The following is a 115,343-nucleotide window of genomic DNA, read 5'->3' on the forward strand; positions in this document are numbered from 1 at the left end:
ATTCTTTGTTATTTTCGCGGTTCCATCCGAATTATATTCCATATTATCTCTTAACCATGATATGCTCTCAGCTTTTCTTTTTCCCTCTTTGCTTAAACTCACTTCGAGCTTTATGGGATTAGATTCATACTCAGAATACAACCATTCTTTAACATTCAAATGGATATTAGTGGAATGAGAGTTAGAATTAATGATTGTTTTTTTAATTCGATCTACTCTGAAAAGCCTTATGCCTCTTCTCATTCTACAGTAAGCAGGACAATACCAATACCCGTTATATACATATAAGCCCGTAGGTTCTATCTCTCTATAGATTTCATCTTCTGTTGTTTCATATAAGATATTTACAGTTTTCTCTTCTATAGATGCATCATAAAGGTCTCTTAGCGTCTTTTTATCTACTTTAATATTCGGTTGCCACATCAAGATTTTGTCTCTAGTATTCTCAATTGCATCGGAAGTTACCTGAGGAATCATATTGAACAGTTTATTTAAAATTACTTCATATGAAGAAGAAAAAGGAGTGGAGCCAACATATTGCATGGCATCTATTGCAAAAAATAAAGCTATTATTTCATCCTCACTAAACCAAATAGGAGGGATCATTTTATTTTTTATTGTACTAAATCCTCCATTTCTACCTCTTTCTGAATAGACTGGAAAGTAAATTTCATTTAGCTCCTGTATACCTCGGAGGATTGTTCTCTCTGAGACTCCTTCGGATTTAGCAAGTTCCTTTGCAGTAATGGAATTATTATTGTTTAATGCCAGCATGATTCTAATGATACGTTTAGTCTTAGACATTTAATCACCTTTTTCAATAAATATGACAAAATCTGTCTTATTTATAGTATAAGCTAATTTTAAACTAAGTGAGGGAGGCTGATGCAAAAATGAATACCATTGAATATATTACTGAAACGAAAGAAGTTTTATTTTCACGTAAAAACTTAAAAAATGAAGAGCTATCTGCGAGATTAATAACTGATTACATTGTAAGTAATGGTATAGTTTACGAGAATATAGGTTCTTGGGTTGATGATGTAGTGAGAATTAAACTTAAAAAGTTGGAGGAAGAAACAACTTACCTAACTCAATCAAAGAAATATAACTTTAGATGTGTTGAATACCGAAAATATGAAGATGACCCATCGCAAAGAGAGGTGCTTCATGTTCTTGAGAAAGAAAGTACTTCTGACTTACTACCTCATCTTTTAATTTTTAATCCTTCTCTACAGGGCAGGCCATTAAAAAGATGTGCATCAGAAATAGATGAAGATCGGGAAATATTTGTTGTATATTATTTAGATGATTGTGAATGTGGAAAATAAAGTCTATGCTAAAAAGCCTATTTTCTCGGTATTGAGAAAAGGCTTTTATTTTTTTAGAACTCACATTTAAAAATAAATGTACATTAGTTCTCCTTAAATTATATATTGATCATTCTCTTTATTTATTATTATTTATTCTACAGCTATAAATTAAAGCCTTAAATTAGTAGCATGTAGTCTACTAAAAAGTAAATTCTTTTCTTAAAGCATTACAGAACCTAATTTTTTATATGTGTACCCTACTAATTTACCATTAGAAATTATACATGCATGCTCATATTTATTTTGATCGTTTAGCAAGATTGGTAAGTATGCTGGTATCATCTCGCCAACTCCTAAGTTCGTATTATCTATAGTCCAAGAAATCTTTTTCCAGTCTAGAATGCCTTCTTCTGTTTTTCTAGGGGTATTATATAAATATGTATTAGGTACTTCAGCAAGAAAAACAAATAAACCACCTGAGTAGGAATTATTAACGTTCCATGTAATAGTTCCTTTATATTCGACCGTATCTAGATTAATACCGGTCTCTTCTTTTATTTCTCGAATTATACATTCCGAAGGAGTCTCTCCATCTTCTATTTTTCCTCCAACCCCATTCCACAACCCTTTTATAGGAGAGTTTTCACGATTTAACATAAGTAATTCATTGTTTTTTTTGATAAAACATAAAGTTTGTTTATACATATAAATCCCCCTTAAGAATATACAATTAGCAATTATTACTTGAGATATTTTATAACAAATACTACTACGTATTTGTTTGCGGTTATTCCAACTCTCGATGTATTGAAATAACGCTAAGTACTCATTTAATATAAAAAGATAAAATAATATCAGAATCTAAAATATCTAAAATTTTATTTTTGTAACAGAAATTAAATGATAACCATTAAAAGTTAACTTATAGGTATCTGGTTTTTCTGTAGATTTCCAAAAAGTGTATCCAAATGAATTATCAAAATAATTCATTATACAAGTCATAATATTACCATGAGTACCAATAGCTACATTTTTAAAAGCTGGATTTTCAATAATTTTAAATATTATCGGTAGTGATCTACATTGTGCTTCTCTAACAGTTTCTCCTCCTTCTAAACGAAAATCTAAATCTTCAAATGATTTTTTTATTGCAAGTTCAATTTCATTTTCTGGCAATTTATAATTCCCTTTAAGTGTTCTTTCTCTTAAATCTTCTTTAACAATGATTTTTGAGGGGTCAATTAATCCTTCTAATGTTTGTAAGGAACGAGTATAGGGACTGGATAATACCGTATCAAAAGAGATATCTTGTAATGAGTTTACAAGTTTTGTCGCAGACTCTCTCCCTTCTTTGGAAAGTGGTCGTTTTCGTTCTTGTCCATAAATAAATGGAGAATGTGCATGTCGAATAAAATAAATATTTGTTTCCAAACTTGACACCTCTCATTAAAAAGTTGTTATTTTTATGATAAACAGAATTTAGAGAAAAATAAATCTATTATGTATAGAGATAATAAAGTCGTTTAATTATATTCTTAAAAATAAAGTAACCATTTATCTGTACGCTGATGGATGGTTACTAAAAATGTTTAAAAGGTTAGCTTTTCTTTCGCTTTACGATTTTTTAAGAATATTAAAGTTGTTTAATTTCGGAAGGCGAATAGTTACACATAGCCTCCTTTTTTAATTATTTATTTTAGCCAATATAGATTTAACAAAGTTTGTTTTATCATCTGCATATTTATGTTTATCATTGGGATTAGCCTGTGAAAGTTGAATCTTTAACTGTTCATACTCAATCCGAGCAGTTTTATTATTTTTTAAGTAATCTCTAAAACACAATTGTTCAATTAAATATTTATTACCCTTTTCATACATATGAATTTGATGTGTTCTCAGTTCTCCCTTATTAAAATAATATCTTTCAGGTAATACATCTTTTCTATACCTATAATTTAACTGTTCTAACTTAGCAATACATTTCACACCATTTTCAAAATTCTTTAATTCAATCGCAATATCAATAATAGGTTTTGCACTCAAGTGTGGAATAGAAGTACTTCCAATATGGTGTATTGCCAAAATGTATTCTCCAATTTGTTTTTCAATCAATTGTTTCTCTTTTGAAAATTCGATTTCCCATTCCTCAGTCCAAGGAACTAAAAAAACTTCGCTATGGGGTAACCCTAACATTTGATTAACCCCTCCTGCATACAGCCCTTTTTTACGAACATAATATCGAAATATTCTTTTTTTATTATATAGCATACAAATAAAAAGATGGTGTGAAATTCCAATTCATACCATCTTTTTAAATAACTATTTTAATTTTTAAAGGACTTTATTATTTTTTTAACAACTTTAATATTTGTGTACAGTTTGCTCGATAGCGATGGGACGTAATTCCTATATCTAGTAAACCGTTTTTATACTTTCCGAACCATAGCCAAATAAATGGATGATGCTATACTTTGAATAAAAAACACAAGCATTACATAATAAATAAAATATTCCTTATCTATTAACTTAAATATTGCTACTAATGCTACTCCAATTAATATACCAACCGTTAGAACCGTATAAGATAGTGACTTAATTTTAAAGATGAACATTTGTCCTCTCTCATCTTGTGACTCCATCCGACGTTCAAACGTAATTTTGTAAATTTCTGCAATGAACACTAATACTACCAACACACAAATTACAATCGTAGCAATATTAACCATCATTCATCCTCCTCATATTTAAATACATCAGTTATTTCTTTCTCAAGCGAATTAGCAATTTTGAAAGCTAAAATCAAAGAAGGGTTATATTTATTTTTTTCTAAAGCTACTATAGTTTGTCGACTGACACCAACTGCATCTGCTAATTGTTGTTGCGTCCATCTTTTTTCAGCTCTTCCTACCGCTATATTATTTTCGAGCATGTCATTCCTCTCTTCTATTACACAGTTATCTCAACTCAATAGTAATATATTTTTTACAAAAAGTAAAGAATATATTACTATAAACTGAATAACACATTATATGTTTAACTGAAAAAACGTGAAAATTATAAGATGTTACATTTATTTGGGATAAAAACTACGAATTCTTTGCACTAAAGATTATTTTGGCTAGAAACCTTGTTGCAGTTTTAGTAATTTGTTTTTGTTGTATCTTGAAGTGTCCCAAAAACAAAAAGTTTGTACATTTTCATCTGGAGATGTCAATTTTTTCGTTTTGGGGGTATTTGTAATTCTTAGCTTGATAGCAATGTGGTGCTACCCCTAGTAATTCTAATTCTTTAATTGTTTCACACCAAACACTTATAAGGCTAACCGCTAAAATATCTTTTTTACATGACTTTTGAGAAGTATATTCTTGCACAAAAAAAGCATAAACCTGCATTTTATGCAAAGTTATGCTTTCTGTTATATTAAAAGGGAAGCTTGCTTTTTTCTTATTCCCCCTTTTCGAGGGGATGGGCAAAAACACCCATTTTGATTAAAATATTGTATTTATAAGAAAATGAAAAGTTAAAAAAACGTACTGGAATAAAGAGGAATTAACCGAAGAACAAGTACGAATAATGAACCTTTATAGAATAAGGATTGAAAATAATCATTCCTTTCTTAACATAAAATCACAGTTGTTATTGAAATAAGATATTTTGGTTCATCTTTTTCAAATTGATATGACTTTTTATATACTGTGCAGCTTAATTTCAAATCAACACATGCAAGGATGAAAATAAAGAAAGCGAGTGGAGAGCATGTTTTACTTTGCATAACAGCTACTTATATGTTGAAAAATCAAAATAGATATACATATAAAAAAAACGCCTTTCCTCCCTGTATTTCTACAAAAAAGAATAGCGTGTTTTTTTATTAATTCATGCGAGCTTTTCTACTTACTTGACAAACGAATCTCATCAATTTTCTATGAACTGATGGAAACAAAGTAAAAATAATATCCATTGTTCTTCGCATTGACATTGGACAAATAATTGGCTTATTTTTATGAATACCATTGATGGTAATTTTCGCAAGTTGCTGTGGAGACATCATTTTTTGTTTTTTCAATTGTTCTGTCATCACAGATTTATCAATATGAACTGCTTTTGCGGTATCAAAAATAGGAGTATCAACAAATGCCGGACATAATGCACTTACTTTAATCCCATATTCTTCTGCTTCATAATGTAAAGATGTCGTTAAACCTACAACCGCATGTTTCGTTGTAGAATAAGCTGAGGATATAGGAGAGGGACCAAGTCCTGCTGCTGATGCTGTATTCACAATATGGCCAAATCCTTGATCTTTCATAAGATTATACCCAACTTGAGTTCCGTAAATGACTCCCCACAAATTAATATTCATGATTTCTTTCCAGTCTTCAATCGACATATCATAAAATTCGCCATACATAGCAATACCAGCATTATTAAAGAGATAATCTAATCTACCAAACTCTTTATATATATCCGTAATTGTTCGCTCCACACTTTCAAAATGTGTAACATCTAAGTACACATACCTAGAATTGATTCCAGTTTCGTTTAGCTCAGTCTCTACAATTTTTCCTTCTACTTTATTAATATCTGCGATAATGACAAAGACATTACGAGATACTAATTCGCTACAAAGCGCCTGGCCTATCCCCGATGCACCACCCGTTACTATAGAAACTTTCCTACCTTCCCCCATCATAATTCCTCCTTCATGCACCCTATCTTATACAAAATTAATTGCTACTACCTAATGCCTGTTATATAAGAGTCGATCTATATATAGTCGACGCATATTCGGCTGCAACAATTCTAGCACCTGTGCTATTAAAGTGCACGCCATCCTTTCCTATGAGTCTACAGAAAGAATAGCGTATTTTTTCATTTTAGGGGGTATTTTTTTTATTAGGTTGATAGCGATGTGGATTCTCCCCTAAACTAATGACCTTTTCTCCTTTTCCATAGTTTCGAATTAGGTCGGGATCTCTAAAAATCGCGTACGTTCCAAACAATCTCACCGCGCTCGTCCCACGTACTGTGATGTCGATTAAATCCTATTTTTTCCAGAACTCGAAGGGACGCAACATTCCAAGCGCCCACAGTCGACCAAAGTCTGTGACGCCCGGTAGCAATCGCAGCGTCCAGCACAACGGATGCTGCCTCGGTCGCATATCCTTTACCATGAACACTGCGGAACAACTCGTATGCGATCTCAGGCTCTTCAAGGGTGGAACGGCCGATAATCAAGCCACAGTACCCGATGAAATCGCCTTCGTCTCGCCTACGGATAGTGAGAAGAGAAATGCCATTTTCAGCCGCTTTCTTGCGCATCTCAATAAGATAGCTACGAACGGAGTCAAGGGTTGGCATGTCCACACCACGTTCGCCAATTAATTTTCTAAACCAGGCTGAATCGGATTCCTCCCACATACTCAGGTCAAGTCGTTCAGTTTTCAGATGGAACGCCATAGGTTTAAATAAAGCTGTCATAGTGGAAACCTCCTAATTATGTCACTGCACTCATAATAGCTTCGCAGCTCATCACCACATCAGGTTGGAAACCTGGTTGATTCGCGAATCTATTTTCCAAATCTCGAGAGAGTTTATAGCTACTGTATACAAAAAATTAGTTTTATTTTATGCATAAGCAAGTTCCCTACAAAATAGACCTTTTTATCAAACTCTTTTACTAATTATCAATCTTTATTATAAATTATCAAACTTTATTTTAAATCTACATTGCCGTCAGGTTAAGCTCATGCAACATCGATTATAGGAAAGGGTATTTCTTTTTTATAACGCCCCCTAACAAAAAAAATTATACAGTTCACCTCGGGAGGTCAATTCTCTCGTTTTGGGGTATTTGCTTTTCTTAGCTTGATAGTGATGGGGTACCGCCAGCATTTTGAAAAAAAACCACGCTAAGCAAAAAATTAAATAAGGCCATCCATTTGGACAGCCCATTTACATAATTATCGTTATTGGAAGGAAATATCAATTACTAGGCATTAATATTCTTTAACTGAGTAACAGTTCCAAAACTGATTTTTATATAGAAAAAAGGGGTACAAATTCAATTGTAACCCTTTTTCCAAGTGTTTTTTGTTTTATATGATTCCTATAATGATTACAGGGCTGAAGTATGGTTCGAAATAGCGTTAATTATATCATTCCAATCGTCAAAGTGAATCTCGTGACCCGATCCTTCTAGGGTTAGTAAGAAAGCGTTTGGAATTTCATTAACAAGGGCAAGGCCATGCTCGTATGGAAGCACTGTATCTTCTGTACCATGGATAACCAAAGTAGGTATATTAATTCCTTTCAACTTTCCCTCATAAGAATCATCGCCTTTAAGAAGAGCGTGATTAAACATACTGAGTAGATTATTTGCTCGTTTTATTTCTTTTTCTACTTGCTTATAAGCTCTCTTTTCATCGAATTTATGCTTTGAACCACAGAGTAAAGCTGATCCTGTAACCAAGTAATTTGCAACAGATTCTTCATCCGACCAATTTAGTGTGGCTCCATTAGCGTGATAAGCGAGTATCGTCTCATCCATCGGAGGCAAATTCCGATTGTTGTCATCAGAACCAAAAATACTTGATGCAATCAAAGTTATACTTAGCACTCTCTGAGGATGCTTTAAGGCTACAATTTGAGCGATCATTCCACCCAATGACATTCCAACAATATGTGCCTCGTCAATATGATATGCATCAAGTATCCCAACGGCATCATCAGCCATATCTACCACAGTATAATGGGAACTCCCTGGCTCATAAGTAGTTGACCGTCCGACATCCCTATTATCATAACGAATAATATATCGGCCTGTATCAGCTAATTGTTGACAAAATTCTTCATCCCAATAAACCATTGAACACATGGCTCCCATAATCAGTAGGACTGCTGGATTTGCTGGATTGCCAAAGCTCTCTGTACATATATCAATTCCATTAACTTTATTAATCTTTTTATTCATGATTAACTCCTCATTTCATTCGTATTTAGTTAATAAAAAAAGACACGCTCAAATAAACCTGCACGTTTTGAAAAAAAGCCAGACATAATGAATTGTGTTTAAAATTAACGTAAACGAATGAACTTGATAATCATGTTAAACACTCTCCTATAAAAAATGGATAAGGGTTTTACCCTCCTTGTGATTATAACATACTTGAAGAAAAGACGATGTATATGATATTCAAACCTAGTTAACATAACGTCTCATTATCAGCAGTAACCAAATCCTAGAAAGCCATTCATTCTCCACTATCTTAAAATACAATCTTTGACATTCACTAAAATCCTTAATGTAAGCACCTAGAATTTCAATATATACATTAACAACTTCACTTAACTCAAAATGTTATTGTCTCTTTCATTCTTTCTTACACATTCAAACTCAACAAGTTGGTTATTTCTTCATGTCCAAGCCGTTTAGCCGTTTCAATAGGTGTTTCTTTTAATTCCTCATTATGTGGCATACTATATAATGTTGCTTTCGCATGCAAGTTAGGCTTATATTTTAGTAATACTCGAACAACTTCAATAAACCCTTGTTTACATGCAATATGTAATGGTGTAATTTGGCTTTGTCCTAAACTATTAATATTCGCTCCATTTTCTAATAACAACGCAACCATCTCTGGCCTATTACGATTACAAGCAAGGCTTAGTGCACTCCTTTTGTATTTATCAACTATCTCCAGGTCAAGTCCTTTATCAATTAAAACCTTTGCTCCTGCCACATTGTCCCCTTCAACTGCGTAGTGCAATGCTGAATATTTCCAACTTGTAACGGCATTTATATTGTTAACACGTTCTAGTATATATTCCATAATCTCTTTATTACCAGAACCGCTAATCAAATGAAGTGGCATTTCCTTTCTGACCATTACTTCATTTACATCTTCACCTTTATGAATAAAATATTTTACTGTTTCCATGTCACCTTTCATACATGCAAGTGCAAAAGGTGTTTGACCATGATATTTAACTTTTACATCTGCACCAGCTTCAACTAATAATTTCACAATTTCCACGTTACCATTTAAACAAGCAATGTGAAGTGGTGTCTTTTTATCAGGTCCTTTCTTATTTAAGATTGTTTGTTTACAATCCTTTAGTTTTTCTTTTACCGCGTTTATGTCATTCCTCATGCAAGCATAGTTTAATGTTTTCTTAAACTTCTCAGCCTTTATAGCCTGTTCTAGTTGGGATTTGCAAAAATCAGAGCTTGGCTCGATATTATAATGGATATATTCAAGCCACAGTAGGGCAGAACTACATTCTAAAATTGGATTTAAATCCTCAAAGTAATCAACTAAATATGTACTATCTGTGTGAGTAGCTAAAACAAACGCCGTCCATGTTACTTCATCATTATCACGAACTTGTTGAATATAATCCATCACTTCATCAGATGGGAGATCATCTGGATCATGGCGTATTACACCATCAGCTTCATAATGATAATAGTGATACGTTGTGACAATACCATCATAAAATGCAAATAACATCGATTTCTCGGCTAGATTTGGCATTTGCTTTAACATAATTTCAACAAGTTTTTCTATATATTTGTTTTTCAATTATTTCTCCTCCAAGAATATCAGCTGATTTATAACTTTTTCCTTGCTTGTATTTCCGAATATGAAATCAAACCGAGCAACTTCTAATTCCTTTGTTGTTTATGGTAAAGTTCATTCTCTAAATCACTTAGATTCCCAATCAAACTGTCATACATCTTGATGCGTATTCATTTTTCTCTATCGTTATTCTATGTCTCTAAAATTCAATCAACTAAATCACACTCTAATGTTATTTCATCATAAAATTTTTTTGTAAGTTGTTTTAGTTCTCTACTCCAAACATTTGGATACTACTTTAATTTAAACTATAACTTTACTTCTGTTGCTCCGCATACTTACAGGAAAATTATAACACAACCCTAAATATTAATTTCTAAATTTACTTACTTTTCAAAGTAAATCACCCCTTATAAAAGTACAACGTATGCACAAAACGAACAAACTGATACAAATAAAAAACAGAAATTGTAATTCTACAAAAAATAGAATTACAATTTCTGTTTATATCAAAATCTTTATTACAAAAGAAACTTTTAAAACAACTCCATACTCCCTATACAGCAATCAACTATATTCATTCCTGAATTCTCATTATGTGCTTAAATCTTTGCAAACACTAAACATTACATTACTAATATGATTGCAGACAAGCCCTCCAATAAAATACAACTTTAAGGGCTTCATCCCCTACTAAGCTATAAAAAGTAGACTTACTTCTTACAATTTTTTAAGATTCATGTTGTGTAATAACCTCTTTATGTTCTTTTAGTAAATATCTATCCACCTCTTTTTTACCGTCATCACAAACAAATAAACAACACTTTCAAGACTTCTATTTCATTTCATGTTCTCTATTTTTTCGAGACCAAATCACAACAGGAATAAACAACAAGGCTAAAGCTCCTCCAGCTAATGATAATGCTGCATAACTTGAATTTGCTACCACCATGCCTGACATCGCTCCCCCAGAGGCACCTGCCAGCGCAATAAAAACATCTACTTTCCCTTGTGTCTTTGCACGCGTTAAAGGTTCTGTTGCATCAACAATTTGAGCAGTCCCACTTATTAATCCAAGGTTCCATCCTAATCCAAGTAAAGACAAAGCAATAATCAGGAGTATTAAAGAATCGCTCGGTGCAATGGCAGCTACCACACCCGCACTAAGTAGTATAACCCCGGCAGCAATACTCATTGCCATTCGACCAATCTTATCAACAAGGATTCCTGTAACAAGTGACGGAAGGTACATCGCTCCTACGTGAAATCCAATAACAAGACCCACTTCACTTAATCCATGCCCATGGTGCTCCATATGTACAGGAGTCATCGTCATAATGGCAACCATAACAATTTGAGTAAGTATCATAACGAGGGCCCCAACTGTAACACCCCTTTTATTTGCTATCGGTTTGTTAACTCTCGTATGCCCTTTATTTGTATGTTCCTGTTTATATGTTTCTATCATGTTCGCTATTATTAATGGATCTGGACGAAGCATAACGAAAAGTACGAGACCTGCTAATAAAAATGCAGCTGCTGATAATATGAACGGACCAGCAAGTTCAGGAATACCAAGAGAAAGAGCGAAACTCCCCATTGTGCCTACTAAATTTGGTCCCGCAACTGCACCAAATGTCGTCATAACCATTGTAATACTAATAGCCGTTGCCCTTTGCTTCGTATTGGCCAAATCCGTACCAGCATAACGAGCTTGTAAATTTGTTGCTGTACCTGCACCATATATGAGCAGGGAAGCAAGTAAGAGAATAATACTATTTGTTAAAGCGGCAATCACGACACCAATAGCCCCAAGCCCACCTACCATAAATCCTGTCGCAAGCCCGATCCGGCGCCCATAACGTTGAGATAGCCTTCCTACTATTAACGCTGCTCCTGCAGATCCCATTGTAAACATGGCTGCTGGCAATCCTGCGAATGCATCGGTTCCAAGCATTTGCTGCGCAAGAAGTGCACCTACAGTAATACCAGCAGCTAATCCTGCGCCACCAAACATTTGTGAAATACTTACGATTACCAATGTTCTTTTATATAGCTTTTGTTGTTCTTCTACTGTATACATTTGATTCCTTATTGAATTCTCAGCTGTATCAAGCATCTTCTCACCCTCTTTATGAAAAATTCTCTCTTTTTTAAATGTACTATGATTAATGTTTCATATTCAATAACATTTCTATCTGTTCGTTTAGTTCTAAAAGGGAAAAAGGTGTCCCAACGCCTTGAGTGAGGGCTATTTTTTTGATGCACAAATATTTTTTATTTATAAAAGTTTAGCTTTTTATAGTTTTCATCCATACCTAAAAGCCCCCTATTTAATTAGAGGGCTATCAGTCTTTTAATCTTATAAAACACACTTTGTAAAAAAAATCGTGTAACTATGCTTCTGTTTTTATCTATTCTCTTATGCACATGTTAGCAATCATCCAACCGATTCGACTCTTTTCAGCTAGTTTTCCCTTGAAAAATAGGTTTCGCAATTAATGTAGCGATAGGACGTATTTTAAATACAACATACTGTGTAAATAATGCTATCAATACCCCATGTACAATTCCTGCAATTACATCAAGTGGATAATGTACTCCTACCCATACTCTCGAAAAAGCTACACCAAGCGCTAAGAAAAAACAAGTATATTTAAATCGATAAGCAGATAGCAATAGTGTAGCTGCAATTACAACAGCTGATGTTGCATGATCACTTGGAAAAGAAGAATTGGCAGCATGCTCTACGAGTTGTGTGATGTTATGTGAAACAAAAGGACGATCTCTATAAATAAATAACTCAATAAATCTATTTATGGAATACGCTAAAGTAAACGCAACAATCGATTGAAAAGCCATTATTCGAAAGTTAGGTTTATTCTTTATCCATAACAAGATGAGTAATAACACGAAAGCATATTGTACATATTCTGCAAATATAATCATTACATTATCTATTAATGGATATTCCTGTACTTTACTATTTATAAAGTTGAACCATTCGTAATCTAAATCTTTAAAATTCATTACATAATCTCCTTTAATACTTTAGTTCACGCTACATTTTAACAAACTCTACCTTATTAAATGGTTTCTCATAGGGTTCTAATAAATTCTTATTATATTCTTTATTGTTTTCCACCTACAAATCATAATCTATTCAATTTTAATAAGACTACTAACAATGTACTATCTTATTTTGTGACATTAACATTACATTTTTGTAAGGTTCTTTTTTTCGTTTTAATAGTCTAACTTATGTAAAGTGTTTATAGGAAAAGATTTAATGTAAACAATTACGCTAAAATTCACATCAGTTTTAATAAGTTATCATTTAGTTTTTTCTACCAATAGGATCTGTTATAATTTTCCTTATTATAAAAAATCTTTATTTTACATCCTTTATAGTATGTGAAATTATCTATGCTTTTAATAAATTCTTAATTTTATTGGGGATTGATACTTAAATGTATGGAGGTAGACATTTTGAGGAAATTTCTTTTCTTGTTAATACTTGTATTTTTAGTTGTCGTAGTTTTAAAAGAGGGGAATGGTGATCCATTGATGAGTGTTAACAAAGATATCAATACTCATCAAGATTCTTATCAAGCGCAAGGATATGTTGTCTTTAAAGATAAAAAGGTTTATTTTATTGACGAAAAGGAGATAAAGGACTCAAATATTATAGGATATTTAGAGCAATCATCGAGGGAAGAACATCCTTCTGCTTCTATCCTAAGTTTTAATGATTCAGATGCTGTTAAGTTTTTAAAAACAGGAGATAAAATTCAAATATGGGTTAGTGAACTTTTGGAATCCTATCCAGGTCGTTATACTGTAACGAAATATGAAAAAATAGGGGGATAAAAACCAGGGGATTATTACCTTTTACAAAAATACACTATAATAGCTATTGTTGAAAATAAAGGGAATGAAAAAGTGAGTTTTCTTCATCCCTACTGATTATTAGCCCTCACCTATCAAGCTTTGACTGCCCGCGAATAGCGGGATAACTTACTTTCTATCTTTTTTGAAGCGAAAATATACAAAAATCAAACCCGCAAGAATAACTAGCACAATTAAAAGAATAAGTCCATAACGGTGGACATAATGCTCTACCAGACGCCATTTTTCTCCTAACTCAAATCCTAGCTTGATAAAGGTAAAACTCCATAATAATGCTCCCGAATACGCATAAAGGCAAAATGTCGAAAATCGATAACGAGAAATCCCAGCTAAATAAGCAGTAACATGGCGAACTCCAGGAATAAAATAACCTATAAATAATAAGGCAGGACCTATTTTTTGAAACAAAATCTGTGTCCGATTTATTTTATTTTCTGTAATATGTATTTTCGGACCAAATTTCTTTAAGAATGGAATCCCAAGTTTTATTCCTAACCAATAGCTAATAGTAATACCGATTGACGAACCGATACATGCACTTAATAATGCAAGCAGAAATTTCATTTCTCCTTTATGTACATAGTATCCTACAAATGTTAATATCGTTTCATCTGGTATTGGTAACCCAATAATTCCACCAACTAAAGCAATAATAATCCCGAAATATCCAAAATGCGAAATGAGATAATGTAATTGTTGTTCTATTTGTAATCACCATCCATACCAATTGCGAACTGGTGTCTCAATCATCGAGACACTTTTAAACAAAAAACATTATATACCTCCTAATATTATTCCAATAAACCCCATTAAAATTCTAATCGTATAACTTACTTCCGTAAAATAAAGTGAAGCTTCCATCAGTGGAAGTCTTCACTTCTTCACTAATGGTTAGCCAAACGAATCGAGCCTTTACGGGATAAAATGTGGCACTAGACTTTTTCTATATTTTCAAAATGAAATTGTATTGATTTTTCTTTTTTATCCAATATAGTTAATTTACATAGAAATTTTGTATTGTGCTAATGATAGCCTCAACTCCATTGTGTTTATCTCTAGAACTAGTAATATAACAGATAAATAAGCGAGTCACATAAGATTTTTGGTTTATAAGAAAGATCAAAGTTAACAACACAGATAAATTTATAATATTTAGCTACACAAAATACGTTTGGAGTGTGTACATATGGTATACAAAGATATTATTAAAAAGATTCATGATGCACCAACTGAATATGATTTTAGTACATTAACTGATTCCATTATTGAGGAAGAATCCATGCTTAACGGTGTACCCCAAGATTATATTTCCTTCTTACAGGAAGTGGGCTATGGATCTGTTTCTAATTCCTATTTTATGTTCTACGGAGGACTTATTGAAGCAGATGAAATATATGATGTAGATGACAATCCAGAACTGAAAAATGTTTTATTATTTGGTGATAACTTTGCCGGTGATGCTATAGGCTTTCGTATAACCAATAACTAGGAAATTATTGAGGTTTGGCATGAAGACTTATCAATTGTACCAAGAGAGGAAAAGAACTTTACAGAATTGGTTCAAAACATATTTTCGAAAGAACTTTAAGCTAGTATTTACTTGATATAAAAACAGAAAAACATTCCACTAGTGCAGCTGCGGAATGTTTTTCTCTAATTAAACTTACTTTCTAACCTTTATTCATTAAAACCTTTCTTCTTTTACTAACCCATGAATCCCCTTCAAATTTGTAAAATGTAACCAATTCATTTCATATTCTTTAAAACATTTAAATACTAAAAGACTGTGCAGAAAAATTCTACACAATCTTTTGGGCGCTGATATATCTATTTCCATTCACAAACGAAAAAAGAATGCAATACCACTTTTCTATAATTGTTCAATCAAATATGCGTGCATAACTCCTTTCCAAGTAGCAAATGCTAACAAAATCAAAACAATCAGCTATAGCAAATTGGAGAATGATACATGAAAAGAAAAATATTATTCTTACTTACTTTCATATGTTTTGCAGTTCCACTTCAAACTAGCGCCTTCACTTTTGCAGAACTACCTGTTACATCAAAATCTAAGCAGTGGTATATTAAAGTTGATAAGGCTAAGAATCCTCAAGCACTTCAGTCAAAAGAAGATACGTTTCATACATACAGCTTACTTGTAAAGAATGTCGGAAAAGACGTATCTAATGTATCAGTTGAAATACGTCACAATAACCCAAAATCAAAAGCTGCTTTCAAGCCTTTCAACAAATCTGATATGAGCGTTTCATATAGCCAAACTAGTTTTACAAAAATGAAATTCCCATTATATGAAGACGCTAACTCATTTGACGTAGTGATTAGCTGGGAGGAAAATCAATTTAGTTATAACGGTCACCCAGAAAAAGCAGAAAAGCAATTTACACAAACATTTGTATTTCATGAAGAATAAGCTCTGCCGCTTAGCAGAGCTTACTTATTTTTTGTAAACGTAAATTAATCAAATTGACGAATACTCGGAACAAGTAGTGCGATTACCACTACGACAATTGCTGCGATAGCTAAAATCGTAATCGTCACCGTACCACCAATTATATTCGCCACCCAACCGACAACTACATACCCTAACGGTAATAATGCAAAAGACCCTAACATATCCAGACTTGCTACCCTTCCGAATGCTTCTTCTGGTACAAGTTCTTGCAAACTCGTTTCCCATATTAAACCGAAAATCATAATCCCAAACCCTTCTAATGCCATTAACCCTACTAATCCTGGCGCCCATGAAACGAAAGACATTAGTAAAAGTGACATCCCGCTAATGAGGACACCCCCATAGGCAAGCAATCCTCGTTTATGCCATCTATGTCTCCCGCCAAAAATAAGAGCTGCCACAACAGCCCCCGCTCCAGAACATGCCATTCCAATCCCATAGACAAATGGTTCAAACTGATGATGTACATTAAATAGCCAAGGGATTAATACAACGATAATTCCTGCGTGGCAAATATTAATAAATGAAAATGCTAAAATTGTAATCCAAAGCCATGGATGGCTTTTTAATACAACAATCCCTTCTGTAAAATCTTTTTTGAAATTCATTTTTTGATTTGTTTGTTCCTGTACTTTTTTAGCTGTTACATCTTTTAAAAACAATAAACAAATAAAAGACAACAAATAAGTCAATGCATCTAAACCAAACCCAATTCCCGCTGAGGCAACCGAAACAATAAGACCACCAAGCGCTGGACCTATTAAACGAACACCTTGATTACTCATTTGTGTTAATGCGTTAGCCGCATTCCGAATTTCCGGTACAAAGACCCTTGCTCTCACTGCTGCATATGCCGGTTGAAATAACCCATCCATTAGTCCATATGTTGCCACTAGAACATATAAAATCGTGATTGTTAAAGTATCTGTAAACATAAGCACCGCAAGGGTTATCATCAATATGCATCGAACAATATCGGTAAGTAACATTAGCTTAACTCGATTTATACGATCAACGATTAACCCCGAAAACGGTAAGACAAGAATATTCGGTAGCATATACATAGCCATCGTCGTTCCCATAACAACTGTTGATCCAGTCAATGTATATACGACTACTGGAAGAATTACCATTGTAATAGAACTTCCTAGAACGGAAAGAAGTTGCCCGATCCATAAGAAAGTAAAATGGCGTGATTTTGTAACAGGCAACAATAAATTACTTACATAACTCCCCTTATTTTCTGTTTGCACCTCTCCTTGCATATGTATCCCCTTCCCTTAAACATCTTCCTTCTTTTTCCTTTTATTATACATTTAATTTTCCTTTTTTTCTAATAATTAAGTCTTTAGATATGTAAACTACTAATATTTCGATTTATACTAAATTCAATTCATAAAATATACTATACAGAACTACACTGTATAATTGATATAGGGACAATAAAACAACTATATAGAACCACTATCACCCCTTGCCTCCCAATAGTTTCCAACATATTTCTAATCATCTACTTACACCGAACAATTCAATTATGCCAGTATACATAAACCATATAACCGAAAATAAATATACTTAATTTTCAAAATATTATTAAAGCACTTGATTTCCTAAAATATTTTAATTATTATAAAACAAATGTTACCAAATAACTTCATAAACCAAACACTCTCGCCCAAAACGTGAGATAGAGGTTGCAGTGCTTATAAGTATTCTAGAGGAGACACAGAGATGTCAATGAGTTTAGAAGAAAGGAAGTATTGCCGAAATTGATAAATTTCTCTGCATTTATCAATTGGGGCTGTTTTCGAATAGAAACAGAACTGTCATATATACAGACGTGTATATATGAAGAGCTATCTACAAAAAAGAGATATCATGCTTTATATGATATTCTTTTTTGGCGGTTTTTTTATTAGCTCCTTTTTCTGTTTCCCTTTTCCTGTAACAGCACCATCCTCACTTATTTGAGATGGTGTTTTTTTGTTTTTCTTTCCGGTAACTACAGGAATATTTAGGGACTTATACATCTCTTTTATATGTTTTTACACCTTTCCTGATCAATTAATAAAAATGGATGAAAGAAGGAATTTGTAATGGAAACGATTGTTCAAAAATTCGGTGGTACTTCTGTTGGAAGTATTCAGCGCATTCAACATGTAGCAAATTTAATTATTGAAGAATATGAACGAGGACACGGTGTTGTTACAGTTGTCTCTGCAATGGGAAAAAGTACAGATGAACTCGTTGCACTTGCTACCGCTATTACCGAAAATCCGAGTAAACGTGAAATGGATATGCTTTTAACAACTGGTGAACAAGTTACCATTTCTTTATTAACAATTGCACTGCAAGCAAAAGGGTACGACGCTATTTCACTAACTGGTTGGCAAGCTGGTATTACTACAGAATCTGTACATAGTAGCGCACGGATTACTGATATTAATACAGAACGTATTCAATCACATCTACAAGAAGGAACAATTGTAATTGTCGCTGGTTTTCAAGGACGAAGCGAAGAAAACGAAATTACAACACTTGGCCGCGGTGGTTCTGATACAACTGCTGTTGCATTAGCAGCTGCGCTGAAAGCGAAAAAATGCGATATTTACACAGACGTAACAGGTGTATACACGTCTGATCCACGAGTTATAAAAGACGCATATAAATTAGATGAAATTTCTTATGATGAAATGTTAGAACTCGCAAATCTCGGAGCTGGTGTACTCCATCCACGTGCTGTTGAATTCGCAAAAAATCATAATGTAATTTTAGAAGTTCGTTCAAGTATGGAACAAGAAAACGGAACAATTGTAAGGGGAGAATGTAACATGGAACAACAATCGATCGTTAAGGGTATTGCATTTGAAGATAATATTACACGCGTAACAATTAAAGGATTAGAACAAGGATCGCTTTCAACTGTTTTCTCTACATTAGCTAAAACCCATATTAATGTTGATATTATTATTCAAAGTATTACAAATGAAGGTACTGTTCATTTGTCTTTCTCAATTCACTCAAATGACTTACGAGAAACATTAGAAGTATTAGAACAAAATCAAGAAGCACTTCACTATGAGTCTGTAGAATATGAAAATCATCTAGCTAAAGTATCAATTGTTGGATCTGGTATGGTATCTAATCCAGGTGTTGCTGCTAGTATGTTCTCTACATTAAAGAATGAAAATATTCATATTAAAATGGTAAGTACATCTGAAATTAAAGTATCTGTTGTCATTGATCGCCTTAATTTAGTAGATGGTGTAGAAGCACTTCATCAATCATTTATGGCAAAAATTGAACCTATGGTACAAATGAATTAATTTAATTATCAAAATAACAACAAGGAATATTTCTTTGTTGTTATTTTTTCATCTAGCAAAATAGTATTATGTTACACTATTACATGTGAAATATTTTCCAAATATCTTTCTAACAGATTCGAAAAACATGTAAAGGTGGATCCATAATGAGAACAGAAAAAATCCTTTTAGTTAATGATGAACAAGGCATATTAGATATGTTAGTACTTACACTAAAGAAAGAGAACTTCACGCATATAACAACAGCTATAAATGGAGCCGAAACGTTGAACCTCATTAAAGGCCGTCCATTTGATATCATCTTACTCGATGTGATGCTACCCGATATAGACGGATTTGAACTATGTAGACAAATCCGCAATTACACAAATACTCCTATTTTATTTGTAACAGCCCGCTCTAGCGATTTAGATAAATTAACAGGACTAGGAATTGGCGGGGATGATTACATAACGAAACCATTTAATCCTTTAGAAGTTGCTGCCCGAATCAATGTCCAATTACGTAGACAAAATATGATACAAGAACATCGCCATGAAGAAAATTTGAAGCTACATTTTGAATCCTTTTCTCTATATCCAAGCGAGGGACTGATAACAGTAAACGGTGAACCTGTCCATTGCACTGCTAAAGAACTAGAATTACTTACATTCTTATGCACACATCCAAATCGAATTTTTACTGCTGAACAATTGTACGAACAAGTATGGGGACTGACTTCCATAGGTGATGATAAAACAGTAGTAATGCATATTTCCAAATTACGTAAAAAAATAGAAGCAGATCCTAAATCCCCTATATACATTGTAAATTTGAGAGGAATTGGCTATAAATTTATCCCGCATACTAAGGAGCAACAAAAATGAAAATTGGTTTCAGGCTAGGCTTTCATTTTATTCGTAGTTTATGTATCGGTACTTTTTTTATGGGTATTTTTATGGCTATTTTTATGGAAGGCATACTACCTCTTATCGGAATAAACAAAGATAACAAAGACACAGAAGCTCTTATTGTTTTTTGCCTCTTTGTATGTACTCTTATTTTGGGCGCTATTTTGTATGGATGGCATATCGGCAAACCTTTATTTCGAATGATTTCTTGGATTAACCAACTAGCAGAAGGTTCTTACGTGATACCAGAAAGTACAAAACAAATGTACAAGAAAAAAACAAGGAAGTTAAAAGGACCTTATCGCTTATATAAAGACGTCTTTCTAAATATAGAACATTTAACAAATAGATTACGAGAAATAGAGAATGAACGGGAACAGCTTGAGAAAATGAAACGGGAATGGATGGCAGGAATCTCTCATGATCTCAAAACGCCACTTACCTATATTACAGGATACAGCGCACTTATGCTATCGCCAGATCATACTTGGAGCCAAGAAGAAAAAGAGAAGTTCTTGCAAGAAATTCAGCAAAAAGGAAATCATATGAAAGAATTAATTGAAGACTTAAATCTCTCTTTCCGTCTTCAAGATTCACAGATTCCTTTAAAAAAAGAGGAAGTAAATATTGTTGAATTTACCAGAAGATTAATAGCTGACATAACAAATGACCCACGCTCTCAGCACTATCATTTTAGTTTTCAAGCAGATGAAACAAACATAATAATTCCGATTGATACAAAATTATTCCACCGTTCTTTACAAAACTTGTTTATGAACGCCATTTTACACAATCCTGCTGAAACAAAAATCCATACCTCTATTCTATTACAAGAAGATATACATATTACAATAGAAGATACAGGTGCCGGTATGGATGAACTAACCGTTCAAAACTTATTTAAACAATATTATCGCGGAACAACCACAAATGTTTCAAGCGAGGGCACAGGTCTCGGAATGACAATTGCTCATAAAATTATAACAGCACATAGTGGAACGATTCATGTAACGAGTGAAATCGGTAAAGGCTCAAAAATTCATATTATACTCTCAAACCGATAGTCTTATTGTAAGGGCATTATTAAAGTGAAATGTTTTCAATCCTATATAAACACAACAAAAAACAATTTCCCCTTTTATACAGGAGAAATTGTTTTTTTTACACTTTGCAGATTAACCTATTCTCAACTTCCGAAAAAGACGCCTATTAGAGAATAAATAATAATGGTTGAAAATAAAATCGTCATATGGAACAACGAAAAAATAAACAATGATTTTGCCCACTTCTCTGAATCCATTTTTTTATAGCCGTAAATACTTAATGCAAGCCATACAATACTTAAAAGAAGTGACACTAACATTAGACCAATGCTTAACGAACCTAAAAGAACACTGATAATAATTAAAATCATTAAATACACATTCGTTTGTATATATGTTCTTTTAATCCCTTTTACTACTGGAAGCATTGGAACATTTGCAGCTTTATACTCCTCATGTTTACGAATTGCTATCGCATAAAAATGAGGCATTTGCCAAATAATCATAATGATAAAAAGACCAATAATAGCTGGATGTGTGATATCCGGATACATAGCGGCCCAGCCGATGAGTGGCGGCATTGCTCCCGAAACACTTCCGATTTCCGTGTTATAAATTGTTCTTCTTTTGCTCCACATTGTATACGGTACGACGTACAAAAACAACCCTAAAAATCCTAATAACGCTGCTAAATATGTAGTTAGCGCAAGAAATACTAAACCAGAAATCGTCATTAATATCCCAAGCCATAACACAGCTTTAGGACTAATTTCTCCCGTTACAGTCGGTCTACTTTTAGTTCGCTCCATAATCGAATCGATATCACGATCATACAAATTGTTAAAAGCTCCTGCTGCTCCTATTATTAAAATCGAGCCAATCATAGCAAATATAATTTCCGGAATTTTTTCAAGCGGGCTCATTTTATATTTATATAAAGCCAACGTTAACCCAGCAAACATCGGGACCAAATTTGATTTAATAATCCCGGTTTTAACCGTTTGGGCTAAAATATCCGATAACTGTCGTTTCGAATTTGTTAATTCTTTTTTCCTTCCCATGACACCCTGTACTCCTTTTCATTAGACGTTTCTACAATGTATATAGTATTAATATACTCCCCGGTATATTAATACTATATGATATACATGTCAAGAAAAAGAGAGTATACCGCACACTGGTGACGGTTAATCTATGAGAATGCGAAAACCCTGAAATAAACACAACTAAAAAGAGATTTATACAGTAAAAACACATTCTAAAGCAGAGTGAAAGACCTCATTCAGAATATATTTTTTATAACCAAACTTTTTAAAAGCTGTTTCATACTCTCGCTACTTATCACGCTTTAACTCAATCGTTCCTGTCATAGACTGCACTATTAACTTTGTATCATTCTCTTTTCCAGTTCCTATACGACCTTTTACTTTATGATTGTCTCCTTTTTCAGCAGTTGAGGGTGAAAATTCATTTTTTATTTGACCCGCACGCGTCGACAGGTCAATCTCTAGATTTTCCGGCTCTTTCTTAAAGTCAATATTTATATTAGATGATTCGGTTTTTATTTTACTTTCATTTTTTAAATTTGAAGCACCGGATACATTCACCACTCCCGTATCGTTTTGAATATCAAACTTTCCTTCTACTCCCCTTAACGTAATCCCCCCTGATTTAGAAATGCCTTTTATATTGCCACCTTTATAATTTTTTATTGTTATATCACTTGAATCACTATACAAATCCAATTGTTTCGATGCTATATTCTCTCCTACTACTTCTCCTGATTCTGTTTTAACATTTATTTTTTTATATGTTTTTTCAGGAAGATATACATGTACAGTAGCTGTTTTCAAGTTCAAAATAGCCGATGAATTCTCTGTGATAATCTCTAATCTCTCTCCTTCTTCTTTTACCTTTGTATCTTTCACCTCTCCTATATTAACTTTAATATTTTTGTCTGTTGTAGAATGAAGTTTAATATTTTCTCCTACTGTTTTTATATAAATTTCATTTATATTTTTCGCAGTAAATTTTTTGGATACAGACGCTTCATTCGCTTTTGTATCACAGGCTACTAAACATAGAATCATTACACTTATAAAGGAAAACATATAGATTTTCCCTTTGATCATCCTCATTCCCTCACTCCCCTTGCATACTTATTTGAATATTAACCGTAACCTTCCCACTTGCTGTAACTGTCCGATTAGTGCGATACATAGTAATAAAATAGATAACGTACTATACAAAAACACATATGATGTTGATATTCCTAAGAAATCTACATAGGGGAGATGATTTACTGGTCCTACATACCATAAAATTATATACAATACTTCAAACAGTTTACGTGTCCTAGCCCATATCCCAAGTGCCAATGCTACTGTTGGAATGAATACTATACCGATAAGCCAAGAAAGCAAAAATGAACTATCTTCAATTAATATTAACTGAATGATTATACCACTAGAGATGATAAACCCTACTATAATCCCTGAAATCCACGTCGCAAAAAACTTATACAAAGGAGAACAACTTGAATAAATAATTTGATTTGTCCTATAAAACCATTCTCTAGTTGCCATTTGTGACCAAATTGCAATTGGCCAAATTATAATAATAGGTAGCCATCCTTTTGATATATCTACCGGACATATCAATCCAAATGCTATAAGCCCAATCGCAATTACATACCACCAAATTGTAAAGCCTTTTAACATAATCGATAGCTCCGCTTTAATTAAACGAAACATACTAATGTTCTTTGTTTTCATTATAGAAGTGAATGTAAAAGAATTATGATTTTGTTCATTCATAGCGATCGTTTCCTTATTCTCCTCAAACTCGCTTACCTTTCCCTTCACTTCAGTAAATGTACAGAATCTATTAAACACAAAGGACGTTAGCCAAATTAATAACATCGCTATTCCAATCCAAACTAAACTTGTTACAAGTATTTCTACATCCCAAGTCAATCCATCCCAGTGAAATATTTTAATCTTTCCCTCTACTGGGTTATACCCAAATCCTCCACCATTTGTTCCTCTTAAAAATTCATATTCTCTCATTGCATCATGTATCATATCAGAACGAATGATTCCTAAACCAAATACATCTAAATAACGATTCGGCATTTCAAACGACACAATCGCTAATAACACCCACAAGAAAAAGAACACAATATTACCTACTACGCCTTTTAAACCAGGAAACACATCAAAAAAGGTTGTGAATGCCGCTAGAAGCAATAACGAAGGAAATACAATATAAAAGAGTGGATATAAATAACCACCTAATTGAAACAAAAGATCTTCCCCACGTATAAATTGCATTACCATAAAAGCAATGATAAATACCATCTCAATGGCCACTAAAACAATAAAATTAGAAATCGTTTTTCTAAAAATATATTGGAATTTGCTTATAGGTGAAGCTGCAATCAATTGCCCTACTCCTAACTGTTGATCGTCTGAAATTTGGCTTCTTAACATATAAAAACCAAACAGCCAAATAAATAAAGTTGAAGTCATTGCTCCCATACCGCCAAGCCAATTTGAATTATATATCCCTCTCACTCCACCAAGATAAAATATTTCATAGCCTGCTGAAGCTGCCGGCACACAAGTATACCCCAAAAAAATCGTTAATCCATTTACAATTAAAAATGGATAACTTCTCATTTGTCTAATTAAATTGTTTTTAATGAAATAAAATAGATTATATACATTGTTCAATTTTATGCCCTCCTTTCGAAGAAATATAATATAAGTAAGCATCTTCAAGAGAGGATGCGATTATATGTGCTTTAGCACTAGGGGCATTGCTGGAAACGATGCGCGCATGAATTCCATCACTCCGGTGAATTGCGCTGCTTACTATATATTTCTTTTGAACATTATGTAACTCGGAAGCTGGTATAACCCATTCCCATACTTTCCCCTCCACATGCTTTAATAGCTGTTCAGGACGCATATGGGCTAATACATTCCCTTTTGATAATAAAGCTATATCACTCGCAATCGATTCAATATCCGTTACAATATGCGTCGATAAAATAACGATTCTATCCGTAGAAAGAGTAGATAATAAATTTCTAAACCGAATTCGTTCTTCAGGATCCAATCCAACTGTTGGCTCATCTACAATCAATAATTTCGGATCATTTAATAACGCCTGTGCAATTCCAACCCTTTGCCGCATTCCACCTGAATAGCCGCCTAATAATCGTTTCCGGTCATTCATTAAGTTCAGCGCTTCAAGCAGTTCATTGATACGCTTTTTTGAAGAGCTCATTGATAAACCTTTCATGGCTGCTATATACTCTAAAAACTCGATTGCGTTCATATTTGGATATACACCAAAGTCTTGTGGTAAATATCCGAGTTGTGAACGTAACAATTTCGGTTTCTTTTGAATATTTTCCCCATCCCATATCACACTGCCATTCGTCGGTTGTTCAATTGTTGCTAAAATCCGTATAAGTGTAGACTTCCCCGCACCGTTTGGTCCTAAAAGTCCTAATACCCCAGGCTTTAAATGTAAACTACAATCATTCAACGCTACTTTCCCAACGTATTTCTTTGTTACGTGATCAATTATTAACTCCATCACATTCCCTCCTCATCTTATAAAGTGAAACTTTAATAAGTGATTTTTTCTTCATCCTTCACTTATTATCAACTCCCACCAATCGGGCTTTTACAGGTAGTAGATCTCCTCCTTGCGATAGGAGTATTACTGCCCGCGAATAACAAAATAAATCAAGTGCAATTTTTCATCACTTGCGTTTTCTTTTTTATTGTAGGTAGTGAATGTAAAATCTAAGTAAAATCCAGAGAAAATTAGTTTAAAATATAAACTAGTAAATATAATTTCTAAAGCTCAATTTATACATGCTCATAAAAAAAGATTCCGAAACAGATTATATGTAAATCCGTTTCAGAATCTTTTCTGAAAAGAGGCGGTGAAATCGAATTTTGCTAGCCCCATCTTCTATCCTTTAGTAAAAAACATAATTTCTTCTCTTTTATCTTTTCTCAAACACAATCAAACATGTACTATTTGGCAATGCTGTTTGTTCACCGTGTTCATCATACAATGTAACTTTTTGCGATAGGTGTTCTATATAACCTTCTAAAAGATACTGCTTGGCCTCAATTACTTTTACATTCTCTGAACCTACAACGCTCTCTACAAAATCAATATATTCTTGAAGTGTAAATACACCAAATTGTTCTTGTACCTCATGTGGATATGCTTCTTCTCCCCACGTATACGTATATAAAAATTCCATTGCATCATTAACTGGCATCCTTACTCGATCCACACCTAATATATTGGCCTTAATTTCTCGTCCTTTAAAATCACGTTGATAGTTTTTTAAAAAAGGCATAGCCGTTTCATCATGAAATTGCAATTCACACCATTCTTCACTTTCTGTTTTTACTCCATCACGAATAATCCAACGTCCACCAGGGGTCAATATTTGAAATACACTCTTCACTAAACGTTCCATTGTTGCAACATTAAACTTCTTACCTTCTGTTTCTCCATAAGAAAAGATCTCGTGATTCACTGAGCCACAATGAACTGTAGAAATGCTTTCTGGATGAAATGTATCAGCAAGGTGTAAAGCATCGCCTAGTGTAACTTCCCAGTCGTAGCCTTTTTCGTATTTATCATTTGTTAACTTTTCAATTACATTTCGTGACAAATCTACACCAACAACCGATTTATTCGGATAAGCTTCTTTAAATTTATTCATCATTGCGCCCCCACCAGGACCAATTTCTACTATTATATTTCCTACTACATATGGAAGAACCGTGACTTTATCATCTACACTCCCATTCATATGTGAAAGATATTCGTCCTCATTTTCCAACCGATCAAACGCATCACGGCGTAAACCAAATATTTCACATAACATCATAACAGCTTGCTCATAATGAACATTATTTTCTTTTTTACAAGCTAAACAAAATTCGATGAGCGTTTTTCCAACTTCACTTGTTCCAAAACCAATTGTCAATACATTTTCTATTTCCTTTAATTCAGGATACATTTCGGATTGAGGAATTTGACCCATATCTAGCAATTCTACTACGGATACGCTTCGCAATACTTTTTCGATTGCTCGTTTCGTATAAATATTTAAGTATTTTTCTCCCTCTCTCTCGTAATACAATGCATCCATAAGTGGCTGAAAACTGATATGATCTACATTGTTTTGAATGATATTTTGATAGGCTAATACAAATACTTTTACGAATTCTTCAAAGCTAAAATGAGTTAATGCTGCTTCTACATACCAAAGGTCATAATCAAATAGTACTGTGAACATTTCTTCTAACCTATCATTCATAATTGACTCATACTCTTGGATAAAATATGTATCATTAGGTGAAGCATTTGTACGTAACCGCCGAATTCGATCTTTTACACTATATTCAATCAGTTCTCCGCAAAGTATTTGTTCAATACGTTCATATACCTCTCCTTGTACTCTTTTCCATAACTTATCAGATACCCCAGTGATAATACACTCATTTAAAACGCGAAGCACTTCACGCAGTTCATCTTTTGGAATCGCTCCTTGCTGCCATAACCTTACCAATTCTTCATGAGAAGTCATGGATACTTCACCTCGTAAAACTTGCCCTATTAATCCATGTGTACGAATAAGTGCACATGTTACATCATCATATGGAAAATATCGTCTATAAATATCCGCTGAATCTTCGTTATGTACTAAAAATGATACCCCTAACTCCTTCCACCTCTTGCGCTGCGTTACAGAACCACACTTCGATACTTCACTCCAGCACAATACAGTTTCTACACGCGCACGAATACCATATGAAACATTCATTTTTTCTAAATGCCTTAGCGTCCGTTCCACATACTCTAATACACTCCGGTAATTTCTTTCTATACTTACCGCCCCAAATTCTTCTAATAAAAACCCTAACCATATATTTGCTTCTCTCGTATATATGTTTCCATTTCGTGCTTCTTCTATTGCATATAAACTATGTAACATACTTTTCTCTCCTTTTACATTCTGTCAGAGACATCTACAAAACAAATACATATGTATCCTAATAGAATAATTAGCACATACATGTTATTTCAAATTCCAGTCTATCATACAATTAGCTGTTATTTTTTGATTATATACAGTATTCCAATTTACGAAACATAAAAAAACATCCAAAGTAAAACTCTGGGACCTAAGAGAAGATATAGGCTACATTGATTCGGTAGATATTAGGATATTAGATTTTGTGTGAATGAATCCCAAACCTTTTCAACTAGTAGGTCTTTTCTTGAATAAGCAACGAACATGATTTATTCCCCCTAAGTCTATTAAAAACGAATAAGTTCTTACTCTTTATGTAGAAAGAAGGCATTATTTTTCGTAAAAGATTTGTCTTTTTTCTCAATGCACTACACTACATTAAAAAAAGACGGGTCATTCTATTCAACAATCGGGCCGTATAGTGGAAGAAGGATTTTAAAATTCACATATAGAATTATTTGTTGTGAAGAAAAGGGGGGAAAGGAATTGAACCATGATTTTTATCGCACATTATTTCCTATATTAGCTACTCATACACATCTAGCTAGTTGTTCCCAAGGAGCATTGGCAAAGCCTGTTTCAAGAGCTATTGAGGAATATCAGAATAGCCTACTACTGTCAGGTAGTAATTGGAATGAAGCGATAAGTAAAGTGGAGGAGACTAGGGTGAAATTTGCTGAACTTATTGGAGCTGAAATAGATGAGGTTGCTGTATTATGTTCTGTTTCTGATGCTATTTCTGCAATTGCAACTTCCCTCCCTTATCAGCAAGAGAAAAATAAAATCGTGTTTACGGATATAGATTTTCCAACTGTCAGTCATATATGGTTTGCACAAGAACCATTTAAGGATAATATTTCGGTAATTCGTTCATCCAATGGGGAAATACCTCTGGAACAATATGAAAAAGAAATAACAACTGATACGCTTATTACATGTATTCCACATGTGAACTATTACAACGGTTATAAGCAAAACGTTAGAGAGATTGCTGATATTGTGCATAGAAAAGGCTCGCTTTTATTCGTTGATGCTTACCAATCAGCAGGACATATTCCGATTGATGTGAAAGAGATGAAGATTGATATATTAGCAACGGGAACTCGTAAATACATGTTAGGAATTCCCGGCGTAGCTTTTTTGTATATAAAAAAAGAACTGGCAGAGCAATTAAAACCAAGAGTTACTGGATGGTTTGGACAAGAACAAGCATCTTCATTTGACATTTATAACCCTGTTTCTGCAATGGGGGCTCGTCGTTTTGAAACGGGGACGCCTTCTTTTATAAGTATCTATGCAGCTTATGAGGCATTAAGATTGCTACTTGAGGTTGGGATAGGCAATATTGAAACATATTTAAAAGAGTTAACCCAATTTATCATATTTTATGGACAAGAAAAAGGATTGCATCTCATTGGACCATTATCTACTGATAATAGAACGAGTCTAATGTCTTTTCATGTTGAAAATGCATCAAAAGTAGAGGGGATGTTAAGAGACAAAAAAATTATTGTTTCTGCAAGAAAGGATGTAATAAGAATTGCCCCTCATTTCTATAACATTAAAGATGAAATAAAATACGCAATAGATGAGCTTGCAATCTTAACAAACGGGGATTAAGCAAATATTTACTCAAACAACCCTGAATTAGGGATTGTTTTGTTATTCTGCTAAAGGGTGCTATTATTGAAGAAAACTTAGATTTTCAAACGCCTTTATTGTTATATTTTTTCGTGTAGTGAAGTATCTTACATCAAGATTAAACAACTATATTTTTAACCCCGTCCTAAATTTAGAACGGGGTTATGCTTGTTTGAGCTTTTAAAATTAACTAACTGTATTGTCATTTCACATTATAAATCGTCATGTTTAAAAAATAATTCAATTCATTCCTGATTAAAATAAATGAATGTTTTCCTTCTTACACGCTTCACGCATGTCATCAGGCCATACAGAAGTTTGAACTTCACCAATATGCGCTTTACGTAAGAAGTACATGCACATTCTTGATTGTCCAATGCCACCACCAATTGTAAGCGGTAGTACGTCTTCTAAAATTCCTTTATGGAAATCGTACTCACGTTTGAAATCTTCACCTGTCTTCGTTAACTGTTCATCAAGTGATTTACTATCAACGCGGATTCCCATTGATGATAATTCAAATGAAGATTGCAGTACCGGATGCCAGAATAAGATGTCTCCGTTTAATTTCCAATCATCATAATCAGCTGCGCGTCCATCATGTTTTTCACCAGATCGAAGTGCATCACCAATTCCAATGATGAAGACTGCACCGTGTTCTTTCGCAATCGCATGCTCACGATCTTTCGGTGTTAACTCTGGATATTTATCTTCTAATTCTTGAGACGTAACAAATACGATATCTTCTGGTAAATACTTCCCAAGGAACGGGTATTTTTCAAATAAATAATCTTCTAAATCTTTGAATATTCCATAAATTGTTCGTACTGTTTCTTGTAAGTAATCTACTGTACGCCATTCTTTTTGAATGATTTTTTCCCAATCCCATTGGTCAACGTAAATCGAATGTGTTGCATCAAGTTCCTCATCACGGCGAATCGCGTTCATATTTGTATATAAACCTTCACCAGCTTCATAACCATATTCATGCAGTGCAGATCGTTTCCATTTCGCTAGTGAATGAACAATTTCTAATTCTTCTCCTGAGTGAAGCATGTCAAATTCAATTGGACGTTCTACACCGTTTAGGTGATCGTTTAAACCTGATTTTTTCGTTACAAATAATGGTGCAGATACGCGGAATAGTCCAAGACGTTTTGCTAATTGATCCTCAAAAAATGTTTTAACTTCCTTGATTGCGATTTGTGTCTCTCTTACTGTCATTAATGATTGATACATGCCCTTTTCCTCCTAAAATGTTTGGATGTAGTGAAAAGAAGCCAACAAAAAAAGCCCTTCTTTCCCAAAAAACTGGGACGAAAGGCTTTGGTTCCGCGGTACCACCCAAATTAGCAACAGAGGTTGCTCACTTATTCAGTACGGAGATTAGAGAAATCTCGATACTGTTCTTCTTGTAACGGCGAAGTTCCCGGCTAAGTCTAATTTCCTCTAAAGGATTTCGGTTAGCGACTCCAGGAGGTTCTTCATAACAGGCTTCGTATCAGGCTCACACCACCCCTGACTCGCTTTGACTACGTCCTACTACTACTCGTCCTTTCACAGTCGTTTTGTTGTCACATCTCTGAAACATTTTATTAATGATTATTCTATACAAAAAAACGAGAAAGTCAACAAAAATTTTAAAATATTTTTCAATTCTTTATTTTATTTCTTTATCGATTCTTTAAAACTTTATGAGAGTTATCGCTTCTTTTGTGGCTTCAATCTAAAAAATGATTTACTTAATGTAACCATCATGTATATAACTAGAAGTGTGATCGTCCGAAAAACAGAATCCATTGTATTTCTCATCATTTTCTTTTCCTTTGTAATTCTTTTCATATGTATAACGTTCTACAATACAAAGAAATCTATGCAAATTTCGATAATGATTTCATAATACATCAAATTACCGCCGATTTTATGATATACTATATCATTCAGTTGTTTGTTCTGATCTATAACGAATAGGAACAAACATAGTCATAGATCGAGATTATATTTCAAAGACATTGACTGCTATCAAAGTAGATTTTTTATAGAATAGTAACGGAGTGATAATATGAGTAAAACGAAAGCAAAAGCTAAGAAAGGTACCGGTCAAGGAACAGGAAGTAAGGGCTGGAACCGTTGGCAATCTAGCGCTAAGAAAAAGAAAAATGCGAAACCTTATAAAAGTAAAGGTACAAAAAAATAAAGTGAAACTTTAATCAATGAGGGTTTTCTTCATTCCCCACTGATTATTAGCCCTCACCAATCGGGCCTTTACAGGCAGTTATCCCCCACCTATCTTCCTCGATGCTCTCTCAATCTTGAGGTGGGGGTCTTACTGCCCGCTAATGCAAGATAACTAAAAAAAAACTGAAACAAGAAGTAACCCAAAGCATTATAATTAGCATTCATGTCCACTTATTTTAAACGAAAAAATGTAATTATTACGTTCATAATGAAAAAAGCTATTCTTTCGTATCTATGGAAGAATAGCTTTTTATTCTGTCAAATCATAAGAATTTCTCTAATCTCTTCCTCTGTAATGGAGGAAAATTTTTCTTGCCCTGATTCAATCACTTCTGCAATTAGATGCTTCTTACTCTCTTGTAACTCATTCATTTTTTCTTCAATCGTGCCATGCGCTACTAATTTGATTACTTGTACAGTATTCTTTTGTCCCATTCGATAAGCACGATCTGCCGCTTGCTGTTCGACCGCAGGATTCCACCATAAATCGTATAGTATAACCGTATCAGCCCCAGTTAAATTAAGCCCCGTACCGCCCGCCTTTAAAGAGATGAGGAATAAATCGCCTTCCCCCTCGTTAAATCGATTGCATAGTTCTACACGCTCAGCTGATGGTGTATTCCCATCTAAATAGAAATAAGATATAGCTTGACGATTCAATTCACGCCCAATAATGGAGAGCATCTTCGTAAATTGCGAAAAGATAAGAATTCTTTTCCCGGTACTTCTGCACTCCTCTACAATTTCGAGTAGCTGTTCAAACTTAGCTGAACTTCCCTTGTAATCGTCTACAAACAAACCTGGGTGGCAACAAACTTGCCGAAGCCTCGTCAAGCCGGCTAAAATTCTAATTTTATTTTTACGCAATGTATCTTTATCTAAATGTTTTAGCGTTTCTTCTCTCAATTTTGCCAAATAAGCTGCATATATTTTTTTCTGCTCTGGAAGCAGTTCTGAAGACTGTAAATGCTCAATTTTCTCTGGCAATTCTTTTAGCACATCTTCTTTTAAACGACGTAATACGAACGGTTTCACCCGCTTTGCAATATTTTCACGCTTCAAGTCCCCAAATTCTTTTTTTCCTGGTAACAATTCCGGGAATACTACATTGAAAATAGACCAAAGTTCCTCTAAAGAATTTTCTACAGGCGTTCCGGTCAATCCAAAACGATACTCTGCTTGAATCGTTTTCACTGCCTTTGCGGTTTGCGTCGTATGATTTTTAAACGCTTGCGCCTCATCAAGAAACAACGTATGGAACGGCTGTGCATATAGCCTTATATCTCTTCGTAATAAAGGATATGACGTAATAATGACGTCATACTTTGTGATATCTTTTAAAATCTTTCTACGTTCAGTTTGATTTCCATCCACAATAACAGCTCGTATATCGGGAGTGAATTTTTCCAGCTCACTCAGCCAGTTATAAACTAAAGAAGAAGGCGATACAACTAATACAGGTAGTTTCTTCTCTCGAATTTCAGGTAAAACAGAAGTTATAAAAGTAATACTTTGCAACGTTTTTCCAAGACCCATATCATCTGCTAAAATACCGCCAAATCGATAATGCGCCAGTGTTTTCATCCACTCGAATCCATCTTTTTGATACTCTCTAAGCACTAGAATTAAACTGTCTGGCACAGTAAATTTCATATTTTTAGGATTTCGAATGTTTTCCATTAATTCTCGAACGGACTGATCTAAACTTAGAACATTCCCTTCCCGAAGTGAACTCATCCATTTCACACTGCGCACGAGAGGTACATTCACTTCTTCTCCCTGTAGAATTTCCTTTCGAATACCCGAGTCCTTTATAAACTGGTTAACTTCATTAAATTCCTTGCTCTCGAGCGATAGTAAGGAACCGTTTGCCAATCGATAATATTTACGTTTCTCCTCAAGTGCTGCCAATACACCTTTAATCTCAGCTTCAGGAATTCCTTTTATATCAAAACGAAATGATAACCAATCAATTCGTTCTTTCCGCCTTACTCTTATAAGGGGTCCACTGTTTCCTCGATGAATACGCAATTTAATAGCCGTAGTTGCATAAACTTCAAGTAAACTGTTTAACTTTGGAACTACATGGTATAAGAAATTATATTCCGCTTCCTCATTATGCATAAAATAGCCGCCTTCCGTTTTAGCAAAGGCACTCGCATTCATGATTTCTAAAATTTCTCGTTCTTTTTTCTCATCCCGATTGAAGACGGACGGTTGTCCATCCTCTTCTAACGGATTGATAACCACATTTCCATATTGGAATTCTAGTCCTGCTAATAATCGATTTTTAACTCGGTCTAAAAATAGTTTCGCTTTCAAAGGAGATGCTTCAACACGCTCCGATATAACCTCGTCAATTCGAACATTTCCTAGCTTCATTAAACCTGGTACTACTTTCGCTACAAAATGCCCCATTTTCTCAGCTGAAATATGAAATTGATTACTGCCAGAGCGATTCATCATTCTTTTTAATTCAATGAGTCGATTGCACTCTTCCATGTTTAAATGATATAATTTCCCTTCAAAAAGAGCATAACCATATGTATCCATTACTTGAACTTGTTGTAATCCATCAATCTGAAGTGTATATCCTCCGTTTACACCTTTGTTGAACTCAAAAGCTAAAGGCAGTAACCCTTTCGAGACCTGTACACCATGAAATGATTCCCCATCATGTTGTAGTCTTACAAATGAAGTATTAGAAAGTAGAGAAAGCAACTCCTTGCAAGAAGCTGGTGGAATTAAAATCATACTTTCATTTTGTTCACAGTCCATTTGCAACGATTCTACATACATTTTTTCATTCCGGTACATTTGAATCAGTAGCTGAATAACAGCATCTGTTTCTTGTTGAAAGCTGTATAGCTCTGGCGTATAAGTAAAATCATTGGAACATATGAAAGGCTCTCTTTGTTCCACTCTATTCAGAAACTCTCTAAGGTTATAAACAGTGTATAACTTCTCTAACTTTACTTGAATACCAAACAGCGCCCCCCCATTTTCAGAAGACACTGGAATACAAATGAATTCCACATCAAGTACTTTTCGTGTATCAAATCGATGCTGCTTACTTTTCGGACGCAGGGGCTTTTCATCAAATAAATCCAACATACCATTCGCTAGTTGAGCATCTCTAGCGTTTATGGCATCCTTTTTTGAATTGGCTGTCAATGATTGGCCACTTCGCTGAAAATTATTTATATATAGTAATGCAGCTGCAATATGTTGACAGTATGTATGAAAAGAAGCAAGTGAAGGACAACTGCATTCCCCAACAACATCACCATTATGAGCGGTTTCTATCTTGACATAGAAATCTTCGTTCCCCTTTACTGTTACCTCACAAATATTTCTCTGCGTATCGTAATTAGTAACATCAACCTTGTCTGTCTTATAATAGGCCTCACCCTTTTTATATGAGGTTTCTCCACATATTCGTTTAATTATTGTTTTATTTAATGTAAAGCTCATTATTTTGACCCTTCCCTAAAAATAAAAGTTTATCTTTCTTAACGTTATATAAAAAAAACATTAGAATACAAACATTTCTAATGTTTTTTATTTACTCTTATTCAACATTTTACATGTATACACAGTAATATCAAACAGCAATTACTTAAAACATTCAGTTTAAACTTCAATTATTATAGGAAGAATCATTGGTTTTCTTTTTGTATGTGAGTATACAAACTGTCCAAGTACTTCTTTTATTTCTTTTTTAAGAACATTCCATTGACTAACATTTTCTTTTTGTAAATTGTTAATAGTTGCTACAACCAATTGGTTAATCCTCTGCAAGAAGTCTTCCGAATCACGAACATATACAAATCCACGAGAAATCGTATCCGGACCAGAAATAATCTTCCTTTCTGTTTTACTAAGAGTGATAACTATAACAAGCATACCATCTTCTGAAAGCTGCTTACGATCGCGTAAGATAGCGTTTCCAACATCTCCAATACCCAAACCATCTACATATATATTCCCTGCAGGTATTCGTCTGGATTTCCAAGCGACTTGGTTCTTTATATCAACTACATCACCATTACTAATAACATAAATATTCTCTTTCTTAACACCAACGGACTCTGCTAATAGACTATGATGATGTAACATTCTAAATTCACCATGAATAGGAATGAAATATTTAGGTTTCATTAAAGTAAGCATTAACTTTAATTCTTCTTGATAAGCATGTCCAGAAACATGCATTCCCGTTGAACTTCCCGATCCATAAATAACATTGGCTCCCAATAAAAATAAATTATCTATAATACGTGAAACATTACGTTCATTTCCTGGGATAGGAGTTGCAGCTAAAATGACAGTATCTTCGGGTAGGATATCTACCTGCCGATAGTTTCCACTGGCTAAACGAGATAAAGCAGCCATCGGTTCACCTTGACTTCCAGTACAAAGAATAGCTACCCTTTCTGGCTCCATTTGATTGATCTCATTCGCTTCTATTAGCATTCCCTCAGGTATATTCAAATAACCTTGTTCTAGAGCAACGGACACTACATTAACCATACTCCTCCCAAGCAAAGCAAGCTTTCTATTCGTTTTTGCAGCTGCATCTACCACTTGCTGTACACGATTAACATTTGAAGCAAATGTAGAAATAATGACTTTTCTATGAGCTTTAATGAACGCTTCTTCAATGCGCTCACCTACAGATCGTTCTGATGGAGTAAATCCAGGGCGTTCTGCATTCGTACTTTCAGAGAGCAAGGCTAAGACACCGCCGCTTCCGATTTTAGCCATTTTATGAATATCTGGGTATTGATTATTTACAGGAGTCAAATCAAATTTGAAGTCGCCTGTATGTACGACCGTACCCTCTGGTGTATGAAAAGCAATACCAAGGCAGTCAGGGATACTGTGATTCGTTTTAAAAAATGTTAGGCTTATTGAACCAAATTCAATCACCGATTCAGAATCAATAACAAATAATTGCGTTGAATTTTGAAGCCCATGTTCTTTTAATTTAATTCCAATTAAACCGATTGTTAATTTTGTTGCATAAATTGGTACATTCAATTGTTTTAATAGATACGGGATACCTCCAATATGATCTTCGTGTCCATGTGTAACAACTAAACCGCGAATTTTATCCTTATTTTCTTGCAAGTACGTAGTATCCGGGATAATCAGGTCAATACCTAATAAACTTTCATCTGGAAACTTAGAACCGCAATCAATTACCACAATATCATTTGCATATTGTATGGCGTACATATTTTTTCCTATTTCATTTACTCCACCTAAAGCAAAAATGGATAGTGTATTTTCTGCTGTGCTCAAAATTAATCCCCCTTTGGGAAAACATTCGAATATATTCGAAGTAATATGGAATTCTATTTTTATGATTAACCCATCTAACTAAAGATTATTCTGATTTATAGCCGAATAAATATTTTTTATATTTACATGAAGACGAAGATTTACGTTCTTCATCTAACATACATCATCGTGATAAATATGCTATGGAGTTTTCAAATGAATATGTCGATCACTCTAAAATACAAAAAGTGCATTCACCTAGAATAGCGGAAGATACAAATGATAAAGTGAACGACGCAACACTTAACACCCTTTTATTTCCATAAAATAAAAAATTCAGAATTTCAACCACAAAAAGAAGATGCTCATTTAGAAGCATCCTCTATTCTATCTCCATAAATCTTTTCGCCTCAAAATACAATACTTGAATAAACTTCTTCGTATTAATTCTCGTGTGCCCAGATGTTGTTAGTTCTTCCTTTGTCATTTCTGTCATACGCTTACGAACAATTGTAAAATCAAAAAACTTCGGCGCATAACTTTCAAATTTCGGATTCGAAAAATCTGTTAAACCAAGGGAAGCTAGATGATTCAGAGATTGATAAATCGCTCGGCGCACCCTTTGTTCCGAAGCTTTTCTTTCTTTATCAATTTCCGCTTCTGAGGCCGTCCCCCCTAATTTTTTAACCGTAATATAGTGAAAAATATCTTTCAGTGCTGGAAATCCGTATTCAAATGTTTTTTCTTTTTCTTGACCAAATAAATATTCGAGCATACTAAGTAAATCTTTACTTCCATTCTCACCAGCGATTCCGAGCTCCGATAATAAATAACGACCTGAGTCCGCCATTTTTTTCTCTTCTTGCACTGATTCATTTCGAACTTGTGGTTGTTCCCATTGAAATACATTATTCAATGATTTTTGAATATCTTGTATAGATCGTTCTAATCGAATACGTTCCATCACTTTTCGCACAACAGATACAACCTCAATTTTATTCAATGGTTTTGTAATATAATATTCAACCCCAAGAGAATACGCTTCTCCAATTAATTGTTTCGACTCAACCTGAGAAATCATAATTACTTTCCCTGTAAATGATGGTGCAATATGACGAACGGTTTCAATGCCATCTCGAATTGGCATTAATAAATCAATAAATAAAATATCTACCTTTTTAAAATTCAACTGGTCCACTTCAACAAAAGCACCATCTTCCGCTTCCCCTACTACTTCCCCAAGATCCTCATCTTCGATAATTTGTGATAGCATAGAGCGAAATACTTCATCATCGTCTACGATGTAATAAAACATCCAATCACCCTTCCCTGGTTAAACTAGACTCAGGTAACCATACGACAAACTTACATCCTCTTTCATCTTCTCCATCCTGAAGGGTCACTTCTCCGCCTAGTTCTGTAACCATCTCTTTTATGTATGACAAACCTATTCCCGTTGATGGTGTACCTGTCTGATCATACTTCGAAGTAAATCCCGGTTTAAATACTAACTCTTTATATTTTTGTGCAATACCAGGACCATTATCTATTACTTCAAACATTACATTTTCTTCTTGTTTATAGCTGTTTATTACAATCGCACCAACACCCTCTATTGCTTCAACAGCATTGGCAACTAAATTATTTAAAATCGACAATACAGTATAAACATGATATTCCCCATGCTCACCTTCTATATTTTTAGAAAATGTTATCTCTTTCCCTAATAACTGAGCGTATTTCTCATTTATCCTAACAATCATTTCTGTCAACTCATGACCTTCTATGTATTCAGAAAGATTTTTATCTAATAAAAGCTTTGATAATCCCGCAAAAATTCTTTGGTTATCTTTTTTTATTTCATGTACTTCCCCAGCAATTTTCAATGCTTTTTTACTTTGCACTTCTATACCACTAGAACCATTACTAGCTTGTAAATTTCGATATAATTGATATGCTTCTTGTGTAATTAATTCTGCATTTTGAAGTGTCTTTTTTAAATGAACAGATTCCACATATAAATTAGAAAGATGCATCAACATCTTTTCATTTTCTTTCCGAACTTGCGCTTCTTTTAATTTCGTTTCATATAAACTCATCATATTTAAGAAACCGAGGGCAAAGAAACTTCGAAAAACTGCGATAATAATCAATTTATTTATTTCGGAAATCATGATCGTTGTACCAAGTACTAAAACATGATAAAAAGCTAGTTCTGACATACTTGCTACAATCTCAATTGTAATCCCAAGACATCCAATTACAATTGGTCTTTGATGGAATTTATTTACCCTACATAACGAAAAAAGACTTCCATAAACAAAATAATAAAAAAAGACTGGATAACGCAAATAAAAAGAATCCATTACCTGAAAAGAACCTTGTAACATCCAATCAATACAAACCCGAAATCCTACTACAGATACTCCAACAAGTAGACCGACTACAGCAGCCGGTATTTTACGTAAAAACAATAGTAAAAAGAAAAAAATTGGTGTTCCAAAACTCACGCGAAATGTATCATTAAACGGGTGAAAATTCAGCTCACCAGCAATAGGAACAACGACCATTAAAATAATTAAAAGGGACATATCTTTTTTCCATAATTGATTCCAATTCAAAGATGTCACTTCCCATTTATGAAATATGTTTATTCAAAAATTAAAACAGGAAAGCCCGCTTATGATATAAACGGGCTTTATTTCTATATTGTTACCTTTTCTACTGCTTTTACTTGGCGATATTCAGGTTGCCACATTGCTTCTTTCACAGCTTTTCTGATATCGTTATCACTGAGTTCCTCACGAGCAACCCCTTCAGCAACCGCTGCTTTGGCTACTTCAACCGCTACTATCTCTGAGATGTTACGCAACTCTTCTACTTCTGGAAGAATTGGTGCTCCTGGCTGACTTGTATCTACCATGCTTGCTACTGCTTCTGCAGCTGCTGCAAACATACCATCTGTCATTACACTTGCGCGAACAACAATTGTTCCAAGACCAAGACCTGGGAAGATAAGCGCATTATTTGATTGTCCGATTACATACGTTACACCGTCATATGTCACTGGCTCAAATGGACTACCTGTTGCTACAAGTGCTCGGCCTTCTGTCCAACTTATCAAATCGACCGGCTTTGCTTCTGCAAGTGGTGTTGGATTCGACATTGGTAAAATGATCGGTCTTTCTACATGAGAAGCCATTTCTTTTACAATTTCCTCTGTAAATGCACCCGCAACAGTTGATGTACCAATTAAAATTGTTGGTTTTACATGTTTAACAACTTCTGCAAGTCCAACTACTTCACTTTGTTCCCACTCGTTCACTTCAGATTCCTTACGCGCATATGGACGCTGGAAATCAAGAAGATCTCCCATATTATCTGTAATTAAGCCGTTACGGTCAATACACCAGAAACTCTCATTTGCTTCCTGCTCTGATAAACCAGCACGAATCATTGCATCTCGTACTTGATCTGCAATTCCAATTCCAGCTGTTCCAGCACCAAATACTACAACGCGATGTTCACATAAAGGGACACTAGAAGCTTTCACTGCTGATAATACAGCTGCAAGTGAAACAGCACCAGTTCCTTGAATATCATCATTAAATGTACATACATGATTACGATATTTATCTAAAATTCGACGTGCATTACGTGAGCTAAAGTCTTCCCAATGTAGTAACGCTTTCGGAAACTTATTACATACGGCCTTTACAAATGTATCGATAAATGCGTCATAAGCTTCACCAGTTACACGAGGGTGACGATTTCCGATATAAAACGGATTATTTAATAGATCCTCACGGTTCGTTCCAACATCTAAAATAACAGGTAATACCCGACTAGGATCGATTCCAACTGCTGCTGTATAAACTGCTAACTTCCCAATAGCAATATTAATACCACCAACGCCCCAGTCACCAATTCCTAATATTCCTTCACCATCAGTTACAACAACTAAGTCGATATTTTCAGCTGTTGCACCAATATTAGAAAACGCTTCTTCTATGCCAGAAGGATCATTAATGGATAAATACACTCCACGTGGTTTACGATACTCATGACTATATCTTTGAATTGCTACACCAACAGTTGGCGTATACACAATTGGAAGCATCTCACGTAAATGATCTGTTAGTAAGCGATAAAATAACACTTCATTACGATCATGTAATGCTGTTAAATATACGTTTTTTAATAAATCGTCTGGCTGTGAACGAAACTGCTTATACGCACGGCGTGCTTGTTCATCCAATGTTAATACCGCAGGTGGTAATAACCCTTTTAATCCTAGTTCTTCTCTTTCTTCTTTCGTGAAAGCGACACCTTTATTTAAAATTGGCGTTGCTAATACTTCTACTCCTCTTAATGTTGTTTCTAATGTCCCATTAGAGGAAACTGTAAATTTACTCATACAATCCCTACCTTTTATCCCACTATTCACTGGAAAATAAAACCTCTATTGATTAAGGTTTCACTATATACCATTTCTATATTGTAAACAAAAAAGAGGGGAATGTCCCCTCTTCTTTTAATTTTTCTTTAGAAGAGTTGCTCCCGCAATCCCCGGATGTGTCATTTCAAACGGATCTAAAATTAAATCTAATTCTTCTTGCGATAGTACACCATTTTTCACACAAAGTTCTCTGACAGACTGTCCAGTTGCAATTGCTTCTTTCGCAACACGAGCCGCTGCCTCATATCCAATATGCGGATTAACAGCTGTAATCACTCCAACACTTTTCTCAACATATTCTTTCAGGCGTTCTTCATTTGCTTCAATACCTTTTAGACAATTATCTGTGAAGGCACGGAAACCGTTATTCATTATGCTAATCGATTGAAGTAAGTTAAAAACAAGTACTGGCTCCATAACATTTAGTTCTAATTGACCCGCTTCTGAAGCAAGGCAAATTGTATGATCATTACCGATTACTTGGAACGCGATTTGGTTAATCACTTCTGGCATAACAGGGTTTACTTTTCCTGGCATAATAGATGAACCTGGTTGACGAGCTGGAAGCATAATTTCTGCAAGCCCAACACGTGGCCCAGATGCCATTAGACGAAGGTCATTCGCAATTTTAGACATATTCATCATACATACTTTTAGCGCTGCTGACACTTCTGTATATGCATCTGTATTTTGCGTTGCATCTACTAAATCTTCCGCTCCAACAAGAGGTAATCCACTGATTGATGCTAAATGTTTCACTACTGATTCAATGTATTCAGGATCTGCATTTAATCCTGTACCAACTGCTGTCGCTCCCATATTTACTTCATATAAATGTTGACGTGATTGCTGAATTCGCTTTATATCACGTTCGATTACACGAGCGTATGCTTTAAACTCCTGTCCAAGACGAATTGGTACAGCGTCTTGTAAATGCGTACGTCCCATTTTAATCACATGATCAAATTGCTCCGCTTTTAATTCAAATACATCATGCATATAACCGATTGTTTGTAATAACTCTTCTAGTGCATTTAATGTTGCAATATGAATTGCTGTTGGGAATGCATCATTCGTTGACTGCGCCATATTCACGTGACTATTTGGACTAACATAATGATAGTCTCCTTTTTCCATCTCTAATAATTCAAGGGCACGATTAGCAATGACTTCATTAGCATTCATATTCATAGAAGTTCCTGCTCCGCCTTGGATTGGGTCAACAATAAAATGCTCATGCCATTTTCCGTCCAAAATTTCTTGTGCGGCTTCTGCAATAGCACCGCCTTTGTCTAATTCCAATCGTCCTATATCTGTGTTCGCAAGTGCCGCTGCTTTTTTAACAATCGCAAAGGCTTTAATTAAACCTTCATGAATTTTATAGCCTGTAATTGGAAAGTTCTCTACAGCACGCATTGTTTGAACTCCATAATAAGCATGCATTGGTACTTCTTTTTCACCTAAAAAATCTTTTTCAATTCGAACATCTTTTGTAGTTTCAGTTAATGTTGCCACCATAACTCACTCCTCATCCATTTCTTATGCTGCTTCTGTTTGTTTGACAGTTTCTACATATTGTTTTGCTTTCTCATGATCAAATTCGCCTTCCCATTTTGACAATACAATAGCTGCTAATGCATTCCCTAACACATTGACGGATGAGCGAATCATATCTAAAATACGGTCGATACCAGCAATTAAGGCGATACCTTCAAGCGGTAGTCCCATGGATCCTAATGTTGCAAGTACAACAACAAATGAAGCACCTGGTACCCCTGCCATACCTTTTGATGTTAACATTAAAACAAATAACAATGTAATTTGTTCCGTTATCGACATGTGTACACCATACATTTGTGCGACGAATAATGCCGCCAACGCTTGATAAATTGCTGATCCTGTTAAGTTAAATGTATAACCTGTTGGAATAACGAAAGAAGCAACTGCCTTCGGACAACCGAACTCTTCCATTTTTCTCATTATATTAGGTAAAACAGCTTCTGAACTTGCTGTCGTAAACGAAAGAATAAGTTCTTCTTTTAAAACTTTCATTAATGTGAAAATGTTTACTCCTACCATACGTGCATTAATACCTAATACAACAATAACAAATAGTATAACAGTTACATACACAGCTAGCACTAATTTTCCTAAAGGAAGTAGTGTTGCCACACCGAATTTTGCAACCGTAACAGCAATTAATGCAAATACACCGAATGGTGCAAACTTCATAACCTGATTTGTAACCCAAAACATCGCTTCGAGCACACCTTCAAAGAAATTAAACACCGGTTTTCCTTTTTCTCCAATTGCTGCAACTCCTAAACCAAACAACACAGAGAAGAAAATAATTGGTAATAAATCTCCTTGTGCAATTGATTCAAATACATTCTTTGGTACAATGTGAACAATCGTTTCTGCAAAACCTTTTTTCTCTGTTGCATCAGCCGTCTGCTTGTATGATGAAATATCAGTTTGCTGTAAGTTATTCATATCAACGCCCGTTCCTGGATGGAACAGGTTCGCTGCAATTAATCCCATTAAGATTGCAATTGTTGTGATAATTTCAAAATAGAGAATTGTCTTTCCGCCTAATTTCCCAAGCCTTTTCATATCCCCTACACCAGCTACTGCAACAATCAGTGCAGAAATAACGATTGGTACTACAATCATTTTAATTAAATGAATAAATATATCTCCAATTGGTGTGATATAAGAAATTGCTGTTTTATTGCCATAAAAGATTGCCCCTACTACAATCCCTAAAACAAGCGCAACAAAAATCTGTGTTGCTAATCCGAATTTTTTCATATATTTTCATCCCTTCATGCGAACGCTTTCAATTTGTATTTATAAAAGCTTAATCACATGATATAAGTAAACCTACAAAATCAGACAAAAACCTACAGGTTCGTCACAAAAAATTCGAATTTTTTTCTTCATTTTTTCATTGACATCCCTTGAAGATAAAAATGAAAATAACATTACTGAATTGTCTGGTTTCTTTATATAATCTAAAAGATAAGTTTATTTAACATAACTAATGTGAAAAGGAGTGGATGTTATGAAGAACCATACGAAAGGTTTCCTTATAACTCTTCCTTTTCTATTTCATTTTCTCGCAAAGGAGCAAAGGCATTCGCCTCTGCTCCTTTTTTATTACAACTTCATACACTTCCAACATACAGAATAGTGCCACATGAGCAAAACAATTAGGTTAGGAATAAACTACCTATAAGAACCCCTTATGATGAGGATGAATTCTCAGTGATGGTTCCGGACTCACTGAAAAAACTTTGCTTTAAATAAGGAGTGACGATAATGAAACCATACAATCGCGTTTTAATTAAACTCAGCGGCGGCGCTCTAGCTGATCCAGATGGAAATAGTTTTGGTTCCAAACGTCTAGAACATATCGCAACTGAAATTTTATCAATTGTCGATTTAGGTATTGAAGTTTCTCTTGTCGTTGGCGGTGGTAACATTTTCAGAGGCAATTTAGCTGAGGAATGGGGGATTGACCGCGTGGAAGCGGATAATATAGGGACATTAGGGACAATTATGAATAGTTTAATGTTACGCGGCGTGCTCACAAGTAAAACAGGTAAAGAAGTGCGTGTTATGACATCTATCCCGTTTACAGCGGTGGCAGAGCCCTATATTCGTTTACGGGCCGTTCACCATTTGGAAAAAGGATATATCGTCATCTTTGGCGGCGGAAACGGGCAACCGTTCGTTACAACAGATTACCCAAGCGTCCAGCGCGCAATTGAAATGAATAGCGATGCGATTTTAGTTGCAAAACAAGGTGTAGATGGCGTTTTCACAAGTGACCCAAAACGAAATAAGTCAGCAAAAATGTATCGCTATTTAAATTATAATGATGTCGTTCGGAATAATATAAAAGTGATGGACCAATCAGCCTTATTACTTGCACGTGACTACCACTTACCTGCTCATGTTTTTAATTTCGATGAGCCAGGAGTTATGAGGAAAATATGTTTAGGTGAGCATATTGGCACGTTAATTAATCATGAATTAACAGAACTCGTAGACGAAAAATGACTTTTTTCTAGAATAAACAAAACTTTGACTTTAAAAATAGGTGCGGTCTTTGCCGCACCTTACTCTTTCTAAAAAGTATTACCTTAACAACATAATAAACAGCATCCTATTATCCACTATTCATGAAACGCCCTTCTAATAACCGCTATCAATACCATCGCTACAATCACAAACTTTGAAATACAATATTATTTCATTTACTATTTAAATTCCGCACCCAACAATAGAACTATTTTACACCCATCCCACATTCATCTTTATTATAAATAGTAATTAAACAGCCATGCTATTCTTTCTTTACACTTCTCTAAAAATGATAAATGATTAAAAAATGATGAAGTCATTTCTTTTGAATCTTGAAAATCCCGCTCTAACACACGATTCATTTGTTGAATCACCGGACCATCATATATATAGAAATCCACCTCATCATTTATATGAAAACTGCGTGAAGTAAAGTTTGTTGTTCCAATCACCATCGTTTCATTATCAATAAGTATTAATTTCCCATGGAACATCCCCTTTTTATAACCATATACAATAATTCCGTTCTCTATCGATTTACGAATATACGGATATGCCGCTTCTTTTATAAGTGGAACATCCGGTTTGTAAGACCATAGTACCTTTACAGAGACACCACGATTTCGCGCCTGGATTAAAGCGTTCATGATTTCTTTATCTCGAGGGATAAAATACGGGGTGGCAATTACAATAGAATGTTTGGCCCTCTTTATTAATTCGATGTACTTTGCAACAACTCCATGTCCATTATAACTAGACATAGTATGTAATGTTTTCCCTGTAACAACCGGCTGAATCGTTCGCTTAATTTCTATCGGAGTATCTCGTTTCCAATCTAACACAAACTGTTCCTCTAAATCTGTTACTCCTTCTCCTTGTAATCGTATATGGTAATCTCTCCAATATCCAAAGCGCTTTTCCTCTCCTAAATATTCATTACCTATGTTAAAGCCGCCTGTATACCCTATCTTTCCATCTATCGTTGTAATACGGCGATGATTGCGGTGATGAAGTGAATAAAAAAAGAATGGGAACCCCGGTTTCCTACTGTATGTAAAATGTACGCCACTTGCTTGTAATTCCTTCTTCAGCTTTCTTTGGAACGATAAATCATTAATCCAATCGACCGATAAGTATACTTGTACTCCTTCTTCAGCTTTTTCTTTTAATAAATTTAAGAAAGTATGGCTACTTTTATCATCCGAAATAATATAAAAATAAGTAAAAATAGAATGCTTTGCTTCTTTTATATCGGAAAATAACTGATGATATAGCGATCTCCCCTCTACATATAATTGAAAATCACTATAATGAGGAGCATAGTCTTTCCGTTGGTTTTTATCAGCTTCCATTTTCCTTCCCAGTGTTACATCAATATGCATCCAAACAATTAGAAAAATTACTATGCTAATGATAATAGAAATAATACGTAATATCTTTTTCACCATTTTGTTTTCCTTCCGTACAAAATAATTGTCTTCAGATAGTATTTCAATAGAGATTATATTTTATGAACAATTACAAAAAAGGATGTGGCATCATGCCACATCCCCATTTATTACATAAAATTTCTCGCATCATTATTTCGGCCAAACTTATAAATGGCAATTAAGAAGAACGCAATTGCAAAGGCGAACAAAATTAAAATGTTTAAATACAAATCAGAAAACGGTGTCCCTTGCTGTAATTCTCCTATTGTATCTAATAACCAGCGCTGAGGAAGAAAATCAGCTATTTTTTGCACAGATGCCGGCATAATTTCAAATGGAAAGAAGCATCCCGCTAACAAACATGTTGGTGTAATAATGATATTTTGCATTGCATTAGCAGAAGCTGAATTCTTAGCAAATGACACAACAGCTAACGATAAACCAATTGCAATTAAACCAAATATCATCAGTACTCCAATCATAACAAGTAAAGGCATATTCGTATCAATATGAAATACATTAGTCATAAACAGTACCGTTACAATGATTTGTACCATCATGATAACCATATTAACAGCAATGTTAGATAATATATATTTCTTCCCATCTATCGGTGTTGATAATAATCGGAAATACGTTCTATTCTCTTTTTCTTTCAAAATCCGTTCTGAAAAACCCACTGCCGAAACCAACATAAACATAATGAGATAACCAACTGTTTGATTCGTCATATCTTTATTTTTTGAAGTATCTTGAAGTGTCTCAGCTTTTACCTTAAATGAACTTTTTTGATAACCCGCATACATCTTATCAAACGTACTTTGATCCTTTTGTGCTACTTTACTAATTGCAGTTATATTATCAATATAATTATACAAATACGATTTTATAAACTCTGTTACTTGAGCACCTTTAATCGAGAAAATTTGAATATGACTCGGCCTACCATCTCGAACACTTTGCGAAAAACCTGAATTTAACGTAATCACTCCATCAAGTTTTTTGGAAGTAAGCTTTTCTTTTACTTCTGATTCCTTAATCTTACTTACTTTCACATGATTTAGCCCTTCTAGAAACTTTACGGTATCATTTGCTATATAATGATTTTCATTATTTACAACCCCAATACGCAGTGTACCTTGCCCTGCATTTCCGTATATTAAAAATGCCATTAATGCTCCTACTATTGGCAATCCAATAATAAGAAATAACCCTTTTTTATTCTTCAAAAGTACAGATATCGTTTTTTGTATGAGCCATAAAATATCTTTCATGTTATAGCCCCTCCCGTCTGCGTAATGCGATAATCGCAATCAATAAAAAGAGTGCAGAAATTCCAAGGTTTAAAAAGATTACCGGAAGTGCCGCTCCTACTTCATTCGCATAAATAATTTTCATAATCGCTGTATTCGCCCATGTTAATGGTGATAAATTTGTAATCATATTTTCTTCAACTACGAAATACGCCCCTCCAAAAATAGAAGCTAATTGTACAACAATCATAATAACCGCTTTAGATGCCTCACCTGTTTTCGTAATATATCCAATCCCTAATCCGAAGCTAATCGCAAGGAATACTTCTGTTAGTAAAATAAGAAAAACTACTCCAAGATGGTCACCCCAATTTGCACCATAAACAAATTTACTAAAGAAAACGACGAGAAGCAGACAGAGTGTATTTGCTACAAGACTACCAAGTATCTTTCCAATAAAAATTTCAGCTTTACTAACGGGTGCAGCAATTAAACGATCTCCCGTTTTTCGTAATCGCTCTCCGCGAATCAGGTAGCTTGCTCCCATCGCTCCATACAAGGCAATCATTGTCGTCATCGCAATTGCATAATAGTCCATAGAACTTGGCTTCTTAGCAGCTTGTAAAGATGTCTCTTTTATATAATCATCATGATTTCCACTTGAAATAACTGTACTAACTTTCCCTGGGTCTACTTGCGCAACTTCCACCGCTACGTTGTACTTATCGACGAATGTAGTAAGCATCCCTTCAACGATACTTCCTTCAATACTATTCCGATCACTCTCATATAATTTCACGCCGTTTTGATTCATTTCTACATAGCCAGCATATTTATTTTGTTTCACTTCTTCTTTTCCATCTACATCCTTTGCTGCTTTTTTAAAATGAATGCCCGATTTTCCTGTTTCCTTTATCAATGTTTCAAAGGCCTGAGAGAACTTACCACCTGCTTCATCTTTGTATAAAACCTGGATATTTTTAACAGAAAGATTATCATTATTAAATGCATTGGTTAAAGCAGTACCCAAAATGAGCATAAGCATAACCGGGAATGCTAGCATAGACACTAACGTTTTTATATCTCGAAAGTCACTTTTGATTTCCTTTATGGCTATATTGAAGATGTTCAATCGATGAACCTCCCTTTTTTTGCTAATAAATCTTATTTATCCCGTAGATTTCTTCCTGTCAATGTCAAGAATACTGTTTCTAAGTTAGGTGCTTGCTCTTCAAGTGAACGTATTTCTATATCATTATTGATAAAATGCTGAACGATTTTGTTTAAGTTGTTGACCCCTGTATCCGAATTCACTTTAATTACGTTTTCTTCTATTTGAATAGCCTTAACACCACTAATTTCTTTTAATTGATTCACATCTATATTTTCAACTGACTTTACTTCAACCCAAACATCTTTTGTATCTGTAATAATAGCTTTCAATTGTTCTTTCGTACCTTCTGCAATAATTTTCCCGTGATCCACAATTGCAATTTTCGTACAAATCTCTTCTACTTCCTCCATGTAGTGACTCGTATAAATAATGGTGCTACCCATTTCATTTAATTTCCGTACAGACTGAAGAATATAGTTTCTTGACTGCGGATCAATTCCAACTGTCGGCTCATCCATAATAATTAACTTCGGATGATGCGCAATGGCACAAGCAATGTTAAGTCTTCGTTTCATCCCACCCGAAAAGTTCTTTGGATAACTTTTATGTTTATCACTTAGTCCTACAAACTGCAGTGCTTCTTCTACTCTCGCTTTTAATTCTGCCCCTCGTAACCCATACAAACCCGCAAAGAATTTCACATTTTCATAGGTGGTTAACTCCTCATAGATTGCTATATCTTGCGGTACAATTCCAATATTCATTTTTGCAAATCGATTATGTTTCTCTATACTTTTTCCTAGTATACTAATCTCACCTTCATTACTTCTTAACAATCCAGCAATCATATTAATTGTTGTACTTTTACCAGCACCGTTTGATCCTAAAAACCCAAATATCTCTCCTTCTTTAATAGCTAAAGACATATTATCTACTGCGATGAAATCACCGAATTTTTTCGTTAAATTTTTTATTTCTAATGCGTTCATCATTTCACCCCTATTTCAGTTTCTCTGCTGTTATTATAAACAAAAAGAATGAACCTGCTCAGTGCAGAAGTTCATTCTTTTCACATGAGAATATTCACTTTTTTCATATGAGATCCTTCATCTCAATCATGCCATTATTGAATCGGCAATAACATTGTTGCCGAAAATCCGCTTGTACCATCTACAATAATCTTCCCGTTTATGGATGCTGTTCGTTCCTCCATCCCAATAATACCGAGGCCTTTCTTCACAAGATGCGCTCCTTTTCCATTGTCTTTCACTTGCACCTTTACCACCTTGTTAAGTACATGAATATCTATTGAAATAACCGTTGCCTCTGCATATTTCATTGCATTTGTTAATGCTTCCGTTACATTTTCTCCAATGACCTTCCATTGAATTGGAGAAATCGTATCTAAATTCCCTTTATACACAAATGGAATTTTTATTTCATGCTTACTCGCAAATTCATCTATGAATAATTTCATGCGATGAATTCCAATCTGCTCAGTTGGCGGTTTCATGTTCTTTAGTGTAATCCTAATACTTTCGATTCCACCCTTAGAAATATGAATCGCATTTTGAAGTAATTCGGTAGCTTTTTCTTTATCAATTTCCATTAATCTCTTTGCTGCTTCCATTTGAATTAAAGCTCCTGTCATGGAGTGACCAATCTTATCATGAATTTCTTGTGATAATCGATTTCGTTCTTCTAACTTAAATGTGTATTCTGATTGCCTTATGTATTCTTTATTTTCATTTAAACTTTTTGTGAGCCGTTGCATATCTTTTCGCATCTTATCATTTTGCATCTCAAACTTTAATAAACGAGCTATGTAAAGATCTGCCATCGTTAAAACAAGAAAACAAAATGCAGTAATGAGTCCATATGTCATTCGAACACTTTCATCTGTAAAAACAATAGGGATGATCATAATGAAAAAGAGCGGCCATTTCTTTTCTATGTAATAAGATACAATTTCGTATAAGTTCAAGGGTAAAAACAAAATAAAATACGGATGAATCCTCCATGTAAACAAAATTATAATGCTAATTGATATTCCGATTAATATTTTCTTATAAGCATCTTTTTTTAAAATAGAAATTGTCACGTTTACACAAAAGTACGCAAGCAAAGTAAATATAACCCATGGTAAATTCGTAACATTTGAGTGAATATAACTGAACACTATATATAAGAAGACAATTAATTTACTTACAATTAACCAAAACTCCATAAAATCAGTCTACTTTCCCTGTTAAATAGTAAATCGCAATTTGTGTCCGGTGCTCAAGACCTGTTTTCCCTAAAATAGACGTAATATAATTTGCAATTGTTCCTTCTGATATGAAGAGTCGCTTTGAAATTTCTTTATTAGAGAACCCTTTTGCAATTAATGCAATAATGCTAAGTTCTCTCTCTGTGAAAAGAGTCTTATCTATTTTTGAAGCCTCTTCTTTATTTTCCAGTAAATTAGACTTAATTTTATCTAGTACTACGTCTTGCATAACAGTTTGCCCGTTATATACTCCCTTTATCGCATCACGAATGCGCTCTGGATCATTATTTTTTAACAAATAGCCTTTCGCCCCGTTCTTTACTGCCTCCAAAATATACTCATCATCATCAAATGTCGTTAAAATAAGCGGCTTCGTTTTTGTTTCCTCACAAATTAACTTTGTCGCCTCCACGCCATTCATATTTGGCATCCGAACATCTAAAAGCGCAATATCTACATCATGTTTTTTACAATAAGATAAAGCTTCTTGCCCATCATTTACCGTTTCTAACACTTCAAACTCTTCGTATGTACTTAAAATAATCTTCATGCCCTCTCTAATAAACGAGTTATCATCGGCTATTAATATTTTTATTTTCATGTTTGTTAGTAGATACCTTCCCCTCTACTAGCATTCACATCCTTTCATTTCCATTCTGTACTTCCTTACAGATTGTATTATATATATGAAATAGCTCTACTTAAAAAGAATTATACAAAATAAGAAAAACACCTTCACGATAAACCGAAGATGTTCTCTTTTTCAATACTACATATACAACTATAAAACCGCCTTTATTCCTTCCAAAACCAATCCAATCATAAAACCACAAACAGCACCATTCACACGGATCCACTGCAAATCTTTCCCAACATTATTTTCAATCATTTCAATTAATGTTTTATCATCTAATTTATCAAGATTTTCTTGTACAAGCTTTCCAATCTTGGAATGATTGTTTTCAACAAGATTTACAATCTGCTTTTGCAACCAGTTTTCCATTTTTCGAACTGTTACTGGATCTTCTTTCACCTTGTTCATTTGTTTTGTTAAAAATGGAAGAAGATATTGATTTGCAAACTCTTCTTTTTTAATAAAAATGACTGCTCTTTCCTGCGCTTGTCCTAACAATTCTTTTATCTTGTCAGTCGCATCCCAATTTGTGATCCAACTTTCTTTCCAATTCTCTAACTCCTGTAATACCGCTTCATTTTCCTTAACACGAATAAGTTCTTGGCGAATTTTCATTAATATAAGTTGTCTCGTACTATTATCAGGATCCTGTAAACTACTAATATTGCTAATTACAAACTTCTGCAAAATGCTGCCGATTTTTTCTTCATCTACAATATTCATGAAGGATTTAAGTGTAAACTGCAAGAAGCCATCCACTTTTATATTTTCCATCGCTTTCATTCCTAAGCTTCCAAGCTGATATCGAGCCTCATCTTGAGCCGTCCACTCTTTCGCTTTGACTAACATATAATCAAGTGTCTTTTCATCGTATTCTTGTACGACTAATTGATCAATAAGGACTTGCAATATATTTCCTGTATTAATCGTATATAAATATGTTTTTAATTCTTTCTCAATGACACTAGCTAACTTTTCAGTATCAATTTGAAGAATTGCTTTTTCAGCAATTGTAACAATCCCTTTTTTCACGCTATCAGATTGCAGCTCTCTTTCTGCAATCTGTAACACCATTTGTGCTAGCTGCATTTCTTTCACTTTACTTGTAATACTGTCCTTCGTCAGCCACTCATTTTCTAAAGTAGTGATGAGTCCTTTTGTTACTCGTTTCCGATTTTTAGGCAATAAAGCTGTGTGCGGAATTGGAATACCCATCGGATGGCGAAACAGGGCTGTAACGGCAAACCAGTCGGCAAGTCCCCCTACTAACCCCGCTTCAAATCCACCCTGTGCAATTGCACCTATCATTGAGCCTTGGAATGGAATAGTTGCTGCAAAGCCAATTCCCATCACCCCAAGTGAAATACCCGCTAAATATTTTGATTGTAATGACATTGTATATACACATCCTCTTGTTATGTAAGCTAAATCTTACTATTTCGAAATAAGCTCCTATTGTTACATCCTGACTGCACAAAATCCTATATCTATACTATAATGAACTACACTAAAAATAACAAAAAAATTTCAAATAAAAAACACGAGGTGAAACTCTCCTCGTGTTAAATGACTTCTACTTTTCTTGCTCTAAATTCAATCCTTTTTGATAGTATTTTGACATCTCATCTTTAGGAACCATGCTTCCACCTGTTCCCCAAATAATATGTGTACCCTTATGCATTTTTTCTGTTAAATTATGCTTCAGTAAATAATCCGTTCCTTCTTTACATAATTTCATTGGTCCTATCATCCCTGCTAGTGCAGACGGTTCTAAATGAATCCCTACTGTATCGGCTAGTTTCTTTAACAGTTTATACAACTGTTCATCGCTAATCGTATAATTACCACTTAAAAATGGCTCCATAGTTTTACCAACAAATCCAGATGGTCTTCCTACAGCAAGTCCATCCGCGTCCGTTACATTATCAATACCAACATCTTGTACAGAGATTTTATCATGAAGTCCAGTCATTAAACCGAGTAGCATACAAGGAGAATGAGTAGGTTCTGCGAAGAAAATGTGTACATTATCTTGGTACAATAATTTCAAACCAAAAGCTACTCCCCCTGGGCCACCACCTACTCCGCACGGAAGATAAACAAACAAAGGTTGATTTTCATCTACTGTTATCTCTAACTCTTCCAATTGTTTTTTCAATCTGGACGCCGCTACTGCGTATCCTAAAAATAGGTCATGGGAATTTTCATCATCCACAAAATAACAAGTAGGATCCCCCTCTGCTTGAATTCGGCCTTCCTCTACTGCTTTGCTATAATCAGCTTCATACTCAATAACTTTGACATTTTTGCTTCTAAGCAAGTCTTTTTTCCATTGTTTTGCATCAGCTGACATATGAACAGACACATTAAAACCTAACTTTGCACTCATGATACCAATGCTAAGCCCTAAATTTCCTGTTGATCCTACTGCAATGGAGTAATTTGAAAAGAATTTACGAAATTTATCACTATCTAAAATGGAATAATCATCTTGTTGAGTTAATATGTTTTGTTTAATAGCTAGATCTTCGGCATGTTTAAGAATTTCATAAATCCCGCCCCTTGCTTTAATAGATCCTGATATAGGAAGGTGGCTATCACACTTTAGCAATAATTCCCCTGATATAGATTGTTGATAATCCTGCTCTAAAGCTTGTTTCATAGAAGGGATTTTCACTAAAGGTGATTCTATGATACCGTTCATTTCTTTTGTTTCAAGAAAAACTTTGGCGATATATGGAGCAAAACGTTTCAACCTTTCTTCTGCATCCTTTACATCTTCTTGCGTAAGTGTAGTTTTTTTAATTCCTGTTTGAAATTTTTCGATATTAGGATTGATCCAAAATACTTCCTCCATCGAAATAACCTTGTTTAGTAAAGGATCTTTCTCTTTCCATGTTTGTATGTCTTTGCTTTCAATCTTCTTCATCTGCCTGATCCTCCCAACATTCTTGTAGCAAGTTGAAAAATAAATTATAATTAAATTTATTTTAATACATTTTAACACGAAACCCCTTTTCCGTTAATTTAAATTTACTTTATTTAAATTAAATTTAACACTCTATAAAAGAGAAGCTAGACATCGGTAAAAAAATTGAGAAGTTCAGAAAAATTAAGTTGTATTTAGATGAAGAAGAATATTTATCAGATTTTACCGAAAGAGTACCCCTACTTCAAACGAAGTTAAGTAGGGGAGTATTCATTAGAAGCTGGTGATGGTGTAAAAACACCAGCATATTTACAACATAAATGGGAAAACACTTGTAGTCAAAATGCAGTTGTTTTATTTTCAGTTACTCACCTATATTTTAATGTAGGTGCATATAGAACGTTACTCAACAATCGAGTTCGTTTGTTGAATAAAAAGTACAAGGAGAATACATCCCTAATATGTATTCTCCTTTATTTTAAATTAACAAGAGAAATATTCACCTATGTTTTTACTACGCTATCCCACTATTCAAGAATGATGCTACTAAAAACCTCAACAAAAGCAAAGGTATTCTTTTGGAAACACCCCACACTAATTAAAATTTCACTTTATGGTATTGCAAGAAATTCAGCAATCGGCCCAAGTGCGAGTACTGGTAAAAATGTTAGAACACCTACTATTAATATAGTACCTAGTAAAATTCCGCCAAATAATCGATCATCCGTCTGAAAGGTTCCTATGGTCTCAGGTACAACCTTTTTCCTTTTGAGTCCAACCGCGACGGCAAGCATTGTAATTACACCTAAATATCTACCAATATACATAACAATTCCCGTTGAAAGATTCCAATAAGGTGTGTTATCTCTTAATCCTTCAAACCCAGATCCGTTGTTAACAGCGGACGACGTGTATTCATATATAATTTGTGTTAAACCATGAAAACCTGGATTAGAAATTGCATCTGTTCCTAGATTCGTAGAAAATGCAATCGCTGCAGCTCCAAGAATAAGTAACGGCTGAGACACAATCGTGATTGCTATTAACTTCATTTCTTTTCCTTCTATTTTTTTGTTAAGAAACTCCGGTGTACGCCCCACCATTAATCCGGCTAGAAACACAGCAATCATTGCATACATGACGACATTCATAAACCCAAGTCCAATTCCTCCAAACACGGTACCTAAAAGCATGTTTATAAGTGGAACCATTCCACCAATCGGTGTCAAAGTATCATGCGTTGTATTAACACCGCCTGTTCCAGAGGCGCTTGTAACGGTTGCATATAAAGCAGAAGATATGACGCCAAGACGAGTTTCTTTTCCTTCCATATTTCCTTGTGAACTTTCTATCCCTAATTGATTTAACAATGCATTCCCTTTCAATTCAAATATAGCAAGCGTACAGAATCCAATAATAAACAGAATGAACATCGATATAAAAAACATTCTACCTTGCTTTTGATTACCAACCATTCTTCCGTATACAAATGGAAAGGCCATTGGGATTAACATTTGTAACATCATTTGTAACACATTACTTATCATATTGGGATTTTCAAAGGGATGAGCAGAAACTGTTCCAAAAAACCCTCCTCCATTGTCACCAAGTTCTTTAATGGAAAGTAAAGATGCTACTGGTCCACGAGGAATCTCTTGTGTCGTTCCTTCAAACGTTTTCACAACAACTGTTGAATCCAATGTTTGCGGCGTTCCTAAAACCACAAATATTAACGATGTGACAAATGAAATTGGCAATAATATTCTCGTAATAGCTTGTACAAAATCAACAAAGAAATTTCCTATTCTTTTCCCCGCTAGTACACGAATAAACGTAATGCCGATTGCCAATGAAGTTGCAGGTGCTGCAAACATCATAAATGTCACACCTACCATTTGAGAGAAATAGGATAAACTACTTTCTCCCCCATAGTGTTGTAAATTCGCATTTGTCATAAATGTAATCGCTGTATGAAATGCTAATGTTGGTTCTAATCCTAAAAAATGATCAGGGTTCAACGGAAGAATTCCTTGTAATCGAAATATTGAATATACAACCAAAATAAAGAAAAAATTTGTTCCTATTAAACAAAACATATACCGTTTCCAAGTCTGACTATGCCCTTTAATCCCAGCAACTTTAAATAAGATTTTTTCCAGTGGACTAAATACCTTTTGAAATGCTTCCTTACGCTGAAAAGCATTGTGTACGTAGTCTCCCATTGGTTTTGCAAAAATTACGAATAGGCCAATTGTAATTAGACTTGTAAGCCAGTTCATCCTCTTTCCCCTTTCTGTTCCCATTACACTATAATTAAATGTAATATTTTTCCACCAAGAGAATAAAAAGAAAACACCAGGTTGCACCTAGTGTTTTTTTACACACAAGTCCCCCCTCTCAAAACGCTGACGAGGTTAGCTGTCGGATTCGGGCCTTGAGAGTAGCCCTACCTATAAAAGGATTCACCCCTAGTGACGAATGCACAAATTTGGTTCCCCCGCTCCTGAAGTGGATTAAGCGATTTATTATTTGGCTGTAAAATCTACATTGAGCTATTCTGATTGTTAATATACTCCTCTAAATGATGATTGTAAAGAGAGAGAAAATAAAAAGAAATCGATTCATACAATCTATAAAAATAGCACTGTATGAACAACCGTTCGCACAGTGCTATTTTTATTTTTTCGGAAGCAATATAATACCTATACTAATTGCAATAAAAATAAGTAACTGCTGCACAGACAGACCAAATAATAATGGAACTTGCTCAATTATAAGTGAAATGAATATATGCGCAATCCCTTCTACAAGTAGAAAATAACTCATGTATTTTCTAGTTCCTAATTTCTCGTTTTTTAGCCACAGCCATCCCATTAGGCAGATTGCTATCATAATTTCATACATATATATTGGATGATAGAAAAATTTCGAATCATACACTTTCATTCCCCACGGCATTGTTGTGTTTATACCAACATACTGATGGAATAGAAAATAAGAAATAATCATACTTCCAATCCCAAAAGGAAGTGCATCTAGTAAAACCAAAAGTGAAAAATTAGCCTTTTTACTTCTCCATACAACATATCCACTAGCAATCAAGCAACCCATTATAATGTGTTGGGTACTTCCTACAGCGAGTAACGCTTGCCATGGTGACTGAAAAGCCCACCCTGGATTCAAAATTGTCGGCATAAATTTCCATGTTAGTGCGATGATAAAAAATCCATTTGTTACTGTATCCATTATTCCCTCATATGGGATACCTTGACTTTTCATCTTTAATTTCATGAGCACAAGCCCAAATAAACTTCCCACTATGAGAGAAATAGGCTGTACTTTCACCATCCAGTCCATCATCATTAGGATGTCCCCTTTTACTTCTCAATTAATTCTTTAAATTTCTTTTCTAGTTGATCTGGAGGTAATACTCCCCGCGCTTGATCTACAATCACCCCATCTTTATCAACAAAAAACGTTGTTGGCAATGAAACAATTTTATAATCAATCCCTGTCTCTCCATCCATATCTAGTAAAACCGGGAACTTAAATCCAAAACGATCCGCAAACGCCTTCGCTTCTTGTACTGGATCTCCAACCGTTGCATTCACCGCAAAAATTTCGATTTCTCCTTTATATTTATCGTAAAGACGCACTAAGTCTGGTGCTTCCATTTCACATGGCCCACACCATGATGCCCAAAAATTAATAATATACGGTTTTCCTTTTGCATCATTTAATGAGTACAGCTTCCCATCTAGTCCTTTAAGTGTAATTTTCGGTGCTTTAAATCCTACTTGCGGTAATACTTCTTTCTCTTGTAGTGCCTCTTGTTTTGCTTTCCGTTCTTTTTCTTCTTGTTTTGAATTATAAAAATTAAACCCTGCCCATAGTAGTGCTCCTGCAAGAATAATGGTAATTAGTTTTTTCACTTTCTTTCCCCCTATTTTTAAAATCCTGTAAATCCGTCAAATAATTGAATACAAAATACTGTAATTTTCATCATTTGATTAGATACAAATGAAAGAATCCCCGCGCCTACTGCGTCCATTTTATTCCTCCCACAAAACACTACATAAAGTAGTGTTTAGTGTTAAAAAAAGAGGCTATATGCACTCTCCAATAATAAGTACAAACGAAATGAGAAATAGCCCTATTGTCACATAAACTGAATTTGTATGTAACGGCATACTAAGCCTTATAGATGACGGACTAACAATTTGCTCAATACGCAAATTGATTGCCGTCTTCGCAAAAGAAGCTGTTATAAACGGATTAGATACTGTTTTTATTTTAATTAATTTTAACAATGCACTACCTAATTCAAACGATGATTTCATTTGATCCATCGCATATTTGTCCGCCAATAGCTCCTGATACGTATGATAACGCTGTAACATATCTTTCAATACCGGAATATACATCATTCCTTCAGCTAACACCGTAAAAAGAAACAATTTTAACGGATCACGATTTTTTTGATGATATTCTTCATGTAATACAATTGCATCAATTTCTTCTTCTGTAAAAGATTGAAATACACCTTCCGAAACAACAATTTTCGGATGAGTGACTCCGATAGTAAATGCTGTAACCTCTAATGATGGTAGCAAATACAATTGTTTTCCTTTTCGAGTAATCATAACTAAATTTCTCTGTAATTTTCGGCTATAGAAAAACTGTTTCCACACTCTTTTCCATACAACTAATATAGTAAATAACAATAATCCGCTCATTATGACACGAATGGTTGATAATTCTTTCATATGTTCTTGCAATTCAAAGAGACAAAACTGCGATAAAAAAAGAGCTTTATTTTCAAAGAAAAATGGATATGTAACGTAGTACACTAACATCCCAAAAAAGAGAATACCAATACTGCTTGCTAACAATATTATTTTTCGTATTTGCCACTTCATCATACTAGTCCTCTTTTTTCAGTTGATTAAGTTTTTCTTCTAACTTCTTTATTAAAGCAGGATCAGCTTGGTCTAGTTCATCTAACATGTGATTCACAACGAAATCACCAAATTCCCCCATTAATTCTTGTGTCATTTTTTTGGTTTGATTTGATAAAAAGGATTCTTTCGTTTGTACAGCACGGTATACACCGCTTCTTTTTACCGTTTGTTTTTGCAAGTGTCCTTTTTCAACTAACCGATTCATCACAGTCATCACTGTATTAAAATTCACAGGAGATTCCTCACTTAGTTTTTGCTGTACTTCTTTAATCGTAATATCCGGAGTATTCCAGATAATCTCCATAATCCTCGCTTCTAATGACCCAAAGAAATGATTTAATCCTTGCTCATTTAACTTATAATTTTGAGTGAACATGCTAATCCTCCTCTGCACTACAAATTGTAGTACACTGAGAATAAAAGGTCAAATATAGAATGATACGAACATGGAAATAAACCCCTTCTTTATTTTAGAACACATTCCCATTTTCATATTTTGTTATAGAAGGAAAGAAACTTCTCTATAGCGAAACTTTATCAATAACAAAAATCTATTAGGTGGTGCTTCATTATGAAGTTAGCTGTAATTGGCGGAGGTTACTTTGAACAAACGGATCATTTCCTTATAAATCAGCGACTTATTGAATTAACTGGGAAACAATCTCCAAAAATATTATTTATCCCAACAGCAAGCAATGACGATGAAGGTTATATAAAAGAATTTAAAGAAACATTCGAGAAGCAGTTACAATGTGATGTTCACATTCTACGCTGTATAAAAGAAAGCGTTAGCGAAGATAAAATTAGTGAAATGATACATTTTGCTGATTTTATCTATCTAGGTGGAGGAAATTATATCAATATGCTTGAAAAGTGGAAGGAAAACAAAATAGACGAAAAGTTGATAGAAGCCGTACACAACGGGACATTCATTGCGGGATATAGCGCTGGTGCTATGTGCTGGTTTACAACGGGGCTTCGTTCTAATTATAAAGGAGATGGCTATATGGAAAGCGATGGCTGGAATTTAATAAACAAACACTTCTGTCCACATTACAATCAACCAGATCGAGCAAACGCTTTTCATTTATTCTTACAAAACCGTGCACGTAATACAGAAGGAATCGCTTTAGAAGATAATTGCGCTTTGTATATAACCGAAAACTCCTTTGAAATTATCGGAGATCCAGAGAAAGCTTGGGAGTTCTATATGTTTGATGGAAAACTTATGCGACATCATTTTGATGTAACTTTGAAAAGTTATTTATAAGTTATTTGTACTCATACAAAATATCCCTAAGCTGAAAACTTAGGGATATTTTTCACCTTCTATTCTAACTAACAAGTCGCGTAATCCGTTTCTTTTGCCATGAAAGCTTATAGTATCCGTATTGTAACAGTAAGCTCACAATAAATGCTGCCGGATATCCAACCCATATACCTTTTATACCAAGACTTGTGTGATACGAAAGGTAGTAGGCAACAGGAACTTCCACAAGCCAAATTGATACAACACTGATAACAGTCGGCCATAGTACCGTTCCACTTGCCCGCATTGTCGCACCAATAATTTGCGCATGACCGAAAATTAAATAACTCCATAATGTAATCATGATTAGGCTATGTGCAATTTCAATTGTATTCGGACTTGTTAAAAATAGTGATAAAATCTCTCTTGAGAACAAGTAAATAAGAGCGATTAATACACCACCAATAATATAGTTCATTATAATTCCCGCTCGAACAACTTTCTGTAATCGATCAAATTGATTCGCACCAATGGACTGTGCAGCAAAAATGGATACTGTAATTCCAAGACTGACTGCTGGCATTTGTACATAACTTGCCACTTGATTCACGACTCCATAGGCTGCGGTCGCGTCAGAACCGAATCGATTTACAAATGCAATAACTGCAATCTCAGATAACGAAACTAATATCATATTAATACTTGCTGGAATACCAAGGCGTAGTAATAACTTTAATAGTTCCCAATCCATACGAAGATATTTCCGTACTGTTTCATCCAATTGTAATGGATGATTTTTCTTCTTCAAATAAATAAGCATGACAACAAACGTTATAATCGTTGATATGACAGAGGCATAAGCTGCTCCATAAACATCAAGTTTCGGCATTCCTAACCAACCAAAGATAAGAACAGGCAATAATATCATGTTCAACACTGTACTAACAATTAAAAAGTAAAATGGCGTTTTGGAATCTCCTGTACCTCGCATAAATGTTGTATATGCAAAATATAAGAATAAAACTGGCATTGAAATAAATAAAATACGTGCATAGTGGACACTCATACCAATAATGTTTTCCGGTGTTCCCATAAAACGCAGAATATCCATGGTGAATATGCTGCCTACTACCGCTAAAATAGCTCCTAGTATAAATGTGAAGGTAAGCGTTGTACCAACAACTGCTTTTACACGATCTTCGTTACGAGCTCCAAATGCTTGCCCGATTAAAATAGAACTACCCGATCCAATTCCAATTACAAATGAAACAAGTAGAAAGAACAACGGAAAAAACGCAGAAATGGCAGCTAAATCATTTACACCAAGCCATCTTCCTACCACTACCATCCCAAACAATTGTCCAACTGATTGTAATACATTACTTAAAAGCAAAGGAACTAAGAACATGGACATCGATTTCCATATCGGTTTCCCTTCCTTCTCCTGACTCTGTGATTCTGCATCTTCTTGAATGCTATCTGTCGGTGATTTCAAATTTCATTTCCCCTTTTTATTAAGAGCTTGCTCGGTTGTACCCGCGCTCTCCATATGGCTGCAATTCCTGTAGCCACTTCTCTTCTAATTTTTTCAATTCTTCCTTAGCATTAAAATAACCAGTCTCTTTCTTTTTCAAGACTTCTAGCACTTCAAATTCAAAGGCATCTGCACCGTATTGCTTCCAGTCCTCTTGCAATGCTCTATTTGTATGAGAACCTACATTGAGTTCAAATCGCCTCCCACTTATCGTCTTTAAATTCATCGTACTCTCAACGTACATTTTCTGGTTTTTTGTATTTATAATACGATAAATACCCGCTTCAATCTCTATCTCTTTGTATTGCTGTTTTAATTCTGCTCTTCTATTCATTTTCCTTTCCCCTTTCTTATAACTTCACCCAATATTGACTTCCATCAGGCGTTCGATCTAGAAAACCATATTCAATTAAATACCTTCTTAAAGTTACAAAGTCTGGATATACACTTTCCAAAACTTCATTCACTTCTTTTTCGGTGTACTTTTCGTTACTATTAAATTTTTTTATTAAATGACGTAATATAATTAATTTACGTTTTTGTTTTTTCGGAAATTTCACCAGTGGACCGTCTAATCCTTCTGTAAAATGCAACTTTAAGACTTCATCATTTTCTTCTTCCGTAATATTGTACCGATCGTCTACCATTGTAGCTGTTCTATGAATGGGTACAAATTTAGATTGCACTTTTGATTTTTCTTCGGACAGTTGCATCAATGCTAAAAATACTTTCGCTTGCTTCATCCTCTCACGCAATGTGAATCGATGATTACGTATTGTCGACGTGCTTCCCCCATCCAGCTCTTTCACAATTTCTTTATCATTGAATCCCATGTAAAAAAATTGAACCATCTTCTTTTGCAAATCCGTTAAACCTGTATATTTTTTATCCAGATTCAATAAATAGTCAAACATAGATGTATGCTCATTTTGAATGTGTAATTGTACAAACTTCTCGGCTTCATATAAAACCTGATTATCTTGATAAATTACACCTTTTATAAAACTTTCTCCGCATGCTAAACAAGTATATTCTTCTGTGTCCTCTTCAAATATATATCCTTTTTTTAGTTCTTTAATGGAAGCATCCCAAAACTTCTCAGAAATATCATTCATACCAAACAATCCTCCAAACGGTTTATTAAAAACGCAAACAAATCACAATATCGTTTATCCTTACTGAATCATCTTATCACAAACAAAATAAACTTTTCAACATTTCGCTTACTTATTTACCAAACAAATTTAAAATCGTTTAGTAAATAGGCATCTCCTTCCTAATAACAGCCAATATTTCTAAAGTATTATAAACAACTGCAGAGTAATATCCCTTAATCAACTAAACCTTCAATCTAGTCTTACTTACCCTATTCACTAACTTTTCAACAAAGGAATGAACTTGTCAAAAGATAAATGCCCAAACCTGAAAATAATAAATAAATTTATAGTGAAAACCATTTTTGATCACAATAGAAATATAGAATCGTATTTCTATTATGATGCCACTCTCCATCTTCAGAATTGCATATACTATTAATAATTAAGAGAATAGAAATTCTATTCGAGAAAAAAGCCAAGATTCAAATAGAATCTTGGCTTTTTATTGTCCATTCTGATTATTCCTTCGGTGCAATCATTTTCTTTGGATCTACAATCTCATCAAATTGTTTTTCCGTTAATAACCCCGATTGTAATGCTGCTTCTTTTAATGTTAATCCCTCTTTATGAGCATGCTTTGCAATTTTCGCCGCATTTTCATAACCGATATGTGGATTTAATGCTGTAACAAGCATTAAAGAACGATTTACGTTTTGGTTAATCACTTCTTCATTTGCTTCGATACCAACCGCACATTTGTCGTTAAATGAAACTGTCGCATCGGCTAATAAACGAGCAGATTGTAAGAAGTTATATGCGATTACTGGTTTAAATACATTTAGTTCAAAGTTACCTTGGCTCGCTGCAAATCCGATGGTTGTGTCATTTCCCATAACTTGTGCCACTACCATTGTTAATGCTTCACTTTGTGTTGGATTTACTTTCCCTGGCATAATAGAGCTTCCTGGCTCATTCGCAGGAATAATAATTTCACCTAGACCACTACGTGGGCCGCTTGCAAGCCAACGTACATCATTTGCAATCTTCATTAAATCCGCTGCCAATGCTTTTAACGCACCATGTGCAAACACAACCTCATCATGACTTGTTAATGCATGAAACTTATTTGGTGCTGATACAAATTGCTTTCCTGTAAACTGACTAATTTCCTCTGCAACCATCTCACCAAATTTAGGATGTGCATTAATGCCTGTTCCAACTGCAGTACCCCCAATTGCAAGTTCTTTCATATATGTATTGCTATCGGCAATCATACGCTCCGTTTTTTCAAGCATACGGTGCCACCCACTAATTTCTTGCCCTAACGTTAAAGGTGTGGCATCTTGCAAATGCGTACGTCCGATTTTAATAATATTTTGAAACTCATTTACTTTTTTCTCTAATGTTGCTTTTAACTTTGTAATTGCCGGTAGCACTTGGTTTTCCACTGCAATCAAACAAGCAACATGAAGCGCTGTTGGGAATGTATCATTTGAGCTTTGGGACATGTTCACATCATCATTTGGATGAATATGTACAGCAAGTCCTTTCTCTTCTAAAATTTGATTCCCACGGTTGGCGATTACTTCATTCACGTTCATATTCGATTGTGTTCCGCTACCTGTTTGCCATACAACAAGCGGGAAATGTTCATTCCATTTTCCTGCTAGGATTTCATCAGCTGCTTCTACAATCGCCTGAGCTTTTTCTTCCGATAACTTTCCTAATTTGTAATTACTAATGGCTGCACTTTTCTTTAAAATTGCAAATGCTTGTACAATCTCAATCGGCATATGCTCCGTTCCAATTGGAAAGTTTTCTTTACTACGCTGTGTTTGTGCGGCCCATAATTTATCAGTTGGAACTTTCATTTCTCCTAATGTATCTCTTTCAATTCTGTATTCCATGTTTTCATCCCCTTGATAATAAAATAGATACATTTTTATTGTAACAGACTTCCCTTTAAACGATAAGGATTCTCAGCTGTATTTATTGATAATTCTATATTTACTAAATTATATTTCAGATGAATCAGGAGATAAGAACCAACCACAAACGCTAATCGTAATTAATACGATATAAAAAATAGCTTTCCACGTAGCGGATTGAGGGAAATCCTTATCGATTATTCCAACCATAGGGTGCGCCAGTGTTGAAACAATAAGTTTTACGCCGACCCATCCAACAATCATAAAAGCTGCCGTTTCAAGGCCAGGTCTTTCACGCAATAACTTTACGAAATAAGTAGCTGCAAATCGCATAATAATTAAACCAATCATTCCACCAGTTAAAATAACAAAAAATCTTCCTGCATCAAGACCACCTATCATCCCTTTATTTAGTGGTGTAATGGTTAATGTAAGAGCTACTGCAGCTAAGATTGAATCGATCGCAAATGCAATATCTGTAACCTCGACTTTCAGAACTGTTAACCAAAAACTACTTTTCTTTTTCGGAGTATTTTCTTCCATCCCTTTTTCTTGCTCTCCGTGCATTTCTCTTTGCCACTTCTTTTGCCGATATATTTTAACTAAACTTCTAGCAGAAAGAAACAATAAATAAATCGCTCCTACCGCTTGCATCTGCCAGACATTCACAAGAAATGAAATTAAAAATAATGAGACGAATCGAAATATAAACGCACCGAATAATCCATAAAACAATGCTTTTTTTCTATCATCTTCAGGTAAATGTCTAACCATAATAGCAAGTACAAGAGCATTATCTGCAGATAAAACTCCTTCTAATGCAATAAGAATTAATATAACTCCTCCATACTCCAGCAGTAGCGATTCCGTCATCTCTCTCCTCCTGTTTTTGATACTATATATTTTGCTTTTTGATAGGGGAAATATACGAATATCACCAGAAACTAAACACCCCATAAGTTCGCATTGAACTTATGGGGTGACTTAGTACTATAGGATAAAAATTTCTAACAAATCAACGAAACAGATAGTTTTATACTTTGCTGAAGTGTTCAGTCTTCACACTCTTCTTACATAATACATATCCTAATTCCTTTATTTGCACTCTATTTTTCACCTGATGTAGTTTCTAGTGATCTAAACGTTAAACATCCAGAAACAATATATATAACTCCTGGAAACAACAATGCATCATATGAAAAGAGTATGGAGATGATACCAATAGTAAGCATTACACTTCCATATAACCTATTGTTCATTTTATTGACACAACAAGAAATTACAATAGCTAAAATCTGTATAAGAAAAACCACGAGCGCCCCATAGGCTTGAGCTTTCCAAGAATCATCAATAACTGACCTAAAACTATACATAATAAAAAGAAAAAATGATATACAAGCTCCTACTATAGAAGCAACTAGTCCTGTTACCAATTCAACAGTACGTTTTTTCAATCTATACGCCCTCCAATATGGAAAAATTGCAAAATTCCCCAATAAACATAACAAACTAAATTACAATAATTTGTTATGTTTTGTCGAATAGAAAATAAAAAACGCTAATTCCCCGCAAAATCCTTATAACTTACCAATAATCACACCTATAAAAACTAAAAATTCAGCCGTTCAAATTACAACCATACATCATATGAAAGTTTGCTGAAAAAACATATCTTATTTGGCTTTCATTTTACTTTACAAATTATAGAGATTTTATTTTTAGTAGTTTATCTATCATATAGTTTATAAAAAAAATCATCCTCTGCTATACGCAAAGGATGATTTTTTCTTATCTTATGATGCTTGTTTTCCTTTTTCAGCATCATCAACATACCAAATGAATTTTCCTGTATATCCATATATAACTGCTAATGCTAAGGATACAAAGCTCATCCACATAAATGGAACATATGATAATGTGGAAACACCTAGTATACCAGCCATAAAGATACCATTATCAGACCATGGAACCATACCCGAAGTTAATGTTCCACCTACTTCTGAGTTACGCGCTAATATACGGCGATCTAGTTTTAATTTATCATAGCTGTCTTGCATAATTTTTGGCGTTAAAATAAGTGATACGTACATTGCACAACCGAATACGTTTGCCAAGAAAGCAACGATTAATGTGGACAACGTTACATTTCCTGCAGAGTTTAGTTTCTTCTCAAATTTTGATACGATTACTTTTAAAACGCCGAGTTTTTCAAGTAATCCTCCGAAACCTAATCCAAAAATAATAACAGCTACTGAACTTAGCATACCATTGATTCCACCGCGATTTAGCAACTTATCAATGAAGTCCACACCTGATTCAATAGAGAAACCGTTATATGCTGTTCCAATTGCATCTCCAAAATTCATACCTTGGAAAAGCGTTGCCCAAATTGCACCGAGAAGCGCTCCCATTGCAATTGTTGGCATTGATGGTTTTTTCATTGCTAATAGTACAATAACAATAACCGCTGGAACAAGCATCCATATTTTAATATCAAAGTGCTTTAATAAAGCTTCTTTTAAAAACTCCACTTTATTTAAATCAACATTATCTCCACCATACATCCATCCCGCAACTGTAAACATAATACCAGTAATAATATATGCCGGTATATCTAATACAAACATCGCACGAACGTGTGCAATAACATCTACTTTTGCCATTGAGGCAGCAAGTACTGTACTATCAGAAAGTGGGGATAACTTATCTCCAAAGTATGCCCCTGAAAGTACCGCTCCAGCAACTAGTGGAAGCGGTAAGCCAAGACCTTCACCGATTGCCATCATGGCAATACCAGCTGTACCAACTGTTCCCCACGATGTACCTGTTGCAATAGAAGTAATTGAACAAATAATTAAGGTTGCTAATAAGAATATACTCGGATGAATAAATTCTAATCCGTAGTAAATCAATGTCGGTACAACACCGCCAGCAATCCATGTTCCAATTAGTGCTCCTACAGCAACTAAAATAAGAACAGCTTCTAATCCATTGGAAATTCCTTTCGTAATTGCATCTTGCAATTCTTGATAACGAAACCCTAACCTTAGTCCAAGCGCAATTACTAAAAACCATGAAATAAATAGCGCTAATTGAATCGGCAAATTAAAGATCGTTTGAAAGGAAAAGACAACTGCAAGAAACAGTAATAAAAGAATAATGATTTCTGGAATCGATGGTAATCTTACACTTTTCATTTGCTTCTCTCCTTACAAGTCGATAATATGATATATGTCGCCTAATATGTACTTTTACATACAATGCATAACGACAAACTATAATTTTCACATTATTCCGATTTGTTTTTTTAGTATAATAAATATACACCTTTTCTATTGTAAAAGTAGAGCTGATATTTCGCAATGAAAATTATAAAAAATATTGTATTTTTATTTACAATTAACAAAAACAAGTAAAAAATCCCTAAAAAAAGAAACAGTTGAGCAAAATTGTTCAACTGTTTCTCTTTTTATCACTTCACGACCTACTTATTGATTATGCACTTCTTTTTCTTCTTCAATTAAAACATTTAATATATACGTATATTGTTTTACAAATTCAATATATGTAACACGCGCTCGATTGATGAGAGTTCGTAATTATTGGGGGTCACGAATCAAAATTTTACTTTATAGAACAAGCACTTTTTGTAACACATCATCTAATACATATTGTTTGTGTACAAGTGAAGAAACCATACCGCTTTGCATCCCTCTATATGCTGGAAGAAACGTAATTATATCGCCTACTCGATATGTCTCACTATCTGTTATATCAATGATTAAATGATCACTACTTCCGCCAAGAATCTCGATATGCCCATCAAGTGGATATAGCCCACTAATATCAAGATCTTGTCGACCAATCGCAACAATGGCTCGCAATCGTTCTCCTTTTTCTTCAAAACATGGAACTTGACCGAAAGCGTTTTTTCCAATCACACCTCTAGGCATCGAAGGCTTTCTTTTAACCTCAATAATCTCAGCTTCTACTGAAAATATATCTTGGTACATAAAAGGAATGTTCTTCCCATATGCTGTTTCTTTCCCAAGAAAAATAGCCTCACCAATACGAAGAGAATTGACCCGCCCTATTTCTTTCCTTTGTAAGATAAGCGGTAAGGAACTGGAGTTTCCACCCGAAATAATGGAAAGTGGCTGCGCGATTGTTTCTTCCACTAGCTCAGTCAATTGTGTTAACTCTAGCAAAGAAGATTCAGTTGGAATCACACCGCTAAAACAAGTAAAATTGGCTCCAATACCAACAAGCTCTATCCCCTGTATCCCCACTACTCTTTGGGCAATCTCCACCATTTGTACAGGCAACATACCTTCGCGAAGGTCTCCTAAATCTACCATTAAAATGATCTGATGTATTTTCCCATATTTCGTCGCAGCCCTTCCCAATGCCTCAATCACGCAGAGTTCAGAATTCAAACTTATATCTGCAGTTAGAACTGTCTCCTCTACTTCTGATAAAGCTGGTGTTCTAATTAAAAGAAGTTCCGCACTGTTTCCCATCATTTTACGGATTTTATGAAGATGCTGTAATCTTGAATCTGCAAATTTTGTAAATCCAGCTTCTTTCAAAATTCCGATTACTTGTGTTGCAGCACTTACTCCTTTTGTAACTGGAAAACATGAAACATTTGCATGCTCACATAATCGTTTTATCATAATGGCATTATGCTTTAATTTTGAAAGGTTTATTTTCATGATGGGCCGCATTTTTATTCCTCCTACATACAAAGTGGATTGGGGAAATTTGTATATAAATACGATTTCGCTTGATCATGTATTCTCATCGAAAATAATGCCTTAGTCTCAATACAAGGTGCAAATATTGCTGCTCGTTGCTCTTCTGTTACCCCTACCATAAAATCTTCCACCACAGCTGCAACAATTCTCCACAACTCTTTTTCCTGTATATCATCAACTGCTCGAGCCAATGTAAATAGCAAATCCCCAAAATGATTTTGCAATACAGAATGAATAAACTTGTTATATACTTCAGTCATATTCTCTGTAAATAATGCTGCTTCTTTCATAATCGAGAGGTCTATCAATTCCGCCAATTTCTCTTTATAAATTCTTACTCCACCAAGATCACGAATGAGAATACGTTGTACTTCACCATTTTTTGTCACAATAATAGAATTTTGCATATGTCCTTCTAGGGCAATCCCATATCGTACAACAAGTTCTAACAATGGCAACATCACTTTCTCAGTATAATGAGCAATATAATAGAATATCTCTTTTTTACCGATTTCCTCTTTGTCAAAATATGTACGCATTATATCTAAAATGACAGATTCGTTTTCTTTTAATGGATTATCGGCTGTTAAACTTGCACCAACCCATAATAATTCTCCTTCTCTTCTATACTGATTGGGATCTTCCCGTAAAATAAATGCTAAATTACGTCCTAAATCCCTAGTATTCGGTTTAGAAAAATAGGCTCCTACTCGTTCCCTTACAACAACAATAGACTGCTCTAAATTTTGTTCCTTTGTATAGATGCCATCTAATACTTTTGATAATAGTGGGCCATTTACTGTTATTTCTGGTGACACGGTACGAACTGCACTCGTTGCTTGCGCTCGCACTGGAAGTTTCACGTGATATGGTAATTTTAATACATTCATTGTTCGAAATGATAATGTTGCACGTGAAGATAGTTGATATGGCACTGGAATAATCCACCCCTCTTCTAACTCTGAACCATATTCTTCTTGTAATACATGTTCATACTGCCATGGGTGAATGAGAAATGGATAATAATCTTCCATTCTTTTTTCTTTATTTACAAGTAATGTGTGCACTGCTTCATATAACTCTGGTGAATTTTCATATATAAGTGGTTTCTGCATGTGATCTCCGGTTACTTCAGCTACTTCTTTATGAACGAGAAGAACATGTAACGGAACAACATGTTCAAATTCTGGTGCATACAATTTCACTTCTTCTCTTGATAAACCAAGTTTCGTTTTCGTAGATGGATGAAGCGGATGTCCCTCAATAACAAGTGATTCCGTATAAGTAAGCTCATCAAATGGTATACATGCTTGTAAAGCTTTTAAAAATTGATATAAATTGTTAGGCTTTGTTTTTGTTGCAAACAAAACGTTTGTCTCTAATTGTTGTTTCACCCATTCTTGTTTCCGATTCCATGCTTCGTATGCTAGTGCTAAATTGGTTACACTGTTTTCCAATTCTTCTTGTAAAGACTGTGAAATATGAATACGAAAGAACGGGGCAACTTCTTCCCAAAACATTGACAATGAATCAATCCACCGTATATGTCCACGAACTTTAAAACGAATTGGGAATATAAACTCGTATCGTTCAAACGCTCCCTCTTGTTTTACTTCTAACAATAATTCCGCATCGTTCATACTATCTACAATCTCTATGCCATGCTCATGTTTCAATATTGCACAGTTCTCTTGTAGCACTTTCTCTCGAATCAATGCATTGCAAAAACGATTTAAAATACTACGTTCTGCTTTTACTCTATTAACTTGTTTTCTTTGCATGGACAAATTCCTTCACCTTTCCTTTTTGCTGTTTCAGTTTTATAAATTGAAATAAAGACGGGATCATACATATAACTCCCATTAAAATAAATGTTTGAGCAATACCAACATATTCAATGGAATAACTAACTAAAATAGAACCAAGTGGTATCATCCCTCGATCCATCAGTACTACACTAAGCATAAGTCCCCTCTCTTCTTCACGGACATGATGCTGAAAATAGACACGGTTACTTGATCGTAATAACTGACCAAATAGACCAATAGAAAATAAAAGAATAAAAAATACATATATATTACTAACAATCAGTAGTGCTAAAGAAATTGAAAATGCAATTAAGCTAACATTATACAGGCGTACTTCTGAAATATATGTCAATGCTTTTGGAAGAATCACAGTAGCTATGATTGCACCAATTGCAGCTGATGACATAGCGATTCCAAACACTTCTGCTTTTCCCGTAAATTGCTTTGAAACAAGCGCTGGTAAAACCGATGTATAGGAAAAACCAAAAGCCATTGTAATAAGTGATGTCACAAAGATATTTCTTCCCATTTTGTCATAAGAAAAATATGCAGCAATTTGTTCCCAACTCGCTTTTTTCTTTTCTTTTCGCTTTTTCATTTGGTGATCTTTCATTGGTATCACAAGAATCCAAGCAATAAGTGCACAAACAGCCTGCATCATAAATGTTAATTCGATATGCCCTGCTGCAATAAGAAATCCTGCTAATGCCGGGCCAGTTGATCGACAAACATTCATGACAAATGAATGCATGGAAATCAGTTTGCTAATTTGATTATTTGTATCAATATCTGAAAGAAGTGTATTCCGGTTTGGTGTTTCTAATGCACTAATGACCCCACGAATAAATGAAAAAAGTAAAAAGATAAAATATGAAGGAGTAACTAAAGCAACATAAACCGCAAGTAAAGTTGTCAATACAAATCCCCATAAGGAATATGATTTCATTAATTTGACACGTGGATACAAATCACAAAGCTTTCCTGCATAAACACTAAATAATACGATTGGAATGAGTCGTACAAAGTTTAACCATCCTAAATATGTCGCGCTATGGTACAAATCATAGACATACCAATTAATAGCAGTCATTCCGAGCCAATTCCCCATAAACAAAAAAAATGAACTACCAAAAAACAGTTTTCGAATAAGAATCACCTCAAATTTTTTGTTGCATTTTTTAATCCACTCTTTATAATTGAAATTGATTATCGTTATCACTTTAAAGACAATATAAAATATTCTCTCTTTTTTGTAAAGAGCTAAAATTGAGAAAGGTGGTTTCTATGCACTTACACAGCATTCATTCATTTGAGGTAGAAGAACAAACATTATTTTCTTTTTTACAGCAAAACCATCCACCGCTACATGAAATATATAAGCAAAATTTATATAAAGGTCGGAACGGTATATTAGAACGACTACTATCTTCTGTCATCCGAGAAAATATAAGCAATCTAATGGATACTGTGGTGACATTTCAAAAGTCAGCGAAGACGTTTGTTTCTATTTCAGCGTACCGTTGTCCAGATTATTTACTAGATTATATACATACACACCAGAAGAGTTTTGAAAAATATTCCATAATACAAGCTTTATATTTTAAGAAACAAGACTGCTACTTACTCGTACCAGTTCAACAAATGTATGCTTTCGAACGTCCAATTGTAAACGGGCCATACATGCTCATATCACTATCTGAGCAAAAAGAAATTACACATCCAAATGAAGTGTTAGCTTTAATTTTTCAAGAAGGTTGGAAAGGACAGTCTTCTTATTTTCATATGTTCGAAGAGGATTTAGCTAATAGTGCTGCTAATTTATCGCTTGCCTATACATTTCATGAACAGTCTACTGAGGTATCAACATTAGAAGCAGCTGCACAAACAGATAATCATTATGCTTTTTTTGAACAGCTTGTTATTGAAGGACACCCTTGTCATCCTGGAGCAAAAATGCGAAAAGGCTTAAACCCTGAAGAAACAATTGCGTATTCAGCAGAGTTTAAAAATACGATTCCACTTCGATTTGTAGCCGTTCATAACAAAGAAGTAAGTACTGCGTTTATGAAATCACAAGATTGGAATCCTATCATCTTTTCTTTAGAACCTGTACTGAAAGCCGAGGCAGAGATTAGGCTAGATGATAGAATAGATGATTATCTTCTATTACCTATCCATCCTTGGCAAACGATGCATACATTGCAAGAATTATACAAAACAGAAATTGAACAGAAAAAAATTATTATTTTTGATTATGAGGCGCCTTATGTAGCTGGTATGTCATTTCGTACCATCTTCCCAGCACAGTATGATACAAGAAAACCTCATTATAAGTTAACAACGAATGTTCATTTAACAGGAGAAGTGCGAACCTTATCAGAACAAACGATTCATAACGGTCCACTGATGAGTAATATATTACAAAAAATTATAAAAGAAGATACAAGTATCGATGAAAGAAGATTTATTCCGATTATGGAATGTGCTGGCGCACATTTTCTCAGTGCAAATGACTCTAATATAGATTTGCAAACTTTGAGAAGTGAAAATCTTGCATGTGTCATTCGTGATAATGTATACTCCTATATAAATAAAGATGAATGGGCTATTGTCGGTTCTGCTCTTGTTGCATCTGCACACGGAGCGAATCAACCACTTATTGTTGAACTTATCGAACTATATAAAGTAAAGAATTGTCTACCATTACATGATGCAATCGTTTCATTTATTGAAAAATATGTAGCTAACGCTTTAACTGGATTTATTCCACTTATGGTGAAGTACGGAATCGGCTTAGAAGGCCACTTGCAAAATACAGTACCTGTCTTTAAAAAAGATGGCACACCAGACCGACTTCTTGTTCGTGATTGGGAAGGCATTCGTGTTCACCGTGGTCGTTTACAACAGGAAGGGCTTGACAGTACAAACTTCCATCACAAATCACGCATTTTAGTTGATGATGAAAAGAGCGTACGAAACAAGGTATTTTACTCCGTTATGCAAAATCACTTTGGAGAGTTATTTATTCATGTAAGCCGTTTCTATAACATAGACGAACAATTGCTTTGGAATATTGTAAAACGAGTCACAAAAAATATCTTTTTAGATTTACAACAAGACTCACGCTATACAAAAAACGCAACAACTGATTATGATATCTTCTTTGCAGAAAAGGTAGACTATAAAGCCCTGACGCTAATGCGAATGATGGGGGAAGCTCACTCCTATTTTTATGTAAAAGTCGATAATCCATTGTATAAATAACAAAAAATCCTTCTTTTCTCATTAGAGTGAAGAAGGATTTTCTTTGCTTCATGTACAAGATCTTTATTTTTAAGATTATACAGGCTTAATATGAGAAAAGATATAAAGTATATCAATAATATACCAACTCCTAAAAGGACAATGTCATGATTTAATATATTTCTCCTATTTCAAATTCAACTTATAACTTTCAAAAGTATCTTCTAAAAGCATCGTCTCCAAATAATATGATTAGCTGCTTCACTTCATCATTGCGGCAAAGCATCATACACATATGGATCTTTTGGCTTTTCCATTTTTTCTACTTTACTAACTTTTACAAGTGGAAACAGTACCCCTTTATACGTCGTTTCATCTAATATCCCTGTAACTTTCACCCACGTTTCTTCTGGAAGAGTGTTTATTTCATTTCCAGAAACAATCATTCCCCACACAGCGGCATCTGCAACACAACATGTAATTCCATAGCGAGCGACTACTACTTTATCTTCCTTTACTTCTTTATCATGATAAACAAAACCCGTAAAAGTTATCTTTTTCCCTTTAAATCCAAGCACATCTTGACCGATTACATTCATCGTTTGAATATAATTTTGATTGTCTACTTGAATTGTATTTTGCTTCAGTATGTTTTTTTCTAATTCTTTTTGTGACTGCTTTTGCGTAGGAAGATTTTGAATAGGTTCTTCTTCTTGATCCACTAAAAGTTCCCTCCAATCGGAACTTTTGGATTGTTGCTTCGCTCCTGCACTTTGATTCATGCCACGTTTTGCTGCTACGCTACCATCAAGTGTCACATTAGAAAATAAAAATGCACTCACAATCGGAATTAAAAAAATTGCGTATAGCATACAAATTCCAATTTTTGATTTTGGAACTGTATGATTTTTACAGCAGTTACATCCTCTTTTTTTCTCCTCATTCCCATTCCATACTTGTAAGCAGCCTAAAATTAGCGAAAGAAAAAACGCAAAATAGATAAACTTTATCATTTTTGGTGCAACAAAATAATCAATATTCCCTGTTACCAATAGTTTAAATAGAAGCATTGCAAATCCAAGTAAAATAATCCCCCGAATATATGTATGAAATTCTTGTTTACTTTGCTTTTTCATTATCGTCATCTCCTAACTCATTGCAAACTGAACAACGATATATACACTAATCGTGACAATTCCAATAAAGAAGAAAACAAATCTTTTTTGAAAGTAAGCAAATAACATCAATGTATTTTTCAAATCTAACATCGGCCCAAATACTAGGAAAGCAACGAGTGCTTTTACTGAAAATATATGACCAAATGAAGCTGCGATAAATGCATCTGCTTCTGAACAAAGCGATAGTACATAGCCAAAAGCCATCGTGACAAAAGGTGAAATTACCTCGCTATTTGCAATTTCTACAAGCAAGTTACGATCTAAAAATGTTTGAAATAAACTTGCTAAGAACGCACCAATTAATAAGTACCTGCCTGTATCAAAAAATTCATCCACTCCATGACTTATTACATCTCGCCAACTTTTTTTCTTCTCATCATGAGTAATCACTTTTTGTTCTTTTAAAATACTTTTATTACGGTATACATAATACACAACTAAGCCTATCAATAATGCAACAAATAACGCTAACCCAAAACGAGCATATACAACATTTGGATTCGTTCGAAATGCATAATACGTTGATAAAAACACAATTGGATTTAAAATTGGGGTACTTACTAAAATCACCATTCCTACATGGGAGGGTAAACCTTTCTGAATTAGCCTTCTTACTACAGGAATGATGACGCACTCACACATTGGAAAAATGACACCAACAAAAGCTGCTGGAATCATTGCGACAATTGTTGACCTTGGCAATATTTTTTGAATCATCTCCTCTGTTACGAATACTTGAATAACCGATGAAACAATAACACCTAATAAAATAAATGGTACTGCTTCAAAGAAAATACTTAAAAAAATTGCATTCACATTTAGCCATTCTTTTGGAATACTTTTGTGCAAGTTTGCTAGATTTGTAAAATCTACAAAAAATAATAAAAAAAGAAAGATTGTAATGAGAAGCGTACCAATTAACTCTTTTGATATTCTATTAAAAACCAACTTCCTCGCCTCCGTTTTATTCATATTTAATCGTATGCTTGTCCTCTTTTTCTATGACAATCCCAAACATTTTTCATACTTCATTCCTATTCGTAAATCGTAATCATTATGATTTATTGTTGCATTTCTTTCTAAAGTCATTTATCATAAAACGTAATGATTACGATTTAACAGGAGGTATATACAATGAAAAAAGTGCCCATTACCGTTTTAAGTGGTTTTTTAGGCTCTGGAAAAACAACATTATTGAATCATATTTTGACAAATAGAGAGGGATTAAAAGTAGCTGTCATTGTAAATGATATGAGCGAAGTAAATATTGATGCCGCACTTGTGAAACAAGGAGGCTTTTCTCGTACAGAAGAAAAATTAGTAGAAATTCAAAACGGCTGCATCTGTTGTACCCTACGAGAAGATTTAATCATTGAGGTAAACCGTCTTGTAGAGGCAGGAGATATTGACTACATTGTGATTGAATCTTCCGGCATTAGTGAACCTATTCCTGTTGCACAAACATTTACGTATATAGATGAAGCACTAGGAATTGATTTAACGAGCAAGTGTCGTCTCGATACGATGGTTACTGTAGTCGACTCAAATCGATTTTGGGATGACTTTGCCGCTGGGGAAAGTTTACTAGATCGAAAACAAGCAATTGACGAAACAGATACACGAGAAGTTATCGATCTACTAATTGATCAGATTGAATTTGCAAATGTTATTCTTTTGAACAAAGTGGATTTACTAGAAAAGGAAGATGTTATCGAACTCCATCTTCTATTACAAAAGTTAAATCCTAGTGCAAAAATCATTGAATCTTCATTTAGCGCAGTACCACTAAATGAAATTTTAAATACGAATTTATTTAACTATGATGAAGCTAGCCAAGCAGCTGGTTGGATTCAAGAGTTAAATAATGATCACCATACGCCAGAAACAGAAGAATACGGCATTAGTTCCTTTGTTTATCGCCGCAAACGTCCATTTCATCCTGTTCGACTTATGAATTGGTTAAAAAACTGGCCATTAGATGTCGTAAGGGCAAAAGGTTTTTTCTGGCTCGCATCTCGTAACCATATGATGGGAATTTTGTCCCAAGCTGGCTCTTCGATTACAATCCAAGGAGCTGGTGAATGGGTTGCAGCATTACCTGCAGCTGAGCAGCAGCAAATAATTGCAGAAGAACCAGAAGTCTTAAAAAATTGGGATAAACAGTACGGAGATCGAATAACAGAATTAGTCTTTATTGGAGTTGAAATGAATCAATATCATATTGAGCGCTCTTTGGATACATGCTTATTAACTGATGAAGAAATGAGACAGGATTGGGATGATTTTGTTGATCCAATCCCACCTTTTACCGTGGTATCATAATAAAAAGTGAAAAAACAAGATGGTTTCCCTAAAAGGTTACCATCTTGTTTTCGTTTATTCTTTAGAGTTACTAGACCTATTTATTATATTACTCCATATAACAAGTACAATTGTACTTATAACAACAAAAAGTCCATAACCAATCCCCACAGCGTCACCAATTGCTTCTAATCCAAATGGTAACAGAGCGGTAGTAATTCCTATTACATAAGAAAAAAAACCAGCTATTTTTGCAAGTTTTTCTTTATCCCCTACAAAGGTCTCTTCTTGATATCCTGCTAAGAGAAATAACCTCTTTTTTATGTGAATTTGGTATCCCAAAATGATAATGAACATGGCTAAAAGGAAACAAATTATAAACCCACCAATCATCAAATCACTCCTTTACAATATTTTACCACAATTATATCCATTACTCATCTGATTCATTTTAAAAATTCTGTTTATTTTTAATATTACTCATGATATATTACATATTGTATTCGATATTTCAATTAAATTTCTTTCTGAAAGGAGAACCTAGCTATGGATTCAGGAAGATTGAAAGGCATTATTATGGTTATTACAGGTGCTAGTTTATGGGGTTTATCTGGCACTGCTGCACAACAACTTTTTCAACAAGACAATGTCTCTACAGAATGGTTAGTTACAATCCGCTTACTTATATCCGGAAGTATTTTGCTCTTATTCTCCTCATTTGGCAATAAAAAATCAGAAGTGCTCGGCATTTGGAAACAAAGGGCCGATGTAAACAGAATGATTCTGTTTGGATTGTTAGGTATGCTCGCAGTGCAATATACATATTTTGCATCTATTAAGGAAGGCAATGCTGCAGTTGCAACATTATTACAATATTTAGCGCCAATATTTATCACCGTTTACCTTATCTTCAAATGGAATATTCGTCCTACTAAAATCGATTTTATTTCGATCATACTCTCTTTAATCGGAACCTTTTTCTTACTAACGAATGGATCTATTGATAATTTAGCTGTTTCAACTCCAGCTATCATTTGGGGCATTTTATCTGGTCTGTCACTAGCATTCTATAGCCTTTATTCAAAGGAATTATTAGAGAAATGGTCTTCATCTGTCATTGTTGGGTGGGGAATGATTATTGGAGGCATTGGTGTAACCGTCGTACACTTTCTCTCCACAAATGAATTTATCTTATTATCAGGCATGAAATATTTACAGCCTAATAATCTTTTCCTCATTACATTTGTGGTTATTTTCGGTACACTTATCGCATTCTATTTATACTTAGATAGCATCCGCTACCTTACACCGAAAGAGACTACACTATTTGGTTGTACGGAACCACTTGCAGCTATTATTTCTTCTGTTCTCATTTTGCATGTTCCGTTTCAATCATTTCAATTATTAGGCGCTCTCTGTGTTATTGCAATGGTACTTGTACTAAGCAAGAAGCCAGATGAAAGGAAACCGAAACTACAATTTATTGATACGAGAAAGCAAAATATAAAGTGAAAGGAAATGTTTTATCTTGCCTATTCCTCAAAATTATCGAAAGCAAGAAAGGGTATCTGCTAAATCACTCGTTTTACATCAATTACAAGATTGGATTATCGAAGGTGTTTTACAACCTAATGAGAAAATTAATGATGGAGAGCTGGCCGAAGCTTTAGGTGTGAGTAGAACACCAGTTAGAGAGGCACTGCAAGTATTAGAGCTTTCAGGACTTGTGGAGATGGTCCCTGGACAAAAAACGAAAATTGCGCCTATAAAACTAGAAGATATATCTGTTATTTATGAAACAATTGCTGGCCTTCATACGATTATCGGAAAACAGGCAATTCATCAAATAAATGAAAATGATTTGATAAGACTTTCTGAAATAAACTCAGCATTTATAAATGCCATAGATGAAAAAAATTCGAAACAAGCATTACACTTAGATATCCAATTTCATAATACAATCGTATCAATCGCTAAAAATACATACATCGAACCGTTCTTAGCAAGCATCCAACTTCATGTATTACGTCTTGAATACCTATTTTTCCAAAATTTCATTCCTGCGCGTCAATCGATTGAAGAACACAATTTAATCATCGAAGCATTAAAAAACCAAGATGCAGCACAAATCGAAAAAATCATGTCCAAAAACTGGTTGCGGCCAATGAAAGAAATACAAAAAATAATCTCTGCTAAATAAATAAAGACCCCTCCTTGTTTTTTTCCAACTTAGGGGGGGCTTCATTTACTATTCTATATGACTATGCGCGAACTTCGGCATATTTTTTAATGTCCCTATACTCTTTTTCTAGTTCCTCTAAAGAAAGCTCGTATAATTGTCGATCAAGAATTTTAAACACACCAGCTCCAATTAACTGGTCAATTAACTGCCTCCTGCGAATTTCAATAGCAAAACGGAGTTGACTACTCATCTTTTTAAAAACCCCTTTCTACAATAACTGAAAATGATAACCCTTATCAATTACCACTTTGATTATAAAGATGATATTTTAGAAGTAAAGTAATATGATGAGATATTTACCTTACAACTGTTTGTGGCCACATTATATATATGTATGCTGCAAGAATGAGTTTATGACACTTTTTATCATCTTTTTTCTTTCATACTTTGCAAAGTGGTTCTTTACGTATAGATCCTCTATTTCTATTTGTCTCGTAATATGTCCTACATAAAACCTATCCTTCAATAAACGTGTCGCTTCTGCTAGTACGCCTTGTGTCTTCTTATCATTTCCTTTTTCTCAACCTAAAAATATGACTATTTCTTTTTCTTTCTCATATTGTTTAATACTGTAAGAAATGTAAAGGAGGATATAAAATTGAAGCGATTATTTCTTTGTATGGAACGTGAACTTCTTGTTGTAGAAAAAAGAAATGAAGAGTTTCAAGTTCAATATCACTTACAAAATATACAACCTACTTGTATTGCGGTTGATCCATTTCAACCAAATCGCATCTATTGCGGCACCTTTGGCCGAGGATTATGGGTAAGCGATGACCGAGGTGATTCTTGGAGACCAATTGGAGATTCTTACCGCTATTTTGACTTTCCTAAAGAAGATGGTATTTTACATTCTGCTATTACTTCGATTGCTATTAGTCCTATTAAACAAGTTAATGGCTACGGCATTGTTTATGTAGGAACGGAACCTAGCGCGTTGTTTTATTCAGAAAATGGTGGTGCAACATGGAGTGAGTGTAAGAACATGAAATCATTACTTTCTTCATACACATGGGCATTTCCACCTCGTCCTTTTACACATCATGTTCGCTGGATTACAGTCGATCCAAATAAACAAGATACAATACATGTATCAATTGAAGCAGGCGCTATCATTCGAAGTAAGGATAATGGCCAAACTTGGGAGGATAAAAAATTCGGCGCTCCTATTGATGCTCATCAACTACTTATGCACCCACAGGCCCCGAATCGTCTGTATGCATCATGTGGCGATGGGTTTATGGGCGGACCTGACCGTGCATATCTTGAAAGTTATAATAGCGGAAGCAATTGGACTTCTTGTAGCGAGGGCTTAGAACACCACTATTTATATAGTATGGCTATCGATCCTGGTGATTGTGATACGATACTGGTCTCTGCTGCACCAAGTGCTGACCTAGCTCACCATCGTATACCTTATGAATCTTATATTTATCGAAAAACAAAAAACACTCCTTTCCAAAAAGTGCAGCACGGGCTACCTTCAGCAATCGGAACTGTCATCTCTATGCTTGCAACAAATCCTGCCGAACCCCATACATTTTATACTTTAAATAATAATGGTGTATTTCAGTCTTTAGATAGCGGGCAAACTTGGGAGCAATTAAACATTCCTTGGAAAGAAGAATACAAAACGCAACATCCACATGCTTTATTGATTACTTCCTAACAGAAATAAAAGGGCTGTCTTATTTTCATAAGACGCCCTTTTATTTCTGTTATTTCTTTAAATCAATCACAATATCATCTAAAACGATTTTTTTATTTTTTGCTTCTTTTTTAGGTACTTCAATCTTCTTCTCTTTTCCGTCTCTCATTTCTACCCCGCCATGATTTTCGGGGGTATGAATTCGTAAGTTAACACGAGGAGTGATAATAAGTTTCGTTGCATTTTCATTGAGCTTTTGAAATGTGTCACTCCAATGAATATTATAGGAATCCTTACCTGATCCACCATTTCCTTCTCCAGAATAATGATTACCTAAATCATCTTTAACTTCCAACTCAACATCTACAGCATCCCATTCCTTCCTTGTATTTTTAGAAACTTCTTGATTGTAATAAAGAATAAACGATATCGGTGACACTGCCACCTTTTCCATATTTACTTTTACGCCTTCTTTTTCGGAACTTCCACTAATTGTTTTTTCTTTACTATCCATTGCCTTTACAGTAAGAGCAAAATTCCAATTCCCTTTTATTTCTTTCTTTTTATCCGGTATTTCTATTTTGTCTATATTCCATCTAAGGTTTATTTTGTCTTTCTTATTACTGCTATGATGTGTCGTTGTCGCCATACCTACATACTTTTTATCTGCAACTTTAGAAATTTGAGAACTTCCTGTTCCTCCACCAGCCTCCATTATCTCTAACCCACCTAATATAATTGGGTCATCCCCTAAATCTTGCTCACTTTCCATTGAATACGTTATTGATACACTTCGTCCATCAGAAATCACATCATTAATCGTAATTTTAATCCCATTATTTTCTCTCGTCATATTTAACTCAGTAGAAAATTCTTTATAATTTTCATAAAGTCCCGTTCTACCATTATCTAAAAACCGAAAAATATCCCCTACAATTGGAAGCCCCCCAGCGTAACTAGGAAATCCAATTCCAAGCGTTGCAACTGATAACCCTACTAAAACAGATGCAGCAGCGACACTCTTTTTCCAGTTTCTCGTTTTTTTCTTTTTATGTATAACCTGTTTTAAATTTCGTTTCACTTTTTCTTTTTCAAATTCATAGACCTTCATTTCCTCTAAGTCTTTTTCATCTATATCAACATCATTTAATAATTCATAAATATCTTTCATATCACACTACCCCCCAGACTAATATTCATAGCATTTTGTTGTAGTTTCTTTTTCCCACGATAAATTCGATTATCTATCGCAGCCCTCGTTAAACCTAATTTCTCTCCTATCTCCTCCGTTTTTAAACCGAGAAGATATTTCATCATGAACACCTTTTGGTCTACGGGATCTAATTGATTAATAAGCTTTATCAATTCTTCTCTATCTTCCATAATAATTAATTCATCTTCTACCGATTTTTCCATGATTAAATTGAATTCATCTGAAATAATTTCTATTTTCTTATTTGCTTTTCTGTAATAATCAATCGCTTTAAACTTAGCAATCGCTGCAATCCACTTCTTAAAATCGTCTGAATCTCCATGAAACTTTTCAGCATTATTCCAAATCGAAAGAAAAATATCATTGATACATTCATCTATCAATCCATCATTTTGAAGCGGAACAAGAACTTTATGCGTTATGCCCTTTATTAATGGTAAATATATATCGACAATAAACTCTAATGCATCTTCTTTTTGCCGCTGCAACCTTTTTATAAAATTTTTCTCATTTGATTTCATCTCACAATTCCCCTTATTTTGTTGTAAAAGCTTTTACACCCTATATAACGTACAGGAAAATTTTTTCTCTCACATTTATCATCATTTTCTTAATTTCAAAGGGTAATTATATTTTTTCATATACAGCAAACCTTCAATATATGCGAAATCCACCGAAGGCTCGTTCGAATTAAATTATATAAATTCCACGCTGATTCTCATCTATGTAAGAAAAATAAAATAAGCTTAGAATGTATCTATCCTAAGCTCACTTTTTCAAAAATATTAATTTGTACATTCTCTATTTTCCGTATCAATAGACCACCCAATTATGGTCGCACAATCTCTTCCCTTCCATTCAAGCACGCTTGCTAATGCAGGCTCAATCTGAAGACAATCCCCCCTATGCAGCACTTCAAGTAAGGACTGATCATCATGAAACGTTTGCTGATCACACTCTAACATACCGTCTGTTGCCAAAACAATATGATTCATTCCCTTCTCTAATCCACGAACTCCTGAAGTGAAACACGGCGTATTAGCAGCAAACACATTTTTTCTTCCAATATACTCGTAGAATTTACGTTTATTTAATCTTCCTTTTCCATTCTGTAACTGTTCTGAATGAAATAAATATGCAAAGCACTCTCCTACTGATAACCAATATAGGAACTCACCTTTTCGCAAACAAATTAAACACGCAAGTTCTTCATTTTCTTGTTCACTTTTCTCAATAAACGATTCATCTGTAAATAACGCTAATAAATACATATGTGTATGATGAAACGCGAGGTGAACTGGATATGAGAACAATTCCTGTAACTTCTCTTTTCTTTCCGAAATTGCTTCTATTATATAATGTATCTTTTTCGTTTTATGATGAGCATCAAAGATCATAACAAATTCAAATTCTAATTGCGGGTCCCACCAAGCTAGTACTGCATCTCCTCTTTCATACGCATCACTCTCTTGATTCCCACCATAGATACCAACTGAAAGAGGACCACATTTTTCAACATGTATTTGATCTAAATACATCTTTTCATGACTAATCCATTTAAATGTATACACTTCAATCATCCTCTCTCTTGCTATTTGTATGCCTTTACACTAAGAGTACCGTAAATTTCAAGAAAAATAAACTTTTTCAATTTTTTTATGTGAAATAGAAGGAATTTACTTCTCACAAAAAGAATATATCTTATTATACGATATAAATAACAAACGGAGGATTTTATCATGAAGAACATCAATCAAAATTGGGAAACCATTTATTATCACTTACGGTATGAATATACAGACAATCTTTCTCACCAAGCCATTCGGATTCTTCAAATCATTTCTCGAGAAACGGAGACTACAATTGGGAAAGTTGCATCTGAATTAGGCTTATCTCATAATACAGCATCAGAGCATGTGAAACGCCTTATCCAAAAAGGATTCGTTATAAAGGAGCGAAATAAACGAGATGAACGAGTCGTTAATCTCGCATTGACCACAGAAGGTAAAGAAGCTTTAGCAAAACATACATTATTAGATGAAGAAAAATTAAAGATATTAGAAGCTCAATTTTCAGAAGAAGAACAACAATTACTTGAAAAGGCTTTTTCATTACTAGCAAAGGAGTCAAAATATGCATTTCCTCGTTAAGGTAATCGTCTCTGCTTTAATTATTGGCGGTGTAACTGAATTCGCTAAACATTATAGTACGCTTGGCGGTTTCATAGCTGCCCTTCCACTTATTAGTTTACTTAGCTTGTTTTGGATTTCTGTTGAAGGCGGGAGTAAACAAGATTTAAGTCAATTTGCTTTAGGGGTATTATATGGATTCCCCGCATCAGCACTACTATTATTTATTGTTTATATTGGATTAAAGAATTCTTTTTCACTCAGTACCTCTGTACTATTCGGTGTAGGCATTTGGTGTATCGTATTTGCTTGTCAAAAAACATTTCAATCTTAGTGGAGGATATTACCATGAATCGTTTTGTAGAAGTACGCGGAAAGAAAATGGAAGTTTGTATAATGGGAAATGGCTCTCAGACTGTTGTGATTCAAACAGGGATAGGATGTTCCTTTTATGATTGGTTCCAAATTGCAGAAAAACTTTCTTCAAATTATACCGTAGTTCTATTTCATCGCCCTGGTTATGGGAAAAGTGAACTTGGTAACGAACCACGTACGACACTACAAGCAACAAAAGAATTGCACGAATTATTACATATATTAGCTATTAGGCAACCCATTATTTTAGTTGGTCATTCTTATGGAGGATTATGTGCACAGCAGTTTGCAATGTTACATTCTAATCAATTAAAAGCTGTAATTCTTGTTGATTCAACGTCTATGAACTTACATCGATTAGACGATCTTGATTTACCTGTCTCAGATAAAACAGATTCAGATGATATGTGGCTACAAAAATATAGAAGTTATTCTAATATGGATTCAGACTCACTTTATGCAGAACTACAATCTATATTAGCAAATCAATATAGTCACTTGTCATCACGTAAACAAAAACAATATGTGGATTTTTCTACCTCACCATTATTATACAAAGCAACTACTTCTGAACTTTCAGAGTGGAAAAATTGCGCAAAAAGAATGAAACAACTTGAAGTAACATTAAAAACTCCACTTGTTATCATCGGGAGGGACCCGAATTACTCCATCGGGGAGATGATTCAAGGTGGAATGCCTAATGAAGAAGCTACAAAGCTTGAAGAAGTTTGGCAGGAGCTTATTCAAGAGCAACTTATGCTCTCTCAAAATAGCCGATACATCCTCGCCCAAAATGCTAGCCACGGAATCGAAAGTGAACGCCCTGATATCATAATTCATGCAATTCATTCTCTACAAGAAGATGATATACATAACGTAAAAAACAGTGAAAATCCCAGAGCTAAATAAACATACAAAAAAGGAAAGCAGCCTTCGCTGCTTTCCTCTTTTATCTATGCATAATCTTCCTCGTCTTCATCACCATCATAATACGAGTTCCCATTATTCACATATATAGGACCATTTGCAACATCAACACGAAGTACCCATGCCCATGGTACATCTAAACGTTTATGTAATGCGCGCCAGAATCTCATTGACTTTCTTTCATACTCCTGGAGCTCCTGAAGTATATCTTTATAGGAGGAACCGTCTAACTGAACATTTGCTTCTAATAAACGAGAATAGGCATAGTGCTGTAATTCTAGTTCAGCAGCAACTTCCATTTCTTCTGGTGTTGCCATACCAATAATTGTTCCATCTGATGGAGCAATTTCGTATACATTATGAACTTCCATAAGCCCTTCCTTCTCTTTCTCAAACATGTAAACAGCCTCCTTTATCATACTTTTTTTATGGTACAAGAGCATACTTCTCTAACCGCTCTGTTCTTTCCTGCTTTCTCGATAAAATTTTACAAATTATTCACCAGATGACTGGTTTCTATCCTTACAGCAGAAATTAATTTTTCTTCATTAAAAGTTAATTTATATATATCTGGCATTTCAAGTGCTTTCCAAAAATTAAAATCATATTTAGAATCAAAATAATTCATAATGAGTACCATAATATTTCCATGCGTTCCAACGACAATGTTTTTCCCTCTGTAGTCTTTTAAAATTTTCTTGATACATGCACTACCACGCTGTTGTGCACTATTGTTTGATTCTCCACCATCGAAAGAAAATGTTGGATTTTCCCATACTTTTGTAATTGTTTCCTCAAAATCTACTACCGGTTCTTTACTTAGTAGTCTCTCACGCAAATCTTCTTCCATATGTATCGGTAATTCAAATTGAACCGCAACTCCTTGAACAGTTTGAATTGCTCTTTTATATGGACTAGAAATGACAACATCAATTTTCTCTTCTTTTAATAAATCGGCTACACTTTGCGCATCATTCCGTCCTTTTTCAGATAATGGCCGTTCCCTTTCTTCCGGTGTATATATAGAATGAGCATGGCGAACGAAATATATTGTAGTCATCAATTACTCTCCTTTTTTGTTAAGGTATTTGAACATTAACAATTTCATTTTTTCTTTAGTTGTAAAAATTTATATTCAATAAAATATAAACGAAATCCTGTTCCTTCATAACAAACAAAAAGATGACTTATATAAGTCATCTTTTTGTTTACATAATAAAATTATATCATTATAATTTCCCTCTAAATTCTTCGCTCGTCACAATATCTCGGATAAAGTGATTTACATTATTTTCAAGTTTTTTATACGTTATCTTATCTAAATCGTTGGACATAAAGACTATTTCAACCCTGTTTCCTTCTTTATCAGTACCGTAAAAGCTATTTGTTAATACAAATGCTGTTGAACCTCCTTTTTTACCAGCATGTTCATATATCCTGTCTTCAACAGTTCCCTTAAAAATCCGCTCGATTTCATCCTGCATTGCCTTTGGAAACTCATTTCTATTATTGATTTTCCTTATTAAATTCATATAATCTTTAGCAGTTGCGCTTACTAATCTATCAGACCAAATATGTTGAAATTCTATATCCGCTTTTAATGGTATATTACGCTTTTTCCATTCTTCTTCGTCTTTCATCCATTCATGTATTTGTAAAGCGTGCTTTCTATATTCATCCATGGACATTTTACGTAATACTTCTAATGATTGATCTTCAGAAATATGAAGTTCTTTTTCTGCATATCCCCTCATATACAATGCCGATGTATATGGATAGAATGCATCATGACTATTTAATTCTAGTTCCTTTAAACTTTCATTTACTCTTTCCAGTCCCAATCTCTCTAATAAGTAAGTTGTATTTGCATTGGAACTAAAGTGAATCATCCCTATAGCTACTTCTTCTAATGAAAGCTTTTCATTTTTTATTGCATTTCTTATTTTTGCATCCTCTAACCATGCAGGATGTGCTCCAGCATCTGTGTCTGGTACGTAATATTTTTCTAAATCTTGTAATGGAACTTGTTCCTGTGAATTTATCTTTCCTTCTGAAACTTGTTTTGCAAATTCCACTGCTACTACTATTTTTGCCATACTTGCTAACGGTAATTTTTTATTCTCATTTACAGAGATTAGTACCTCACCGTTTCTTCTAATAACTAGTGAACAAGTTTGATCATCTTTATGTTCTTTTATGTAATTTAGTACATAATTGGGATCTTCTTTTGAATAGTAATATTCCATAATTACAAAAAAAGCTATAATGATTGCTAAGATGATACAAAGTATTATCCCTATAATCTTTAATATTTTAACTATATTTATCCCTCCAACAACATACTATTTATTTATTTATTTATTTATTATACTAAACAAATTAACTAATATATCAAGTACTATTTTAAATTCCATACAAAATAGAGCAACTCTTATCCAAAACAAATAAGAGCTACTCTATCTCACAAGAAGTCAGCTCTCCATTTAGTACAACTACTATACCAGACCGCTGTTCATCCGTAGAACGCTTTAAATGAGGCGGCCCAATCACAACAGATTCCTTAATTGGAGCAAGATCTTTAGCTAAATGTTCAGCATTCACACCGTAAGCGGCTTGGAATACTTCTGGAGGGGTCATTCTAAGTACGTCTGATCCTTCAGCTGTTTCAAATTGATCATTATTGAAAAAGAGATGTAAATGTACTTCTTCTGATACAGCTGTAATCCAGTGCCACCACCCCATTGGAATAAATACTGTTTGCCCAGCTTTTGCCCGATAATTTTGCAGTTGATTCGTTTCTGGATTTAAAATAGAAGTAATTGCTTCTCCAGAAACGACGACATCTAACTCCCAAGCATTTGGATGCCAATGTGGTTCCCTCATATGACCTTTCGTCATAAAAAGATCGACAAACGCTCCTCCAATCATTGCTGGTAATTGTGTTGAAGTCACTTCATAAGCAATATTTTTATCATTCCGTTTAAAAAATACATTTTTCCGTGAGTCAAAGAAAAGATTTGGTGTACCAGAACTTTTCTTTAAGTTTTTATTATCTGGAACATATCCTGAATTAGCCATTCGATCCCTCTTTTCTATTCCCAACATTTCATACTTAACGTTGTATCATATGGAAGAAATGAGACTGATGTGCCTATCTAATACCTTTTTGACATAACAAAAAAACATGCCCAAAATGCCAGCATGTTTTGTGATACACTTCACATTGTTTAATTAAAAAATAAACCTCTTTACTTACCGTGATGTAACATTAAATCACCAAATTCTTCTTCGATATGATTTAACTTTGCAATCCCTTCTTTCCATTTATGGATATAACGTGATACTCCAACAACAAATAAAGTAATAATAGTAGAAAGAATAATACCATAGACAACAGTTACAGTATTCATAAGTTACACTTCCTTGTAATAGGTTATAGAATCATTATATGCCTTTTTTTGATGAAATGGTGGAAATTCAAGTTATTGTAACAAAATTGATTTTTCTAATTATACAAATAATATTCACCTTAATAGGAGAAACCCTAAAAAAATTAAGATCCCTCCTAAAAAAGCCGTCGTAACAAACGACAGCCTCATGCATAACTATTACATTATTACTCTATTGATTTTTCTTCGCTTCTATTTTTTCTTTTGCATTTTCAGCCTTATCCAATGCTTCTCCGATTTTTTTCTGTTTTTCCCTTGCTTCATCAATGCTATCTACAGCCTTTATTACTTTATCAATGCCTTCTTCATCCACTTTTCTTTGCTTCTGAACTCTTTCTTTTTCTTTTTCTTCAATGTCTTTTGCTTTCTGAAGCATATTTTCTGCATTTGACTTTACAGATTTTTCAAGAGTAGCGTCCTTTTTCTTTTGCAATACTTGATTGGCATCATCTCTCGCCTCTAAATATTTTCCATCTTTTAACGCTGTTGCCCCGTGATTCATTAGTTTGGCAACTTCTGTATATGATTTCGTCTCATCCGTAGATTTTTCTTTTCCTGCTTTTTCGAACCACATGATTGCGTCACTATATTTCTCATCTTTTAATGCCTGCATACCTGTTTCAACTTGGATATCATAAGTATTGCCGCATCCAGTCATCAGGAAAAACAAAAAAAGCATAACAAAACTTATTTTTCTCATGATGTTTTTCTCCTCTTTCTTTGTTACACATCTTATAGCATTGAACTTGATTCTATGCACACTTTATTAAATGTATCACACATAAAAAATACTTTCAAAATAAAAAAAGCCAACTTATCCACATTTTTAAACATGTATAAGTTGGAGCTTTTTTACAAAAGCTTCCCTTTATTTACGCTGACACATCCACTTGTTTTTTCATACCCCACTGCTTCATCCCTAATAGTACTACTAAAAGCAACCCAACTCCCAATGTTAACATTACGATACTAGTAGGAAGCATATCTAATAAAAATCCAAACAAAATCATTCCGAGCGGAGCAATTGCTGTAGCAATTGTTTCGAGAAGTCCAAAAACGCGTCCTAAATATCCTGGATCTGTTGTTTTTTGAATATGTACTTGCATTGGTATATTCACTGCTATCATTGAAACACCACTCAGAAGCATAAAAACAATATAATAAATAAAACTTGCTGCCTTTGGAATCGTAACGATTAACGGAAAGACAGTACATAAACTTAAGCTTGCAAATAACAATAAGCTAATATAAATAGATCGAAACGGGTTATTCATTTCCTTGCGAACAGATAAAACAAATGCCCCAATTAGCATTCCAACCGCTAACATACCTTCTACAGTACCAAGTTGTTTAGAAGTTAAATGTAAGTTTTGTACAATAATATACGGAAGTGCAACAAAAAGTGCACTAGAAAAAAAGTTTACCCAAAGAGCAATTTTCATGAGTCCATATATTTCTTGTTGCTGTTTCACATATAAAAACCCATCCTTTATACTTGTTAAAAAATGTGCCTTATCTTGCTCTACTTCTTTTTTATACAAATCAAATTTGATAAATAATTGTACAATAACAGCCAAGAAAAATGTAATACCATTTAAGAGAAAAAAGGATGTAATGGAAAACAACCCAAATATTATCCCGCCAATTATCGGCGCTAAAATTCTTGATAATGAATCCGCTGTTTGATTTAAAGCACTCGCTTTTTGAATACGCTCCACATCCACTAAATTTGGAATTGAAGAAGTGAATGAAACAGAATAGAAACTTGCACATATTGATAATAATGCGGCCGAAATATAAATAAATAGAAGTGATGGCCCAAATATAGTAGAAAGAATAAACATTGTAATCATTGTTAAACTACTTAATAAGTCCATTCCAATAATAAGCCACCGTCGATTTACACGATCTGCTACCGCCCCAGCAATTGGTCCACATACCACCCTTGGTATAGATCCGCAAATAAGTGTCATTGCAAATCCTACTCCTGACCCTGTTGTTTTTAAAACATATAACCCCATTGCAAACGTATAAATTCCTGCACCTAATAAAGAAGTAACTTTTCCAATCATCATCAAAATGATATTTCTTGTTGCAATTTTGAGTCTTGGATCATTTCCCCTTATACTTACGTCTTCCATCATGTCACTCTCCCTTAAAAAGTTAAATTGTGTTAAACTTATTATATAACCACTTTTCAAATTTTGACAACAAAAAGTTTAATTGTATTTAACTTTTTTATAATAAAGGAGCAACTATATGGCTACTCTTGGTGAAAAAATTAAAGCATTGCGAAAAGAAAAACGTTTTACGCAAACACAATTGGCTGGCTCAGAGCTAACAAAAAGTATGCTGAGTCAAATTGAGAATGGGAAAGCGACACCTTCCATGAAGACATTACAATATCTTGCTAGTAAGCTTGAATGTGAAGCAAGCTTTTTACTAGAAGACGACAACGAAGAAGTGAAAAAACTGATTCCAAAGATGGAACAGGCAATAAAAAATAATCAATTTGAGGAAGTGTATCGTACACTGCTACCTATTGTTCAAAAGGAACTACCGCCCACTTTAAGTACAGCTCGTTTATATAAACAATATATAGGCGCTGCATTTAATATGAAAGATTACGACATACATTCGTATATCGAAAAAGCCGTAGCAATTTTTCAAAAATATGCTTTATACCGTGAAAGTACACAAACCAGTTTAAAGCTTTGTTATGTATTATTTGTCCATAAAAAATATGAAGAATGCCTAGAACTTCTTACTTCTATTCGAAAAGAATATGAAGCAAGACAATTAGAGATGGACCTTATTATACAAATAGAACTATTCTTATGTGAAGCAGTTGTTTTACTTGCATATGGTGATTATGACGGGTGCGAAATAATTATCTTACAGGCCCTTGACTTCTCAAAAGAAAATCAAGTGTATTATAAAACAGACGAATTTTATCGAATCCTCTCTTATCAAAAGGTAATAGTAGCTGATGAAAATAAATATTTACACTATATAAAGAAATCCGAGCAATTTGCTATTTTTACAGAAAACACTTTATCCCTTGCTGTTGTAGACATATTAAAAGCTTATTACTATAACACAATCACAACTGAATACACGTTAGCTCTACAGCATCTAGAACTGTTTAGAGAAAAACTCCAAGGTGAACAACTCTTTCAAGAAGACGGGGCGTATTACGTAGAAAAGGGAAAATCTTTATACGGTCTCAAACGATACGAAGAGGCCTTAGAAGCATTAGAACGAGCAACAATTCCGGATTATATGTTCCATCCACTAGACCAAGCATGGATTATAACCGGAGGAGCTTATCGTGCTCTTTGTTATATGAAACTCCAAAACAAAGAGAAGGCGCTTCAAGAGGCAACCGAAGCCTTTCATGCTATACAAGAATTTCCTGATTCGACATTTACTGTGTTTATTAAAGAAACGTTACAAATAATACAAAAGTCTTAAATCAACTCTGAAATGGTATATTCCTCCTCTCTTCAAGCAACAATAGTAAAGATGGGAGGAATGTAAGAATGAACGTACAACGTGCAAAAGAGCTATCCGAGTCATCAGAACAAGCGCATGTTAGTTTTCAAGGCCTGCCTGTTATGATCCAACACGTTGATGAAAGCAATGAAACCGCCCGAATATATGATGCAACAAATCCAGAACGTGAATTAACTGTTCCGATTAATAGTCTGGAGGAACTATAAGAAATCCCACTTCAGTTTTATTTGAAGTGGGATTTTTCTTATTTTTGTGTTTGCGTATATGCGATGAATGGCCATCAATTTTCTTTTCCCAATATTTTGACCATCACTGGTACAAATAATGCTAATGTTACAAATGCAAACAACAAACCCACTAAAGTGAGATTCATTACTTTTTCGATAATTCATCCAATACAGTACGTGATATTTCAAACCCGAACATTATATGCTTTTTAAAAATCTTATTACAAATAAATCCCATTGCACAATATGAATTTATTTTCAATTCATAACTTTATGGTAAAATATATTTTATTATATTTGGAGGTGTAAAATGGACAATTTATTTTCTGAAAAGCCCTTTTATTACGCAGTTATATTCACTTCCCAACTTTCGCAAGACACTACTGATTATGACGATGTTGCAGAAGAAATAGAGAAACGCGCTAAAGAACAACCTGGATTTATAAACGTTGAAAGCGTACGGGATACATCCGGTTTTGGAATTACAATTTCATATTGGGAATCGCTTGAAGCAATTAAACAATGGAAAGATAATGCAGTACATACTATAGCAAGACAAAGAGGTCGTGAACAATGGTATGAACAGTTCCATGTGCGGATTTGTCTTGTTGAAAAAGAATATGATTTTCATAGGAAGGAGTTTTAATTGATGAATCAGAAAGTAGCTCTTATTGCTATACACGAAATATACGGAGTAAATGAACATATGCAGGATATCGTTACAAAATTCTCTTCTCAACATGTAGATGTCTTCTGCCCAAACCTTTTACAATTAAACTCTCATTTTCATTATAATGACGAACAAAAAGCTTACTCTCATTTTATAAAAAACGTTGGGTTCCAACATGGAAAAGAACAAGTTGAGGAAATAATTACGACACTTTCAAAAAAATATTCATGCATAGGACTTATAGGCTTTAGCGTTGGCGCAACCATCTCTTGGCTATGTAGTAAAAATCCAAAAGTTAATTTCGTTATTAGCTGCTATGGCTCTCGCATACGAGACTATTCTTATATGATTCCTACATGTCCTACTCTTTTAATTTTTCCAGAAACAGAATTAAACTGTTCAGTTTCCTCTCTTATTGCAACATTGCAAGAACAAAACAACCCATTTCTACATATACACCAGTTTCCAGGATATCATGGATTTTTGGATCCTTATACTGCAAAATATAACGAAGAATCTACAAAACAAGCATACGAAATGATAGATTCATTTCTTCAAAAAAATGTAACACAACAAGTATATTGAAGGAGTTTTGATATGCCATTTACATTACTTTTACTCGCTTTCGTTTTTCTAATCATTACCATAACATTAACTTTCATTTTTATAACTCTTAAAAATCAAAAATATTTAAACCGTCCTTATCGCCATTCCTTTATCGTTATGACTTTATTTCTTGGACATTGGATTTTAGTTTTGACTAGTTTCTATACATTACTCCCCAACTATATTAGCGATTTTATTTTTCTACCAATTTGGTATTTTCTTTGTATTTTAGGATTTATGGTTTTCATAAAAGAATGGAAAAATAACCGAGTTATTTCTGTATCCGTCGGTGCTTTCTCTTTTATTAGTCTACTCTTTGGCATACTATTACAAGGAATTTCTAAAATGTAGGTTTGGTTTACAGGAGCTGAATTTTTGGAATTAGCTCCTTTTTTACAGAACACTCCTCAAAACAGAAATGAATAAATGAAAGGGAAGAAAAGTCTACTATTAACTTTTCTTCCCTCTATTTTTATCTTCACTTTTACGGGACTGTACTGTGGTGGATTCACACGGTGTGTAATAAATTTGCGGGGTTACTTTTTGAACAAGCATTGTATAAGTCGCAAGGCCAATGATAAAACAAATAAACAATGTAAACAAGATGACACCTATTGTTACAATAATCATAACACCACCCCTTTGTTAATCATGCTATTACAATTTTCGATACAATATGAACAAAATCCTTGTTATAGGAACAATCGTAACAAAATAATCACAATCACACCTGTCAATACCGTTCCTAATAAACTTCGCGTATAGATAGCAACAAAGAATGTCGGGATTGCTGCAATTAAATAATCCCATTGCATTGTTTTATTCATAAAGAGTACTTCGGCAAGGAGCGCTGCCAATATAGCAATAGGTATATAACTTAACCATTTTAAGCCCCAATCTGGAATTTGTATTTTACTAAATACTATAAGCGGCAATAGGCGTGGGATTAAAGTAACTACACCTGCTCCCATTAAAAGTAATAACACATCGAGTCTTACTTCCATTTTTCAATCACCACCCCTATCGTTGCTGCTGTAAGTGTTGCAATGATAACAGCTACGCTTGCTGGAACAAAAAAATGTAGGCTATATGCGATTACAATTGCCGCAATCGCAACGCTAAGATGAATTGCCACTTTTGGATGACTGCTCATTAACTGCAAAACAAATAATCCAATGAACATAGCAGGTAAAGCATAATCCATACCATATGTATGAGGGTCTGGTATCCATTCACCAAAAATACCACCGATGACATTCGCAATGATCCAGTTTAAGTATGCTGTCACATTTAAACCAAGCATCCATCTTTCGCTTAAATATTGCTTTTTTGAAGCTTGCTGAACCGCAAGACCAAATGTTTCGTCTGTAATTTGCGAACCAATGATCATATTTTTCAAAAAAGGAACTTTCATTAAATATGGTGCGAGCGCAGCACTCATTAACAAATGACGTAAGTTAACAAAAAATACGGTGAAAATGATTGCAGAAGCAGGAGCTCCAGCTGCAAACATACCAGCGAGTATAAATTGTGAGGAACCAGCATAAATCAAAGTAGACATAAGCGCAATTTCTACTAAAGAAAATCCAGCTGTTTTTTCAATTACACCTGCTGCAATACCAATACTTAAATAACCGAGTACAGTCGGTAAACAGTCTTTCACGCCTTGCCGAAATGTTTCATTACCATGCAGCGTCACCTGTGCTTCAGCCCGGTTCATTATTCTTCCCCCTTCATTTTTTCATAAGTCTTTTCCCTGTTACAACGTGAACTAGATCTGCATTACCACGCCATAGTGTATCTAGTTTAATCGGACCGAACTCTTGTGTAATTTCTTCGATCATAATATCATGACGAACATATTCTGTTGCGACAAGCACTAGTGCTGGATCATATGTTGTCACAGCCCATGATGTGCTATGCTCTGAAAAGTTAGCAATCAAAACCTCTTTCCCATCGCGTGCAACAACTGTTAAATGTCCCCCATTCGCTCTTTCACAACATCTGGCGTCATATAATTATGATGAAAGGTTGTTCCAATTTTTGTTTGAGGTGCCCCAACAAGAATAGAAAATATATGTACACCCTCCTGCTCTTTTCTCCGAATCAATGACTCAAACTCAGTTACTTGCTGTTCCCATAATACCTACTAATATAAAAAGAAAAAAATGGATAGTCAACAAAATCCTGAATTTTATTTCAATTAACGAAAATAAGCTATCTTTAAAGAAGATAACCTATCTCACCACTCTATAAATCTATTTTGATTTTTCGACATATCACGCTTCTATGCATGTCCGGATGCTCTCTCCCACCTAAAAGGAAAGGTTTTATTTCGTTTTTTCAATTTGAATTTATATGATAACAGTACTTAGCCCTCAGTGAAAGTTTTCTTCCTTACTAAAAGCTTATTTCAATTTCTCGTATTCTTTCAAAGCATTTTGTAAAGTTAAAGTTAATCGTTTTGGTAGACGCTCTAACGAAAACCACCCAATTTCACTAATAGCGTGTTGTTCTCGATTTTCTGCTATCCCGTTTTTTACTTTTGCAATATACGTCGGACATACCCAATGCGCTTCTTCATCAGGTAAAATGTGATTCGTCACACATAATAGCGACGTGAGTTCGATTTCTAGTCCTACCTCTTCTTCAATTTCCCTAATAACTGTATCTTCCGCTGTTTCCATCCATTCTACTTTCCCACCAGGAAGACTCCAGTGTCCTTGCTCCGGTGCCTTCTTTCTCTGCACAAGCAGTAACTCGCCCTGCCCATTTAAAATAAATGCCCCGACACCGACGCGTGGATGTAATTGTTGGCTCATATTAACTTCTCCTCTTAATTTGTAAGTTTTCTTGATTTTAGCATAAAAATAATAGAGCTACTCTCTATCAGTTTCATAAAACCAATAGAAAACAGCTCTCATTGTTTCATAGACATCATTTGTTCTTTCGTGTCTATTTTGTTATGATGAAATTTATTTTTCTCCAAATATTGCTTGCATATATTCACAAAAGACGGTAATGTTCGAATTTGATCAATATCAGAGCTCTCAATGAAATGATTCATTTGATTTGTCATTTCGTTCATACTAGAAATAAGCTCCTCTTTTTCATGCCTCAATCTCTCATTTTCAGCACGAAGATTTTGAAGCTCTTTCTGTATATCTTGTGTATTATCTTCTTTTCTATGCCCAGCTGCCATACTTGAAAGTTTATAAATTCCTTCCATAAACTGATACAGTTCTTTTTTCTGCCCTTCCGCACCAATTGTTTCAAAATTATCGACAATACCTGATAATATAGTAACTAGATTATTTTCTGTCTTTTCATTTTGGAGCACTATACTTTTCCCTTCATTCCACTTCTCATTTATATGCTGTTCTGGTTCGTGTTTTTTCTTGCGTCCAGGTTTCCCCTTTTTTATATTTTCAAACGGTAACTCTTGTTTTTTTAATTTATAGTACGTATTCTGTAGTTGGCTTTCCGTTTTCGGAAATAAATGTAGATTCTCTTTACTAATCGCCTTTGAAGTATCTGCAATATTTAAATTATAATGCTGACAAAATTGATACGTAGCATATAAAAATTCCAGCTCTGATTTCAACCACATCATTTGGGATTGCTCGTATGCAAATACCCCGCCCACTTTTTCAATATCCCTTTGAAAGGCTACCATTTTATGATATAAGTCCATTAACTCTGCATACGTTACATGGAATTTCCTTTCTATTTCCCTACACTCTTCTTCTATTTTCTGAACATTTTTCATTCCACTCACTATATTTTTCAAAAGATCTAGTACATGAATTGCTGTCTGTTGGTACATTTTATATTCACTCCCACTCAGCATTTTTGCAATTTCAACTTCTTCTTTGTCTTTTGTAAAAATAAAAAAATATTATAAAAATATTTTATAATATTTCTGAATTGTTCGTCAAATAAGTGTGAATTGACACATTCTATTTTTATATTAAGATTATTTTATAGTAATGTGAGGGGGATCTAAATGGAACATAATATTCTAAAAGTCATTGCACTAGCTGAAAAACTAAAGTTTGAAATGAGACACAGTTGGCTATCTAACGGTCGACAAGAGAGTGTTGCTGAACATACGTGGCGTATGTCGCTTATGGCTGTTTTAGTTCAGCCTTATTTAGATGAGAAAGTAAACATGGAAAAACTATTAAAAATGGTTATTATCCATGACCTTGTGGAAGCAGAAGCTGGGGATATTCCTGCTTTTGATACAATGAACAGCGAACAATTACAATTGCAAAAACAAGAAAATGAACAGAAAGCTATTTTAAATATTAAACATACATTAAAGGGTTCTCTTGGGGATGAACTATATGATTTATGGATGGAGTTTGAAGCAAAAGAAACATACGAAGCGAAAGTGGCAAATGCTCTTGATAAACTAGAAGTTAAAATTCAGCATAACGAAGCTGACATCGATACGTGGCTTCCAATCGAACATAAAATGACATTCCAAGTTGCAAAACATACAGATTTTGACTCATTCTTATCTAAATTACAAAAAATTATTGAACTAGAAGGCGAAAAAAAATTAATTGCTGCCGGCATCGATGTCGAGGCATGTAAACAGTAACAGCTCATGATTAATGAGCTGTTTTTTCATACTTTCGTATGAGCTATCCCTCATCCTTTTTATCGATTCATTCTAGAAATATATGGATTAAAATAAACTAAAAAACATAAGAAAGAAGGTATTATTTTATGATTAAAGGATTATATGAAGCACATCTACCCGTTCGTAATCTAGAAGTATCCATACCGTTTTATGAATCATTGGGTTTAAAACTATATAATAGATATGAGAATACTGCTTTCTTTTGGATTGTAGAAGAACAAAGTTGGCTAGGTCTTTGGGAGGGGGAAGAATATACAACTCCCTATCATCCGTCACTGCGACATATTGCATTTCAAGTAGACTTCGAGTTTCTTCATACATCTACTCAGTGGCTGAAAGACCGAAGCATTGAACCCGTTCCATTTGGAAATCGAATTACCACTGAACCTTTCGTTCGCCCTAACCAGGGCAATGCTTCTATTTATTTTAAAGACCCAGATGATAATAGTATTGAGTTTATTAGTTTTATCGATGTTCCAGACGAACTAAAACATATTACAAAAAAACTTTCTTTAGAAGAGTGGAATGCGCTTTCACAATCCTATTTATGATTAGATAGCTTTATAGCTAGACCCCTCTGGGCAGTATACTTGCTCAAATCATTAGCATGAAACCTTTTTCATTAATCGTATTTCTTTCATCTTTTTGACATTACATATTTTATAAAGAAAAATGACTTGTATAAGTCGCTTTTCTACATCAAATTTTTTTATTCATGTTAAAAATCCTATTATATCGTAACAAAAATACCCCAAACAGAAAAAGAACAAATACATTCTTTTTTCCTTGGGGTATTTCTTATTTTCTTTATTCAAATTAAAATTGATACTCAAATACGATGTAATCAAAAAGGTTTGTAAACCCTAAGCTCTCCGCTATAGCAATTGAAGGTTTATTCACTTCCATACAGTCCCAATAAGGCACATAGCCTTGTTTGAAACATTCTTGAACAAATGCATGCGCGACTTTCTTGGCAAGATTCTTCCCTCGATGTTCTAGAATTGTCTCAATATTCACCGTATGCGTATTCTCACTTACAAATCCTGAAAAGCAAAGGCTCACCACTTGATTCTCATACAAAATCACATACCCTATTCCTTTTTCAAAAAATAATTCCACCGAATTCCAAAATGATGTAATCTGTGAAACGAAAAATGATTGTTCGAGCAAAGAGTATGTTGCAAGATTTTCCCTCGTTACTTTTAATACTGTATATGTCTCATCAATCGTTGGTTCATTATATATTTTATACGCACCCTCATATAATTTGTATACTTTTTGATTGGATTCCTCATATGATTGTTCACACAATATTTCTCTAATTGTACGATCCCATCCTACTTGATAACCAAATCCTTCAAACCACTTCAAGTCCAAACCGGCTGCTTCTTGTGCAATTTGTTCCCTTAAAACTTTTTTTATTTCAAGGTTAAACATTGTATTATTTGCATCACCAATAAATATAAAACCGTCTAAATTTCCAAGCCAAACTAAACCAGACCGTGGTTCGCTTACATTGTCTACAAATATGCGGCCCGAATTATTACCTTCAATGATAGCTTGCACTTCAATTTGCCTTTCCTTGTCTAGAAGATGTTTGCAATTCATAAACTTGTTTTTCTGCAATTCGTATATCATCTTTTTTCTTTCCCTTCCTATTTATCAGAGCTTAGGTTTCATCACTTGCTGTACAATCTATGAATCTCTGCAATAACTTTCTATCTTCTAGAAAGGAAATGGTAATACCTTCTATCTCTTCACTTCTTTTCCAATCCACTTCACAAATTAACTCATCTGGATCACATTTTTCTTTATTTCCTCCAATTATTTCGATCTCATAGTACAAAATATGAACATCCTATCCCGTTTCCTCTTTTACTTCCCGTATACAACACCCCTCAAAGGTTAGCTTATCTCATTTCCCATCATTATTTTTACATAATGCCGCTGCACCTCGAAATATTCCTCTCTCCGTTCCTTAAAATAAAACCATATTTCCTGTTCGTTTCGCATGCTTTTCAGCTTTCCGAACAAGCACGTATGATATGCCAACTAAAATAATTAATAAGCTAGCTAATAACCCTAACTCTGGAAGTACATTTATAATATTTTTACTATCCATTAATAATGAACGGAAAATTTGAAGTACATACGTTAATGGAAACAAAGCTGCTAGTACTTTGCCCCATAGTGGTAATACAGCAACTGGAATACGTACACCTGCAAAAAATTGCATCGGTTCTTCTAATATTGTAAATAGAATACTAGCATCTCGTGAAAATAAAAAAATCGTATTTAAGCAACCTCCCCACACAACAGCTGAAATACATAAAATCATAAAAGCAAATACGATATTTTCAACTGGTGGTATCGGTCTGTCATTCAGAAACAATGCGATGAGAATCGAAAACATCGTAAACATCCATACTCCTTCTATTAAATTTGCACCTGCCCGGCAATACATCATCCATACACGCGAGGCTGGTGTTAAAAAGATAAGTTCAAGTGTTCCATTTTGGCGTTCCCATGACATTTGCCATGCCGATTGAACGAGGCTCCAAAAGAAAACATATCCAATATAACCTGTAAGGAGAAAAAAACTAATCTGCTTTGGATCCATCCATTTGGCAAGTGGACTACTATTTGAGGTATCAAATGGCTTCACCGAAAAATAAGCAGTTGCAAAAAGTAACACCGGCCAAATGAACAAAGAAAAATAAACCATCTTACTATGAAAATGATTGCGATGACTCTTTTTCCATTCCGCCAAAAATATATTCATGCACTCACCTCATTTGCAATTTGTAATATCGCGTCTTCCAACCTTGCTTTATGTGTTTCTAACTGTACTATACGAATTTGATATTTTGTTAATAATGATAAAACCGTTGTTGTCATATCAAAAGACGCTTTCAATTGATAACGTATATGTTCACCCATCTGTTCTTTTTCATGTTGAATTTCTTTCATCCCTAAAGAATGTTCTAATCGTCCTATCATTTCATCCTGCATTTCTGGAATTACAATTTCTAAGTGATATTCACGGACAATCGATTGGATAATGTTTTCAGGAGTTCCTTCATAAAGAAGCCGACCTTTTTCAATGATGTAAAGCCGATCACAAAGTTCCTCTACTTCTTCAAGATAATGACTCGTTAACAAAATCCCTTTATTTTGTTCCTTTGCCAAACGATTTACCATTTCTCTCAATTTTTTCGCTACAGGGGCGTCTAGTCCTAATGTTGGTTCATCAAGAAATAAATAGTCTGGGTCATTAATAAGGCCTCTTGCAATTTGTAAACGTTGCTTCATTCCTTTTGAATATCGTTCTACAGGCATATTAGCTGCTTCCTTTAGCTCTACTTGCTGTAAGAGGAACTGAATACGTTCTTCTAATTCAACCCCTTTTAATCCATACAAACTTCCAAAATACTGCAAGTTTTCTTTCCCTGTTAAACGCCAATATAACATGCGTTCTCCACCTGCAATCATATTAATTTTTTTCTTTACAAATAAATCTTGCTTCGTGCTATCTATACCATCAATTTCAATCGTACCTGAAGTTGGTTCCAGAAGCGTTGCTAGCATTTTTATCGTTGTCGTCTTCCCAGCCCCATTCACACCTAGCAATCCTACAATCTCTCCTTTTTGAATAGTTAAATCTAAGCCATTTACCGCTTCAACTACTCTTCTCTTTTTACGAAAAAAACCTACTTTCTCTTTCAACTCATACCGCTTTACAAGTTGTTTTGCTTGTATCATACGAATCCCCCTATGCAAAATGTTTTTCAATCACATACTTCTCCATTCGTTTCACCGTGCATACACCTCCAATAAAATACGCTATCCCTAATCCTAATAACCACAGAAGTTCATTTTGTATGGAAGCAATATTTCCTTCCTCAATCATGCACAATCGAAATGCTGATAAACCATGTGAGAGCGGCATGAATAAACTCATAGGTTGTAGGAATGCGGGAAGATATCCTACTGGAAAAAAGACTCCACCCACAAGACTCATAAAAATAAACAATGTATTCTGTGTTAAATATGTATCACGAAAATAAAGCATAAACGCACCCAATACTAACGCTTGGGCGAATATTGCAAAGAAGAAAATAACTAACAAAAGTACCACAGGTATCATATTTATTTCTCGAAACTGTAATCCAAAAAACAAACCAAAAATAAAAATTGCGATGAATTCAAGTCCCACACGCAATATTCCTTGTACAGCTGCTCCTAGAAAATATCCTTGCCGAGATGATGGCGTTAATAATAAAACATCAAGTGTCCCTTCACGCAGTTCGGTTATTAGTGTCCTGCTCACAATCATTAATAGAGAAACAGAAAATGAATAAAAAACAGCTCCTAATATAACATAAGAAAGGTAATCATCCGTTTTTCCTAGCTTCGCAAAGTTAACATCTAGTTTTCCTTGAAACATAAAATGATACGTTAAATAAGCAAACAATACGATATATACACCAGTTAAAATATGCCCTAGAAAAAATGACCATGGATATGCTCTACGCATCGTATAGAAATCACGACGAAATGTAGCCTTAAACGTTAGCCACATGTTCTTCCCTCCTCCGATTTTTGAACAATTGGGAAATCCATAAATTGGTCTAAATCAACACGAATTTGTTCTAATCGTTCTCGATTTGTTTTATAAAATACGTAATAACCTTTTCGTTCCTTTTGTATAAGCCCTGTAGACTCTAACATTTTCAAATGACTGGAAACCGTTGATTTTGTAAGACTATATCGCTCTGTTAATTGCTGTGTACAAAAAGATTGAAAGGATAAATCTCTTAACATTTTTAATCTCGTTTCATCTGAAATCGCTTGTAAAATTCCTAAAAGATCCTTCGGTACCTCATCTGCAAATGACGATGTAATTTGCACCTCATAATATACTTTTATATGTGTTGAAATAAGGTTATCTATTAATAAATGAGGCGCGACAAAAGTTGATGGATATAACGTAATTGCTGATAAATCCTCATAACAATATTGCCACGTACGAGCTTTAAAAAAAGTTATCTCCTTTTCATCAATTAAACATCTCGGATGCAATTTTCTAGAAAGAGACATCGGATTTTGTTTCATTATTTCTTTCACATCGTATACAGATTGTTCTAACCATGGTTCAATCCGAAACAACTCCCGTGCAAAGTAACGTTGATGATACTGAAGTAAAAAATCACATACGATCTCTTTTTCTATATTTGGGAACATTTCCTGAAACTTTTTTCTATCTGATACACGTAATTTTTCAATTCCCTCTTCTACATAAGCTTCTTGCTGAAACTCAGAGCACCAATCTATAAAACGAAACCAATCATCACTCGCATTATTAATTGCGTGCATCATTTCTCTTTCTTCTTCTTTCATTTGATTTAATACATCTTCCACCCACTCTAATCGTTTCATATGATGAGCAGGATTACATAAAACATGTAAACTTACTAGCATTTCGCGAAATGGTGAATATACAACTTTGACATGTCGCTGAAACCATGATGTAACTTGCAACATAAGTTCTCCTCTCTTTGATTCGTTTTCCATCGAATCAATTTTATAATTTTGCAAAATTATTCAGTATATTAACAACTTGTGATGTAAACGTCAATGGAAATTCAGTAATTTTTCACAAAAAAAAGACCTAAGCTTACGCAAAGTTCTTCTCATTAAATTCTTTCATGTTTTTAAAATATAGAAATGTTTCTTTCTCCTCTCCCCCATCAAACAAATTAAGTTTGCTTGATGATTTCAGCTGCAATTTCGACATAAGACGAACCAACTGCTGGAATAATTTCAAATCCTTTACTTTCAACACACTGATACATATTCGAAACCCAAAAGGCTTCTCCTGCTTAAATAAAAAAGCAAATCCTCACTCTTCGGATTTGCTTTCCAAGCTTTATCTTTTATTAAACCCTTTTCCATTCAAAAATCCCTTCATATGCATGCGCTTCTCTTTTGACATAAAAGCACTCATTGACCCTGTCCATGTTACATCCTTTTGATTGGTAGACCTTCCCTTATAATATTCATTCGTTGTTCGGTCATATTCTTCTAGTAATTCATCATATTTATTTTCGACATACGCATTTTCATGTAAAATTGCTTCAACTGGTAAGCGCGGTTTCACTACATGCTTTTCATCTGGTACTCCAACTGTCATTCCAAACACTGGATATACTTTATCTGGTAAATGAAGTATATCACTAATTTCTTCTGGATTATTACGAATTCCACCAATATAACAAATACCATATCCTAGTGACTCTGCAGCAAGTGCTAGGTTTTGCGCAAACAATGATGCGTCTACTGTAGCTACAATAAAGTCCTCTACACCATCATATTTAATCTCTGTCCCATGTTTCTCGCATGCTTTTTCTAAGCGTTTTAAATCAGCACAACAAACAAAAAATGCTGCACAATCTTTTACATGACGATTTCCAGATAGCTCTGCTAATTGTGTTTTTAATGATTCATCTGTTACATATATAACAGAATATGCTTGCACAAAATGTGATGATGCTGCATGCTGAGCTACTTTTACCATTCTCTCAACTGTAGTCTTTGAAATCGGTTCTTGTTTATATTTACGAACTGATGTATGCTGTTCCATTTTATTTATAATTTCACTCATCATAAAACCTCCTTATTTCCTATTACTGAAAAATTAACATATTTGTTTCATTTTTCTCAACATTTATGCCCAGCTAAAAATTTCTATATACTATGTTCCTTTTTCGTATTAACCAAATTGTAACCTTTCAATTCTATACACAAAGAGGACGAATTGTTAACCATTCGTCCTTTTTCGTTCCTGACATAATCAGTTATTTAAGCTGCTTTCAATACTCTAACACCCTTTATAATATTCCAAACGAAATAATAAATTCCTACAATTGCAAACGTTACATATGTTACAATCATGCCAATTCCAACACTTGCTGATTCTCCAAAACTTAAACCGAATACACCCGAAAGTGCTATTCCCCCAAACAAAATTGCATATGGGAAAATATGTGTCCACAATGCTTTTTTCGCATGATATTTCACATCTTCCTCTGCAATAAAGTAGACGATGATCGGAAATAGAAATGGTGCAAAGAAAAGACTAAAGTAACAAAGAGAAGATAAAATATTATTGCCTTTCATACGATTCACCCCTAAAGTTTCGTTGTTTTTGTTACCTTTATTATGTCATGCAACTACTTTAGGAACTATCGCTTTACCTTTCACTCAGATTACATTTTTGTAAGATTTATCGCTATATGCGATTCATTAGCCAATACTGTGTAATAGCAAAATATTCTCGAACATTCGACTGAATGATAATAGGTTTTGGCGTTTTAGCGGCAAGTCCATCTACCTTCAATCCTTGTTTTATAGCAATTTTTTTAGCTCGAAACATATGAAAGTCATTTGTAACAATCATCCCTTTTTTCTTATTTGCTGGAATAAGTGCCTTTGAAAATTCAATATTCTCGTCTGTATTTGTTGAACGATCTTCCATAATAATTCTTTGTTCTACAATATTCTGCTTCATTAATCCTTGTTTCATAGCTAGCGCTTCCGAAATAGCTTCTCCTTTTCCTTTCCCACCAGATACAATTACAATCGTCTGTTCATGTGTCTTTAAATATTCCGCGGCTTTATCGATGCGGTATTGTAAAGAATAGGAAGGCTCCGTTCCTTTCACCTTCGCACCTAAAAGAATCATGTAGTCTACATCATCTGGCGCTTTCATATGGCCATGTTTATAAATGTTGTATTGTAAAACACCCATATAACCTACTATAATCATCATCAAAATTAAACTATACCTTATTAACTTTTTCTTCTTGTACATTCATATTTACCCCTACTTTTTCTATATTTTCATCATAATATCCTCGCAATTATTTGTATAGTTTTAATTTCCAAAGATATCCTAATTCAGTATCGAAAAGTAATATTTGTAATGAATAAGGGAATATTGGATAAGGTATACACAATTTATAATGTGAATTTGCATTAAGGGGTGCAAACATTGATTGTTTTTTTATGTAATGTAACATTATTCTTTTTATTATTTCTTATCTCGCTTAAACTACTAGGAAAATCAGCACTCGCACAGCTTACACCACACGATTTCGGGGCAATTATCTTTTTATCCTATTTAGCTTTTCGAGCTGTTCCCGTTGATAGTGCTTTGCAAGCTATTGTAGGTATGATTGTTATTACATGCCTCCATCTTTTTATTACAAAATTAAGCTTGCTAAATAAACTAAATCGTTTTATTCTCGGTCACCCCATTATTTTAATTAAACATGGCGATATTGTTTTTGAAAATCTAAAAAAAAGTAGATATCCCATTGCCGAATTACTTTCCAATCTTCGCGTAGCAGGATATCCTAGCGTACATGAAATCGAATATGCCATTTTAGAAGCCAATGGCGCCATTAGTATTTTACCAAAAAGAGAGCTTGTCCCTCTCACTCCAAAAGATATGCATATAGATGTAAAATATGCAGGGTTACCAATTGCCCTTATCGTTGATGCACAAATTCAATACGATAATTTAAAATTAATTCATAAAAATGAAAAATGGCTTCGGAAAGAGTTACTAGAAAAAGGATTTGAAGATATAAAAAACATTGCATTTGCTTCTGTACAAGAAACTGAAGGCTCTTTTGCAATTAGCCTAAAAAATAAGAAATCCCCTTAAATACGCTAAGGGGATTTCTATCATGCCACATGTTTTCTTTCTATATTTCGTACTGATACCGGATTATAAATACGATTCATTCCAAATACAATAATCGCTGTTAATAATTCCGCAGCCGGCATTACAAGCCAAATTCCGTTCACTCCAAACAGTTTTGGCATAATCCAAAGCAATGGAATAATAAATAATAATCCGCGACTTAAAATAATTAAGACTGATTTTGTCGTTTGTCTTACTGACTGAAAATATTCTCCGTACACGATGTTATAGCCTAAAAATACATATTGAATAAAGAAAAGACTAATCCCGTTTACCGTTAGCATAAGTAATTCTGTCGACTGAACATCAAACAATCCGATGATATATTTCCCAAAGAATAACCCTATCACAATTGCTACACATCCAAGTGCAACAGCTGTTTTCACTGCAAATTTTAGTCCTTCTTGTAACCGCTCAGGTAAATTTGCACCATAATGAAAGCTTGCAATTGGTTGCAAAGCCGCTCCAACACCAAAGAACAATAACAAAGTCATTGAGTGAATACTATTTACCATCGCATAAGAAGCGACCCCTAGTTCTCCAGCATATTGAATAAAAGCTATGTTAAAGCCAATCGTTACAATTGCTACTGTTATCTCTGTTGTAAAACTCGGAAAACCAATCACCATGATTTGCTTAACTGTATCCCATTCAAAATGAAATTTCGTCCATTTTAAAATACTGTTTTTTCTAAAGAAATGGCTTAATAAAACAAGAAAACCAATTGCTGCAGATAAAATTGTAGCTGCAGCTGCACCAGTTACCCCCCAGCCAAATATGAAAATAAAAATATAGTCAAAAACAATATTTAATAACGCTGTTACAACAAGTCCTGCCATCGCTAAATTTGGATTGCCATCGTTTCGTATAAACGTACTTAAAATATTTTCTAGTACATATATCATTCCAAATGTTAATAATACAGTTAGATAATCTAATGCGTACGGCAGAATTACTTCATTAGCTCCAAATAAATAAGCTAAATCTTCTATTCTCCATAAACAGATGACCATTAAAGCACCAACAATTACCACAGCTACTGTCATAGACTGTGTAAAAATTGATCTCGCTCGCTCAATTTTATTTTCACCTAACGCTATGGAATATAGTGTAGCTCCGCCCATCCCAATCCACAATGATATAGAAAAGAAAATGGAAAAGGCCGGGATAGCAACGTTTACTCCCGCTAAAGCATTCGCTCCGACGCCCCTGCTAATCATAACGGCATCGATTACAATATTCACGGACATTAATACCATTCCAAGAACCGCTGGTATTAAATATGATAGAAATAAACTTTTTATTGGTTTATCTCTTAATTTCTCAGTTGTTTCCATAACAAAATGCTCCTTTACAATTCTCTGTTCACATTTTAAACCTTCAAGTTACTTGAAAGTCAAGCGAGAATAAAAATACATTTTTGTTATACAACCGCTACTTCCTCTTTATTACTGGAATTTGTATCTCTGTAACCTGCTCTTCTGGATTTTCCGTCACAGACCAGTCAATCAATGCAAGCTCAATTGCATCTCCTGATACTTTATATCCTTTTCTTTCAATTGTTTTTAACAACTCCCTATAAGTCCCATCTGTTTCTTCATATGGACCATGATGGTAGGAACAGGCAAACATTCCTTCTTGAATAGCAGCTGCAGTATCCACTTGAAACGGCATATAATCCAGCAAAATAAAAATGCTGTTATATTCTTGAAATTTATTTTGAAAAAGGCCCTCTTTTGACACTGTTACGCCAATATCCCCTGAAAATAAACTATCATCAATTTGCTTCATATTTTTTTGAAGCGAATGTATATAATACTCGAGCATATCGTCCGTTACATTTGGTGCAATTGACAATGCAGTAATTTTTCTTTCTGATAATTTCTTAAATGTTACATGATTCACTTTTGATGCGGTAGCTTCTTGCATCATTTCGATTTTATGATTTATTTTTGCTAACGAATATTCAATTTCCCTTTGTTTCTTCAACATCATTTCTTGTTGTTTTTCCAGCAAATTTAAAGCATAAGATGGATTTCTTTCATCAATATACTTCTTTATTTCCTTTAAAGAAATATTTAACTGACGTAAAAATTTAATTGTATCTAAGAGCGAAAATTGATCAATTGTGTAATATCTGTAATTTGTTTGTGGATCAACAACTGATGGATGGAAAATCCCTTTTTCGTCATAATATCGCAATGTCGATTCTGCAACATTATGCATTTTCGCCATTTCGCCAATTGTAAACCGCTGATTAAATAACATATTTCTTACTCCATTTCTATCAAATAAATTAATTTCTTAAAAACAAATTTATTTTTCTTTTTCGTCTCCTTCATTATATAGACATATATTCCTTATTCAAAATAAATCATCCAAATTAAAATATGCCAATTTAGCATTGATTTTTCTTGAAAATTATTATATATTTATCACGAGTTCAAATTACAAGTTCAAAAGAACTTGTATAAAGACCTCTTGTTTAATGTGTGTTACATATTGTTTTACATTAAGCAAATCCCGAGAAATCGTATAATAAAAAAACTAAAAGGAAAAGGGGAGATGAGATGGAATTTTTCTTTCAAATTGCGTTAATTTTATTAAGTACAAAAATTGCTGGTGACATTAGTGTCAGATTAGGTCAACCTTCCGTACTCGGAAAATTAATCGTTGGTATTGTAATAGGTCCGGCTGTTTTCGGTTTAATTAACAACTCCGACTTACTCACACAGTTAAGTCAAGTAGGAGTTATTCTTCTTATGTTTATGGCAGGTCTAGAAACAGATTTAAAAGAACTAAATGAAAATCGTAATTCTTCGTTAGCTGTTGCTGTTGGTGGTATCGTTCTCCCATTTGTAGGTGGTTACGTTGCAGGTCTTGTGATGGGAATGGAACAAGCAAATGCGGTCTTTTTAGGATTACTTCTATGTGCAACAAGTGTTAGTATTTCTGTACAAACACTTCGTGATTTAGGAAAAATGAAGACGCGTGAAAGTACAACGATGCTAGGTGCGGCTGTTTTTGATGATATTCTTGTTGTTATTTTACTAGCATTTGCTATGAGTTTCCTAGGATCAGCTGATGTAAGCTTAACTATAATCATCTTGAAAAAAGTGGTCTTCTTCGCATCTATTATCTTAATTGGTTGGAAAGGTGTTCCACTGATTATGCGCTGGTTATCGCCACTACGCGTATCAGAATCTATTATTAGTGCAGCCCTTATCATTTGTTTCGCTTTTGCATATTTTGGCGAACTATTAGGAATCGCTGGTATTATCGGAGCATTTGCAGCAGGTATTGCAATTTCTCAAACGGATTATAAACATGAAGTAGAAAAGAAAGTAGAACCAATTGCCTATGCAATGTTCGTCCCAATCTTCTTTGTAAGTATCGGTATGAACATTACATTTGTAGGGATTGGAGATAAAGTATGGTTTATCTTAGCATTAACAATCATTGCTGTGTTAACAAAGCTAATTGGTTGCGGATTCGGAGCACGTATAACAGGATTTGATTTCCAATCTTCTACAATTATCGGATCTGGTATGGTTTCACGTGGTGAAGTCGCTCTTATTATTGCAGGACAGGGGCTTACTTCTGGACTACTAGCACAAGATTACTTTACAGCAATCGTTATCGTCGTTATTTTAACTACAATGATTACACCGCCAATGTTAAAATATTCATTTGGCGTAAAAGATAGACAATTAAAACAAAGTGCATAAGACAGTTGTAGCAAAATGAAAAAGCAAGCCATTATACGGCTTGCTTTTTACTATGAAATACGTTCCATTGCTGTCTTCAATGTCCCGACAACAAAAGCAATTTCTTCACTTGAAATAATAAGCGGTGGCGCTAATGTTAACACGTTATTATAACCTGCTGTTGTCATTCCGTTACGTCCAATGATTAACCCTTTTTCTTTACAAGCATTCACTACACTTGCAATTTTATCATTATCAATTGGTTCTTTTGTCTCTTTATCATTTACTAACTCCATACCAACTAATAAGCCTTTTCCCCTAATGTCTCCAACAAACGGATGATCTCCAATCTCTTCCTTTAACTGTTTTAATAAAAGCGATCCCATTTGTGCAGAACGCTCAATTAAATTTTCATTTTCCATAATTTCTAAGTTTTTAAGTGCTAACGCACAAGCAGCTGGATTCCCGCCAAACGTATTAATATGCCGGAAAAATTCATATTCTCCAGTCCCCTTAAACGCTTCATAAATTTCTTTCTTCACTGCTGTTGCTGATAATGGTAAGTATGCACTTGTAATCCCTTTTGCCATTGTAATAATGTCAGGCTTTACATCATAATTCATAAAACCAAACGCTTTTCCAGTACGTCCAAAACCACAAATTACTTCATCACTAATAAGTAGAACTCCATGTTTTTGACAAATTGTATGAACAGCTTTCATATAATCCTGAGGTGGCATCAAAATACCACCCCCTGTAATAATTGGTTCCATAATAAATCCAGCTATCGTTTCACTTAGCTCCCATGTCATAACACGGTCAATTTCCTTCACACACTCTATATCATAAATATTTTGCGATTCCACCCCTGGCATTCGGTAACAATCTGGCGGCGTCACATGTAAAAATCCTGACGCAAACGGCTCATATTGATATCTACGCTGCGCTTGTCCTGTCGCTGCCATCGTCGCCATTGTATTGCCATGATAACCGCGATAACGTGACATAAATTTATAACGATGTGGTTGCCCATTATGTGCACAATATTGCCTTGCAATTTTAAAGGCCGTTTCATTAGCTTCTGATCCACTATTAGAGAAAAAAATAACATATTCTCCTCCAAGCCATTCATTTAACTTTTCAGCAAGCTGAATTGCGGGTTCATGTGATTGAGACATTGGAAAATATGATAGTGTTT

General features: G+C 34.3%; 108 protein-coding genes, 3 pseudogenes, 2 riboswitches and 1 other annotated feature (1 of these 114 running past the window's edge). Of the genes and pseudogenes, 29 read left to right on the forward strand and 82 right to left on the reverse strand.

Features of this window, described 5'->3' with window-relative positions; genetic code table 11:
• Positions 1-774, reverse strand: a 774-nt coding sequence (locus tag BLV40_RS17025) for a helix-turn-helix transcriptional regulator (protein WP_244525421.1), incomplete at its 3' end; no start/stop codon positions are given.
• 119 nt (positions 775-893) lie between these two features.
• Between BLV40_RS17025 and BLV40_RS17030 the strand changes: the two genes are divergently transcribed.
• Positions 894-1,331, forward strand: a complete 438-nt coding sequence (locus BLV40_RS17030; RefSeq protein WP_090692132.1) for a hypothetical protein — start codon at positions 894-896, stop codon at positions 1,329-1,331.
• Between the two features lie 201 nt (positions 1,332-1,532).
• Here BLV40_RS17030 and BLV40_RS17035 read toward each other — a convergent pair whose 3' ends face one another.
• The 5 genes from BLV40_RS17035 to BLV40_RS17055 all read right to left on the reverse strand — a co-directional run bounded on the left by BLV40_RS17035 (position 1,533) and on the right by BLV40_RS17055 (position 4,242).
• Positions 1,533-2,018, reverse strand: coding sequence for an NUDIX hydrolase (locus BLV40_RS17035; RefSeq protein WP_090692133.1), 486 nt, complete (start codon positions 2,016-2,018; stop codon positions 1,533-1,535).
• A gap of 165 nt (positions 2,019-2,183) precedes the next feature.
• Positions 2,184-2,744, reverse strand: a complete 561-nt coding sequence (locus BLV40_RS17040; RefSeq protein ID WP_090692136.1) for a histidine phosphatase family protein — start codon at positions 2,742-2,744, stop codon at positions 2,184-2,186.
• A 252-nt stretch (positions 2,745-2,996) separates the two neighbouring features.
• Positions 2,997-3,506, reverse strand: a complete 510-nt coding sequence (locus BLV40_RS17045; protein ID WP_090692139.1) for a GrpB family protein — start codon at positions 3,504-3,506, stop codon at positions 2,997-2,999.
• A gap of 233 nt (positions 3,507-3,739) precedes the next feature.
• Positions 3,740-4,039, reverse strand: a complete 300-nt coding sequence (locus BLV40_RS17050; RefSeq protein WP_090692142.1) for a hypothetical protein — start codon at positions 4,037-4,039, stop codon at positions 3,740-3,742.
• A complete protein-coding gene (locus BLV40_RS17055) occupies positions 4,039-4,242 on the reverse strand; it encodes a helix-turn-helix transcriptional regulator (protein WP_026592059.1) in 204 nt (67 codons plus the stop codon). The genes BLV40_RS17050 and BLV40_RS17055 overlap by 1 nt, the downstream gene beginning before the upstream one ends.
• A 602-nt stretch (positions 4,243-4,844) precedes the next feature.
• Between BLV40_RS17055 and BLV40_RS29815 the strand changes: the two are divergent.
• Positions 4,845-4,961 (forward strand): annotated as a pseudogene (locus tag BLV40_RS29815) (protein kinase); the annotation flags it as partial.
• Between the two features lie 223 nt (positions 4,962-5,184).
• Here the strand turns inward: BLV40_RS29815 and BLV40_RS17065 are convergent.
• The 6 genes from BLV40_RS17065 to BLV40_RS17090 all read right to left on the reverse strand — a co-directional run bounded on the left by BLV40_RS17065 (position 5,185) and on the right by BLV40_RS17090 (position 12,925).
• Positions 5,185-6,003 carry an SDR family NAD(P)-dependent oxidoreductase gene (locus tag BLV40_RS17065; protein WP_090692149.1) on the reverse strand — a complete coding sequence of 273 codons (819 nt, stop codon included), beginning with the start codon at positions 6,001-6,003 and terminating at the stop codon, positions 5,185-5,187.
• 287 nt (positions 6,004-6,290) lie between these two features.
• Complete coding sequence (locus BLV40_RS17070) at positions 6,291-6,794, reverse strand: GNAT family N-acetyltransferase (protein ID WP_002158110.1); 504 nt, start codon at positions 6,792-6,794, stop codon at positions 6,291-6,293.
• A gap of 637 nt (positions 6,795-7,431) precedes the next feature.
• On the reverse strand, positions 7,432-8,286 hold the full coding sequence (locus tag BLV40_RS17075) for an alpha/beta fold macrolide esterase (RefSeq protein WP_090692153.1): 855 nt from the start codon (positions 8,284-8,286) through the stop codon (positions 7,432-7,434).
• A 409-nt stretch (positions 8,287-8,695) separates the two neighbouring features.
• The gene (locus BLV40_RS17080) at positions 8,696-9,898 is read right to left on the reverse strand and encodes an ankyrin repeat domain-containing protein (RefSeq protein ID WP_139265560.1); all 1,203 of its coding nucleotides are present in this window, start codon (positions 9,896-9,898) and stop codon (positions 8,696-8,698) included.
• 832 nt (positions 9,899-10,730) lie between these two features.
• Positions 10,731-12,014: an MFS transporter gene (locus tag BLV40_RS17085; RefSeq protein WP_090692157.1), complete on the reverse strand. Its 1,284-nt coding sequence runs from the start codon at positions 12,012-12,014 to the stop codon at positions 10,731-10,733.
• Between the two features lie 344 nt (positions 12,015-12,358).
• A complete protein-coding gene (locus tag BLV40_RS17090) occupies positions 12,359-12,925 on the reverse strand; it encodes an undecaprenyl-diphosphatase (protein WP_026591693.1) in 567 nt (188 codons plus the stop codon).
• Positions 12,926-13,384: 459 nt separating this feature from the next.
• Between BLV40_RS17090 and BLV40_RS17095 the strand changes: the two genes are divergently transcribed.
• Positions 13,385-13,765 (forward strand): DUF3221 domain-containing protein, encoded by a 381-nt coding sequence (locus BLV40_RS17095; RefSeq protein WP_170833673.1) that lies wholly within the window; start codon positions 13,385-13,387, stop codon positions 13,763-13,765.
• A 147-nt stretch (positions 13,766-13,912) separates the two neighbouring features.
• Here the strand turns inward: BLV40_RS17095 and BLV40_RS17100 are convergent, their stop codons facing one another.
• Complete coding sequence (locus BLV40_RS17100; protein WP_026591694.1) at positions 13,913-14,509, reverse strand: DedA family protein; 597 nt, start codon at positions 14,507-14,509, stop codon at positions 13,913-13,915.
• A gap of 481 nt (positions 14,510-14,990) precedes the next feature.
• On the opposite strand from BLV40_RS17100, the gene BLV40_RS17105 reads away from it, so the two are divergent.
• Positions 14,991-15,293 carry an SMI1/KNR4 family protein gene (locus BLV40_RS17105; RefSeq protein ID WP_244525423.1) on the forward strand — a complete coding sequence of 101 codons (303 nt, stop codon included), beginning with the start codon at positions 14,991-14,993 and terminating at the stop codon, positions 15,291-15,293.
• A 480-nt stretch (positions 15,294-15,773) separates the two neighbouring features.
• Positions 15,774-16,235, forward strand: coding sequence for a hypothetical protein (locus BLV40_RS17110; RefSeq protein ID WP_026591696.1), 462 nt, complete (start codon positions 15,774-15,776; stop codon positions 16,233-16,235).
• Between the two features lie 44 nt (positions 16,236-16,279).
• On the opposite strand, the gene BLV40_RS17115 is transcribed toward BLV40_RS17110, so the two are convergent.
• On the reverse strand, positions 16,280-17,542 hold the full coding sequence (locus tag BLV40_RS17115; RefSeq protein WP_090692165.1) for an MFS transporter: 1,263 nt from the start codon (positions 17,540-17,542) through the stop codon (positions 16,280-16,282).
• Positions 17,543-17,957: 415 nt separating this feature from the next.
• A riboswitch (Lysine riboswitch) is annotated at positions 17,958-18,144 on the forward strand.
• 229 nt (positions 18,145-18,373) lie between these two features.
• Here BLV40_RS17115 and BLV40_RS17125 point away from each other — a divergent pair.
• From BLV40_RS17125 to BLV40_RS17135, 3 genes are all read left to right on the forward strand, one after another.
• Positions 18,374-19,603, forward strand: a complete 1,230-nt coding sequence (locus BLV40_RS17125) for an aspartate kinase (protein WP_090692168.1) — start codon at positions 18,374-18,376, stop codon at positions 19,601-19,603.
• Between the two features lie 146 nt (positions 19,604-19,749).
• Positions 19,750-20,469: a response regulator transcription factor gene (locus BLV40_RS17130; protein WP_090692172.1), complete on the forward strand. Its 720-nt coding sequence runs from the start codon at positions 19,750-19,752 to the stop codon at positions 20,467-20,469.
• On the forward strand, positions 20,466-21,557 hold the full coding sequence (locus BLV40_RS17135) for a sensor histidine kinase (protein ID WP_090692175.1): 1,092 nt from the start codon (positions 20,466-20,468) through the stop codon (positions 21,555-21,557). The genes BLV40_RS17130 and BLV40_RS17135 overlap by 4 nt, the downstream gene beginning before the upstream one ends.
• A gap of 122 nt (positions 21,558-21,679) precedes the next feature.
• Here the strand turns inward: BLV40_RS17135 and cyoE are convergent, their stop codons facing one another.
• From cyoE to BLV40_RS17160, 5 genes and pseudogenes are all read right to left on the reverse strand, one after another.
• Positions 21,680-22,597, reverse strand: coding sequence for a heme o synthase (cyoE, locus tag BLV40_RS17140; RefSeq protein WP_026591701.1), 918 nt, complete (start codon positions 22,595-22,597; stop codon positions 21,680-21,682).
• Between the two features lie 221 nt (positions 22,598-22,818).
• Positions 22,819-23,674 (reverse strand): annotated as a pseudogene (locus BLV40_RS17145) (DUF4097 family beta strand repeat-containing protein).
• 21 nt (positions 23,675-23,695) lie between these two features.
• Positions 23,696-25,216, reverse strand: coding sequence for a hypothetical protein (locus BLV40_RS17150; RefSeq protein ID WP_090692422.1), 1,521 nt, complete (start codon positions 25,214-25,216; stop codon positions 23,696-23,698).
• A gap of 37 nt (positions 25,217-25,253) precedes the next feature.
• Positions 25,254-26,144 (reverse strand): ABC transporter ATP-binding protein, encoded by an 891-nt coding sequence (locus tag BLV40_RS17155; protein ID WP_090692182.1) that lies wholly within the window; start codon positions 26,142-26,144, stop codon positions 25,254-25,256.
• A gap of 418 nt (positions 26,145-26,562) precedes the next feature.
• Positions 26,563-28,578: a class I SAM-dependent methyltransferase gene (locus tag BLV40_RS17160; RefSeq protein WP_090692184.1), complete on the reverse strand. Its 2,016-nt coding sequence runs from the start codon at positions 28,576-28,578 to the stop codon at positions 26,563-26,565.
• Between the two features lie 525 nt (positions 28,579-29,103).
• Here BLV40_RS17160 and BLV40_RS17165 point away from each other — a divergent pair.
• A complete protein-coding gene (locus BLV40_RS17165) occupies positions 29,104-30,237 on the forward strand; it encodes an aminotransferase class V-fold PLP-dependent enzyme (RefSeq protein WP_090692187.1) in 1,134 nt (377 codons plus the stop codon).
• Between the two features lie 276 nt (positions 30,238-30,513).
• Here BLV40_RS17165 and asnA read toward each other — a convergent pair whose 3' ends face one another.
• Positions 30,514-31,497, reverse strand: a complete 984-nt coding sequence (gene asnA, locus BLV40_RS17170; RefSeq protein WP_090692189.1) for an aspartate--ammonia ligase — start codon at positions 31,495-31,497, stop codon at positions 30,514-30,516.
• Between the two features lie 70 nt (positions 31,498-31,567).
• Positions 31,568-31,828, reverse strand: a binding site (T-box leader).
• A gap of 492 nt (positions 31,829-32,320) precedes the next feature.
• Here asnA and BLV40_RS17180 point away from each other — a divergent pair.
• A complete protein-coding gene (locus BLV40_RS17180; protein WP_017152329.1) occupies positions 32,321-32,455 on the forward strand; it encodes a DUF3934 family protein in 135 nt (44 codons plus the stop codon).
• A gap of 299 nt (positions 32,456-32,754) precedes the next feature.
• Here BLV40_RS17180 and BLV40_RS17185 read toward each other — a convergent pair whose 3' ends face one another.
• The 7 genes from BLV40_RS17185 to BLV40_RS17215 all read right to left on the reverse strand — a co-directional run bounded on the left by BLV40_RS17185 (position 32,755) and on the right by BLV40_RS17215 (position 45,052).
• Positions 32,755-35,970, reverse strand: a complete 3,216-nt coding sequence (locus tag BLV40_RS17185; protein WP_090692192.1) for a DEAD/DEAH box helicase — start codon at positions 35,968-35,970, stop codon at positions 32,755-32,757.
• A gap of 159 nt (positions 35,971-36,129) precedes the next feature.
• On the reverse strand, positions 36,130-37,803 hold the full coding sequence (locus BLV40_RS17190) for a ribonuclease J (protein ID WP_090692195.1): 1,674 nt from the start codon (positions 37,801-37,803) through the stop codon (positions 36,130-36,132).
• Positions 37,804-38,164: 361 nt separating this feature from the next.
• Complete coding sequence (locus BLV40_RS17195) at positions 38,165-39,097, reverse strand: response regulator (protein WP_090692198.1); 933 nt, start codon at positions 39,095-39,097, stop codon at positions 38,165-38,167.
• Between the two features lie 4 nt (positions 39,098-39,101).
• Entirely contained in the window at positions 39,102-40,412 is a 1,311-nt protein-coding gene (locus BLV40_RS17200; protein WP_090692201.1) for an ATP-binding protein, read from the reverse strand.
• A gap of 74 nt (positions 40,413-40,486) precedes the next feature.
• Positions 40,487-42,199, reverse strand: a complete 1,713-nt coding sequence (gene malS / locus BLV40_RS17205; RefSeq protein WP_090692205.1) for an oxaloacetate-decarboxylating malate dehydrogenase — start codon at positions 42,197-42,199, stop codon at positions 40,487-40,489.
• A gap of 117 nt (positions 42,200-42,316) precedes the next feature.
• Positions 42,317-43,759 carry an aspartate ammonia-lyase gene (aspA, locus tag BLV40_RS17210; RefSeq protein ID WP_090692209.1) on the reverse strand — a complete coding sequence of 481 codons (1,443 nt, stop codon included), beginning with the start codon at positions 43,757-43,759 and terminating at the stop codon, positions 42,317-42,319.
• Between the two features lie 21 nt (positions 43,760-43,780).
• Entirely contained in the window at positions 43,781-45,052 is a 1,272-nt protein-coding gene (locus BLV40_RS17215; RefSeq protein ID WP_090692213.1) for a cation:dicarboxylate symporter family transporter, read from the reverse strand.
• Positions 45,053-45,562: 510 nt separating this feature from the next.
• Between BLV40_RS17215 and pyrH the strand changes: the two genes are divergently transcribed.
• Complete coding sequence (gene pyrH / locus BLV40_RS17220) at positions 45,563-46,306, forward strand: UMP kinase (RefSeq protein ID WP_090692217.1); 744 nt, start codon at positions 45,563-45,565, stop codon at positions 46,304-46,306.
• A gap of 260 nt (positions 46,307-46,566) precedes the next feature.
• On the opposite strand, the gene BLV40_RS17225 is transcribed toward pyrH, so the two are convergent.
• The 13 genes from BLV40_RS17225 to BLV40_RS17285 all read right to left on the reverse strand — a co-directional run bounded on the left by BLV40_RS17225 (position 46,567) and on the right by BLV40_RS17285 (position 61,296).
• On the reverse strand, positions 46,567-47,778 hold the full coding sequence (locus BLV40_RS17225) for a phospholipase D-like domain-containing protein (RefSeq protein ID WP_090692220.1): 1,212 nt from the start codon (positions 47,776-47,778) through the stop codon (positions 46,567-46,569).
• A gap of 110 nt (positions 47,779-47,888) precedes the next feature.
• A complete protein-coding gene (locus tag BLV40_RS17230; protein WP_090692224.1) occupies positions 47,889-49,034 on the reverse strand; it encodes an ABC transporter permease in 1,146 nt (381 codons plus the stop codon).
• 1 nt (position 49,035) lies between these two features.
• A complete protein-coding gene (locus BLV40_RS17235; protein WP_090692227.1) occupies positions 49,036-50,145 on the reverse strand; it encodes an ABC transporter permease in 1,110 nt (369 codons plus the stop codon).
• A gap of 32 nt (positions 50,146-50,177) precedes the next feature.
• Complete coding sequence (locus BLV40_RS17240; RefSeq protein ID WP_026591718.1) at positions 50,178-51,116, reverse strand: ABC transporter ATP-binding protein; 939 nt, start codon at positions 51,114-51,116, stop codon at positions 50,178-50,180.
• 134 nt (positions 51,117-51,250) lie between these two features.
• Positions 51,251-52,354, reverse strand: a complete 1,104-nt coding sequence (locus tag BLV40_RS17245; RefSeq protein ID WP_090692231.1) for a sensor histidine kinase — start codon at positions 52,352-52,354, stop codon at positions 51,251-51,253.
• A gap of 4 nt (positions 52,355-52,358) precedes the next feature.
• Complete coding sequence (locus tag BLV40_RS17250; RefSeq protein ID WP_026591720.1) at positions 52,359-52,997, reverse strand: response regulator transcription factor; 639 nt, start codon at positions 52,995-52,997, stop codon at positions 52,359-52,361.
• 180 nt (positions 52,998-53,177) lie between these two features.
• Positions 53,178-54,425 (reverse strand): DUF445 domain-containing protein, encoded by a 1,248-nt coding sequence (locus tag BLV40_RS17255; RefSeq protein ID WP_090692235.1) that lies wholly within the window; start codon positions 54,423-54,425, stop codon positions 53,178-53,180.
• A gap of 178 nt (positions 54,426-54,603) precedes the next feature.
• On the reverse strand, positions 54,604-55,959 hold the full coding sequence (locus BLV40_RS17260; protein ID WP_090692237.1) for a D-serine ammonia-lyase: 1,356 nt from the start codon (positions 55,957-55,959) through the stop codon (positions 54,604-54,606).
• A 611-nt stretch (positions 55,960-56,570) separates the two neighbouring features.
• Complete coding sequence (gene kdpA / locus BLV40_RS17265) at positions 56,571-58,238, reverse strand: potassium-transporting ATPase subunit KdpA (RefSeq protein WP_090692424.1); 1,668 nt, start codon at positions 58,236-58,238, stop codon at positions 56,571-56,573.
• A gap of 108 nt (positions 58,239-58,346) precedes the next feature.
• Positions 58,347-58,489: riboswitch (cyclic di-AMP (ydaO/yuaA leader) on the reverse strand.
• A 146-nt stretch (positions 58,490-58,635) separates the two neighbouring features.
• Positions 58,636-59,319 (reverse strand): diacylglyceryl transferase, encoded by a 684-nt coding sequence (locus tag BLV40_RS17270; RefSeq protein ID WP_139265562.1) that lies wholly within the window; start codon positions 59,317-59,319, stop codon positions 58,636-58,638.
• A 17-nt stretch (positions 59,320-59,336) separates the two neighbouring features.
• On the reverse strand, positions 59,337-59,891 hold the full coding sequence (locus tag BLV40_RS17275) for a TlpA family protein disulfide reductase (RefSeq protein ID WP_090692244.1): 555 nt from the start codon (positions 59,889-59,891) through the stop codon (positions 59,337-59,339).
• Positions 59,892-60,065: 174 nt separating this feature from the next.
• Positions 60,066-60,878 carry a M56 family metallopeptidase gene (locus BLV40_RS17280; protein WP_026591726.1) on the reverse strand — a complete coding sequence of 271 codons (813 nt, stop codon included), beginning with the start codon at positions 60,876-60,878 and terminating at the stop codon, positions 60,066-60,068.
• Between the two features lie 4 nt (positions 60,879-60,882).
• On the reverse strand, positions 60,883-61,296 hold the full coding sequence (locus tag BLV40_RS17285) for a BlaI/MecI/CopY family transcriptional regulator (RefSeq protein WP_090692247.1): 414 nt from the start codon (positions 61,294-61,296) through the stop codon (positions 60,883-60,885).
• 195 nt (positions 61,297-61,491) lie between these two features.
• On the opposite strand from BLV40_RS17285, the gene BLV40_RS17290 reads away from it, so the two are divergent.
• Entirely contained in the window at positions 61,492-62,190 is a 699-nt protein-coding gene (locus BLV40_RS17290; RefSeq protein ID WP_090692249.1) for a Type 1 glutamine amidotransferase-like domain-containing protein, read from the forward strand.
• A gap of 64 nt (positions 62,191-62,254) precedes the next feature.
• On the opposite strand, the gene BLV40_RS17295 is transcribed toward BLV40_RS17290, so the two are convergent.
• The 10 genes from BLV40_RS17295 to BLV40_RS17340 all read right to left on the reverse strand — a co-directional run bounded on the left by BLV40_RS17295 (position 62,255) and on the right by BLV40_RS17340 (position 74,512).
• The gene (locus BLV40_RS17295; RefSeq protein ID WP_090692252.1) at positions 62,255-63,664 is read right to left on the reverse strand and encodes an MATE family efflux transporter; all 1,410 of its coding nucleotides are present in this window, start codon (positions 63,662-63,664) and stop codon (positions 62,255-62,257) included.
• 19 nt (positions 63,665-63,683) lie between these two features.
• Positions 63,684-64,037, reverse strand: coding sequence for a GIY-YIG nuclease family protein (locus tag BLV40_RS17300; protein WP_026591730.1), 354 nt, complete (start codon positions 64,035-64,037; stop codon positions 63,684-63,686).
• A gap of 16 nt (positions 64,038-64,053) precedes the next feature.
• A complete protein-coding gene (locus tag BLV40_RS17305) occupies positions 64,054-64,818 on the reverse strand; it encodes a DUF2087 domain-containing protein (RefSeq protein WP_026591731.1) in 765 nt (254 codons plus the stop codon).
• A gap of 500 nt (positions 64,819-65,318) precedes the next feature.
• The gene (gene fumC / locus BLV40_RS17310) at positions 65,319-66,707 is read right to left on the reverse strand and encodes a class II fumarate hydratase (RefSeq protein ID WP_090692255.1); all 1,389 of its coding nucleotides are present in this window, start codon (positions 66,705-66,707) and stop codon (positions 65,319-65,321) included.
• Between the two features lie 108 nt (positions 66,708-66,815).
• Positions 66,816-67,601, reverse strand: coding sequence for a TerC family protein (locus BLV40_RS17315; protein ID WP_090692257.1), 786 nt, complete (start codon positions 67,599-67,601; stop codon positions 66,816-66,818).
• Between the two features lie 233 nt (positions 67,602-67,834).
• Positions 67,835-68,182 (reverse strand): hypothetical protein, encoded by a 348-nt coding sequence (locus BLV40_RS17320; protein ID WP_090692260.1) that lies wholly within the window; start codon positions 68,180-68,182, stop codon positions 67,835-67,837.
• 339 nt (positions 68,183-68,521) lie between these two features.
• On the reverse strand, positions 68,522-69,925 hold the full coding sequence (gene nhaC / locus BLV40_RS17325) for a Na+/H+ antiporter NhaC (protein WP_026591735.1): 1,404 nt from the start codon (positions 69,923-69,925) through the stop codon (positions 68,522-68,524).
• Positions 69,926-70,357: 432 nt separating this feature from the next.
• Complete coding sequence (locus BLV40_RS17330; protein ID WP_026591736.1) at positions 70,358-71,455, reverse strand: alanine racemase; 1,098 nt, start codon at positions 71,453-71,455, stop codon at positions 70,358-70,360.
• 11 nt (positions 71,456-71,466) lie between these two features.
• A complete protein-coding gene (locus BLV40_RS17335; protein WP_211482126.1) occupies positions 71,467-73,266 on the reverse strand; it encodes an IucA/IucC family protein in 1,800 nt (599 codons plus the stop codon).
• The gene (locus tag BLV40_RS17340) at positions 73,247-74,512 is read right to left on the reverse strand and encodes an MFS transporter (protein WP_331280095.1); all 1,266 of its coding nucleotides are present in this window, start codon (positions 74,510-74,512) and stop codon (positions 73,247-73,249) included. Before BLV40_RS17340 ends, BLV40_RS17335 begins: the two co-directional genes overlap by 20 nt.
• Positions 74,513-74,577: 65 nt before the next feature.
• Here BLV40_RS17340 and BLV40_RS17345 point away from each other — a divergent pair, with 65 nt between their 5' ends.
• Positions 74,578-76,557: an IucA/IucC family protein gene (locus BLV40_RS17345; RefSeq protein WP_090692263.1), complete on the forward strand. Its 1,980-nt coding sequence runs from the start codon at positions 74,578-74,580 to the stop codon at positions 76,555-76,557.
• Between the two features lie 248 nt (positions 76,558-76,805).
• Here the strand turns inward: BLV40_RS17345 and BLV40_RS17350 are convergent, their stop codons facing one another.
• A complete protein-coding gene (locus BLV40_RS17350) occupies positions 76,806-77,672 on the reverse strand; it encodes a TIGR03943 family putative permease subunit (protein ID WP_090692267.1) in 867 nt (288 codons plus the stop codon).
• A gap of 12 nt (positions 77,673-77,684) precedes the next feature.
• The gene (locus BLV40_RS17355; protein ID WP_280138909.1) at positions 77,685-78,662 is read right to left on the reverse strand and encodes a permease; all 978 of its coding nucleotides are present in this window, start codon (positions 78,660-78,662) and stop codon (positions 77,685-77,687) included.
• A gap of 186 nt (positions 78,663-78,848) precedes the next feature.
• Here BLV40_RS17355 and BLV40_RS17360 point away from each other — a divergent pair, with 186 nt between their 5' ends.
• Complete coding sequence (locus tag BLV40_RS17360; protein WP_090692275.1) at positions 78,849-80,036, forward strand: GTP-binding protein; 1,188 nt, start codon at positions 78,849-78,851, stop codon at positions 80,034-80,036.
• 54 nt (positions 80,037-80,090) lie between these two features.
• On the opposite strand, the gene BLV40_RS17365 is transcribed toward BLV40_RS17360, so the two are convergent.
• Positions 80,091-80,408: a DUF3784 domain-containing protein gene (locus BLV40_RS17365; RefSeq protein WP_090692277.1), complete on the reverse strand. Its 318-nt coding sequence runs from the start codon at positions 80,406-80,408 to the stop codon at positions 80,091-80,093.
• Between the two features lie 153 nt (positions 80,409-80,561).
• Between BLV40_RS17365 and BLV40_RS17370 the strand changes: the two genes are divergently transcribed.
• Both BLV40_RS17370 and BLV40_RS17375 read left to right on the forward strand, forming a co-directional pair.
• Positions 80,562-81,527: a DMT family transporter gene (locus BLV40_RS17370; RefSeq protein WP_090692279.1), complete on the forward strand. Its 966-nt coding sequence runs from the start codon at positions 80,562-80,564 to the stop codon at positions 81,525-81,527.
• 16 nt (positions 81,528-81,543) lie between these two features.
• On the forward strand, positions 81,544-82,215 hold the full coding sequence (locus BLV40_RS17375; RefSeq protein ID WP_026591744.1) for a GntR family transcriptional regulator: 672 nt from the start codon (positions 81,544-81,546) through the stop codon (positions 82,213-82,215).
• A 61-nt stretch (positions 82,216-82,276) separates the two neighbouring features.
• Here BLV40_RS17375 and fbpA read toward each other — a convergent pair whose 3' ends face one another.
• Positions 82,277-82,447 (reverse strand): Fur-regulated basic protein FbpA, encoded by a 171-nt coding sequence (gene fbpA / locus BLV40_RS17380; protein ID WP_026591745.1) that lies wholly within the window; start codon positions 82,445-82,447, stop codon positions 82,277-82,279.
• 408 nt (positions 82,448-82,855) lie between these two features.
• Between fbpA and BLV40_RS17385 the strand changes: the two genes are divergently transcribed.
• Positions 82,856-83,926 carry a WD40/YVTN/BNR-like repeat-containing protein gene (locus tag BLV40_RS17385; RefSeq protein WP_090692282.1) on the forward strand — a complete coding sequence of 357 codons (1,071 nt, stop codon included), beginning with the start codon at positions 82,856-82,858 and terminating at the stop codon, positions 83,924-83,926.
• 49 nt (positions 83,927-83,975) lie between these two features.
• On the opposite strand, the gene BLV40_RS17390 is transcribed toward BLV40_RS17385, so the two are convergent.
• The 3 genes from BLV40_RS17390 to BLV40_RS17400 all read right to left on the reverse strand — a co-directional run bounded on the left by BLV40_RS17390 (position 83,976) and on the right by BLV40_RS17400 (position 86,698).
• Positions 83,976-85,076 carry a DUF4179 domain-containing protein gene (locus BLV40_RS17390; RefSeq protein WP_090692284.1) on the reverse strand — a complete coding sequence of 367 codons (1,101 nt, stop codon included), beginning with the start codon at positions 85,074-85,076 and terminating at the stop codon, positions 83,976-83,978.
• On the reverse strand, positions 85,073-85,639 hold the full coding sequence (locus tag BLV40_RS17395; RefSeq protein ID WP_026591748.1) for a sigma-70 family RNA polymerase sigma factor: 567 nt from the start codon (positions 85,637-85,639) through the stop codon (positions 85,073-85,075). Before BLV40_RS17395 ends, BLV40_RS17390 begins: the two co-directional genes overlap by 4 nt.
• A gap of 264 nt (positions 85,640-85,903) precedes the next feature.
• Positions 85,904-86,698: a PP2C family serine/threonine-protein phosphatase gene (locus BLV40_RS17400; protein WP_090692287.1), complete on the reverse strand. Its 795-nt coding sequence runs from the start codon at positions 86,696-86,698 to the stop codon at positions 85,904-85,906.
• A gap of 159 nt (positions 86,699-86,857) precedes the next feature.
• Here BLV40_RS17400 and BLV40_RS17405 point away from each other — a divergent pair, with 159 nt between their 5' ends.
• From BLV40_RS17405 to BLV40_RS17415, 3 genes are read left to right on the forward strand one after another with little or no spacing between them, the layout of a single operon-like run.
• Positions 86,858-87,268 (forward strand): MarR family winged helix-turn-helix transcriptional regulator, encoded by a 411-nt coding sequence (locus BLV40_RS17405; protein WP_026591750.1) that lies wholly within the window; start codon positions 86,858-86,860, stop codon positions 87,266-87,268.
• Positions 87,252-87,581 (forward strand): DUF3147 family protein, encoded by a 330-nt coding sequence (locus tag BLV40_RS17410; RefSeq protein WP_026591751.1) that lies wholly within the window; start codon positions 87,252-87,254, stop codon positions 87,579-87,581. Before BLV40_RS17405 ends, BLV40_RS17410 begins: the two co-directional genes overlap by 17 nt.
• 14 nt (positions 87,582-87,595) lie before the next feature.
• Positions 87,596-88,531 (forward strand): alpha/beta fold hydrolase, encoded by a 936-nt coding sequence (locus tag BLV40_RS17415; protein ID WP_090692289.1) that lies wholly within the window; start codon positions 87,596-87,598, stop codon positions 88,529-88,531.
• Between the two features lie 44 nt (positions 88,532-88,575).
• On the opposite strand, the gene BLV40_RS17420 is transcribed toward BLV40_RS17415, so the two are convergent.
• The 7 genes from BLV40_RS17420 to BLV40_RS17450 all read right to left on the reverse strand — a co-directional run bounded on the left by BLV40_RS17420 (position 88,576) and on the right by BLV40_RS17450 (position 94,139).
• Positions 88,576-88,968 carry a hypothetical protein gene (locus BLV40_RS17420; protein WP_026591753.1) on the reverse strand — a complete coding sequence of 131 codons (393 nt, stop codon included), beginning with the start codon at positions 88,966-88,968 and terminating at the stop codon, positions 88,576-88,578.
• Positions 88,969-89,036: 68 nt separating this feature from the next.
• Positions 89,037-89,609 (reverse strand): histidine phosphatase family protein, encoded by a 573-nt coding sequence (locus BLV40_RS17425; RefSeq protein ID WP_026591754.1) that lies wholly within the window; start codon positions 89,607-89,609, stop codon positions 89,037-89,039.
• Positions 89,610-89,778: 169 nt separating this feature from the next.
• Positions 89,779-90,870, reverse strand: coding sequence for a serine hydrolase (locus BLV40_RS17430; RefSeq protein WP_090692296.1), 1,092 nt, complete (start codon positions 90,868-90,870; stop codon positions 89,779-89,781).
• Positions 90,871-91,000: 130 nt separating this feature from the next.
• Positions 91,001-91,627: a cupin domain-containing protein gene (locus tag BLV40_RS17435; protein WP_026591756.1), complete on the reverse strand. Its 627-nt coding sequence runs from the start codon at positions 91,625-91,627 to the stop codon at positions 91,001-91,003.
• A 170-nt stretch (positions 91,628-91,797) separates the two neighbouring features.
• The gene (locus BLV40_RS17440) at positions 91,798-91,959 is read right to left on the reverse strand and encodes a hypothetical protein (protein WP_026591757.1); all 162 of its coding nucleotides are present in this window, start codon (positions 91,957-91,959) and stop codon (positions 91,798-91,800) included.
• A 211-nt stretch (positions 91,960-92,170) separates the two neighbouring features.
• Positions 92,171-92,698 (reverse strand): outer membrane protein assembly factor BamD, encoded by a 528-nt coding sequence (locus BLV40_RS17445; RefSeq protein WP_090692300.1) that lies wholly within the window; start codon positions 92,696-92,698, stop codon positions 92,171-92,173.
• Between the two features lie 172 nt (positions 92,699-92,870).
• Positions 92,871-94,139 carry an MFS transporter gene (locus BLV40_RS17450; RefSeq protein ID WP_090692303.1) on the reverse strand — a complete coding sequence of 423 codons (1,269 nt, stop codon included), beginning with the start codon at positions 94,137-94,139 and terminating at the stop codon, positions 92,871-92,873.
• Between the two features lie 118 nt (positions 94,140-94,257).
• Here BLV40_RS17450 and BLV40_RS17455 point away from each other — a divergent pair, with 118 nt between their 5' ends.
• The 5 genes from BLV40_RS17455 to BLV40_RS17475 all read left to right on the forward strand — a co-directional run bounded on the left by BLV40_RS17455 (position 94,258) and on the right by BLV40_RS17475 (position 97,368).
• On the forward strand, positions 94,258-95,472 hold the full coding sequence (locus BLV40_RS17455; protein WP_090692305.1) for a helix-turn-helix domain-containing protein: 1,215 nt from the start codon (positions 94,258-94,260) through the stop codon (positions 95,470-95,472).
• 68 nt (positions 95,473-95,540) lie between these two features.
• A complete protein-coding gene (locus BLV40_RS17460; RefSeq protein WP_001102752.1) occupies positions 95,541-95,720 on the forward strand; it encodes an H-type small acid-soluble spore protein in 180 nt (59 codons plus the stop codon).
• Positions 95,721-96,051: 331 nt separating this feature from the next.
• Positions 96,052-96,387: an antibiotic biosynthesis monooxygenase family protein gene (locus BLV40_RS17465; protein WP_090692308.1), complete on the forward strand. Its 336-nt coding sequence runs from the start codon at positions 96,052-96,054 to the stop codon at positions 96,385-96,387.
• Positions 96,388-96,390: 3 nt separating this feature from the next.
• On the forward strand, positions 96,391-96,996 hold the full coding sequence (locus tag BLV40_RS17470) for a dienelactone hydrolase family protein (RefSeq protein ID WP_090692311.1): 606 nt from the start codon (positions 96,391-96,393) through the stop codon (positions 96,994-96,996).
• Positions 96,997-97,008: 12 nt separating this feature from the next.
• The gene (locus BLV40_RS17475) at positions 97,009-97,368 is read left to right on the forward strand and encodes a hypothetical protein (RefSeq protein ID WP_026591764.1); all 360 of its coding nucleotides are present in this window, start codon (positions 97,009-97,011) and stop codon (positions 97,366-97,368) included.
• Positions 97,369-97,467: 99 nt separating this feature from the next.
• On the opposite strand, the gene BLV40_RS17480 is transcribed toward BLV40_RS17475, so the two are convergent.
• The 6 genes and pseudogenes from BLV40_RS17480 to BLV40_RS17505 form a co-directional block, all read right to left on the reverse strand.
• Positions 97,468-97,647 carry a DUF3951 domain-containing protein gene (locus BLV40_RS17480; RefSeq protein WP_026591765.1) on the reverse strand — a complete coding sequence of 60 codons (180 nt, stop codon included), beginning with the start codon at positions 97,645-97,647 and terminating at the stop codon, positions 97,468-97,470.
• Positions 97,648-97,709: 62 nt separating this feature from the next.
• The gene (locus BLV40_RS17485; RefSeq protein ID WP_026591766.1) at positions 97,710-98,021 is read right to left on the reverse strand and encodes an AzlD domain-containing protein; all 312 of its coding nucleotides are present in this window, start codon (positions 98,019-98,021) and stop codon (positions 97,710-97,712) included.
• Positions 98,012-98,737 (reverse strand): AzlC family ABC transporter permease, encoded by a 726-nt coding sequence (locus tag BLV40_RS17490; protein ID WP_090692314.1) that lies wholly within the window; start codon positions 98,735-98,737, stop codon positions 98,012-98,014. The genes BLV40_RS17485 and BLV40_RS17490 overlap by 10 nt, the downstream gene beginning before the upstream one ends.
• Positions 98,738-98,750: 13 nt before the next feature.
• Positions 98,751-99,259: pseudogene (locus BLV40_RS17495) on the reverse strand (hypothetical protein); the annotation flags it as partial.
• A gap of 166 nt (positions 99,260-99,425) precedes the next feature.
• A complete protein-coding gene (locus BLV40_RS17500) occupies positions 99,426-99,839 on the reverse strand; it encodes an NUDIX domain-containing protein (protein WP_026591769.1) in 414 nt (137 codons plus the stop codon).
• Positions 99,840-99,937: 98 nt separating this feature from the next.
• Positions 99,938-100,843: a DNA-binding domain-containing protein gene (locus tag BLV40_RS17505; RefSeq protein ID WP_090692316.1), complete on the reverse strand. Its 906-nt coding sequence runs from the start codon at positions 100,841-100,843 to the stop codon at positions 99,938-99,940.
• A gap of 180 nt (positions 100,844-101,023) precedes the next feature.
• Between BLV40_RS17505 and BLV40_RS17510 the strand changes: the two genes are divergently transcribed.
• Both BLV40_RS17510 and BLV40_RS17515 read left to right on the forward strand, forming a co-directional pair.
• Positions 101,024-101,626 carry an HD domain-containing protein gene (locus BLV40_RS17510; protein WP_026591771.1) on the forward strand — a complete coding sequence of 201 codons (603 nt, stop codon included), beginning with the start codon at positions 101,024-101,026 and terminating at the stop codon, positions 101,624-101,626.
• Between the two features lie 128 nt (positions 101,627-101,754).
• Positions 101,755-102,219, forward strand: a complete 465-nt coding sequence (locus tag BLV40_RS17515; RefSeq protein ID WP_026591772.1) for a VOC family protein — start codon at positions 101,755-101,757, stop codon at positions 102,217-102,219.
• 265 nt (positions 102,220-102,484) lie between these two features.
• Here BLV40_RS17515 and BLV40_RS17520 read toward each other — a convergent pair whose 3' ends face one another.
• The 9 genes from BLV40_RS17520 to BLV40_RS17565 form a co-directional block, all read right to left on the reverse strand.
• Positions 102,485-103,306, reverse strand: a complete 822-nt coding sequence (locus BLV40_RS17520; RefSeq protein ID WP_026591773.1) for a GNAT family N-acetyltransferase — start codon at positions 103,304-103,306, stop codon at positions 102,485-102,487.
• 31 nt (positions 103,307-103,337) lie between these two features.
• Positions 103,338-103,514, reverse strand: coding sequence for a hypothetical protein (locus tag BLV40_RS29400; RefSeq protein WP_244525426.1), 177 nt, complete (start codon positions 103,512-103,514; stop codon positions 103,338-103,340).
• Between the two features lie 132 nt (positions 103,515-103,646).
• Positions 103,647-104,450, reverse strand: a complete 804-nt coding sequence (locus BLV40_RS17530) for an ABC transporter permease (protein WP_090692320.1) — start codon at positions 104,448-104,450, stop codon at positions 103,647-103,649.
• Positions 104,447-105,430, reverse strand: coding sequence for an ABC transporter ATP-binding protein (locus BLV40_RS17535; protein WP_090692324.1), 984 nt, complete (start codon positions 105,428-105,430; stop codon positions 104,447-104,449). The genes BLV40_RS17530 and BLV40_RS17535 overlap by 4 nt, the downstream gene beginning before the upstream one ends.
• Before the next feature lie 10 nt (positions 105,431-105,440).
• On the reverse strand, positions 105,441-106,250 hold the full coding sequence (locus BLV40_RS17540; RefSeq protein ID WP_090692328.1) for an ABC transporter permease: 810 nt from the start codon (positions 106,248-106,250) through the stop codon (positions 105,441-105,443).
• Positions 106,241-107,212, reverse strand: a complete 972-nt coding sequence (locus BLV40_RS17545; RefSeq protein ID WP_090692331.1) for an ArsR/SmtB family transcription factor — start codon at positions 107,210-107,212, stop codon at positions 106,241-106,243. The genes BLV40_RS17540 and BLV40_RS17545 overlap by 10 nt, the downstream gene beginning before the upstream one ends.
• Before the next feature lie 385 nt (positions 107,213-107,597).
• Entirely contained in the window at positions 107,598-108,332 is a 735-nt protein-coding gene (gene nfsA, locus BLV40_RS17555) for an oxygen-insensitive NADPH nitroreductase (RefSeq protein ID WP_090692335.1), read from the reverse strand.
• 197 nt (positions 108,333-108,529) lie between these two features.
• Positions 108,530-108,847 carry a magnetosome magnetite crystal formation protein family gene (locus tag BLV40_RS17560; protein WP_090692339.1) on the reverse strand — a complete coding sequence of 106 codons (318 nt, stop codon included), beginning with the start codon at positions 108,845-108,847 and terminating at the stop codon, positions 108,530-108,532.
• 112 nt (positions 108,848-108,959) lie between these two features.
• Positions 108,960-109,541 carry a YdcF family protein gene (locus BLV40_RS17565; protein ID WP_026591780.1) on the reverse strand — a complete coding sequence of 194 codons (582 nt, stop codon included), beginning with the start codon at positions 109,539-109,541 and terminating at the stop codon, positions 108,960-108,962.
• Positions 109,542-109,721: 180 nt separating this feature from the next.
• Here BLV40_RS17565 and BLV40_RS17570 point away from each other — a divergent pair, with 180 nt between their 5' ends.
• A complete protein-coding gene (locus BLV40_RS17570; RefSeq protein ID WP_026591781.1) occupies positions 109,722-110,399 on the forward strand; it encodes a DUF421 domain-containing protein in 678 nt (225 codons plus the stop codon).
• A 20-nt stretch (positions 110,400-110,419) separates the two neighbouring features.
• On the opposite strand, the gene BLV40_RS17575 is transcribed toward BLV40_RS17570, so the two are convergent.
• A complete protein-coding gene (locus tag BLV40_RS17575; RefSeq protein ID WP_090692343.1) occupies positions 110,420-111,775 on the reverse strand; it encodes an MATE family efflux transporter in 1,356 nt (451 codons plus the stop codon).
• A 97-nt stretch (positions 111,776-111,872) separates the two neighbouring features.
• Positions 111,873-112,706 carry a MerR family transcriptional regulator gene (locus BLV40_RS17580; protein WP_026591783.1) on the reverse strand — a complete coding sequence of 278 codons (834 nt, stop codon included), beginning with the start codon at positions 112,704-112,706 and terminating at the stop codon, positions 111,873-111,875.
• A gap of 302 nt (positions 112,707-113,008) precedes the next feature.
• Between BLV40_RS17580 and BLV40_RS17585 the strand changes: the two genes are divergently transcribed.
• A complete protein-coding gene (locus BLV40_RS17585; RefSeq protein ID WP_026591784.1) occupies positions 113,009-114,166 on the forward strand; it encodes a cation:proton antiporter in 1,158 nt (385 codons plus the stop codon).
• A gap of 50 nt (positions 114,167-114,216) precedes the next feature.
• Here the strand turns inward: BLV40_RS17585 and BLV40_RS17590 are convergent, their stop codons facing one another.
• Positions 114,217-115,343: the 3' portion of an aspartate aminotransferase family protein gene (locus BLV40_RS17590; RefSeq protein ID WP_090692347.1), read on the reverse strand. It continues 229 nt past the right edge of the window; 1,127 of the gene's 1,356 nt are visible here — the last part of the coding sequence; its start codon lies off the right edge, out of view; it ends in the stop codon at positions 114,217-114,219.

This window comes from Bacillus sp. 166amftsu, assembly GCF_900107445.1.
GTDB lineage: Bacteria > Bacillota > Bacilli > Bacillales > Bacillaceae_G > Bacillus_A > Bacillus_A arachidis.

Bases quoted from the DNA above. Each gene is read 5' to 3' on its own strand.
- BLV40_RS17315 (WP_090692257.1), bottom strand. From the start codon at position 67,601: ATGACGGAATCGCTACTGCTGGAGTATGGAGGAGTTATATTAATTCTT.
- BLV40_RS17290 (WP_090692249.1), top strand. From the start codon at position 61,492: ATGAAGTTAGCTGTAATTGGCGGAGGTTACTTTGAACAAACGGATCAT.
- BLV40_RS17285 (WP_090692247.1), bottom strand. From the start codon at position 61,296: ATGTTCACTCAAAATTATAAGTTAAATGAGCAAGGATTAAATCATTTC.
- BLV40_RS17540 (WP_090692328.1), bottom strand. From the start codon at position 106,250: ATGTGGCTAACGTTTAAGGCTACATTTCGTCGTGATTTCTATACGATG.
- BLV40_RS17030 (WP_090692132.1), top strand. From the start codon at position 894: ATGAATACCATTGAATATATTACTGAAACGAAAGAAGTTTTATTTTCA.
- BLV40_RS17470 (WP_090692311.1), top strand. From the start codon at position 96,391: ATGAATCAGAAAGTAGCTCTTATTGCTATACACGAAATATACGGAGTA.
- BLV40_RS17075 (WP_090692153.1), bottom strand. From the start codon at position 8,286: ATGAATAAAAAGATTAATAAAGTTAATGGAATTGATATATGTACAGAG.
- BLV40_RS17240 (WP_026591718.1), bottom strand. From the start codon at position 51,116: ATGAACGCATTAGAAATAAAAAATTTAACGAAAAAATTCGGTGATTTC.
- BLV40_RS17345 (WP_090692263.1), top strand. From the start codon at position 74,578: ATGCACTTACACAGCATTCATTCATTTGAGGTAGAAGAACAAACATTA.
- BLV40_RS17330 (WP_026591736.1), bottom strand. From the start codon at position 71,455: ATGCGGCCCATCATGAAAATAAACCTTTCAAAATTAAAGCATAATGCC.
- BLV40_RS17395 (WP_026591748.1), bottom strand. From the start codon at position 85,639: ATGAAATCAAATGAGAAAAATTTTATAAAAAGGTTGCAGCGGCAAAAA.
- BLV40_RS17565 (WP_026591780.1), bottom strand. From the start codon at position 109,541: ATGTACAAGAAGAAAAAGTTAATAAGGTATAGTTTAATTTTGATGATG.
- BLV40_RS17515 (WP_026591772.1), top strand. From the start codon at position 101,755: ATGATTAAAGGATTATATGAAGCACATCTACCCGTTCGTAATCTAGAA.
- BLV40_RS17250 (WP_026591720.1), bottom strand. From the start codon at position 52,997: ATGAAAATAAAAATATTAATAGCCGATGATAACTCGTTTATTAGAGAG.
- BLV40_RS17110 (WP_026591696.1), top strand. From the start codon at position 15,774: ATGAAAAGAAAAATATTATTCTTACTTACTTTCATATGTTTTGCAGTT.
- BLV40_RS17510 (WP_026591771.1), top strand. From the start codon at position 101,024: ATGGAACATAATATTCTAAAAGTCATTGCACTAGCTGAAAAACTAAAG.
- BLV40_RS17300 (WP_026591730.1), bottom strand. From the start codon at position 64,037: ATGAATAGAAGAGCAGAATTAAAACAGCAATACAAAGAGATAGAGATT.
- BLV40_RS17195 (WP_090692198.1), bottom strand. From the start codon at position 39,097: ATGTTTTATTACATCGTAGACGATGATGAAGTATTTCGCTCTATGCTA.
- kdpA (WP_090692424.1), bottom strand. From the start codon at position 58,238: ATGAACTGGCTTACAAGTCTAATTACAATTGGCCTATTCGTAATTTTT.
- BLV40_RS17305 (WP_026591731.1), bottom strand. From the start codon at position 64,818: ATGAATGATATTTCTGAGAAGTTTTGGGATGCTTCCATTAAAGAACTA.
- BLV40_RS17480 (WP_026591765.1), bottom strand. From the start codon at position 97,647: ATGATTATTGTAACAATAGGTGTCATCTTGTTTACATTGTTTATTTGT.
- BLV40_RS17280 (WP_026591726.1), bottom strand. From the start codon at position 60,878: ATGAAGTGGCAAATACGAAAAATAATATTGTTAGCAAGCAGTATTGGT.
- BLV40_RS17560 (WP_090692339.1), bottom strand. From the start codon at position 108,847: ATGAAAGGCAATAATATTTTATCTTCTCTTTGTTACTTTAGTCTTTTC.
- BLV40_RS17185 (WP_090692192.1), bottom strand. From the start codon at position 35,970: ATGAGCTTTACATTAAATAAAACAATAATTAAACGAATATGTGGAGAA.
- BLV40_RS17530 (WP_090692320.1), bottom strand. From the start codon at position 104,450: ATGAATATATTTTTGGCGGAATGGAAAAAGAGTCATCGCAATCATTTT.
- BLV40_RS17245 (WP_090692231.1), bottom strand. From the start codon at position 52,354: ATGGAGTTTTGGTTAATTGTAAGTAAATTAATTGTCTTCTTATATATA.
- BLV40_RS17125 (WP_090692168.1), top strand. From the start codon at position 18,374: ATGGAAACGATTGTTCAAAAATTCGGTGGTACTTCTGTTGGAAGTATT.
- BLV40_RS17065 (WP_090692149.1), bottom strand. From the start codon at position 6,003: ATGGGGGAAGGTAGGAAAGTTTCTATAGTAACGGGTGGTGCATCGGGG.
- BLV40_RS17255 (WP_090692235.1), bottom strand. From the start codon at position 54,425: ATGTCATTACAATCAAAATATTTAGCGGGTATTTCACTTGGGGTGATG.
- malS (WP_090692205.1), bottom strand. From the start codon at position 42,199: ATGAGTAAATTTACAGTTTCCTCTAATGGGACATTAGAAACAACATTA.
- BLV40_RS17475 (WP_026591764.1), top strand. From the start codon at position 97,009: ATGCCATTTACATTACTTTTACTCGCTTTCGTTTTTCTAATCATTACC.
- BLV40_RS17460 (WP_001102752.1), top strand. From the start codon at position 95,541: ATGAACGTACAACGTGCAAAAGAGCTATCCGAGTCATCAGAACAAGCG.
- BLV40_RS17585 (WP_026591784.1), top strand. From the start codon at position 113,009: ATGGAATTTTTCTTTCAAATTGCGTTAATTTTATTAAGTACAAAAATT.
- BLV40_RS17115 (WP_090692165.1), bottom strand. From the start codon at position 17,542: ATGCAAGGAGAGGTGCAAACAGAAAATAAGGGGAGTTATGTAAGTAAT.
- BLV40_RS17520 (WP_026591773.1), bottom strand. From the start codon at position 103,306: ATGATATACGAATTGCAGAAAAACAAGTTTATGAATTGCAAACATCTT.
- BLV40_RS17230 (WP_090692224.1), bottom strand. From the start codon at position 49,034: ATGAAAGATATTTTATGGCTCATACAAAAAACGATATCTGTACTTTTG.
- nfsA (WP_090692335.1), bottom strand. From the start codon at position 108,332: ATGAGTGAAATTATAAATAAAATGGAACAGCATACATCAGTTCGTAAA.
- pyrH (WP_090692217.1), top strand. From the start codon at position 45,563: ATGAAACCATACAATCGCGTTTTAATTAAACTCAGCGGCGGCGCTCTA.
- BLV40_RS17035 (WP_090692133.1), bottom strand. From the start codon at position 2,018: ATGTATAAACAAACTTTATGTTTTATCAAAAAAAACAATGAATTACTT.
- BLV40_RS17155 (WP_090692182.1), bottom strand. From the start codon at position 26,144: ATGGAGTTAATAATTGATCACGTAACAAAGAAATACGTTGGGAAAGTA.
- fumC (WP_090692255.1), bottom strand. From the start codon at position 66,707: ATGGAATACAGAATTGAAAGAGATACATTAGGAGAAATGAAAGTTCCA.
- BLV40_RS17505 (WP_090692316.1), bottom strand. From the start codon at position 100,843: ATGTACCAACAGACAGCAATTCATGTACTAGATCTTTTGAAAAATATA.
- BLV40_RS17420 (WP_026591753.1), bottom strand. From the start codon at position 88,968: ATGATAAAGGAGGCTGTTTACATGTTTGAGAAAGAGAAGGAAGGGCTT.
- BLV40_RS17465 (WP_090692308.1), top strand. From the start codon at position 96,052: ATGGACAATTTATTTTCTGAAAAGCCCTTTTATTACGCAGTTATATTC.
- BLV40_RS17130 (WP_090692172.1), top strand. From the start codon at position 19,750: ATGAGAACAGAAAAAATCCTTTTAGTTAATGATGAACAAGGCATATTA.
- BLV40_RS17045 (WP_090692139.1), bottom strand. From the start codon at position 3,506: ATGTTAGGGTTACCCCATAGCGAAGTTTTTTTAGTTCCTTGGACTGAG.
- BLV40_RS17545 (WP_090692331.1), bottom strand. From the start codon at position 107,212: ATGTTGCAAGTTACATCATGGTTTCAGCGACATGTCAAAGTTGTATAT.
- BLV40_RS17490 (WP_090692314.1), bottom strand. From the start codon at position 98,737: ATGAACCGGGCTGAAGCACAGGTGACGCTGCATGGTAATGAAACATTT.
- BLV40_RS17350 (WP_090692267.1), bottom strand. From the start codon at position 77,672: ATGAAAAAGCAAAGTAAACAAGAATTTCATACATATATTCGGGGGATT.
- BLV40_RS17450 (WP_090692303.1), bottom strand. From the start codon at position 94,139: ATGGAAGACGTAAGTATAAGGGGAAATGATCCAAGACTCAAAATTGCA.
- BLV40_RS17225 (WP_090692220.1), bottom strand. From the start codon at position 47,778: ATGGTGAAAAAGATATTACGTATTATTTCTATTATCATTAGCATAGTA.
- aspA (WP_090692209.1), bottom strand. From the start codon at position 43,759: ATGGTGGCAACATTAACTGAAACTACAAAAGATGTTCGAATTGAAAAA.
- BLV40_RS17160 (WP_090692184.1), bottom strand. From the start codon at position 28,578: ATGTTACATAGTTTATATGCAATAGAAGAAGCACGAAATGGAAACATA.
- BLV40_RS17070 (WP_002158110.1), bottom strand. From the start codon at position 6,794: ATGACAGCTTTATTTAAACCTATGGCGTTCCATCTGAAAACTGAACGA.
- BLV40_RS17485 (WP_026591766.1), bottom strand. From the start codon at position 98,021: ATGGAAGTAAGACTCGATGTGTTATTACTTTTAATGGGAGCAGGTGTA.
- BLV40_RS17435 (WP_026591756.1), bottom strand. From the start codon at position 91,627: ATGGCTAATTCAGGATATGTTCCAGATAATAAAAACTTAAAGAAAAGT.
- BLV40_RS17150 (WP_090692422.1), bottom strand. From the start codon at position 25,216: ATGAGAAGTTATCCATTTTTAATTGTAAATGGATTAACGATTTTTTTG.
- cyoE (WP_026591701.1), bottom strand. From the start codon at position 22,597: ATGGGAAGGAAAAAAGAATTAACAAATTCGAAACGACAGTTATCGGAT.
- fbpA (WP_026591745.1), bottom strand. From the start codon at position 82,447: ATGAGTAGTCAACTCCGTTTTGCTATTGAAATTCGCAGGAGGCAGTTA.
- BLV40_RS17390 (WP_090692284.1), bottom strand. From the start codon at position 85,076: ATGAAAGATATTTATGAATTATTAAATGATGTTGATATAGATGAAAAA.
- BLV40_RS17360 (WP_090692275.1), top strand. From the start codon at position 78,849: ATGAAAAAAGTGCCCATTACCGTTTTAAGTGGTTTTTTAGGCTCTGGA.
- BLV40_RS17270 (WP_139265562.1), bottom strand. From the start codon at position 59,319: ATGATGGACTGGATGGTGAAAGTACAGCCTATTTCTCTCATAGTGGGA.
- BLV40_RS17580 (WP_026591783.1), bottom strand. From the start codon at position 112,706: ATGTTATTTAATCAGCGGTTTACAATTGGCGAAATGGCGAAAATGCAT.
- BLV40_RS17085 (WP_090692157.1), bottom strand. From the start codon at position 12,014: ATGCTTGATACAGCTGAGAATTCAATAAGGAATCAAATGTATACAGTA.
- BLV40_RS17445 (WP_090692300.1), bottom strand. From the start codon at position 92,698: ATGAGAAAAATAAGTTTTGTTATGCTTTTTTTGTTTTTCCTGATGACT.
- BLV40_RS17575 (WP_090692343.1), bottom strand. From the start codon at position 111,775: ATGGAAACAACTGAGAAATTAAGAGATAAACCAATAAAAAGTTTATTT.
- BLV40_RS17500 (WP_026591769.1), bottom strand. From the start codon at position 99,839: ATGAGCCAACAATTACATCCACGCGTCGGTGTCGGGGCATTTATTTTA.
- BLV40_RS17090 (WP_026591693.1), bottom strand. From the start codon at position 12,925: ATGAATTTTAAAGATTTAGATTACGAATGGTTCAACTTTATAAATAGT.
- BLV40_RS17425 (WP_026591754.1), bottom strand. From the start codon at position 89,609: ATGACTACAATATATTTCGTTCGCCATGCTCATTCTATATATACACCG.
- BLV40_RS17180 (WP_017152329.1), top strand. From the start codon at position 32,321: ATGAGTAAAACGAAAGCAAAAGCTAAGAAAGGTACCGGTCAAGGAACA.
- asnA (WP_090692189.1), bottom strand. From the start codon at position 31,497: ATGTATCAATCATTAATGACAGTAAGAGAGACACAAATCGCAATCAAG.
- BLV40_RS17260 (WP_090692237.1), bottom strand. From the start codon at position 55,959: ATGAAGAAGATTGAAAGCAAAGACATACAAACATGGAAAGAGAAAGAT.
- BLV40_RS17535 (WP_090692324.1), bottom strand. From the start codon at position 105,430: ATGATACAAGCAAAACAACTTGTAAAGCGGTATGAGTTGAAAGAGAAA.
- BLV40_RS17415 (WP_090692289.1), top strand. From the start codon at position 87,596: ATGAATCGTTTTGTAGAAGTACGCGGAAAGAAAATGGAAGTTTGTATA.
- BLV40_RS17335 (WP_211482126.1), bottom strand. From the start codon at position 73,266: ATGCAAAGAAAACAAGTTAATAGAGTAAAAGCAGAACGTAGTATTTTA.
- BLV40_RS17455 (WP_090692305.1), top strand. From the start codon at position 94,258: ATGGCTACTCTTGGTGAAAAAATTAAAGCATTGCGAAAAGAAAAACGT.
- BLV40_RS17400 (WP_090692287.1), bottom strand. From the start codon at position 86,698: ATGATTGAAGTGTATACATTTAAATGGATTAGTCATGAAAAGATGTAT.
- BLV40_RS17370 (WP_090692279.1), top strand. From the start codon at position 80,562: ATGGATTCAGGAAGATTGAAAGGCATTATTATGGTTATTACAGGTGCT.
- BLV40_RS17135 (WP_090692175.1), top strand. From the start codon at position 20,466: ATGAAAATTGGTTTCAGGCTAGGCTTTCATTTTATTCGTAGTTTATGT.
- BLV40_RS17050 (WP_090692142.1), bottom strand. From the start codon at position 4,039: ATGGTTAATATTGCTACGATTGTAATTTGTGTGTTGGTAGTATTAGTG.
- BLV40_RS17055 (WP_026592059.1), bottom strand. From the start codon at position 4,242: ATGCTCGAAAATAATATAGCGGTAGGAAGAGCTGAAAAAAGATGGACG.
- BLV40_RS17410 (WP_026591751.1), top strand. From the start codon at position 87,252: ATGCATTTCCTCGTTAAGGTAATCGTCTCTGCTTTAATTATTGGCGGT.
- nhaC (WP_026591735.1), bottom strand. From the start codon at position 69,925: ATGAAAAGTGTAAGATTACCATCGATTCCAGAAATCATTATTCTTTTA.
- BLV40_RS17105 (WP_244525423.1), top strand. From the start codon at position 14,991: ATGGTATACAAAGATATTATTAAAAAGATTCATGATGCACCAACTGAA.
- BLV40_RS17365 (WP_090692277.1), bottom strand. From the start codon at position 80,408: ATGATTGGTGGGTTTATAATTTGTTTCCTTTTAGCCATGTTCATTATC.
- BLV40_RS17215 (WP_090692213.1), bottom strand. From the start codon at position 45,052: ATGAAAAAATTCGGATTAGCAACACAGATTTTTGTTGCGCTTGTTTTA.
- BLV40_RS17440 (WP_026591757.1), bottom strand. From the start codon at position 91,959: ATGAATACTGTAACTGTTGTCTATGGTATTATTCTTTCTACTATTATT.
- BLV40_RS17405 (WP_026591750.1), top strand. From the start codon at position 86,858: ATGAAGAACATCAATCAAAATTGGGAAACCATTTATTATCACTTACGG.